Origin of the sequence: Halorubrum sodomense (genome assembly GCF_900111935.1) — an archaeon.
Lineage (GTDB): Archaea > Halobacteriota > Halobacteria > Halobacteriales > Haloferacaceae > Halorubrum > Halorubrum sodomense.
On sequence record NZ_FOYN01000001.1, the window covers coordinates 708,217 to 817,667 of the forward strand.

The window sequence follows — 109,451 nt, forward strand, 5'->3', positions numbered from 1 at the left end:
GGGGCAGCACACCGGATCGCGGGCCGACGAGGTGCTCGCGGACCCGGACGCGACGGAGCCGCAGCGGGAGGCGGCCCGGATAATCAACGCGATCCTCGACCTCGACCGCGAGGAGAAGCTGGCGTACTTCGACCATCTCCGCGACGCCGAGCAGAATCCGCGGAACGTCGAGACGTTCGCGCACCTCATCGTCTGCGGCTACCACACCGCCGACGCGCTCGAAGCGCACTTCGACGACGACCTCGACGAGATCAAGCGGCTGATCGAGACGAACTCCTACCGACTGTACGAGGTGAACAGAAACAGCGGGACGGTGACGGTCGAGAACCCCTCGGAGCTGCTCGCGGGCTTCGAGTGGGCGGACACGCGGGTCGAGATCCCCGAGGACGGGACCTCGGTGAGCGTGGTGACGGGGCCGCCGGACGACCGGCGACGCGTCCTGAACATCGCGTACAACTGGAAGAACAAGTTCCAGGGGATCCAGACGCCGTCGATGAACGTCTTCGTCCCCGAGGCGTAAGCCGGGGGGCCCGCCGCACCGCCCCGGCCCGAGCCGGGGGCGACCCGCACCCTTTTGCGCTCGGACGCCAAGGGTCGACCATGCAACGCGGCCGCCGGAAGCCGGACTGGCTGAAGTCGCGCCCGCCGTCCGGGAGTCGGTTCACCGAGATCAAGTCTACCCTCCGCGACCACGACCTCCACACGGTCTGCGAGGAGGCGAACTGCCCGAACATGGGCGAGTGCTGGTCAGGGGGCGCGAGCGCGCCCCCGGACGGCGAGGCGGCGGACGCCGCCGAGGGCGGCGGCACGGCGACGTTCATGCTCATGGGCGACCGCTGCTCGCGCGGCTGTAACTTCTGCGACGTCGAGACGGGCGGGATGGAGGCGCTCGACACCGACGAGCCCGCGAACGTCGCGGACGCGGTCGCGGAGATCGGCTTAGACTACGTCGTCTTGACCTCCGTCGACCGCGACGACCTCGCGGACGGGGGGTCGGCGCACTTCGCCGAGACGATCCGCGAGATCAAGCGCCGCGACCCGGAGATTCTCGTCGAGACGCTCATCCCGGACTTCCAGGGGGACCCGGCGGCGATCGACCGGATTATCGACGCGGAACCCGACGTGATCGCGCACAACGTCGAGACGGTCGAACGGCTCCAGTGGCCGGTCCGGGACCGCCGCGCGAACTACGAGCAGTCGCTCGCGGTGCTCGATCAGGTCGACCGCGAGTCCGACATCCACACGAAGACGAGCCTGATGCTCGGCGTCGGCGAGTACGACCACGAGGTGTACCGGACGCTCGGCGACCTCCGCGAGGTCGGCGTCGACGTGGTCACCTTCGGCCAGTACCTCCGGCCGTCGCGCTCGCACCTCGACGTGTTCGAGTACGTCCACCCCGACGTGTTCGAGACGTGGCGCCGGGTCGCCGAGGCGGAGTTCGACTTCCTCTACTGCGCGTCGGGCGCCATGGTCCGCTCGTCGTACAAGGCGGGCGAGCTGTTCGTCGAGGCGCTGTTGCGCGAGGGCCGGACGCCCGAGGACGCCCGGCGACACGCCCGGGCCGCGGGCGGCGACTGAGACGCGGATTTCGGAACGCGTCTGGGGGCGGATTTCGGAACGCGTCTGGGGGCGGATTTCGGAACGCGTCTCCCTCGACAGCTGTCAGGCGCTTTCGAGGTATCGACTTTTGTTCAAACAGCGAATTATTTACCTCTCGGTGACCCAGCCTGTGTTAGTGAGACGTACACATGGGAACGACTGACTCGTCGATCGTCGACTCGGCGCGGGCCAGGCCGGGGCTTCTCTTCGTCGCCCTTCTCGGCGGCCTGCTGCTCGTCGACCTCGCGGCGAAGCTCGCGGGGGTGGGCCTCGGCCCGGTCGGGGGGTCGCTCTCGGTCGATCGGCTCGGCTCGAACCTCTGGAGCGGAATCGTAATCGGACTGGTGATCGGACTCGCGGGCATCGGGCTCTCGATGACGTACAGCATCCTCTCGTTCGCGAACTTCTCGCACGGGGACCTCGTCAGCGTCGGGGCGTTCTCCGGCTGGGGGATCGCCTTCCTCATCGCCGGGTTCGGCGAGATACCGGTCCGGGCGCTGCTGACCGTCCGCGACGCCGGGAACGCCTCGCCGGGCGACATCGGCGCGCACGTCCTCACGACGCCCGTGGCGATCCTCGTGGGGCTGCTCGCGGCGTTCGTCGTCACCGCGCTGCTCGCGGTGGCGCTCGACCGGGCGTTCTACAAGCCGATGCGGGACCGCGACGGAATCTCGCTGCTGATCGCCTCCATCGGCGCGGCGCTCATCGTCCGCTACCTGCTCCAGTTCGTCTACGGCTCCGACCGGCGCGGCGTGACCGCCAGCGTCGAGGCGTCGAACCTGGCGTTCGACCCGATCGGGGTCTCGGTGGACGCCCACGAACTCACCATCCTCGTGGCCGCGGTGGGGCTGATGCTCGCGATGCACGCCATGCTTCAGCACACGAAACTCGGCACGGCGATGCGAGCGATGGCCGACAACAAGGACCTCGCGCTCATCACGGGGATCCCGGCCGAGCGCGTCGTCACCGCCACGTGGATCATCGGCGGCGGGCTCGCGGGCGCGTCCGGCTACCTCTACGTGCTGCTCCGCGGGACGATCCAGTTCGACTTCGGCTGGCTCCTCCTGCTGCTCATCTTCGCGGCCGTGATCCTCGGCGGGATCGGTTCCGTCTACGGCGCCATCGCGGGCGGTCTCGTCATCGGCGTCGTGTTCACCACGTCGACGATCTGGATCCCCTCGGACTTCAACCAGGCCGCGGCGTTCGGCGTGATGATCCTCATGCTGCTGTTGCGTCCCGAAGGGCTGTTCGGCGGGGTGACGACCACATGAGCGCCGCCGACTCCCCCGACGGCGACGCGTCCGGCGGCGACGCTGCCGACGCGCCGGGCGGTCCCGAGGGCGACGCCGACGCGCCGGAGAGCGCGACGGCGGCGGTGGTCGAGGCCGCCCGAGAGAGCGACCTCGGACTCGTGATCGGGACGCTGCTCGCGATCTACGCGGCCGCGACGCTGCTGACGTTCACCAACGGGCTCAACAGCGTCGTCGGGCTCATGGAGACGCTGACGTTCCTGGGAATCGTCTACGCACTCACCGCGCTCGCCTTGAACCTCCAGTGGGGGTACACCGGCCTCTTCAACATCGGCGTCGCCGGCTTCATGGCCGTCGGCGTGTACACGATGGGGATGGTCGTCCGGTCGCCCGACCCCGCGTTCGGCCCCCCCGGACTCGGGCTGCCGCTCCCGGTCGGGATCGTCGCCGGCACGGGGATGGCGGCGCTGCTCGGCGCCGTCGCCGCCCTGCCGGCCCTCCGGCTCAAGGCCGACTACCTCGCGATCGTGACCCTCGGTCTCTCGGAGATCGTCCGGCTGTCGCTCCAGTCGAGCGCCTTCGACAGCTTCCTGCGCGACACGATCGGGGCCGGAACGGGCGGCGGTCGCGGGATGGGAATGCCGGACAACCCGGTCCGCGACCTGTTCTTAGTCGACGGACAGGCGGGGGATCCGACCGCGCTCGGCGACCTCGTCTTCGGCGTCTTCGGCCCCGACGGGCTCGGCATCTCGCAGCCGATCCTCATCGGGTGGGGGTACATCGCCGTCCTCGCCGTCTTCCTCGTCGGCTTCTACCTCGTCTTGGAGCGCCTCGGCCGCTCGCCGTTCGGCCGGACGATGAAGGCGATCCGGGAGGACGAACTCGTCGCCGACTCGCTCGGTAAGGACGTGAACCTCGTGAAGATCAAGGTGTTCGTCATCGGCTGCGCGCTGATGGGGCTCGCGGGCATCCTCTGGTTCGGCAGCCAGGGGAACGTCTCCCCGACCCCGCAGTTCCGCCCGCTCTTGACGTTCTACGTGTTCATCGCGGTGATCATCGGCGGATCCGGGTCGAACACCGGCTCGGTCCTCGGCGGCATCGTCTTCGCCGCGGTGCTGTTCGAGGGGCCGCGGCGCGTCGGCGGGACGGTCCGGGGGCTCATCGACGCGGAGACGCCGCCGTCGTTCGCAGACGCGGTCGCCACGCTGGACCCGGTGACGTTCCTCGCGTACGCGACCGAGAACATCGCGCCGCTCCAGTTCGTCTTCCTCGGGCTCGTCCTCGTGTTCATCATTCACCGGCGGCCCGAGGGGATCCTCGGCGACCGGATCGAGACGGCCGCGGCCGTCGACCTCTCGGAGCGGCCCGCCGGAGGTGAGACCGATGAGTAGCGACGTTCCGGAGGCTGGCGACGTGGCCGACGCGGAGGACGTCGCCGACACGGTCGACGCGACGGACGCGACGGTCGACGAACCCGAGGCGAACGACAGCGCGGTCGAGGAGGCGGCGAAACACGTCCCCTCCGGGGCGCCCCCGCTCCGCGTGGAGGGGCTGGTCAAGCGGTTCGGCGGCGTCACCGCCGTCGACGGCGCCTCCTTCGAGGTGGAGTCCGGGTCGCTGACGGGACTCATCGGCCCGAACGGCGCCGGGAAGTCGACGACGTTCAACTGTATCACCGGCGTCCACGAGCCGACCGCCGGGCGGGTGTACTTCGAGGGCGAGGACGTCACCGGGCTCAGGCCCCACGAGATCGCCCGGAAGGGGCTGGTGCGGACGTTCCAGATCGCCCGGGAGCTCTCCGAGATGACCGTCTTGGAGAACCTCATGCTCGCGCCGCAGGGCCAGCTCGGCGAGTCCGCGATCCGGGCGGTGACGCCCGGGCTCCGCGGCGCGGTCGTCGCGGAGGAGACCGAGCTCCGCGAGCGGGCCTGGGAGACGCTGGAGTTCTTCGAGATCGACCACCTCGCGCACGAACCCGCGGGGAACCTCTCCGGCGGCCAGCGGAAGCTGCTGGAGATGGCCCGCGCGCTGATGACCGACCCCGAGATGGTGCTGCTCGACGAGCCGCTCGCCGGGGTCAACCCGACCCTTCAGGAGAAGCTCTTGGACCGGATCCACGACCTGCGGGCTGACGGTTACACCTTCCTGCTCGTCGAACACGACATGGACGTCATCATGAGCAACTGCGAACGCGTCATCGTCATGTACCAGGGCAGCGTGCTCGCCGAGGGGACCGGCGACGAGATACGGAACGACGAGCGGGTCATCGAGGCGTACCTGGGTGAGGACCTATGAGCGCCGACGAGACGAACGACGCGGTCGACGCGAACGACGCGGTCGAAGTCGACCGGGAGGCGGTCGAGGCCGACGCGGACGCCGGAACCGCCCACGCGATCGACGGCGACGCGATCCTGCGGATCCGCGACCTCGACGCCGGCTACGGCGACCTCCAGATCCTCTCGGACGTGGTCTTAGACGTCGCGGACGAGGAGTTCGTCACCATCGTCGGGCCCAACGGGGCCGGGAAGTCGACGGTGATGAAGACCGTCTTCGGGCTCACGACGCACATGGCCGGCACCGTCGAGTTCGAGGGAGAGCCGATCCACGGGCTCGCGCCGGAGCAGATCATCCGCGAGGGGATCGGGTTCGTCCCCCAGAACGACAACGTGTTCCCCGGGCTCAGCGTCCGCGAGAACCTCGAGATGGGCGCGTACATCCTCGACGAGGTGCCGGAAGACCAGATCGAGACGATATACGACCGGTTCCCGATCCTCCGGGAGCGCAGCGACCAGAAGGCCGGGACGCTCTCCGGCGGGCAGCGGCAGATGGTCGCGATGGGGCGGGCGCTCATGCTCGATCCGGACCTCCTGCTGCTCGACGAGCCCTCGGCCGGGCTCGCCCCCGACCTCGTCTCCGACATGTTCGACCGCATCGACCGGATCAACGACTCGGGGACCGCGGTGCTGATGGTCGAGCAGAACGCGAAGGAGGCGCTGCGCCGCTGCGACCGCGGCTACGTGCTGGTGAACGGCGAGAACCGCTACACCGACCGCGGCGACGTGCTGCTCGCCGACGAGGACGTGCGGCGCGACTTCCTGGGCGGATAATCGGACTACGGTTTGGGGTCGGTCGTTTACGAGTCACGCCGCCGACCGGCGCCACGGCTCACGCGCGTCGAAAAAACGGAGAAGGACTCGAAACTCCCTACTGGTTCAGCACGCTCGACCACTGGCTGGTGTACGTCGGCTGGTTCGGCTCGAAGGAGACGCGCTGCGTGATCGTCCCGTCGCGCTCCCGGAAGGCGTTCACGTACGCCTCCTCTAACGACTGTCCGTAGGCGTCGTTGAGGTACAGCGTGCCGGAGCTCTCAGCGCCGACGTTGTCGCCGACGGCGAGGTCCGCCATCGCGGGCCCCTGGAGCAGGTCGGAGGGCGCCGTCCGGAAGATGTAGCCGTTGTCCTCTAAGTCCGTCACGTTCGGGTCGGTCGACGACGGCGAGATGCCCACGACGCCGTTCGGGATGAACACCTGGTCTGCGACCTGGAGGTTGACGTTCGAGGACGCCGGACCGACGACGGCGCCGTAGCCGGCGTTGACGATGGCGTTCGCGCCCGAGATACCGGCCTGGGGGTTGGTCTGGGTGTCCTCCACGCGGGTCTCGACGTCGACGTTGATACCGGCGTCGTTGACCTGCGTCGCCGCGAGCAGCGCGCCGTCGCGGATCGGGACGCCGAGCGGACCGAGGTCACCCGTCTCCGGCATCAACACGCCGACCCGAGCGGTGAACGAGTCGACGCCGACGGGGGGTTCGGCCGTCGCGTTCAGGTCCTCCTCGGTGAGGTCGTTCCCGAACTCGACGGTGTCGATGGTCTCCAGTTCGCCGTCCTGGAAGTCGATGATGTCGTAGGCGGCCGTCGCGATGTCGCCGTTGATGTCGAAGTTGACCCTCGAGGACGCGCCGACGTACTGGACGGGGTCGCCGCCCGCAACGGTCTCGACCGCGTCCGGGAGGTCCGCGGGTCCGAACTCCTCGCCGCCGGGGTTGGCGACGGTCCGAACCCGGTCGCGGATCGCCTCGCCGTCGTTCTCGCCCGCGGCGGTGGCCGCGAGGATCTGGACCGCCATCGCGTCGTACGCCTGCGCGGTGAACACGCCCGGCGCCTCGCCGTACGCCTCCTCGTACGACGACGTGAAGAACTCCGCGCCCGGACCGCCCGCGGAGGGCGCGGTGCCGATCACGTTGTTCATGTCGTTGTCGACCTCGCTCGGGAGGTCCCTGTCGATCAGGCCGTCGGGGACGATGATGTCCAGATCGGGCGCGCTGTCGGCGAACTCCGAGTAGAAGTCGCGGAACAGCTGAATGCCGGACTGCGGGAACCCGACGACCATCACGGCGTCGGGGATGCTGCTGGCGTCGCCCCCGCCGCCGTCGGATCCGTTGCCGCCGCCGGATCCGTTGCCACCACCGGTTCCGTTGCCGCCGTCACCGCTCTCCGTCGAACAGCCGGCGAGCCCCGCGATACCGACCGCGCCGGCACCCCTGAGTACGTCGCGTCGCTGGATTCTTCGCTTCATCCTGTGATCGTATACCATACGAGCCGTTATAAGCGTATCCACGACCACAAATACGACACCGGTCGAATTCGACCGGATCGGACGGCTCCCGTCGCGTATCGATGCGCTCTACCGACGGTTCGTCGATCGGCTCCCGAGCCCGAACCGGCCTCATTTTCTCGCGCCGATAGCAACTCGGCCGGCGCCGCGAACGCGGGCGCCTCGCCTCAGTACCCCTGCGCGTTCCCGTCCTTCCGGGGTTCCGTGGCGGCCGACAGGACCCCGTCTTCGTTCCGGACGATCTGCGCGCCGCCGAACATGACGGGCGAGAGCGTCCGCACGTCGTGATTCTTACGAACGAGCTTGGCCGCGGCGTCGTCGTCGAAGTGGGGTTCGAGCGCCAGCTCGCCGCTCTCGCGGTAGCGCCAGCGCGGTTCGTCGAGCGCGCGCTGGAGCGGCATGTCGTAGTCGACGAGGTTCGAGATCACCTGGACGTGACCCTGTGGCTGCATGTATCCGCCCATCACGCCGAACGCCGCCCAGTCGTCCTCGTCGAACCGGACGACGCCCGGGATGAGCGTGTGGAACGGGCGCTTGCCCGGTTCCAGCGCGTTCGGGTGGTCCGGGTCGAGCGAGAACGACGCGCCGCGGTTCTGGAGCGCGATGCCCGTGTCGCCGGCAACGAGCCCGGAGCCGAAGCCGGCGAACCGCGAGTTGATGTACGAGACGACGTTGCCGGCGTCGTCGGCGACGGTGAGGAGGACGGTGTCGGCGTCCTCGGCGTTCGCGTTCGGGACGCCGAAGGAGACGTCGTGGGAGGCGGTCGCTCCGACGCCCGCGGCGCGCTCGCTCGCCCACTCGCCCGACGCGAGCGGCGGGACCTCCTCGTAGTCGGGGTCGGTGATGTAGCGGTGGCCGTCGTGGAACGCCCGCTTCATGGCCTCCGCGAAGTAGTGGACGCGCTCCGGCGAGTCGTAGTCGTACTCGCCCGCCCCGAGCTCCGCGGCGACGTTGAGCGCCTCCAGGGCGATCAGCCCCTGGTTGTTCGGCGGGAGCTCGTACACCTCGGCACCGTTGTAGGTCGTCGACACCGGATCGGGCCATTCGACCTCGAAGCCGGCGAGGTCGTCGACGGTCATGAACCCGCCCCGCGACCGGACCTCGTCGGCGATGGCCTCGCCGATCTCGCCCTCGTAGACGACGTCCGCGCCCTCTTCGGCGATCTTCCGCATGGACTCGCCGAGCCGCGGCATCGTCACCGTCTGCCCGACGGCCGGCGGTTCGTCGTCGAACAGGAACGCCTCGCGGGCGTGGTCCTCGGTGAACAGCGCGTCGGCGCTCGCCCAGTAGGAGGCGATCACCTCGGACACCGGGTACCCCTCGGTCGCGTAGCGGATGGCCGGATCGAGCGCGTCGGCGAGACTGAGCCGGCCCAGCTCCTCGACGGTCGCCTCCCAGCCGCGGGCCGTCCCCGGGACCGTGACCGCGTGCGGGCCGTAAAAGGGCATCCCGGCCTCGCCGGCGTCGTCGACCGCGTAACCGCCGTCGTCCGGGTAGTAGGAGTCCGCGTCGTCGTCCTCCGCGAGCGCCGCCTTGACGTTCTCGATCGTTGCCTCCGCGGGCGCCCCGCCGCACGATCGCATCGCGCCGACCTCGCCGTCGGCGGTCCGGTACAGCGCGAACACGTCGCCGCCGAGGCCCGTCGAGGTCGGCTCGACGACGTTGAGCGCGGCCGCGGTCGCGACCGCGGCGTCGAACGCGTTACCGCCCTCGCGGAGGACCTCGATCCCCGCCTCGCTCGCGAGCGGCTGACTGGTCGCCACCACCCCGCGTTGACCGTACACGGTGGACCGGCGCGACGTGAATCGGTCTAAGTCTGGCTCCATACGAACCCGTCCGGCGCGCGGGAGAATAAACCACCGACCGGATCTATCCGGTGTCTACCGTCCGGATCGGGCGGCTCAGGAGTGTTTCGCGGCGAGGACCTCGATCTCGTCGACCTGCTGGTCCTCGACGAACAGCTCGTCGGCCCGCTCGAACAGCTCCGCGGCGATCTCGCCGTCGAGGTGCGCCTGTCGGCCTTCCTCGTCGGGGAACGTGTCGAAGATGCCGAACGTGGTCTCGTCGAGCCGCAGCGCGAACCACGTCGTCGTCTGCTCCTCGGCCTCGGCCGCGGGGAGCGCGGACTCGAGGAACTCGGCCACTTCGTCCGCCTTCTCGGGCTTGGCTTCGAGCCGTGCCTGAAGCGCGTACTCGGAGTCGGACATTCCGTTAGATCGGAGGGCTGCGAACGGTTTAACCCCCGTGACACCGGGGATCCGGTCAATCCGAATCGACCGCCACGAGCGGCGGCCCGCCTCAGTCCTCGAACTCGGCGTAGTGCCGCACTAACCCGCACTCGGGGCACATCACCGTCGTCAGCTCCTTACGCTCGTTCATTCCCAGCTTGCCGAGCAGCCCGGACCGCTTCTCGCCGGTCCTGACGTGGGCGTTCCACGCGTCACCCATGCTGAACTCCACTTCCTCCATCGTGACGCCGCAGTCGGGACAGCGGTGGTCCATGTCTGTGGCGTCGCCCGGCGGCGTGAAAACGGTTGGTCCGTGGCGATCGCCGGGGCCCGCGGGGTCGGCGGGCTGAGCGTGACCGTCGCCAAGTGGCTCGTCGTCTTCGTGTTCCTCGCTATCGCCTCGTTCGTGCCGTGACGGCCCGACCGCGGCGCTCGGCGGTGAAAAGCCGGCCTCGGTACTCATAGGGCTCGTCGTCGCCGGGTGCCGAGTCCGGCTCGGAGCGGTGGTTCGTCATCGGCCGCTCGCCGGTAGTCGCGCCGCCGAATAAAAGGATCCGGCCGCGGCGTCAGTGCGACGAGCCGGCGTACTCGTTCCAGCGGTCGGTGCCGTTCGCGATCCGCCGGGTGTCGGACGGGTCGAACGTCCCCGCCGCCTGCGCGACCGCCTCGGCGGCGGTCGGCAGGCCGTCGGTCCCGTCCTCGGCGTCGGTCGCACCGCCGTCAGCCGGGTTCGTCGATGGACCCGATCGGTCGGTCGTCGGTTCGGTCTCGGTCGCCTCGCGCGTGCTCGGACCGGCGGGACCGGTCGCCGTCCCCGCCGTCGAGCGTGCGTCAGTCGTGTACTACGGGCGGCACGACTCGGGAAAGGGGCGTATCCTTCATAATTGTTTATGTTAGTACGAGCCTCGCCGCCGCGGCGGATCGTGCGGCGGGGGCGGCGCGGGCCGGTCGGTCCTACCAGGCCGACCACGCGGTGAGCGTCTCGTCGCGGGCGTACACGCGTTTGAGGTCCTTCGCGTAGGCGAGGTCGCCGGGGTGATCGAGCTTCTCGTGGCGGTACTCCGGCGCGTCCTCGCGGATCTGAAGCCCCTCGACGGTGAACTCCTCCTCACCGAACTCCACCGTCTCGTCGACGGTGAACTCGTAGTCCCCGGGGACGTTCACCCGCAGCGAGCGCGTCTGGTCCGCGTCGCCGTCCTTCGGATGGAGCGTGACGGGGACCGCGACGTTGTCGACCGCGCGGGTCCACAGCGTCTCCACGTCGGTGATGTCCGCCTCCTCGACGCGCTCTTCGGGGCCGAGTTCGATCCCCGTGATCCGCACCTGCATCAGCGCCTCGTCGGTGTCGACGACGAACTCCTCGCCGGCGGCCACGTCGCCCTCGGCGGGCACGTCCATCGTCGTCGTGAACGAGTCGCCGTCCTGTGAGACGACGATCGACACGGAGACCGTCTCCTCCTCGGGGATCTCGGTCTTGTGGGTGTGGTCGCACTCGGTACAGCGCACGGTGGCCTGCCCGCCCGGACTGAGGACCTCGTGGACGGTCGGCTCGGCGGGCGAACACGACGGACAGGGGAGCCCGACGCGCGCGCCGGCTTCGGTTTCGGTCATTGGGGCTCGTACCCGCCCCGCCCGTAAATATCCGCCCCTGTGGGGCCGGTGTGGGTCGCGCTCGCGTGGCGCTCGGCGGCCGGAGCGTCCCGCCGGCGCGGTTCCGGCGGGGGGAGCGTCCCGTCGGAGCCGCGCGGTAAGGAAACTGGTTTACCGGAGTCCGCGGAACGGTCGCCCATGATCGTACCCGGGTCCAGCTCGCAGCAGCTCGCGGCCGCGCTCGCCGCGGAGACGGGCCGGGCGCTCGCGACCCCGACATACGACCGGTTCCCCGACGGGGAGGGGCTCGCCGCGGTGCCCGACTTCGACGCCGACGAGGCCGTGATCGTCGCCGCGACCGACTCCGACGAGGCGTGGGTGGAACTGCTCCAGCTCCAGGACGCCGTCCGCGAGGCCGGCGCGACGGACGTGACGACAGTGATCCCGTACATGGGCTACGCGCGCCAGGACGCCTCGTTCGGCGACGGCGAACCGGTCTCGGCCCGCGCGATGGCGAGGGCGATCTCGACCGGGACCGACCGCGTCCGCCTCGTCAACCCTCACGAGGCGACGGTCGCCGGCTTCTTCGACGTTCCGGTCGAGACGGTCGACGCCGCGGGCGTCCTCGCGGACCCGCTCCCGGCCGACCTCGACGACCCGCTCTTCCTCGCGCCCGACGAGGGGGCGATCGACGCGGCCGCGACCGTCCGCGACGCGTACGGCGCCGGCGAGACGGACTACTTCGAGAAGCACCGCGACCGCGAGACGGGCGCCGTCGCGGTGTCGCCCTCCGACGCCCCCGTTTCGGACCGGGACGTGGTCGTCGTCGACGACATCATCGCCACCGGGTCGACGATGAGCGAATCGGTCGGGGTCCTCACCGACCGCGGCGCCGCGCGGGTGCTGACGGCCTGCGTCCACCCGGTCCTCGCGGCCAACGCGGTGACGAAGCTCCGCGCCGCCGGCGTCGACCGGATCGTCGGCAGCGACACCGTCGAACGGGGCTGTAGCGTCGTCAGCGTCGCGCCCGTCGTGGCCGACGCGCTCGACGAGCCGTAACCGAGATCACTCGCCGTCGATCTCTCGGATCGCCTCGGCCGGGTTGCCGCCGACCACCGTGCGCGCCGGCACGTCGTCGACCACGACGGCCCCGGCCGCGACGACCGCCCCGTCCCCGATCTCGACGCCCGGCGTGATCACCGCCCGCCCGCCGATCCAGACGTCGTCGCCGACCGTCACCGGCTCGCCGAACTCTCGGCCGGCCGCGCGCTCGTCGGGATCGATCGGGTGCGTCGCGGTGTAGACGTGGACGCCGGGGCCGAGCAGGCAGTTCCCGCCGAACGCGATCGGCGCGGCGTCCAAGAAAACGCAGCCGTAGTTCGCGAAGAAGCCGTCGCCGACGCCGACGTTGTACCCGTAGTCGCACCGGACGGGCGGCATGACCGTCGCGTCGCCGCGGACCTCGCCGAACAGCTCTCCGAGGAGTCGCTCTCGGCGGTCTGTCTCCGTCGGCGCGGTGTCGTTGTACCGCCGGCAGCGGTCGCGGGCTCGCCGTCGGTCGGCGGTGATCTCCGGGTCCGCCGGGTCGTACGCTTCGCCGGCGAGCATCCGCTCCTTCTCGCGTTCCATACATCATCGGCCGCGGCGAGCGACAAAGGGCTGTCCGTCGGCGCTGCCGAAGGTTGTTACAAAAACTCGAGACGAAAAGCCTCGCGCTTCAGCGCGGGGAGGCTGTCGAGTCGACAGATGTCGTGATGGCCGTGCGGTACTCGGATTCAACGCACCGGACCGCTTCCGGGAGAGCGTAGCGGGATCACATTCTTTTTATTCAGCTTTGGGAAAATATATCGTAGTTGAGAGTATCCGTGGAGTACAATGCTTTTGATCCATAGTAACGTATATTCAGATAACGTTAGATTCTCCAATAAAAATAAAAAAACCGAGAAATTGTTTTCTTCAACTATGCCCATTTTTGATCCTCCGACCCTCGTTGCGTTCGTTTCGGCGGCGGTCGTGGTCATTATTTCTCCCGGCCCCGATACGATATACGCCTTGACAGAGAGTCTCCGTCGCGGGCGCTATGCTGGGGCGGCTGCCGCGTGTGGAACGGCGACGGGAGTTCTCGTTCACACGACAGCAGCGGTACTCGGATTAGCTGCGATTATCCGAACGTCAGCGCTCGCCTACACCGTCGTGAAATACGTTGGCGCCGCCTATCTCGTCTATCTCGGTGTTCAGACGTTCCGACACGACGAAGCGTTTGAGATCCGGAATCACCTCTCAGCGGAAAACACCTCACTTAAACGGTCATACCGGCAAGCGGTGACGATCAATGTCTCTAATCCAAAGGTTGCCGTCTTCGTCCTCGCGTTCTTCCCACAGTTCGTCTCTCAGCCGGCAAACGTCTCGCTCCAAATCTCCATTCTAGGGGTGACCTACGCTACTCTCAGCGTCCTGTACCTCTTGATCGTGGTAATGTTCGCCAGCCGCGTACGACACATCATCGTTAACTCCAAGACGATTTCTCGGTTTGTACAGTATGCGAGCGGTAGCGTACTGATCGGCTTCGGTTTAAAACTTGTAACCGAGAAGCAGCTCGGCGCGTGATCCCTGAGAAATTTCAAAAACCGTACTCGTACGACCACTATCCGTGATTTCGGCGCAGTCGTGTGTACTGTACTTCCGTCTGTGAATATGATAATCGTACGATAGACTGAGAATATTATTGATATCGTACGTCGACCGGGAAGGGTTCGAGACGTTTCGGCACGCCACGGAGGCCGTTGTAGATATATACGAATATTTATCATGGGTCGATATTCAATCGTGGGTGTGACCACCACAACCTACGGTCTGTTGGCGTTGGCGCCGCCGCTTCTTGCGATCGTACTGGCGATGACGACACGGCAGGTGCTCGTGTCCTTGTTCGCCGGCGTCTGGATCGGTGCGATGATCGTGGCGGGCTGGAACCCCATCGCCGCGACAGCGCTCACCATGGACTGGCTCGTAGAGGTGTTCCGGTCGCCATTCGACACGAAGTTCATAATCCTGATCATGTTCATGGGGGCGGGCGCGGCGTTCATCCATCGCTCCGGAGGCATACTAGCACTAGAGCAGTGGATCGGCGACCGAGTCGACAGCGCCCGCGAGTCGCAGATTCTCACCTGGCTCATCGGCGTGTTCATCTTCTTTAGCTCGTACACCAGCACGATTGTCACGGGAAACTCCACGCGGGACCTCGCTCAGGAGAACCGCTCCTCCCGAGAGATGCACGCGTATACGCTCGACTCAACGACCTCGCCCGTAGCGACCTTCGGGCCGGTGTCATCTTGGATCGGGTACCAAGTGTCGATGATTATCGTCGGCTTCGAGGCCGCCACGGTCACCGCCTCGGAACTCGGGATGACTCCCTTCGGACTGTTCCTCCAGAGCATTCCTTGGAACATCTACTGTTTCATGGCGTTCTTCATGGTCGGGTTCATCGCGATTACCCAGCGGTTCTTCGGTCCGATGCTCGACGCCGAGTGGCGAGCGCGGTCCACCGGTCAGACCATCCGTGAGGACGCGACACCGCTGTCGGACGTTTCACAAGACGTCGGCGAACCCAGCGATAAGAACCCGACGCTGGTGAACTTCTTCGGGCCGATCATGGTGTTGCTCGTCGTCAGCTTGGTCTCGATGTGGTGGCTCGGAGGTGGCCATAACCCCGGCGTCGGCATCTCGGAGGCGTTCCAAGAGACCGACGTGGCCCTCGGTCTTCTGTACGGTTCCTTCGCGTTCATGGTGTCTGGATTTGTCGGCGCGCTCGGCTACCGAACAATGGACCTCGAAACGGCCAGCGACACCATCATTCAGGGCTTCAAGACGATGAACATCGCCATCGCGATTATCGTGTTGGCGTGGTCGATCGGTTTAGCCGCAGAGAAGGTGGGCACCGCTCAGGTCATCGTCGACGTGATGGTCGGCAGCGGCGTCCCCGGGAGCTTCCTCCCAGTGATCATCTTCCTCGCGGCGATGTTCGTCGCCTTCACGACCGGTACCTCTTGGGGGACCATGGCTATTCTGACTCCGCTGGCAATCCCGCTGGGGTACGAGTTAGTCGGTCCCTCAATCCTCCCCGTGCTCGTCGGGGTGCTCTTCGGCGGCGCCATCTACGGGGACCACAGTTCGCCGATTAGCGACACGACAGTCATGTCGTCGATCTTCTCGGGCTCTGACCACATCGACCACGTTAACACCCAGATCCCGTTCGCCGGAACTGCCGCAGGGGTCACGGTGTTCGTGCTCGTGCTGTACGGTCTCGGTCTTCAGACGGCCTACGTCCTCTTGCCACTAGCGCTCGTGCTGACGGTGGTCGCGGTGCTCGCTCTCAACAAGTTTGACGCCAGACGCAAGGGACTCCCCGAGGTAATGCCCTCCGCCGACGCCATCGAGTCCGGCGAGGTCGACGTCGACGCCGTCGAGCGCGGTGAGGTCGACGGCAACAACGGGAGTCACGACCACCTCACGCTGGTTCCGGTGTTGGCGGTCACCGTTGTCGTCGTATACCTCGCCCTCGTGTTCGGGTTCGCGGTGATAGGTAGCTGAACCGACATCGACCCTCGGTCGATCTTCGCGTTGCGTGAGCGCTCAGTGACCTCGGACGGACTAGACGCCCGCCGGACGAGGGGTATTCCAGAGGTCCGGTCGCCCCGGCCGTCGTCGCAGGTGACGGCGAGGCGGGACGCGCCCCGCCTCAGACGATCTTCATCATCCGCGTCTCGAACTTCCCGACGCGGACGCGGACCCAGCCCGCGAGCTCCGCGTCGAGGTCGGGATCGTCGGTGTCGACGCGGAGGGCGCGCACGTCGTCGAGCTTCGCGCGCGAGGCGACGATCCGGAGGTCGCAGCGCCGGATCACGGCCGGCGAGATCTGGGGGTTGCCGCGGCCGAAGACGAACCCCTGCCCGCCGATGGGCGAGACGACGACGACGTTCTCCTCGCCGAGCGCGTCGAGGATCGCCGCCTCCGTCGCGTCCCGGACGATTACCTCGCCGTCGCGCCAGACGTCGACGCCGATCGGCGACGGCTCGAAGCCGAGCTCGTCCTTGATCGCTCCCACCGTCGACCCCGGGCCGAGAACGAAGGTGACGCCCTCGCCGTCGCGCTCGCGGACGTCGGCCGCGACGCCCTCCGCCAGCGACTCGACGGTCCCGCTCGCGGTCTGTTTCGACGACTGGAGGTCGTCCGCGACGGGGACGTGGGCGACGCCGCGCAGCGTGGGGTTGACCTCGCCCTCGCGGTAGGCGTCCTCGTCGATGTCCATCACCTCGCGGCGCTCGGTCCGCGAGAACGAGGCCGCGACCTCGGCGGCGTCCTCCGGCGACACCGCGAACACCGACGAGTACACCTTCACGCCGGCCGGGACGCCGAGCATCGGTACGTCGGTCCCCTCCAACGCCTCCGCGACGTCCGCGGCGGTCCCGTCGCCCCCGACGAATAAGACGAGGTCGACGGGGTCGCCGTCGCTCGCTTCGACCCCGTCCTCCCCGCCGACCCCCGCGAACGCCCGCACGACCGCGGCGGTGTGCGCCGCGGTCGTCCCCGTCGGCTCCGGCGTCTCGCCCCCGAACGGGTCGACGACGCGGACCGGGTCGAAGCCCGCCTCGCGGACGACCGACTCCCCCATCGGGTCCGCGGCCACCGAGACGGCCGCGTCGGGGGCGACCGCGGCCAGCCGGTCGAGCGTCCGCCGCGCCCGGTCCGGCGCCCGCGGCTCGGCGCCGCGCTCGACCGCCTCGGCCACCTTCCCGTCGGTCCCCTTCAACCCGACGCGGCCGCCCATTCCGGCGACCGGGTTCACCGCGATCCCCACGTGCATGCCCGACGTTCACCGCGCCGGCCTCTTAAGCGAGCCGCGTCCGGCCGACGCGGGCGGCCCCCGCCCGTCCGATCGGCTGATAAAATCCCCCGACAACGAGACACGGGACCCAACAGGCGTCGGCTCGTAGCTCCGAGCGCCGATGGAACGAGCCCGCCATCGGCGACGCGAGCCGCTCGTCTCACCGGGACTGGATCCCTCCCTCGGTAGCTGCCACGCGCCCGCGCCGTCCGGTCCCGTTTTCGCGTCCGCGCGGCGGCGTCCGTCCGTCCGGCGACGCTCGCCCCGTCCGAGAATCAACGCTTAAGACGCCCCCAAGATAACGCCGAGACATGATCCTCGAAGCCGCCGTGACGGAGCCGCTGCCGATCAGCGCGACCGCGGGCGCGGTCCTGCTCGCGAGCCTCGCGCTCGTCGCCGTGTGGGTCGCGTACCTGTACCGCTAGAAGCCTCTCCTCCGACCGCCTCGCCGCCTCGCCCGCCGACCGCTCAGGCGGACTCGTCCTCGACCGCGTCCGCGCGTTCCCGGACCCACGCCGCCGCGCGCTCGGCCTCCGCCTCGCTTTCGGCGGTTATCTTCACGGTCACGACCTCGCCCGGGTACGAGCCGACGCGCACGTCGAACCGCTCCCGCAGCGACGCGATCCGGTCGAGCAGTTCGCTCTCCGGCTCGTCGACGTCGACCGTGAGCACGTGGGTGAGCGTCCCCGCGAACTCGTCTTCGACCAGCTCGAACATCGCCTTCATCTCCGCCGGAACCCCCGGCAGGACGTAGACGGACTCGACGACCGCGCCGGGCGCGACCCCGGCCTCGTTCGGGAGCGGCCGGCAGTCGGCGGGGAGGTGCGTCGTCTCCGCCGCGAGGTCGTCCCCGCTGTACCCGCGCTCTGCGAGCCACGCTGCCGCCGCTTCGTTCTCGACGAGGCCGCGCCCGAACGCGGCCGCGACCCCCTCCATCGTCACGTCGTCGTGGGTCGGCCCGAGCCCGCCGGTGACGATCACGGCGTCGTACTCGGCGCGGTACTCGTTGACGACGCGCGCGATCTCGCTCACCTCGTCCGGCACGACGGTCACCCGTCGCACCCTGACGCCCCGGACGTCGAGCCGGTCGCAGAGCCAGGTGGCGTTCGTGTTCTCGGTGTCCCCGACGAGGAGTTCGTCCCCGACGGTGACGACGGCGGCGTTCATACTCGTCTCAAGCGGCGCGCGGTAGAAAAGGACCGCGACGCGGACGGGCGCGGCGAGTCGGAGGGCGCCGGGCGGGTCACGGACGGACGCGCCCGCTAGAGCCAGCCGTCGTCGTCCCGGTCGTCGTCGACGCCGAGTCCGAGGTCGCGGCGGCGCTCGCGGAGCGCCTCCAGCTGGCGTCGGAAGTAGAGCGTCCCGACGACCGCGGCGATCGCGGCGACGACGAGGATGACGCCGAACACCACCAGGTCGCCCTCGCGGTACGACTGGACGACGATCGATCCGCCCGTCACCTCGTCCCACACGATCCGGTCGCGGCCGTCGACCGTCACGACCGAGTGGTCGCGCGGCGAGACGTGGCCGACGATCGGCGCGTCGGTGCTGAACCCGGGCGGAAGCGTCACCGCGTACGACCCGTCGACGTACGCCCGCATGGTGAACCGGCGCGGCGATCCGGCGCCCGAGAACGCGATTTTCCCGCCGGCCATCTCGTCCGCGAACCGGATCCACGTCTCGTCGGTGGTCCGCTCGACCTCGCCGCCGCGGGCGCGGAACTCGCTTCCGTTGATCACCTCGCCGTCGGGGTACCGGTACCGGAGCGCCTCGAACTGTAGCGGCTGATCGCCCGCGTACGGCGTCTGCTGATACAGCCGGATCTCCTCCCGGTCACCGACCGCGTACACGACGGTGTACCGCCCGTCGGTGGAGAGGTCGAACGCGGCGTCGCGGTCCGTGTCGAAGTCGTACTCGCGAGGGGGCTCGGCGTCGAGCGTCTCGTTCGTCACCTCGCCGCCGCCGGTCGCGTAGCCGAGACAGCCGGCGCTGACCGCGAGGAGGGCGATCGCCGCCGCCGCGAGCGCGAAGCGTCGGTTCACGATTGATTTGGGTTAGACGACGCACCGCATCTCCGCCGGGAGGTACGAGCCGATGGCGGCGAGTAACCCCGGCGGGTCGGTGCCTTCCGCGCAGACGATGCTCTGTTCGAGGAGCCCCAGTCGCTCGACCGTGACGATGTCCTGCGCGTGGCCCGCGCGGTTCACCGTCGCCCGCGTCTCGCCGCGGGTCGCGGAGTTGACGTTCACGCGCCCGTCACCGCGCCGCCAGTCGTACAGGCGGTCGCGCTCGGCGTCCGCGAGCCGGGACGGTCCCGCCTCGTCGCCGTCGGCGTCCGGGCCGCCGCCGTAGACGAACCGCATCGGGAGGTGCTGGACGAGGCCGAACCGCTCGACGACCTGCTGTGGCGAACCGACGCCGAGGCCGAGTTCGTCCGCGGGGACGAACACGTCGACGCCGGCGTCGAGCGTGATTCCCACGTCGTCCCACGACTCGAGGGTCCCGACGTACGCCTCGCCGGCCTCCAGTCCGCCGTCGTGGGCGGTGACCTCTCCCCACGTCTCCGCGAGGACGTTGCGCGCGACCGGGGCGTCCTCGCCCGTCACGTCGACCTGGACGAAGTCGTCGTCGCGGACGCCCACCCGCCAGTCGACGTCGAGCTCGCCCACGTCGTTGGCGACGAGCGAGTTCATCCCGTCGAGCGCGCGGTCGCGGGCGTCGCCCTCGACGTAGCACTTGGTTGCGAGGACGACCATCAGCCGGTCACGTCCACGTTGAGCTCGTCGCGAAGCTCGTCGATCCGCCGGTCCATCGCGTCGCGGAGCCGGTCGTTGTCCATCGCGTCCAGCGGCGAGCCGCACTCGGGACACTCGAACCCGAAGTCCATCGCCTCGCCGAACTCGAACCGCATCGAACACACCTCACAGAGGTAGAACTCGTGGGTGCGCTCGTACTCCTCGCGCTCCTCCAAGGCGTCGAGCAGCCGGTACATCTCCTCCTGGAGGTTCTCCGGGATGTTGTCGTAGTGGAACGTCCACAGGTACGTGAGCCACCCGGAGTCCTCGTCGCGGACGCGGCGGTACGTCGCGAGGTCGTTCTCGTAGAGGATGAACAGCGCGCGACGCACGTCGTTGAGCTCCAGGCCGAGCTCCTCGGCCAGCTCCTCGTCGGTGACCTCGCCGTCCGGCGGCGCGGCCGCGACCGGCATCCCCGTCGGCCCCACCAGCTCGTGGAGGTACTTCTGGATGACGGGGTCGTTCAGTAGATCCTCAAAAGCCATTACGAGAATTTGGTGGAGGAACCGGGTTAAAAGCTCCGAAAGGCGCGGTCGCGACCGCCCCGTCGAGCCGGGGAAGTCGGCCTCTCGAACCGCCCCGCCGGACTGACCTCCCGAACCGCGGCGAGCGACCCGCGGGTCCGGCAGAGCTTTACGCGCCGTGGCTCACACTCGGCCGTATGACGGACTCGGTCGACGGGCGAGGGCGACGCGCGCTCGGCGCCCTCGCGCTCCTCGCGGTTCCGGTCGTGCTGGCGGCGGTTCCGCTGGTCCCGGTCGCCGCGCTCCTCGGCCCCGCCGGACTCGGGGTGATCCCCCTCGGAGCGCCGGGAGGACTCCTCGCGGCCGTCGTCGTCGGTCCCGCCGGCTCCGCGCTCCTCGGTCCGGTCCTCGTCGACAGACGGGTCTCGCGGCTCCCCGACGCCGGCCTCGACGACCGCCGCGCCGACTTCGTCGCCGACCGCGTCGAGGCGCTCGCGGCCGAGGTCGGCGTCGACGCGCCCGCGGTAACCGCGGTCCGCGCCGACGCGGCGAACGTCGCCGTCACGGACGGCTACCGCGGCTCGCGGCTCGTGGTCTCGACGCGCCTGCTCGCGCTCCCGGAGGCGGACCGCGACGCCGCGCTGCGGCACGCGCTCGTCAGGCTCCGGACGCGCGGGGCGACGCTGACGACCGCGACGCTCCCGGCGCTGGCGGCCGTCGAGACGGCGGCGCTGCTCGCGACGCTGCTCGTCGGGCGCCGGGGAGACCGCACCGCCGCGGACCGTCGCGTCAACCGGATACACGGATACGAGCCGGACCGCGAGCGCGTCCCGTCGTGGGCGTACGCGGTCGCGGGGACCCTGTGCTGGCTGGTACTCCTCCCGGCGTGGATCCCCGCCACCGTCGGCGACCGGCTCTCCGTCGCGGGCGGACGCCGCGCCGCCGACGCGCTGGTCGCGCGGGCCGGGACCGCGGAGCGCGAGGGGCTCGGCAACGCGGTCGCGTTCGCCAGCGACGCCGCGGGCGCCGGCGACTGGCCGCCCCTCCTCGACCGCCTCTCGTTGGTCTCCATGGCCGACGCCGAGACGGGTCGCGTGCGCGGGACGAGCCGACAGGAGGCCCGGACGCGGCTCGCGCGGCTCCGATCGAAACGGGCGTTGTAGGCGGGACGGACGTCGCCCGGGCGGCCGCCACCGGACAGGGATGCTCAGGGATGCCTCGGGACCTCCAGCCGGATCGTCGTCCCGTCCTCGCCGGTGTCGATGTCGAAGTCTCCGCCGGCCTTGGCCACGACCCAGTACATGAGCCAGATGCCGAGGCGGTCGGCGTGGGTCAGCGACGTCTCGCCCGCCTCCAACACCTGCGTCTCGTGGTCCGGGATCCCGGGACCGTCGTCTTCGATCTCGACCGCGATCCACTCCCGCGGACGGCGTTCGACGCGCACCTCGACCGAGGGCGTCCCCGCGTCGTTGTGCTTCACGGCGTTCTCGACCGCCTCCGCGACGGCGACGGTCAGCCCGACCACGGCCACCTCGATCGGGTCGTCGCCGGGCAGCGACAGCGTCACCTCCGCGTCGGGGTAGCGACTCCGGATCCGGTTGCGGAGCTCGATCAGCTCCTTCCGGAAGTCGATAGAGGCGTCCAGCGCGGACGCGGAGACCGTCTCGTCGACGGTCTGAACGGCGGTCGCGATCCCGGTGAGGTCCGCGGCCGTCTCGGTGATCACGTCGAGCGACCGCTGTCGCGACGCCTCGTCGGGGTCGTCTCGGAGGAGGTCGGCGTACCCCTCGATGAGGTTCATCTTGTTCCGGAGGTTGTGGTTGAGCACCCGAGCCATCACCTCCAGCCGCCGCTCGCGGATCTTGCGCTCGGTGATGTCGGTCTGGAACCCGACGAAATGCGTGACCGCTCCGTCCTCGTCCCGTAGCGGTTCGACCTGGAGCCGGTTCCAGAACTTCTGCCCGTTCGTCCGGTAGTTGAGGACGTCCACGTCCACCGACCGCTCCTCCTCGATCGCCGCCCGGATCTCCGCCGTGGTCTCCTCGGCCGTGTCCGGTCCCTGAAGGAAGCGGCAGTCCTCCCCCAGCATCTCCTCGCCGTAGCCGGTCAGCGCCTCGAACTCCCGGTTGAGGTACACGAGCGGGTCGTCGTCGCCGTCCGCAGCCCGCGCGAGGGTGATCCCGACGGGCGCCTCGTCCATCGCCTGCTCTTTGAGCCGCAGCTCCCCGACGGTCCGCCTGAGCCGGAGCGAGGTCGTCCGCCGCTCGATCAGGTTCGAGACCCGGGCGAGCAGCGCCCGCCGACCGACCGGCAGTTCGACGACGTCGTCGACGCGTTCCCACACGCTGTCGGCCGGCTGCCCCCGCGGCCCTTCGCTCACCAGCAGCACGAACGGGAGGAAGGCTGGGTCGGCGCGGTCACGCCGGGCGTCGATCGCGTCGCCGGCGGCGCGGAAGGCGTTCGCGTCGAGGACGCAGCAGTCGAACGCGCCGTCGAGCGCGGACGGAGCGTCGGCGGTGCGGATCCGGTACCGCTCGCCGAGCGCCTCGGCGAGCAGGGCGCGGTCGCGGCCGTCGTCCATCAGGAGGAGGACCGTCGCCTCGTCGCCCGCGGGCGAGGCGTCGTCTCGGGCGGGGTCGACGGTCGGGACGCCGTCTCCGTCGTCGAACGCGTCCCCGTCGTCGCCCTCCGGAGCCCCGCCGTCGTCGCCCTTCGAAGCGCCGGCGTCGTCGCCCTCCGGAGCCCCGCCGTCGTCGCCCTCCGAAGCGCCGGCGTCGTCGCCCTTCGAAGCGCCGCGCGACGCCTCGCCTTCCGCGGACTCGTCGCCGCCGGCGGCATGGCGTGTCCGGTCCGACTCCGAGCCCATGTCTCTTCGAACGAGGTGCGGCCGCCACTAAGAACTACCCCATTTATATCACGCTCGCGGGCGAGAGGCGAGACATGGTATCACCCTTATCCGAGCGAGCGTCGACCGGCATCGCCGGGCTCGACGAAGTGCTGTCCGGCGGGCTCATCCCCACGCGAAGCTACATGGTCCGCGGGCAGGCCGGGAGCGGCAAGACGATCCTGAGCTTCCACTTCCTCCAGCAGGGGGTCGACGAGGGCGAGACGGCGCTCTTCGTCAACCTCGAAGAGGACCTCCGCGACCTGAAGGCGAACGCGGCCGCGCTCGGCTTCGACACCGACGCCATCGAGTTCCTCGACCTGAGCCCGAGCGCGGAGGCGTTCGTCGGCGACGAGTCGTACGAGGTGTTCGCGCCCTCCGAGGTCGAGCGAGAGCCCCTCACCGAGCGGATCGTCGAGGGCGTCACCGCGGTCGACCCGGACCGCGTCGTCGTCGACCCGCTGACGCAGCTCCGGTTCCTGCTGTCCGACGACTACCAGTTCCGGAAGCAGGTCGTCGGGTTCATGCGATTCTTAAAAGAGCGGGGGGCGACGGTGCTGTTCACCGTTCAGAACACCGAGTCGCTGCCGACGGACGACCTGGAGTTCATCACTGACGGGACGGTCCGGCTGGACGCGGCCTCGTACGGCAAGACGGTCCGGGTGCCGAAGTTCCGCGGTTCGTCGACGCAGGGCGGGGACCACGCCTACCGGGTCACCGACTCGGGGATCGAGGTGTACCCGGCGCTCCAGCCCGGCGCTCGCCGCGGCGACGACGTCGCGTTCGAGCAGATATCCTCCGGGATCCCGGAGGTCGACGAGCTGCTCCACGGCGGGATCGAGCGGGGCACCGTCACCATCGTGAGCGGGCCGACCGGCGTGGGCAAGACCACCCTCAGCACGCAGTTCATGAAGGAGGCCGCGGGGCGGGGGGAGCGCTCGGTCATCTATCTGTTCGAGGAGAACCGACAGACGTTCCTCGCGCGGTCGCGGGCGGTCAACATCCCGGTCGACGAGATGATCGAGAAGGGGACGCTCCAGGTGACCGAGGTGGAGGCGTTAGAGCGGTCGCCACAGGAGTTCGCGCGGATGGTCCGCGACGAGGTCGAGGGCGAGGGCGCCGACATCGTCATGATCGACGGTATCTCCGGGTACCGGCTGACGCTGCGCGGCGAGGACGAGACGATGCTCCAGCAGATGCACGCGCTCGGCCGGTACCTCAAGAACGCGGGCGTGACCGGCATCTTCGTCGACGAGACGCGGAACGTCACGGGGGAGTTCCGCGCGACGATGGAGAACGTCAGCTACCTCGCGGACAACATCCTCTTCCTCCGGCACCTGGAGGTCGGGGGCGAGCTCCGCAAGGCGATCGGCGTCCTGAAGAAGCGGACGAGCGACTTCGAGCGGACGATCCGCGAGTTCCGGATCACCGAACACGGGATCACCGTCGGCGAGCCGATGTCCGGGCTCCGCGGCATCCTGAGCGGCACGCCGGAGGTCGTCGACGAGAGGCCGAGAGGCGCGCGCGGCGACTGCGACGAGTAGCGAGGGAGGCGACTCAGTCGCGGTCGTCGGGCTCGTCGCCCGCGGCGGTCCCGTCCTCGCTCCCGTCGCCGCCGTCGCCGCCCTTCTCCCTCGGGTCTCCGTCGGCGTCGACGACCGTCTTCCCGGTCGCCTCGGGCACCACCCGGCGGTCGGCGTCGGCCCACTCGCGGTCCAGCTCCGCGCCCTCGAACAGGCGGTCGAGGAACACCGCGAGCCCCGCGACCTCGGAGTGCGGCTGGTTCGTCACGCCCACGTTGAAGTCGGCGCGCTCGTAGAGCGCCCACGGCACCTTCTCGCCGCCGACGACGACGAGGAGGTCGCGGGGCGTCGAGGCCGCCCCGGTCGCGCCCCCCGCCTCGCCGTCGGTTGCGAGGCCGACCGCCTCGCGAACCGCTTCCTCCACCTCCTGAACGCGCTCACCGTACATCGTGAGGTGGACGACGATCCCCTCGAAGTTCCGGACGATCGCCTTCTGGTCGTCGCGGAGTTCGACCGCGAACGGGCCGCCGAACCGGTCGGTGACTCCGCGGACCGTCTCCGCCGACTGTCCGGCGTTGTCGGGGAAGATCACCCGGTCGGCACCGAGCGCCCGGGCCGTGAGCCCGACGTGCGTCGTCATGCGGTCGTCGCGCCCCGGCCGGTGACCGTACCGGAGCACGACGACCTCGCGCGCATCGTTCATGCCACGGACTGGGCGACCGATCCGGGTGTCGCTTTCGATGCGAGCGCGCGGACGAGGAGCCCCGTCCTCCCCGATTCGATCCGCACTCGTGGATCGAATTAGGGCAAAAATCTTCGAGGTGACCACGTAACTGAAAGTTTCATGTGGGAGGCGGTCGCGGTGTGTGCCATGACGAGCGTCAAGGAGTTCCGCGTCGACGAGCCGGCGACCGCCGACGGACTCGGGCGGGGGCGGTTCGTCTTCACGGACGCCTACTCGGTGTTCGACTGGGGGCGGATGCCCGACGCGATCCCGAAGAAGGGCGCGAGCCTCTGTACGATGGGCGCGTTCAACTTCGAACTGCTGGAGGCGGCGGGCGTCCCGACCCACTACCGGGGCGTCGCGGACTCGAACGAGATCGTCCCGCTCGACGAGGCGAGCGCCCCGCCGACCGAGATGGCGATCGACCTGACCCAGGTACCGGACCTCCCGTACCAGGGGCCCCACGCCGGCTACGACTACGACGCCTTCCACGCGGCGGGCGGGGAGAACTACCTCGTCCCGCTCGAAGTGGTCTTCCGCAACCGGGTTCCAGTCGGGTCGAGTCTGCGAAGGCGGGCCGAGCCCGCAGACTTCGGCCTCGACGACCTCGCTGACGGCGAGTGGCCGGACGAGCCGGTCGACCTCTCCGAGCCCGTCGTGGAGTTCTCCACGAAGTACGAACAGCAGGACCGCTACCTGGCTCGGGCCGAGGCCGACGCGGTCGCGGGCGCCGCCGATATCGACGCCCTCGAATCCCTCGCACGCGAGGTGAACCGCGTCGTCACCGAGCGCGCCGAGGCGGCCGGGTTCGTCCACGAGGACGGGAAGATAGAGTGCCTCTACGTCGACGGCGAGCTCCGCGTCGCGGACGTGGTCGGCACCTTCGACGAGAACCGGTTCTCCTACGACGGACGCGGGATCTCGAAGGAGGTCGTCCGGCAGTGGTACAAGGCGAACGACCCCGACTGGGTCGCGGCCGTGAAGGCGGCGAAGGAGTCGGTCGCGGGCCGCGAGACGGACGACTGGCGCGAGCTCTGCGAGCCCGATCCGGACCCCCTCCCGCCGGCGGTCGTCGACGCGGTCTCGGAGCTGTACGCGGCCGGGACGAACGCGTACACCGACCGCGAGTGGTTCGACGTTCCGGGGATCGAGTCCGCGCTCGACGCGGTCGACGCGCCGTGAGGCGCGGTTGAGAATCCGCTGGAGCGAGCGTCAAACCCTCACGATCGACGAAACGCGAGGGAACCTCTTTACCGCCGACGCGCGTGGATCGGCGCATGCCAACCGACGCCGACTTCGGGGAACGGCTCGAGACTCGGACCGTCGCGTATCTCGACCGGATCGACGACTGCGCCGCGCTGCTCCCGCGAGCGCTCGACGAGTACGCGGCTGACGGCGCGTACGGCGAGACGGTCGACGAGATAGTCGCCATCGAAAGCGAATGCGACGACCTCGTCCGCGGGCTCACGGCGCTCATCACCGACGCCGGTCCGGACGACATCGGACTGCTGAACACGCGGATCAACTTCAACGAGTCCGCGCTGCTCGACTTCTACAACGAGCTCGACGTGGTCGCGAACCACACCGAGCGGATAGTCCAGGAGGTGGCGATGATGCGTCCCGACGCGGGCGCCGAACCGTTCGGTGACATGCGCGAGATGGCCGAGCGGATCGCCGAGATGGTCGCGGTCCTCGGCGATGTCGTCGAGGGGTTCGTCAGGGGGCTCGCCCGCGCCGACGCCACGGAGACGCTCGCCGGCGGGATCGAATCGATCCGCGCCCTCGAAAGCGAGTGCGACGAGCTCCGCAACGACGCCGTCGAGACCGCCTTCGGCGACGGCGCGATCGATCAGCCGCTCGTCTACCGCGAACTCGCGATCCTGCTGGACGAGCTCGCCAACACGATCGAGGACCTCACCGACCGGATCGTCGTGATCGCGAGCAGCGAGCCGGGGATCGTCACCGACGCTGACGACGAGTAGCGGGAGGCGTCACCCCTCACCGACGCGCCCAGTCGAGCATCCGCGCGTAGAACGGGTCGGAGCCGAGCGCCTCGGCGTCGCCCACGATCGTCAGCTGCTTTTTCGCCCGGGTGAGCGCGACGTTCACGCGGCGGTGGTCCTCGAAGATGGGGCCGTCGAGGTCGCCGGTCGCGACGAACGAGACGAGGACGACCTCCTTCGAGGAGCCCTGAAAGCGGTCGACGGTGTCGACGGTCACGTCGGTCCGGCGGCCGATCTCCGCGACCTGCGCGCGGAACGGGGCGATCACGCCGATGTCGCCCGGGTCGACGCCGGCCGCGACGTAGGCGTCGACGACCCCGGCGACGCGCTCGGCCTCGCGGACGTTCCGGTTTCCGTCGCGCTCGCCGTCGGGGTCGACGAACCCCACGCCGCCGGTCAGTTCGGGCGCGAGCGCGCCGGCGTCGACGCCGAGGTCCGCGAGCGTCTGCCCGGCCACCTCGGGAGTCGCGGGGCGGAGCGCGCCGTCGTAGAACTCCGCGGAGGCGAACGCCTGGATCCGCTGGCTCATCCGGTACTGGCGGTCGAGCATGACGCTCGCGTCCGGATACGCCTCGATGAGTCGCTCGAAGAGGGAGGTCCGGAGGTCGTTCTCCGCGCGCACGACCGGGGGGAGCTGCTCGTGGTCGCCGACGAGGACGAACCGGTCCGCGAGGTTGATCGCGGCGTGGGTCCCCGGCTCCGTGAGCTGGGAGGCCTCGTCGACGAGGGCCACGTCGAACTCGCACTCGCGCATGACGCGGGAGCCGCAGGCCGCGGTGGTGGCGGCGACGACCGGCGCGTCCCGCAGCTCCGCCGCCTTCGCGTTCGGCTCGCCGCGCTGGACGAGCCGCACGTCCCGCATGTCGTCGCGGACGCCCGTTTCCGTCCCGACGCGCAACACGTCGTCGAACCCCTGATCCCGAAGCGCCTCGAGCGCGTTGTCGACCGCGCGGTTGGTGAACGCCGACAGCAGCACGCGATTGCCCTCCTCGACCAGCGCGCGGATCGCCCGGGCGATGGTGTACGTCTTCCCGGTGCCCGGGGGGCCGTGGATCAGCGCCAGGTCCTCGGCGTCCACCGCGAGCTCGACCGCCTCGTTCTGCGCGTCGTTGTTGTCGATGTAGGCGTCGGGGGTCTCTGCGGGGCGGTCAGCTACGTCCCGGAACTCCGGCTCCCGGCGACCGAACAGCACGTCCTTGCGGTCCGTGTCGCCCTTCAGCACCGCGTCGTGGAGCGCGGTCAGCGAGCGGTCGACGGAGATCTCGGAGGGGTAGACGTCGAGCCGGCGCAGCTCGACCGGCTCGTCCGCCTCGACGACGACCTCGTCTTTCCCGAGGCGGGTGATGCGCCCGAGCTCCGCGTGCCCGGAAACGGGGTCGCCGTCGCTCGCGAGCGCCACGTCGCCCTCGCGGAGCTTCGAGACGGCGTCGCCCGGCTTCCGGGCGCGGAGCTCCCACCGGGCGTCGTCGATCTCGGTCCGGCCGGTCGGTTCGAGGCCGATCAGCGCGCGGTCGTCCGCGGCGCGCTCCGCCGGCGTCTGCTCCCACAGCTTCCGGTACTCGGCGTGGGTCTCGCGGCGCTCCTCCTCTAAGGCGACGTAGAAGCGGTCGAAGTAGTCGCGCTCCTCGTCCGGAATCGGTTCGCCGATCTGGCCCGCCTTCGACTCCTGGTCGAGACGGCCGGAGACGACCATACAGGCGTCCTGCTCGAAGCAGTAGCTACAGGTCGCGTCCGCCTCGTACCCCGTCGGGACGGTGGGGCGCTCGCCGCGGTCGTTGAGCGCGCGCCACTCCATCGCCGCGAGGGCGTTGCGCTCGCGCACGACGAACTCCAGGAAGCCCCGCCCGACGGTGAACTCCTTGGCGGGCGCGAGGTCGCCCGACTCCTCGTTGCGGTCGAGGGCGGTGTTCTTGGTGTACAGCAGCGTCCCGATGTCGGGGTCGACGCCGCGCTCGTCGAGCATCAGCGCGTAGCAGGCGGCCTGGACCTTGTCGTGGAACCGCGGTTCGCGCTTCGTGTTCTTCCCGGTCTTCAGCTCGACCGGGGTGCCGCGCCGGAGCGCGTCGGCCCGTCCCTTCAGCCCGAACGTGGGCGAGATGAGGGTGAACTCCGAGCGCCACGTGTCCTCGTCGCTCAGGGTCCCCTGCGCCAGCCACCCCTCGACGGCGGCGGCGTTGCGGCGCACCTCGTCTTCGACCTCCGCGGTCTCGTAGCCGAGGAGTCCGAGCTCGAGGCCGGCCTCCGCGACGCGGTCCTCGACCGACGCCTCCAGATCCATCCCGCGGAGCAGGTCGCCGAACACCTCGTGGACGATGGTCCCCTTGACGACCGGGTAGTTGAGCGGGATACCCGAGAGCTTGTTCAGGTAGTACATCCGCGGGCACTGGACCCACGACCGGATCCCCGTCACGTCGACGAGGAAGTCGGGTTCGAGGACGACCCACGACTCGTCGGTCGTCGCGTACCCCGTCTCGCCGCGATACTCGTCTTCCTCGGGGTCGGTGACGAGCAGCTCCATCCCCGGCTCCGCGTGTTCGGCGGTCTCCGTCCACTTCCCCCACAGCGTCACGTCGACCGGGTCGCCCGCGCCGCGGTCGGGCCGGATCCGCACCTCCCGGAGGTCGCGCTCGCCGTACGACGTCGACACCGTCCGCGCCTCTCCGACGGAGACGATCGGCCCGCGAACGTTCACGTCCCCGCTCGGCGGCGGCACCGAAAAACGCTGTCGGTGGTCGCGGTCGGCGGTCGCCGTGACCGTCGGATCGATCGCGCCCGACCGCTCCGCCGGCACCGACACGCTCTTGCGCTCGCCGTCCCGAACTCTCGACCGACATGCGCGTACGAGACTGGGACGACATCCTCGCGGACGTCGCGAGCGACTCGACCGACCCCGAGGGCTGGCGGGCGGTCGCCGGCTCCCGCGAGGGCGGCCTCGGCGAGGACCTCTACTTCGGTCACCCGAGCGTCGGGCTCTACCACCTGAAGACGTACGCGAAGAACCCCCGAGACCTCCGCGGGGTCGGGACCCGAGTCGCCCGCAGCGTCGACGACGAGCTCGATCCGCTCCTCCCGGACGCCGACAGCGACGGCCGGTTCGCGGTGCAGTCGGCGCCCGAAGACGAGGAGCACGCCGAGGAGATGGCGACGCGGCTCACGGAGGCGCTGCGGGTCCACGCCGAGGCGCCGACCGAGCCCGACCACCTCTTCGAGGACGTGATGGAGGCGGTCGAGTCGCCCGCGTTCGGCCCGATGGAGTACGAGTTCGACGGGCGCCCGGACGAGCTCGACGAGCTCTCCGACACCTTCGAGGCGGCCGAGGAGCTGCTCACCAGCGAGCTCGACGACCTGATCGAGGACGACGACGTCGACCGCGGCTTCCACTGACGCCCGCCGCGACTTCCACTGACGCCCGCCGCGACTTCCACTGACGCCCGCCGCGGCTTCCACTGACGCCCGCCGCGACTCCCCCGGAGCGCCGCGGTCGGGCCGCGGAGACATCCGGCGCATCGGTTTTGTCTCTCCCCCGCCAACGACGCGTATGGGACTCAAAGCGGACACCGCGAACGGCCTGATATCGCTCGGCATCGGCGTCGCAGTCACCTGGCTCACGGCCTCCGACGGCGACCACAGCACGGCGGACCTCCTCGTCGCGGTCGCGATCAGCTCCTTCCTCTCGGGCTTCTTCACGAGCTACTTCGCGAAGTGACGGCCGAGCGGCGAGGGGGAACCGGAGCGGTCGGCGTCAGATCGCCGTCACCCACGCCCGGTACTCCTCGTCGAGCTCGTACACCTCGCGGAAGGCGCGCTCGACGAAGCCCGCCACTCGGTTCGCGTCCGAGCGGGCGGTGACGACGGCGTTCGTCCCCTCCGCCTCCTCCGGGCTGACGAGCTCGTCGATCCGGAACTCGGGGAACTCGGAGAGCAGTTCCTTCAGGCGGTCCAGCTCGTCGTCGGTGCAGTCCATGATCAGCTCGGTGCCCGCGAGCTGGATCCACGGGGGGATCTCGCCGCCGTCGGTGTCGTCGCTGTCGGGGTCGACGTCGACGGTCATCACGTCACCGGAGCGCGCGCGGTGCGCGGCCGCGGCGTCGGCGAACAGCTTCAGCCGCTCGTCCTCCGTCGCGGCGTCGAATCTGGTCATACGGTCGCTCGGCCGCGACGGGGCTTAAAATCCCCACTCCGCGGCGGCCGGGCGTCCGGTCTCTCCCGGACCGACCTCTCGGCCCCCGCCCCCCTCACTCCCGCTCCGTCTCCGCCAGCACGTCGTCGACGAGCGAGAGGGTCCGCTCCGCCTCGGCGACGCGCTCGTCCGCCTCCCCCCGGTCGATCAGGGCCAGGGCGTCGTCGTCGAGTTCGTGCCTTACCTCGGCCGCGCGGCGGAGTCGCTCGTACTCGTCGCTCCGCGCGAGTTCGCGGACCGAGCGCAGCGTCGCGACGACCTCGTCGTCCGCGATCCGGCCGACCAGCGGCACCAGCTCGTCGATCTCGTAGGCGAGTTCGTCGCCCGGCTTCGGCGGCCAGTCCACCGTCAGCGGCTCGCCGTCGAGGCGTTCGAGGTACGTCCGGTGGACCGCGACCGCGGTGCGCAGCGCCCCCGGGTCGTCGACGTAGTGCTCCAGCTTGGAGTTCGTGTAGTCGGCGTACTCCAGCAGCGTCGCGGGCGGCTCCTCGCCGGCCGCGTGCGTCTCGACGTACTCCGCCAGGTCCGTCGGGGGCACGTCGACGTCGACGAACGGGGTCGCGTCCGCGCGGTCGAGGAAGTCGAACACCTCGCGGGCGGACGCCGACTCGAAGAACTCCCGGAACGCCGCCCGAATCCCCTCGTCGTACGCCTCGATCGGATCGCGGAGCCGGTCGAGGTCGGCGTCGAGGTCGGCGTCGGCCATGGCGGCGACCTCGCGGAGCTCGTCGAGTCGCGCGTCGAGACGCTTGCGGGCCTCGCGGGCCGCCTTCCTGGCTCCCCGGTAGTCGTCGACCGCGTCGTCGTACGCCTCCAGGAGGTCGACGAACTCCCCGGCCGGCTCCAGCGCCTCGCGGGCGGCCGCGAAGTCCGACTCCGAGAGCCGGCGCTTGTCGACCGCCTCGTCGGCCGCCTCGAAGGCGTCGGCGGCCGGGAGGTCGTCGTCGACGTCGGTCGCGTCGTCGAACTCCCCGCGGAACCGGACGTACGACTCGAAGTCGCCGGAGCCGACCGCGTCCTCCTCGTACCGGTCGAGGATCCGGTGGGCGCGGCGGTAGGCGTCCGCGGCCGCCTCGACGCGATCGCGGCCGTAGCCGTCGATCCGCTCCTCGATACGCCGGAGCTCGTCGTAGCGCTCACGGAGCCGGGCGGCCGCTTCCCCCGCCTCGGAGACGGGGTCGTCGTCGCCCGCTCCGCCCTCCTCGTCGCCTCGCCGCGCCGTCCCGCCGGCACCCTCGGCCATCGGTCAGTACACCTCGTCGGGGTCGAAGACGCGCTCCCCGACGTGTTCGCCGTCTATCGTCCGGTGGAAACACGACCGGTGGCCGGTGTGGCAGGCCCCGCCCGCCTGGTCGACGAGGTACAGCAGGGTGTCGGCGTCGCAGTCGACTCGGACCTCCCGGACCGACTGGGTATGGCCGGATGTGGCGCCCTTGTGCCAGATCTCCTCGCGGGACCGGGAGTAGTAGTGGGCCTCGCCGGTCTCGCGGGTGCGCGCCAGCGCCTCGGGCGAGACGTACGCGAGCATCAACACCTCGCCGGAGTCGGCGTCCTGGGCGACCGCCGGCACCAGCCCGTCATCGCCGAAGTCGACGTCGATCGCCCCGGTCTCCGCGTCGGCGTCACTCATGGCTGTCCGGAGACGTGGCGCCCGAATAGTCCTTGTGTCTGCGGCGCTCGGAAGCCCCGGTACGCCGGGAGACGGCGGCTCCCAGACGGCCGACCCGCTACCCGTCCGGAGCGAGCCGCAGGGCGAGCGCGTCGCCGTCGGCGTACGCGCCCGGCCGCCGCTCGACGACCTCGAAGCCGAGCGACTCGTACAGCGCGAGCGCGGCGTCGTTATCGGGGTGGGCCTGAAGCGTCACCGGTCCGTCGGCGTCGGCGATGGTCGCGGCGAGCAGCGCTCGGGCGCGCCCCTCGCGCCGGAACGCGGGCGCGACGACGAGCTCCGCGACGTGGACGCCCGAGCGGTTCGGCGCGTCCACCGGGAGCAGGTAGCCGACGACCCGACCGTCGGCGACGCTCACGCGGGCGGCGCCCACCGCGAGCCCGTACTCCAACAGGTCCGGGCTCGGCTGTCGGAGGTGCGACTGGAGTTCCCGGATCCGGGCGGCGTCGGCGGGTCGTCCGGGGCGAACGCGGGGGTTTCGGTCCTCGTCAGCCATCTCACACCGCCGTCCAGAGCGCGACGGCGGCGACCGCGCCGCCGAGCGTCGCGAGGAAGTTCACGGTCTGGTTGCCGACCCGGTCGCCCTCGATCAGGGCGCCGAGGAGGCTGTCGACGGTCATCCCGGCGACGCCGGCGGCGGCGACGGCTCCGCCCGCGGCGACGCCGCCGGGGACGACCGGATCGAGGATCGGGCTCCCGCCGGCGGCGAGCGCGCCGACGAGCACCGCGCCGGAGAAGCCCGCGAGTTCGCCCTGCCAGGTGACCGCGCCGTCGGTCCCGGGGTCGACGCGTCGGAGCGTCGTCACCAGCCGCGGGCCGTCGTAGAGGCCGCCGATCTCCGAGGAGAGCGTGTCTGCCATCGCGGTCGCCGTCGCGCCCGCGAAGACGAACCCGAACGGCGCCGCCGGGACGGCGAGGTGCGGCGCGGCCGCGTAGCCGACCACCGCGGCGAGCGCGATCGCGGAGTTCGCTAACACGTTGCCGGTGCCGCGGGCGCCCTCGTTCTCCTGGGCCACTCCCCTGTCCGCCTTCTCGTCGAACCGGTACTTCGAGGCGAGGCCGCCGACCGCGTAGAAGGACATCAGCGTGAGGAACCAGCCGACGCCGCCGAGCACGACCGCGAGCAGCGCCGAGACGACGCCGGTGAGCATCCCCGCCACCGAGGCGGTGCCGATGGCGAAGGAGACGTAGCCGAGCGCGCCGGTCACCGCGAGGCCGGCGGCGATCAGGGGGGCCTCCACGGTCGGCTCCAGCGCGATGAACCCCCACGTCACGAACGCGACGAGGGCCGTCGTGATGTGCGCGTCCCGCGAGAACACGAGCGAGCGGATCAGCGCGGCCGTCAGCGCGGCCGCCGCGGCGAGGAAGACGAGCAGGGGGACCGTCTCGGCGTCGACGGGAGCGCCGGTCTGGAGTCGCACCGCGATCTGTCCGACGAGGGCCGCGGCCGTCCCGACGACGACGTAGCCGGCGACCAGCGGGAACTCGTCGGTCGTCCGGCGGGAGACGAGCGTCCGACCGAGGCGGCCGGCCCCGACCGCGAGCGTCGCCGCCGCGAACGCCTCGTACGGTAGCGGGGCGCGCGGCAGCGACGCGAACAGCGCGAGGCCGGCGCCGGCGAGCGCGAAGGAGACGAGTCCGTAAAGGCGCTCGGCCTCCCGGTCGCCGGGTAACGCGAGCGTCTCGAACCACTCGCCGTCGCGGACGCCGAAGAAGGCGCCCCCGGCGACGGCGAAGAAGGGGACGGCGGCGGCGGTGTCGAGCGCCGGCGCGAGGACCGCGAGGGCGGCCACCGCGGCGAACACACTCGCGCGTCGGACCCTCCGTAGCACGTCCTCGGCTACCCGCGACGACCACTTAACGGTCCCGACAGCCGTCGGGCGGTCGACCGCTGACCGCCGTCACCGCGACGCCGATGTCAGTATCGGTACTCGTTGAACTGGACCGCGTGTCCCTCCAGCACGCGGACGGACTCTTCCGGGTCCTCCTCGTCGTCACCGATCCGATCCTCGTGCGAGTCAACCACTCCCATGAGAGAGCCGTACACGTCCGCCCATATAACTGTTCTCCACGTGGCGGCGGTGACAGTTCGCGGAGAGCCGATCGTCAGCCGATGACGCGGTCGATCTCGCCGAGGTGATCGATCACGTGATCGGGGACAGTTTCCGACGCCGCGAGGGTGTCGTCGTCGGTGACGCCCGAGCGGACGAGGACGGTCGTCATTCCGGCGCGCTCGCCGAGCGCGATGTCCGTGTCGAGGCGGTCGCCGACGACGAGACACTCCTCGGCGGGGGCGGAGAGTCGCTCGCGGACCATCTCGATCGCGGTGTCCGAGGGCTTGCCGAGGACGGCGTCGGGGTCGCGCTCGGCGACGCCCGCTATCGCGTTGATCACGGCGCCCGATCCGGGGACGTCGCGCTCGGGGGCCGGGATCACCACGTCGGGGTCGGTGCCGATGAAGGGGATATCGCGTTCGAGGGCCCACAGCGCGGTACAGAGGTCGTCGTAGTCGAACTCGCGGTCGATGGAGGCGACCAGGGCGTCGGCGGCGGCGACGTCGTCGGTCGTCGAGAGGCCGGCCGCCGCGAACTGGTCGCGCAGTCCGGGGTCGGCGATACAGAGCAGGTCGTCGTCCGCGTGGTGTTCCCGGAGGTACCGCGTCGTCACGCTGCCCGCGGTGAACACCCTCTCGGCGTCGACGTCGTACCCCGCCGCGCCGAGGCGGTCGACGTACGCCGGCGGCGCCTTCGTCGGATTGTTCGAGACGAACAGGGTCTCGATCCCGGCCTCGCGGAGCCGCCGGTACCCCGCCGGGGCGCCCGGGATCGGATCGTCGCCGCGCACGACCGTGCCGTCGACGTCGAGGACGGCGCCGCTGAACTCCATGCCCGGAGTGGGGACGCCACGGCCGTAGGGGTTGCGCCCGGGACGGGGACGGTAACTGACCGCCGACGCCGACGGACCGCCTCGGATCACGAACTCGGTACCGGTTCCACCTTCGGGATAACGGAAGGGTAAAGCGGCAGCGTTCCGTATCGATGTTCACTGTGACGACGACTCAGGTGACCCTCGTCCAGATCGACAACTACGGGCCGTGGACGACGACGCCGGAGCCGCGCCGCGAGATGGACCTCCAGACGCTCCAGTCGCGGCTCTTCGCCGACGTCGCCCAGTTCCTGGGCCACCGCGACGCCTACGTCTTCTTCACCAGGTTCGACAACATGATCGCGGTGACGAACGGCGTCGACGGCGCGGCCCACGCGACCCTCCAGGAGTCGATCGGCAACCGCTACCCCGTCAGCGTGAGCCTCGGCACCGCGGTCGCCGAACGCCCCGTCGACGCGCTCGAGGCGGCGAACAGACGGCTCCAGACCGCGGGTAGCGCGCAGGACGAGAGCCGGACCGAGGTGCTCGCCGGCGAGTACCTCTCGGAGACGGACCGGTCGGACCTCCAGGTCGCGCACTTCGACGTGGTCAACGCGACCGGCAAGTACACCGACCGACTCAACGAGTTCGACACGTTCATCAACATCGAGCGGGCGTACGGCTCGCTGATGCGCCACCTCCGCGAGGCGCACGGCGCCCTCTCCTTTTTCGTCGGCGGCGACAACATCGTGGCGGTCTGTCCCGACCTCCCCGAGACGGCGTTCTCGTCGGCGGTCGCGCACGTCGAGGACGACGTCGACATCGAACTCCAGGTCGGCGTCGGTCGCGGTGCCTCCGCCCACGAGGCCGGCTTCGCGGCCAAACACGCCCTCGAAGACTGCCGCCACGACGGGACGAGCGTCGAGCTGTTCGGCGCGCCCGCCGTCAGCGACTGACGATCCGGCCGCGCAGTCCGTCGATCTCGACGGTTACCCGTATCGAATCAGTTCTGATAATTTCGGTGCGAGATTTTTATACACCGGCCGGAAACCCCCGGTTAGCATGTCAGAGGAGATAGTGTTCGTCTGTACGGCGGACGGCTGTGACGAAGGTCCCTGGGAGGGCTCGCACGACGCGATGGCGCACTGCTCCGAGCATCCGGACCACGGCTACACCGGGATGCCGCGGTCGGAGATCGGGCCCGCCCGCGAGGTCATCCCCGCGACCGCGACGCGGAAACGTGACAACCGCAACCTCCAGCACAAGGGGCACCCCAAGGGTGCGCACGCGCAGAACGACTGACGGGCCCCGACGGACGAATCGTCGCTCCGGCGTCCGTCCCCGGCGCTGGGCCCGGATCCCCGTCCTCGTCGCGCAGCGCGGCGAGGACCGCTCCTCGTGAGCCGGGGTCCTCCCGGTCGCTCGATCCGGCGTCGTTTATACGCGCCCCGGGCCTACGGTCCCGCATGGTCTCGGACATCTTCGATCCCGACGCGTGGGATCGCGTCACCGACGAGTTCGACGACATCACCTACCACCGCGCCGTCGACGTCCCCGCGGTCCGGATCGCCTTCGACCGCCCCGCGGTCCGCAACGCCTTCCGGCCCGGCACGGTCGACGAACTGTACGCCGCGCTCGACCACGCGCGCAAGCAGGCCGACGTCGGCTGCGTCCTCCTCACCGGCAACGGCCCCTCCGAGAAGGACGGCGGCTGGGCGTTCTGTTCCGGCGGCGACCAGTCGGTCCGCGGCGGCTCCGGCTACGAGTACCGCGACGACGACGAGGCGGGCGACGACGACGACGACCTGGTCCGCTCGGCGCGGGCGGGCCGGCTCCACATCCTCGAAGTCCAGCGGCTGATCCGGTTCATGCCGAAGCCCGTCGTCGCGGTCGTCCCCGGCTGGGCGGTCGGCGGCGGCCACTCGCTGCACGTCGTCTGCGACATGACGCTCGCCAGCGAGGAACACGGGAAGTTCCTCCAGACCGACCCCGACGTGGGCTCGTTCGACGGCGGGTTCGGCTCCGCGTATCTCGCGAAACAGATCGGCCAAAAGAAGGCCCGCGAGGTGTTCTTCCGCGGGAAGACCTACTCCGCCGAGGAGGCCGCGGACATGGGGATGGTCAACGAGGTCGTCCCGCACGAGGAGCTGGAGGACCTGGCGCTGGAGTGGGCCGACGAGATGACCCGGAAGTCGCCGACCGCGATGCGCATGCTGAAGTACGCGTTCAACATGGCCGACGACGGGATGGTCGGCCAGCAGGTGTTCGCGGGCGAGGCGACGCGGCTCGCGTACATGACCGAGGAGGCCCAGGAGGGCCGCGACGCGTTCCTGGAGGGCCGGGAGCCGCAGTTCCGCGAGTACCCCTGGCACTACTGATCTCCCCGGTCAGCGAGCGGCCGGGAACGACCGTCAGTCGTCGTCCCCGACGATCCCCTCGGCGACCGCCATGTCGTCGACGGTGGGGTCGTCCTCCGACGCGCGGAGGACGAACCGCTTGCGGATCAGGTCCGCGACGTAGATCGCGGTCCCGGCGATGATCAGCGTGTCGCCGGGGAGCCGCGCCCAGAACAGCGTCTGGACGATGTCCCGCTCGTAGAACGCGAGGCTGCGGGCCGCGGCGTAGCTCTCGGTGAACGCGACGTCGAGCTGGAGGAAGCCGACCGGGAGGACGGAGACGAACACCATCAGCGCCAGTCCGACGTTCCAACACCAGAACGACGCGCGGAGCCACGAGCCGTCCCAGCGCTCGGGGTCGATCGACAGCTGGAGCATGTACGTCACCATGCCGAGCGCGAGGAAGCCGAACGCGCCGAACATCGCCGCGTGCGCGTGGCCGACGGTGAGGTACGTGCCGTGCTCGTAGTAGTTGATCAGCGGGAGATTGATGAAGAAGCCGAGGACGCCGGCACCGACGAAGTTCCACACGCCGCTGGCGACGATGAACATGAACGGAAGCTTGTATGGGAATCCGGTCTCGGCCATCGCGCGGTACTGGCCGATGGCCTCGTAGAGGATGAAGATCAGCGGGAGCAGCTCCAGCGTCGAGAAGACGCTGCCGATCGGCACCCAGTAGTCCGGCATTCCGATCCACCAGTAGTGGTGCGAGACGCCGACGACGCCGGTTCCCATCACGAGCAGCGCCTGGAGCATCACCGCCTTCTCGGCGCTGCGCCGCGAGAGCAGGTTCATCGACACCAGGGTGAGCCCGATGATGGCGACGATGAAGAACTCGAAGGCGCCCTCGACCCACATGTGGACGACCCACCAGCGCCAGAACTCCGTGACGGCGATGTTCGTCGACGGCGTGAACATGAAGCCGGCGACGAACAGCAGGGTGATCGAGCCGCCGGCGTAGAGGATCATGTGCGCGAGCCCGTACACCGGCTCGCGGTCGAGCAGGGGCTTGAGCCCGCGGATCGCGAGGACCGCCCAGAGGATGAACCCGCCGAGCAGGCCGGCCTGCCACACCTTCCCGACCTCGAGGTATTCGAGCCCCTCGTTGCCGAGCAGCCACCAGAGCTCGCCGGGGAGGTAGCCGTTCGCACCGAGCCAGATGCCGCTCATCCCGCCGACCACGACGACGACGAGCGCGCCGAGCAGGACGCTCACGTACGTCCCCTGTCGCTTCGGCTCGTGGCCGGTGAGCAGCGGCGGGAGGAACAGGCCGGCGCCGAGCCACGTCGACGCGATCCATAAGATTCCGAGGTCGATGTGCCACGTCTTCGCGATGGCGAAGGGGAGCAGTTGGAGGACGTGTATCCCGAACACCCGCTCGATCCCGAAGAACCCGGCCCGCTCGATGTAGAAGTGGGCGAGCAGCCCGCCCAAGAGCACCTGCGCCAGGAACAGCCCCGCCGCGATGGGGATGAAGCGGAGCGCGGCGCGCTGGCTCGGGAAGACGCTCACGTCGCCCGGCTTCGGAACCGAGATGCCCTCCGAGGACGGCTCGGGGAGCTTCACCGACTTGTAGAGGAGGATCGCCGCGCCCGCGGCGCCGACGAGCAGCACCATGGCGATCACGCTCCACGTCATCGCCGAGCCGGTGGCGTCGTTACCGGCGCCGGGCGCGTACGGCCACTCGTTGGTGTACGAGTGGTCGGCGTTCGGGCGGTCGGTGTGCGAGAACCACGCGGTCCACAGCGCGAAGTCCGCGAAGTTCCGGGCCTCCTCCGCCGAGCCGATCATCCCCGCGGGGACGCCGCGGTCGTGGTCGCCCTCGTGGTACCGTTCGACGTACGTCTCGCGCACCTGCCGGTGGGCGTACACCTCCGCGGCGGAGTACTCCACGACGTCGCCCCCGTCGTGCGCCGCGTCGAGTTCGTCGCGGACGAGCGCGTCGACGCGCGACTGCTCCCCGGAAGCGAGGTCGTCGTACGCCGCGCCGTACTCGGCGTCGGCGTAGTACTCGCGCATGTGTTCGACCTTCAGTTCGAGCGCGTCGGCGGTGTAGTCCTCGCCGTAGTACGCGCCGTTCCCGAGGATCGACCCGTGGTTCATCAGCCCGTACTGCTGGAACGCCTCCTTCCCGTCTTGGACCTCGGCCCCCGTGACGATTGTCTCGCCGTCGGGACCGACGACCTCGTCCGGTATCGGCGGCGCCTCTTGGTACGCCAACCACGCCCCGGCGCCCATCACGGCCAGGTTCAACAGGAACGCCGCGACGATGACCTTCGCTATCGTCTTGCGCGTGAGTCGCATGGGCGGGCGTACCACCGACACGGCCTATGAGTTTGGCGGCAACATGTTCGGTCGGATTCCCGGCGTCCGAAACCGTCGTCGCCGGGCCGTTTCGAGCGATCTCACTGCTCCTGTGGCGGGCGCCCCGACGCGCGCCGCGCGGGAGCGACCGCGACCGGTTGATGACCGCGACCGGTCGACCCCGCTCGGTCTCGGTCCGTCCTCCCGTGAACATGTTCGTGACCCGGCTTACCCGGAGCGGCAGCGTACGTACGCGTATGGCTCAGACCACCGAGATGGCGGAGTCGCCCCCGACCGACGCGGACGCGAGCCGAGCGGACGGGGCGGAAGCGACCGCGACCGAGGCGGAGACGACCGTCACCGTGCGGTGTACCGGTCACGTGCGCACGGAGCTTGGCGTGTACGAGTTCGAGTACACCTTCGAGGGCGACACGCTCCGGGCGTTCCTCAACGAGCTGTTCGAGGACTACCCGCAGCTCCAGGACATGCTGATCGCGGAGTCGGAGTCCGACGCGACCCACAGCGGCTGGGCGCCGACGCCGGAGGAACTGCCCGGAACGTGGTCGAAGAACCCGGTCGGCGAGCAGACCATCGCCTACGCCCGGATCCTCGTGAACGGCCACTTCAACGAGAACGAGAACGGCTTCGACACGGAACTGGAGGAGGGCGACCGCGTCGCCCTCGTCTACCCCTTCATGTTCTGCTGTTAACCGGGACGGATCGATGTCACCGAGGTCGCGGTGATATTCTCAGATCCCCCGGCGCTCGTTTATAATTGACCACGGATCGGCAGCGAATCCCTCCAACGCTCCAATCGCTCGGCACTACGTCGTCGCTAACGGATCGCGGAGAACACCGCCAAAGCCCCAGTCGCGAGGCGGGCGCACGCTCGCTGTCGTTCGAGACGCCTTCGGCGTCTCGTGATGACGAAACGGCGCTGGCGTTTCGAACCACGCGCCTCACTCGGTCGCTATCGCTCCCTCGCTGCGGTGTCGCCGGCGGCTCCGCCGCCGGCTTTCCGTGGCGCGTAGCGCCACGCTACTTACGTCGCCTGCGTCCGCCTCCCAACTGCCCCTTTGCGTCCCACCCCGCCCCCCACAGCAACCGCACCTCACGCCTCCCCAGCCTCGTCGCGGCCGCTTAAAAGCGGCCGCGACTCCCTCGCGCGTGCTGTCTCGCGGCCGCCGATGGCGGCCGCTCGCAGGCACGCGCCACCGAACCGGGTTTATCAGTGGCCACGACTGTCGCTCGCGAGTTGCTTGCCGCAGGAGTGCGGGGGAAGGGATTCGAACCAGGGAACGGAGCGAGCGAAGCGAGCGGAGTGAGTGAGGTTCGAATCCCTTCTGTGCCCAGTGCTGTCGCTCACGTACTGTTCGCGACAGCATGCGGGGGAAGGGATTCGAACCCTCGAACCTCTACAGGAGCGGATCTTAAGTCCGCCGCTTTTGGCCAGGCTCAGCCACCCCCGCGCGGATTCGGCTACCGGCGGCGCGGTGAAACCCCTTTCGGAACTGGGGGCCGGACGCTACCAGTCGACCGAGAGCGTCCCGTCGCCGTGCGGGTCCGGCGCGATCTCCTCGTCCGTCCGGCGGTCGACGACGTGGATCACGCCCGCGTCCTTCTTGGCCGGACACGCCTCGGCCGCGGCGACGTTCTCTTCGAGGTCCTCCTCGCCGATGTAGTACGCCTCCGGCTTCGCCATCCCGCTCACCACGTCCATCACCCAGTTGTCCGCGACCTCGGCGCACTTCCCCGCCCCGAAGCACTTGTTCGCCTCGAAGACGATCTTGTACGGCTTCTCCTCGACCGGCGGCCCCTCGCCCCCGATGTCGCTGGCGCGGAGCACCTCGTCGCCGCCGTCCGTTTCGGCCTCGTCGCTCATGACGCCCCCTCGGCGGCCGCGGGACTTTCGTCTGTCGGTCGTTCCCGCTCGCTCGGGACGATCGACCGGGCCGGACGAGTCGGTCACTCCTCGATGTGCTCCGCGAGCAGTCGCTCCGCGTGGTCGGGGGAATCGGCCGGCTCCCAGCGCACCTTCGCGGCGTCGCCGTACGCGAGCGCCTCCTTCAGTTCGTCGCGGAGGACGCCCGTGCCGAACCCGACCGTGTCGCCGTCTGCGTCGCCGAGTTCGTACAGCGCGTAGCGGTCGGGGGCGCTCCCGACGGTCGAACGGTCGAGGTCGCGCCACGGCTTCGCGAGGCTCATCGCGTCGACTCCCCGCCCGGCCGCGCGCTCGGCGGCGTCACCGGTGGGCGTCCAGCCCGTCCTCGGGGCCCTCAACGATCTCGTAGCTCCCCTCGGTCCAGCCGTCCTCGACGAAGACGAACACCCGGCCGCCGGCGATCTCGGGGTCGGCCACGACCTCGTTGCGCTGCCCCTCGCGGCCGACGATCACGCCGGGGAACACCTCGTCGCGCTCGCCGTCCTCGACGATGACGCGGCCGACGCCGGACTCCGCTAGGATCTCGTCGTCGGTCTTGTAGTCGTTCACGTACGTCATCACGCCCTCAGTTTCCGTGGGGTCGGTGACGAGCACGTGGGTCTCCTTGCCGGGACCGGCGGTCACCGACCCCTCGGCGGACTCTGGGACGCCCCGGTAGAGGGTCGTCCGCCCGTCGAGGTACTCGACGACGACGCCCTCCTCGCGGAGGTCGACGCCGATCGACGTCGGCGGCACGTCGCTGCGCGATGGCGCGGACATACGCGACGCTCGGAGTGCCGGCCTCAAAAGGGACGCGCTCGGCCCTCGCGCCGACGCGCACCGGACGGCCACCCGACCCCGACGCCGCGCGGCGGGGCGCCTTCAGCCGCGAGAATCGGCGTGCCACATTTAAGTTCCTGCCGCGGGGAGTGCGTGTCATGCAACGGACGCGACGGACGCTTCTGGGCGTCGGCGCCGCCCTCGTCGGGACCGCCGGGTGTCTCGGCGTCGAGGGCGTCGAGTACCCCGCCGCCCCCGAGGAGGCCGGGTCGCCGGGAGACGGCGCCGCCCCCGGTGACGGCTCGTCCGGGGACGACGCCCCTCCCGACGACTCGGCGGACGCGGACGGCGACCCGCCGCCGACGAATCCCGAGCTGGCGGACGCGACCCGCGCGGTGGTCGACGACGCGGTGTGGTTCGCGACCGAGTACCCCGACGCGGTCGCGACCTACCGCGACGCGATAACCGACGCGGTCTCGACGGTCCGGTCGGTCCGCGCGACCGTCGACGAGGAGGCGACGATCACGGCCGAACAGGTCGATACGGTCGCGGAAGCCGCCGAAACCGCCGCCGCCCGCGCGGCCGACGCCCTCGAACCGCACTTCTCGCCCGGCCCGCGGATCCGCGCTCAGACGGAGTACCACGTCGACGTTCTGCGGGTCTTCGCGCCGCGAAACGATGTCGACCGCGCGCTCGAGGAACTCGACCGCATGCGGACCGACCTCGCGAGCGTCGGCACCGCCACCTACGTCGACGAGGAGTTCTCTCGGAACCCGATCCACAACCGGCTGTTCCGCCGCCTGCTGGCGCCGCTGCCGCCGGACGACCCCGAACGCGGGCGCGTCACGACCGGCACGCTCGTCGAGCTCGCCGTCGCGAGCCGGAACTTCTCGACGTTCGCACACCGGCCGTACGACCGCGACGAGGTCGACCGCGACCGGATCCCGCAGATCTACGGCGAGGCGTTTGCCCCCGATCGTCGGCGCGAACTGCGCGCACGGCTCGGCCCGATCCCGCAGCCCGCGGACCGGATCGAAGAGCTGTTCGTCGCGTTCGCGAGGCGCCCGCCGCTGGGGAACCGCCGTCGGGACGCGTTCGAGGGCTGGGCCCGCGAACTCGACGGCGTCCCGGTCCACGTCCAGCGGTATCCGGACCCGGAGACCGCCGAGGCGCGGCTTTCGACGGCCCTCGAGGCCGGTTCGACGGAAGGACGGGCGCCGATCGACCCCGAGGCGACCCTCGCCGGTTCGGACTTCGGCGGGAACGCCTCGGACGGCGGGAACGCCTCCGACGCGAACGCCGATACCGACGACGGCCCGACCGCCTGGCACCGCTTCTACCACCGCGAGGCGGAGGGCGAGCGGTACGGCTTCGACGAGCACGCCGGCGTCCAGTACGGCTACGTCGTCCGGGCGGGCGAGTTCCTGCTCGCGGCCGGCTTCTCCGGCGACGCGTGGGAGGAGCGGACCGGCTGGCACGGCAGACTGCGGTACGGATGGGTGACCGGCGCATGAACGCGAACGAGATCGGGCTCGTGGCGGCCGCGTTCGCGCTCGTCGGCGCCGGCGTCGGCATCGTCGGCGCGGCCGCGACGGGCTGGGCGGAGGCGGCGTTGGCGACCGCGGCGACCGGCGAGACCGCCCGGTTCGGCCCGGTGTTCGTCGCCCAGTCGTACCTCGCCGTGACCGCGACCGTCCTCGTCGCCGCGGTCCCGCTGGCCGGCGTCCTCGGCGTCCTCGTCGGGTCGCGGGCCCGCGGCGTCGTCGCCGCGGCGGCGACCTGCGGACTGGGGACCGGCCTCGGCGCGCTGACGTACGGGCTGATCGCGGTCACGGTGATCGTCGTCACGCAGGGCGACGCCGCCGCGCAGGCGCACGGCCTCGCCGACGCGTTCCTGCCGACGCTCGCCACGGCGTTCGTCTCCGGGGCCGTCGGCGCCTCGACCGGTGTCCTCGGGGCGGTGATGCGATGACCGCCGACCGAGACGAGCGGGACTCCGGCGACGGCGAGCGACCCGGCAGACGGACCCGACGCGCGTCGCGGCGCGGCGTCCTCGCAGTCGGCGCCGCCGGGCTGCTGGCCGGCTGCCTCGTGACCTCGGAGTCGGAGGGCGGGCCGGGTCCCCGGCAGACGGACGGCAACGGCTCCGATACCGGGAGCGACGGGTCCGACGGTGGCGGTCAGGGATCCGGCGACGACGACGGAAGCGGCGCCGGGGGCGACGCGGGCGGCGACGGCGGCGCCGGGAGCGACGGGGATTCCGGCGGTAGCGGCGACGAATCGACGCCGGAGACTGTCGCGCCGGACGGATCGGGACTGGTCGTCACCGACGCGACGGTCTTGGACGTGAGCGAAGGCGGGGGACAGACGACGGTTCGCGCTCGCCTCACCGTCGAGAACGCCGGACGGTTCGAGTACGGCGTCGTCGAGTTCCGGGTCGACGCGTACGCGACGCCGGCCGGGACCGACGAGCGCGAGCCGGTCGGGTTCGAGTACGACACCGAGCGGTTCACCGGCGAGAACCGGTTCGACGGCTCGCGCCCGCGGCAGTTCACGGTCGAGATCGTGTTCTCCGACGATCGGACCAGCGTGCGGCCCGACCCGGACTGGTACGCGGTCGACGCGGCGGTCAGGCGCGCGGAGCCGATCTGAGGCGGCGCGAGGGTAGCAATCGGGGTGGGGTCCCGGCAGAGAGACTCGCCGTTATCGCTACCTCTTTGTCCGCGCTCGCGAGCCGTGAACCCATGGAGGGACGGGCGGCGGCGCTCGGCGCCGGAACCGTGTTGAACGCGCTCGCGACCGGCACGGGCGCGGCGTTCGGCATCGACGTCGAGACGCGCGCGACGGTCGAGCTCGACCCCGCGGCCGACGGCGTCGACGGGGAGATAGCTGAGGACGCCGGCGCCGACACCGACCTGATCGAGCGCTGCGTCGCGCTCGCGACCGAGCGATGGGGCGACGGCGAGGGGGGCCGCGTCCGGACCGACAGCGACGTGCCCCTGGCCGCGGGGCTGAAAAGCTCCAGCGCGGCCGCCAACGCGACCGTCCTCGCGACCTGTAACGCGCTCGGGCTCGCGATCGGGGACGACCCGGAGGACCCCGCCGTCGACGTCACCCGCCTGGCGGCCTGCCGGCTCGGCGTCCGAGCCGCCCGCGAGGCCGGCGTCACCGTCACGGGCGCGTTCGACGACGCGACCGCCTCGATGCTCGGCGGCGTCACCGTCACCGACAACGACGCCGACGAACTCCGGACGCGAGAGGCCGTTGACTGGGACGTCCTCGTCTGGACTCCGCCAGAGCGGGCGTACAGCGCCGACGCCGACGTGGCGCGCTGCGAGGCCGTGGCGCCGATGGCCGATCTCGTCGCCGACCTCGCGCTCGACGGCCGGTACGGCGAGGCGATGACCGTGAACGGGCTGGCGTTCTCGGCCGCGCTCGGGTTCGACGCCGACCCCGCCGTCGAGGCGATGCCGCACGCGACCGCGGTGTCGCTCTCCGGCACCGGCCCGAGCGTCGTCGCCGTCGCGGACTCCGCCGACCCCGAGACCGACCTCGGCGCGGTCGCCGACGCCTGGGGCGATCGTCCCGGAACGCTGCGACGAACGACGACCAGAAACGACGGCGCGGCCGTCGAGTGAGCCCCCGTGACCACCACCCACTGACCCACTACCTACCAATGAGTGACACACCCAACACCGAGGACCGAAGCCTCGACGAACTGCGACGCGAGATCGAGGACATCGACCGCGAGATCGTCGAACTGATCGCCCGCCGAACCTACGTCGCTGACACCGTGGCGGCGGTGAAAGAGGAGCGCGACCTCCCGACTACCGACGAGGGCCAAGAGGAGCGCGTGATGGAGCGCGCCGGCGAGAACGCCGAGCGCTTCGACGTGGACGCCAACCTCGTGAAGGCCATCTTCCGGCTGCTGATCGAACTGAACAAGGTCGAACAGCGGGAGAGTCGCTAGAGTTCCCTCAGACCGAGGCTGTATTCGAGTGCCTCGTCGACTTCCTCCATACGGGACGCCGGCACTGAGCCGAGGCTGGTATTAATACGATGCTCGATGGACACCGTGCGAATCTGACTACAGAGAGCAACCGAGTCCTCTCGGAGCGGAGACTCGGCAGCCGAGACGAGTACCTCGAACGGGTACAGTTCGTCTCCTCGCGAGGTCGTAAACGGGACGACGATGGTCGTCGGCGCGTTCTCGTTCCCAACGTTGTTTTGCACGACTAGACACGGTCGTGTTCCTCGTTGCTCGGACCCCTCTGTCGGGTCAAGCTCGACGATGACGATGTCTCCGCGGCGAACGTCCATCGATTACCACTCGGGAACATCACCGAGGTACTCGTCGGCCTCGCGAGACACACCGTCCATCTCCTCCGCGAGGGCTTCGGATTCTGCTGCGCGTCGTCGGTACCCCTCAGCGAGCTCCTCACGAGACAGCGGTTTTTCGATGGTGATTTTCCCGTCCTCTTCGTGAACCAGTACCTCGTCCCCGCCGCGGATACCCAGTTTCTCTCTCAGTTCTTTCGGGAGGGTGACTTGCCCTCGTTCACCGACCTTACGTTCCTCGCTCTTGCTCATGAGCATTCATATCCTATTCATATCTAAATTCTTTTCGCTCGGAGAAGAGCTGAGAGGGAAGGGACCACGGGCGACATGCGCAACTTTCGGTCAGGGTGCGATATACTGGATTTCAGCTACCTGAACAAGGTCGAACAGCGGGAGAGTCGGTAAGCGCGTCGTCGCCGCGTCGTACCGCTCCCGAGGTCAGTCGTCGCCCGCGGGCCAGAGCCGACGCTCGGGCGCGAGCAGGGAGACGACCATCACCGCCGAGAGCCCGAGGAGACAGCCCGCCGCGACGGCGAACGCGACGAGTTCGATCATCGTGTCTAGTTGACGAACCGACAGGTATCAATCCCTCGGTTCGGCCGATTCCGCGTCAGAGGGTCCGGGAAATCCGAGGTCAATCGCCGTCCCGGATCAGCATCACTTTCACGCGGCGGACGGCGTCGAAGTCGCGGAGCCGGTACGTCAGTTCGCGGACCCGCGCGGCGTCGCCGCGACAGAACAGCGATTCGAGACACCACTCGCCCTGATGGGTGTGGCTCGTGTTGAGGATCACGTCCTGATACTCGTGTTGGACGCCGTGGAGCTCCCGGATCACGTCGTGGTGGCGGTAGTCGAAGCCGACGAGCGCGACCACCTCGCCGGCCGTCTCCTCGAGCCGGGAGTGCGACTCGACGAACTCTAACATCGCCTCTCGCACCGCCCGCGACCGATTCTCTATGCCCTCGTCTCGCCATACCCGATCGAACTCCGCCACCACCTCGTCGGGGATGTTGAAACTCGTTCTCACGGTCTCGTGGTGAACGCCGCGGGCACAAGAACCTCGTTATGACGATACCCCCGGTCCGGTAGTAACAACTGCTAAACGCGGTCGTTTTCGAGTGTCACGCGAACGATGCTCCCAAGCGAACTGCTCGGCCCGCTCGCGGGTGCGATCCTCCTCGGCGCGGTCCACGGGATCGAACCGGGCCACGGCTGGCCGGTCGCCGCCTCGTACGCGCTCGATCAAACCAACAAGTGGGTGTACGGGTTCGCGGCGAGTTTCCTCATCGGATTCGGCCACCTCGTCAGCAGCATCGCGATGGTTGCGGTCTTCTTCTACGCGAAGAACTACTTCGATCTCACGCAGGTCAACGAGCCGATCGCGGTGTTCGGCGCCGTCCAGATCGGTGGTCCGGTCAGCCTCGTGGCCGGCGTGCTGCTGATCGCTCTCGGGGTCCGCGAGTACCTCCACGGCCACTCTCACGGGACCGACGACGAGGGGCACGATCACGAGCATAGCCGTGATTCGACCGACCATCACGATCATGACCCGAGCGACCGTCACGACCACCACGATCACGGCCCGAGCGACCGTCACGACCACCACGATCACGGCCCGAGCGACCATCACGACCACAGCCATGATCCTGCCGGACCTCACGACCGGGGTCACGATCACTCGCACGACCACGGCGACGAAAGCGGCGGGCTCTACGCCCGCCTGAAGGGGTTTGTGCCGTTCGCCGGCGGTCACTCCCACTCGCACGGCGGTCTCGAGGAGGGGACCGACCGGGGGCTCCTCGGCATCGCGTGGTTCGCGTTCGTCCTCGGGTTCGCCCACGAGGAGGAGTTCGAGATCATCGCGCTCTGTGCCGGGTCGAACTACTGTCTCGAACTGATGAGCGCCTACGCGCTCACCGTCATCGCGGGTATCGTCGGACTGACGTTGCTCCTGATCGCGGGATACCACCGCTCGCAGGAGCGCGTCGAACAGTACGCCCCGTACCTGCCGGCGTTCTCCGCGGCGGTCCTCGTCGTCATGGGCGTCGGATTCATCTTCGGGCTGTTCTGAGCCCCCCGCCGTCCGCGGTCCCCGGCAGCCGTACGACGGAACCCGTCTCGGTCGGCCGATCGCTTTTGGTCCGCCCCGTCGAACACCGGCCATGACACGCGTCTGTGAACTCGTCGCCTACCCGCTGAAGTCCTGTGACGGCGTCGCCGTCGACCGCGCCGCGATCGGCCCGGAGGGCGCGCTCCGGGGCGACCGCTCGTACGCGCTCGTCGAGGCCGGCGTCGACCCGGGGGAAGCCTCCGTCGGCGGTGGCGGCGGCTACGTCAACGGAAAAAGCGAGCCGGCGATCCACGGGCTCCGCGCCGAGTACGACCTCGCGGGTCCGACGGACGCCACCCCGACGGCCGTGGCGCTCTCGCGACCGGAGACCGAGCGCGCGCCGGCGGCCGAGCGCACCTTCGCACTGCCGGACGAGGGCGACGACTTGGCCGACTGGGTCGGCGAGTACCTCGGCTACGCGGTCGACCTCGTTCGCGACCCGGCGGGCGGCTTCCACGACGACCGCGCCGCCCACGGCCCCACGGTCGTCTCGCAGGCGACGCTGGAGACCGTCGCGTCGTGGTTCGACGAGATCGCGGACGCGACGGAGATGCGTCGCCGGTTGCGTCCGAACGTCGTGGTAGACGGCTGTCCCGCCTTCTTCGAGGACCGACTGTTCGCGGACTACGGGGAGGGCGTCCGCGTCGCGGTCGGCGGGACGGAACTGATCGGCGTCAACCCCTGTCAGCGCTGCGTCGTCCCTTCTCGGGACCCGGACACGGGCGCCGAAACAGCGGGGTTCCGCGAGAGATTCGTCCGGAAGCGCCGCGAGACGCTGCCGGAGTGGACCGAGAGCGACCGCTTCGACCACGACTTCCGGCTGATGGTCAACACCGTCGTCGAGGAGGCGTCGTGGGGCGACACGCTCGCCGTGGGCGACGAGGTCGCCGTCGAGGGCGTCGTCGCCGTCGACGAGAGCGGAACGCCCGTCGCGGACGCCGAGTCCGCGGCTGAGTGATCGACCGACGCCGTCGAAGCAATCGGCGGGAAGGGGACCACGCGGAGCCGCGTCAGCGGCCGCCGTCGGTCATCGCGACCGGTTCGTCCGCGTCGGTGTCGGCCGCGTCCGCCGCGGACTCGCCGCCCGTCGCGGGGTCGACGGCGGTGTCCGTGACCCCGAACTGCGTCCAGAGGGTGGCGACGACGACCGCGTACGCGACGAGGTCGTAGTGGACCGCGCCCTCCAGACCGGTGAACGCGGTCAGCGTGCTGTACCCGTAGAGGGCGACGACGCTCCCGACGAACGCGGTCTCGCCGGTGAACCGCCCGGCGCGCACGGCGGCGGTCGCGCGGCGGATCGCGGGACCGCAGGCGACGAGGAACGCGACCCCGGAGAGCGCGCCGAGGTTTATGAAGAAGTGCGTCGTCATCTGTGAGTCGAGGATCGACTGGAGGTACTGGACCGTCACGGGGTCGTAGAACAGCCACTCGATCCGGGTCGGGTACAGCACCGCGACGTACGGCGTCGCGACCATCAGGCCGAAGAGGACCGCGACCGCGACGCGGGCCGACGCGAACTGCGAGGCGCGGCGCGCCTCGAACGCCTCGTCGCCGGGCGCGACGACCAGCCCGCACTCCGCGAGCACCTCCCGGAGCGCCTCGCGCGACAGCGACGCGTCGTGGTGGACGCCGACCGTTCCGTTGCGCCGCGTCGCCGAGGCGGCGCTGACGCCGTCGACGTCGCGCAGGACCGCCTCCAACAGTCCCTCGCGGCGGTCGGTGTCGATCCCCTCGACGGAGAACGTGTCGTGGTCGTGGTCCTCCGGCACGCGAGCGACCCGCGGTCTCGGCCCGGAGGTGTCGCTTGCGGTCGTCCCGCCTCCGGGCGACCCCGTCTCGTCCGACGGATCGGGCGCGTCGATTCCCCGGTCGCGGACCACGGCGTCGAGCGGCGTCTCGCCGCCGCGGTGGTCACGATCTGCCATGAGACACACCTACGGTTACAGGAGCATGAAGTTTCCCCCGCGCGGTGCGGCCCGCGGCGGGCCTCGGAACGCGTAGTGCTGCCCACGGCGGGCCTCGGAACGCGCAGTGCGGCCCGCGGCGGCGAGGGAGCGCCGGCCGCTACGCGTTGACCGATTCGAGGTGCGAGCTCACGATCATCTGGCCCTTCCGAGTCAGCGTCGTCCCGGCGTCCCCGTCGGCGACGAGGCCCGCCTCGCGCAGCGAGTCGAGGACCATCGACGTCTGGGTGACGTCGCCGGTGACCACGTCGGCGATGGTCGCCTCGCCGCCGGCGGAGTAGATGGAGACGAGGATCTCCAACTGCTCTTCGGTCGGGTCGAACGACTCCAGATCCTCCATCGCCTCGTCGTACTCGATCTTGATGTACCGACCGAGAATGTTGAGCGCCCGCTCGTTCGGGACCGTCGTGATCGACGTCACCGTCTGCCCGTCGGCGACGTGTCGGAAGACGAGCGCCGGCCGTTTCTTCCCGCCCAGCGTGCGGTCGGTGCGCTCGTAGTCGATCACGGCCGAGAGGTCGACCGCGAACGGCTCGGGGCAGTCCCCGAACCGTATCTCTCCCGGCGACACCGACACCGAGGCGCGGTGGTCGGTGGCGTCCGTGACGCGGCCGCCGACCTTCGCCGGGTGTCGGACCGTGACGGTCACGTTCCGCAACAGCGTTTTGAACAGCAGCCTGACGAACCGGTCCATGTCCTCCGACTCGCCCTCCACGAGCGCCGAGCGCCGCGAGCCGTCGCTCTCGTAGGCGATCGTGACGCTCTCGTTGAAAAACGAGCGCAGGTCGCCGGGGACGCTTCCGACGACCACGTCGAACACCCGCGAGAGCGGGATCGTCTCCTTCCCGTCGTCCGTCGCGAGGACCAGCCGTCGCTGGCTCAACAGGACGCGGCCCGTCACCGGCTCGTCGGTCTCCTGACTCGTCGCGTGGACGCGGCCCACGAAGTCGGCGACGACGGACTCTCCCATCGATAGTTCCTGTGCGCCGTACGCTATTTATTGTTACTCACCTCGTATCAGTCGTGATAACGAACTGTCACTAGTGCGGTTCCCGGCGGAGAGAAACGGCAACTCCGCCCGTTCGAGACGTCTCCGCAATCCGTCGAAAACGCCGAGACGAATCGAACGTGTTCGGCTCTCCGGTGCGTCTCTCGGGGGCGGGGGATAAGGAACAGCAAAGCCTAATGAGGTGGGCATCAAACTGACTGGTGATGCCCACAGTAGAATACCTCAACTACGAAGTGCTCGACGACCACGGCTGGTCGATGGACGACGACGACCTCTTCGAACAGGCCGCCGACGCCGGCCTCGACGACGAGGATTACGGAACCCTGGAAGTCAATCAGGGCGAATACATCCTCGAGTCCGCCGAGGCGCAGGGCTACGACTGGCCCTTCTCGTGTCGCGCCGGTGCGTGTGCGAACTGCGCGTCCATCGTCAAGAAGGGCGACATCGACATGGACATGCAGCAGATCCTCTCCGACGAGGAGGTCGAGGAGAAGAACGTCCGCCTTACCTGTATCGGTAGCCCGGCCACCGACGAGGTCAAGATCGTCTACAACGCGAAACACCTCGACTACCTGCAGAACCGCGTCATCTAAACAACGGCGTATAACGCTCGTTAAACAGACGCGGCCCCTTCCAGGGGTAGCGATAGTTTAGACCAGCCGTTTCCGGCCTGAAATCGATCTCTACTGGCCGTTTTCTCTTGTAGCACGAACTGTGTTCAGAACAGACCCGCGTTTTCCACTTTCGTTATGACAATGTGAGTACAAAATAGTCGTACTGATAGCACGCGGGTCGTACTGTCAGTAGGTGTGGGGCTCCCACCCTTTCTCTCGCACTCGTACCGATGTTTCTGCTCAGCCACACTCCACCGACAACGCAGCGTTCGTGTTCTCGCTTGCCCTTCACCTTCGATCACTGCTGTACACGAACGGAAGCGATTCTCGGGAACAGCTATTCGGACAGGGTCTCAACGACATCGTCAACTGTGAACAGACCGAGATCGTCCCGATCCTCGGCCGCTTCCTCCACTGAGGATGCGAACCCGCTTCGGCTAAACAGTACGTACTCGTAGTTCACGTCGCTGTCAGCCGGCGACCACTCGATTTCGGGTGCCTCCCGTTCGAGCTGGGCGAGAACGTCGTACCCCGTCGGTTGTTGCTGGAACTTCGCTTCCCCGACCAGTAGCGTGTCGCCGTTCGTCGGGGCCACGATATCGATTTCACGGCCGTCGGTGTCCCACCACCGACCTGGGGATTCCGTGAACGTGTACGCGTCCCCGTACTCGTAGAGAACTGCCCGCTGGCAGAGTCGTTCGAACGACGAACTGACGAAGTCCGGAAGATGCGGTTCGACCAGTTCGTCGTACGCGTCCGCTCCGAACACTTCGTACCGAGACGAACGGCCGTGTACGAAGCGGAACCAGAACGCGAACAGTTGGTCCCTGATTCGATACCGGCTGTTCCGACTCCGGGACGGGTCAACGGTTACTGGGTACTCCTGCTCGATTATCTGGAGTTCCCGCAGCCGGGAGAGGTAGTAACTCGCGCTGTTGGCGTTGATGCCCGCCGCCTGGATAATCCCGTTTCGCTTGTGGTTCCCCTCCGCCATCGCTTTCAGGACGGCGAAATACCGGTCAACCTCGTCCAGTTCCCGATACAGGACGTCCTCGGGCTCCTCGTGGAGGCCGCCATCCCGGAGCAGCAAGGTCTCCGTGATGTTCTCTTGGAGTGACTGCGTATCGTCCACTGCTCGGAGGTACTCCGGTGTCCCCCCGAACACACCGTATGCGATCACCTGTTCGGCTGGCGCGTAGTTCGGGAAGAACTCCATCGCGGCCGCGAACGGGAGCGGACCGATTTCGAGTTTCCCGTTCGGCCGTTTCGATATCCGCCCGTACAGCGGTGAACTCCCGTCGAGTGCGATCTTGTGTATCATCCCGATCGCCGAGCCAGTCAACACGAAGGTCGCAGCTGTATCAGCGACTTCGTGGTCCCAGATTCGCTGGATGAGGGAGGGGAGCGCTTCGTTTTCGTCAACGAGGTACGGGAACTCGTCGAGGATGACGACCGTGTCCTGCTCAGCGAGGTACGTAAGAACGTTCTCCCAGTCCTTCCGAATCCGACTCACTCCCGGGAACACCGTTGTGGCATCAGCGATGAAGGAGTCAAGTTGTTGCTCCGTCGTCCCGTGTGCAGCCTGATGGTACACCGCGTCTTCACGGTCTTCGATGGATTTGACGACGAGCGCCGTCTTCCCCATCCGCCGACGTCCGTAGACGACGCTCAACTCCGCGGACCCACTCTCGTATAACTCGTGGAGTCTGTCGAGTTCCTGTTCTCGGTTGACGAACGCGGGCATACCTCCACCTTCGACTCACCAGCACATAAAACGTACAGATAGCGTAGTCTAAACTATCGTAGTTCAAACCACGGTAGTTGAGGCAACAGTAAAGAGAACCGCGTCATCTGAACGGCACTCTCTCACCGCGGTTAACGACCGCTCTCACCCGGGACCGCAGTCGCCGCGTCCCCGCATTCTCTCGTTTTCGTTCCGGATTAGTCCCGGCGTTCTCCGCCCTCGTCGCTCTCTCGGCGACGGCCGCGTCGCTCACTTCCCGAACTCGTTCGGGCGAATTTCGCGGCCGTGAGAACGCGCGAAACCCCGTTCGGGGGACCGTCCGTACGGGGGGTATGGTCGAGAAGACGAGTCGAAGCGAGGACGCGAACGGGCCGCGGTCGGCCGACGGTCGCCGGTTCGAGGTGTTCGTCCGCGAGGCGGAGTCGGACCCGCTCCGCCACGTCGGCACGGTCGCCGCGCCGACGCCGGACGTCGCCCACGAAGAGGCGAGCAAGCTCTTCGCGTGGTACGCCCGCGACGTGTGGGTGTGCCCGGCCGCCGAGGTGTCCCGATACTCCGCGGCGTCGCTCGCTGACCAGGAGGACGGGGCGGACGCGGACGCCGAGGACGCCGACGAGCCGCGCGTCTACGAGGAGACCGAGGGGACGCCGACGGTCTCCTGCGGCGGGAGGCCAGTCGACGACGACGGAGAGGGTGCCGGGGAGCCGCCCGCGGAGGGATCGCGATGATCTCCGTCAGCAAGCTGCTGTGCGGGCTCGACGCCGAGAGCGACGGACTCCGCTACGACGCGGCCGACGGCTCGAAGGAGCCGCAGATCACCGAGGAGAAACAGCGGCGGCCGGTCGTCGTCTGGAACGCCACGAAGCGGTGTAACCTCTACTGCGAGCACTGCTACGCCGGCGCCGACGCTGACGGCGCCCCGAACGAGCTCTCGACGGCGGAGGGGAAGGCGCTCGTCGACGACCTCGCCGAGTTCGGCGTCCCGGTCCTGTTGTTCTCCGGCGGCGAGCCCCTCGTCCGCGAGGACCTCGCGGAGCTGATCGCGTACGCCGACGAGAGCGGGATCCGCCCGGTGCTCTCGACGAACGGGACGCTCCTCACCCGCGACCGGGCCCGAGAGCTGAAGCAGGCGGGGCTCAAGTACGCCGGCGTCTCCGTCGACGGCCTCCCCGAGCGCAACGACCGCATCCGCGGCGAGGAGGGCGCGTTCGACGCCGCGGTCCGGGGGATCGAGGCCTGCCTCGACGTCGGGCTCAAGACGGGGCTCCGGTACACGATTACCGAGCACAACGTCGACGACCTCGCGGGCGTCGTCGACCTGCTCGTCGACGTCGGCGTCGACCGCTTCTGCTTTTACCACCTCGACTACGGCGGCCGCGGCGCCGACATCTCGAACGTCGACCTCTCGCCCGAGGCGACCCGGCAAGCGGTGGCCGACCTCTGTGACCTCACCCGCGAGTACCACGAGCGGGGCGAGGAGATAGAGACGCTGCTCGTCGGCAACTACGCCGACGCCGGTCACCTCGTCGAGTACGCGGACCGCGAGATGGGGACCGACCGCGCCCGGCTCATCTACCGGTACCTCGAACGCAACGGCGGCGACCCCACCGGCGAGCGCGTCGCCGACGTCGACCCCGTCGGCAACGTCCACCTCACGCAGTTCTGGCAGGGGTACTCGCCCGGCAACGTCCGCGACCGCTCGTTCGGCGCGATCTGGACCGACGAGTCGAACCCGCTCCTCGCCGGGCTCCGCGAGCGGGAGGAGCGCCTCTCCGGCCGCTGCGCCGACTGCGCGTATCAATCGATCTGCCGGGGCGGCTCGCGGCTCCGCGCGCTCTCGGCGCACGGCGACCCGTTCGCGCCCGACCCGAAGTGCTACCTCACGGCGGCGGAGCGCGCCGGCGAGGAGGCGCTTTCGCGGATCGACGCGGGGGACCGGTCCGCGCCCGCCGACGACTGAATCGCTTTCGGGCCCGGTCCTTATTCCCCGTTTCCGTCGGTGTCCGGTCCACCTCCCGTCCCGTACTTCGCGGAGAAGCGCTCCGCGGGCACCTCCCCGCGGGCGACGCCGATCGCGTCGCGCACGAGCTCGACGGTGGCGTCGTCTCGCACCGGCTCGACGGCCGGCGGGTCGTCGTCGGTCATGACCGGACGGAGGAGGTCGCGCCCCCTCGGCGTCCCGCTTTACCGGTCCACCGCTTCAAAGGCTCTCACCGCTCGGCGCCGTCAAAGACGTCCGTCACCAGCTTCGCCTGCGCGGTGCGGAGCCGCTGTGAGAGCGCGGACTTGCTGATACCGAGCTCGTCGGCGAGCTCGCTCAGGCGCACGTCGCGGTCGTCGTCGAAGTAGCCGCGGACGACCGCGAGCTCGAGCCCGCGGCGCTGCTTCGGCGTCAGCGCGGAGAGGTCGAAGGTGACCTGCTCGGTCGCGTCCGGCCCCTCGACGACCGCGAGTCGGACGAGGCGAACCCGGTCGACGACCCCGCGAAGCTCTTCGACGAGCCGGCGGACCGCGCCCCGGTCGTCGACGTACGCGGTGACGAGGATCGTCCCGTCCTCGACGCGCTGGAAGTGCGGGACGCAGCCGAGGCCCCCGAACGCGTGACAGAGGCAGTCGGCGTCGACCTCGCCGGTTCCGCGGCGCACGTCGCCGTCCGGCGTCGTCACGTCGACGACGCACTCGTCGCCGACCGCGTTGACCGCGACCTCGGTGGCCTCGTCGGCCTCGGAGACGATCGGACAGCCGCGGTCGCCGGTCGGATCGACGTCGAGGTCGACCCGCAGGCGACGGTCCACCTCGGCGCCGGCGGCGTCGGACATGTCAGTCGCTACGGACGGCGTCGGTTTTACTTTTCGGCGGATTCCCGCGATCCGGCGCGGCGGTCCGGGTCGGTTTCGAAAAAGTGAGTGAGAGAACGCGACCGCGTCGTCGGATTAGTCCTCGGACTCGGGGGCGGCCTCCTCGGCCGCGGGCTCGTCGGCTGTACCGCCCGACTCGGCCTCCTCGCCCTCCTCGGAGCGTGCGGCGACGAGGGCGCCGCTGGCGACGCTGTACATCGGCTCGTCGGCCGAGCGCACGCCGCTGATCGAGAACGGAATGTTCGCGTCCGCGAGGTGGTCGGCGAACAGGTCCTCGAAGCCGTTCGGGCTGGAGGTGCCGCCGGTGACGACGACGGGCACGTCGAGCCCCTCCTCGACGTCCTCCTCGTCCACCTCGCGGGTGATGTTCTCGATGACGTAGTCGAGCAGGTTCTCGTAGTAGATGGCGAGCGCGCCCTCGACGCCGCCCACGTCGGTGCGGAAGTCGAGTTCGAAGTCGTCCTCCTTGATGCTCGTCACCTTGTCGACGGGCGTGCCGGTCGCCTGCGAGGTCTGCTCGTCGATCCAGTCGCCCCCGCGGGCGATGGAGAACTTCATGACGGGGACCGCGTAGTAGGCGAGACAGACGTTCGTCATCCCCGCGCCGAAGGAGATCCCGAGGCCGGTGAAGTTGTTGTCGGCCAGCTCCGAGTAGATGACCGCCATCCCCTCGTTGATCGGCTCGGGATCGTACCCCATGTCTCCGAGCATCGATTCGAGCGTCTTTTCGTGGTACAGGGTCGTGAGCCCGGAGTCGATCGGGTCCGCGGGACTGGAGTAGAACAGCCGCTCGTTCGGCTTCGAGGGCTCGCCGACCACCTGCTCGGTAATGAGCTTGATCATCGGGATCGCGGACGCCTCCTCGCTGGAGAGGATGCCGTGCTGCATCGGCCGGCGGGTCTCCTTGTTGAAGATGTTCGCGAAGTTCAGGGCGTCGTCGCCGACGACGTACACCTTGTCGTCCTTTCGGATGTGGAGGACCTCGCTGCGCGAGAGCATCTGCTCGGCCATGTCGCTGTACTCGATCTCGACGAACGAGTTCCGCTGCTGTACGAACACCGTCTCCGCGCCCTCCTGCCGCCCGGAGAGGATGTTCATCGTCCCGACGTCTAGGCCTTTAGCCATGAACCAGTGTTTCATTTCGCAGGTGATAAACGTTCGTGGCAGGCCGGGCGCGGCCGCCTGCGTGGCCGGGGAGGTGTTCGGGACGCGGCGATCGCGGCGAGGCGCTCCCGGGCCGACCGATCCCGCACCGTTTATTTCTCGGCGGCGGAAGTACGGGGACGACGTGCGAGACACGCTCCGCGGTATCGTCGACCTCGCTCGCCTCGGCAACTGCGTCGCCGCCGGGGCCCTCACGGCGACCGGCGCGTTCGTCGCGGGCGCGAGCGGCGCCGCCGTCCCGACCGCGCTCGCGGCCGCGACGACCGTCTTCGCGGTCGCCGCGGGCAACGCGATCAACGACTACTTCGACCGTCAAGTCGACGCGGTCAACCGCCCGGACCGCCCCATCCCCCGCGGCGCGGTGTCGCCCCGGGGCGCGCTCGCGACCGCCGCCGTCTGGTTCGCGGTCGCGGTCGCGGTCGCGGTCCGCCTCCCGGCGTTAGCGATCGGCATCGCCGCGGTGAACCTCGTCGCGCTCGTCACCTACACGAGCCTCTTCAAAGGGACGCCCGGGCTCGGCAACGCCCTGGTCGCCTACCTCGTCGGCTCGACGTTCCTGTTCGGCGGCGCCGCCGTCGGAAACCCCCGCGCCGTCCTCGTCCTCGCCGCGCTCGCCGGGCTCTCGACGTTCACCCGCGAGGTGATCAAAGACGTCGAGGACGTGGCCGGCGACCGAGAGGAGGGCCTCGCGACCCTCCCGATCGCGGTCGGCGAGCGCCGCGCGCTGCGGATCGGTGCGGCCGCGCTGGTCGTCGCCGTGGGCGTCAGCCCGCTGCCGTACTTCTCCGGAACGCTCGGCGCGGCGTACCTCGCGGTCGTCGTCGTCGCCGACGCGGTGATGCTGTACGCGACCTACGAGAGCGTCGCCGACCCCGGCGCCGCACAGCGCCGCTTCAAGTACGGCACGTTCCTCGCGGCGGCGGCGTTCGTCGTCGGCCGCGTCGCGGTGGTCGTGTGAGCCGAACTGCGCGGCCGCTCGCGGACGAAGACCAACACGAAAACCGGTCGCGGTGCGAAACGATGCTCGACGGCGGACGGTCAGGTGACGGTCACGCGACGTTGAAACCCTTGTCGCGGAGGAAATCCTCCACGCGACCCGAGTGGTTCCCCTGGAGCTCGATGGCGCCGTCCTCGACGGTGCCCCCGCAGGCGAACTTGGACTTGAGATCCGACGAGAGGGAACTCATGTCCACGTCTTTCGGATCGAATCCTTCGATGACCGTTACCTCCTTACCGTACCTGCGCTCGTCGATGCGGATGCTGATCTGCTGGGACTCCTTCGCGACGTCTTCGCAGACGCAGAGTTCCTGGGGCAGTCCGCACGTCGAGCAGACTTCCGACATTACAGCCCGAATCTACAAGACGCCCGTATTAAATAGTGTCGGGTAACCCCCCGATCAGCGGACGAATCGCCCGATAAGCGGCACGCGTTCGAGCGCGAGCCGCCGCACCGCTCTGCGCGCCGCGTCGGCCTCGGCGCGGGTCACCGACCCGGCGTACGCGGCGTGCTCGTACGCCGTCGCGACGGTCTCGACGCGCTCGTCCGCGCCGAGCGTCCGGATCGCGTCGACGTAGTTCCGCGGCGTCTCCCCCGGCCGCCGCTCGCGGTAGCGCCCGGCGAGCAGTCGTTCGAGGTCCGCGAACGCCCGCTCGGCGTCCGCGATCGGACCGCGCCGCCGCCGCGGGAGCAGCGGTCCGACCCGTCGACTCGCTCGACCCGTGAGTCCGGTTCGGCGGGCGCCAGCGACGCCGAGCGCGGCAACGAGCAGCCAGTAGACGGCCGTCTTCGGGTCCGGTATCGATCCGAGCGCACCGTCGTCGTTCCCGCCAGCGGTCGACCCCGCGGTGGCGCTCGCGCCGGCCGGCGGCACCGTCCCCGTCTGCTCGCCGCCGAAGCGAGCGATATCGACGGGGCCGACCGCGCCGGTGCCGGTCGCGTTCCCCGCCGTCGAGTTGCTCGCCCCCGTGTCCCCGTCGGCCGAACCCGCGTCGGCCTCGGGCTCGTTCGGAGCGGGCTCCGGCGTCCGGTCGGGCGCGGAGGCCTCGGTGTCGACGTTCTCCGCGCCCTCGGCGCGCGCCTCCGCGAGCCGGGTCTCTCGGACCTCGTCGCGGGGGCCCGACGGGGTCGGATCGAACGCCACCCAGCCGTGGTCCGGCACGTAGATCGACACCCACGCGTGGGCGTTCTGTCCGCGCACGACGTACTCGTCCTCGCTAACCTGCTCGCCGGACGTGTAGCCCGTCTCGAACCGGGTCGGGATCCCCTGCGAGCGGAGCATCGCCGCCATCGTCGTCGCGAAGTACACGCAGTAGCCGGCGTCCATCTCGAACAGGAACGCGTCGGCCACGTCACCCTCGGGCCGCTCGACGGTCAGCGAGTACTCGTACTCCGATCGCAGGTACGACTCGATCGCGGCCGCCTGTTCGTACGGCGAGTCGGCGTTCGCCGCCGCGACGATCTCCTCCGTCCGCTCCCCGACCCGATCGGGGGTGCTCTCGGGCAGCTGGGTGTACCGCTCCTCGATCACCGCCGGGTAGTCGGTGCTCGCGTTCCGGAGCGTCGCCGGACCGGCGTCGAGGACGCGGCTCGTCACCGTTACGCTCTCGCCCGGTTCGAGCGGCTCCGCGAGCCGGAGGCTGCCGCGCTCGTCGACCTCGACCGCTCCCGCGCCGTCGACCGAGACCGCCTTCCAGGGCGCCGGCAGCGCCGTCGACTCGGTCTCCGCGGTGATCGTCACGTCGACCGCCTCCGCCTCTCCCGGCGGGCCCGGCAGCGTGCCGTTCACCGCGGACCGCTCGCCGGTCCTGACCCAACCGTCGCCGGTGTAGGTGTCGTACGCCCCCGTGTGCCAGTTCCGCTCGACCGGGCTCTCGATCGTGTACCGAACCGTCGGGGAGAGCCGCGTCGTCCCGACGACGGCCAGCTCGTCGTCGCCGCTCAGGCTCGACTCCAGGGTCGGCGTCCCGCGGTCGAGCCCCAGCGGCTCCGCGGCGCCCGCCGGGATCACGGTGACGGTCGCGCTCGCGACGACCATCGCCGCGACCACCAGCGCGAACGTCCCGGCGTGGCCGCGGCGTCGGCTCGGCGTCGACAGCGTCGAGAGCCCGATCGCGAGCGCGATGCCGACGACCCCGGCGACCGCGGCGCCGGTCTCGGCGTCGCCGGTGAGCACGAGGAAGCCGAGGGTTCCGCCGGCGACCGCCGCGGCCGCGACGTGGCGCCCGCGCCCGACGAAATAGCCGACGAGGAACGTCGGCACCGGCGCCACCGCGAGCACCCAGACGTCCGCGAGCGCCAGCCGCAGCACGGACAGTCCGGTCGACAGCGCGAGGAGGTCCAAGGTGACGCTCCGGAGGGTGAACAGCGCTCGCTGGCTCTCGGGGATCGCGAGGAAGTACCCCGCGAGCCCCGCCGCGAACAGCAGTCCGGCCAGCCACAGCGCGGTCCGCTCGCCGACGGCCCGCGCCAGCGCGACCCCGCCGAGTCCCGCGACCGCGACGACGGCCGCGGTCCGCCCCGTCCCGCCGACGACGTTCGTCACCTGAAAGAACACGGCGAGGTACGCCGCGGCCACGACCGCGACGCCGATCACCGCCGGGTCGGCCGTCCGCCCGTCGCTTCGGTCCGACCCGCTCCCGGCCGACTCGCTCCGGGAGAGGCGCCCCCGAACGGCCGACTCGCGACTCACGGCGACGCCACCTCCCGGCGGTCGGTCGATCCGTCCGGTCGGCTCGACTGCGGGCCGTCGGTCGCGGTGCGCTCCTCGTCGGCCTCGCGGCGCAGGTCCGCGAACGAGACCGAGCGGTCCCCCGTTCGGAACCGGGCGCCGTCCGCCGCGGCGACGATCGTCACGTCGGCCTCGTCGTCGGTCACCGCCCCCGGACCGGTCCGGGCCGCGAGTTCGAGCACCTCGCGCCGGCCGCGTCCGCCCGGCGCCGCCGAGACGCGACCGCCGGGCAGTCGCACGTCGACGGGGACGCCGTCGTCGAGCAGCGCCAGCGCGAGGCTCGCGGTCGCCCGCGCGAGCTCGTCGGCAGCGGCCGCGTTCGCGGAGCGTCCGGGGGTCGAGTCGTCGCCGCGATCGACGGCGCCGAGCGAGCCGGCTCCGCGCCCGTCGTCGCGACCGCCGACCGGTCCGTCCCCGCCGCCGCGAACCTCCGTTCCGCCCGCGATCGTCACCCGGTTCCGGACGGTCTCGGCCGCGAACTCCTTGACGACGATCTCGTCGCGCTTGGCGGTCGTCGCCCAGTGGACGTCGCGGACCGCGTCGCCGCGGGTGTACTCGCGGAGGCGGTCGAACTCCTCGCGTTGGCGGCTCACGTCGACCGCGTCGGCCGCGTACAGCTCGCGGCGGAACCGCGTCGGGACCGGGTCGCGGGGCGGGTACACGGTCACCGCCGCGGTCTCGTCGACGACCAGCTCGCGCTCGAAGAGCCCGAACACGTCGGTGACGGTGAGCTCGACCGGGCCGAGCGTCCGCTCGCCGCGCTGGCGGTACGTGACGCGGTACGAGACCGGCTCCGTGCCCACAGACGCCCGGATCGGCGCCGCCGGGCCGTCGAGCCCCTCGTCGACACGGACGCGCACGTCGGCGAGAAACGACTGCGAGGCAGCCTCGTCGCCCCGCGCCGCCTCGGGTCCGAACGCCAAGCGGACCTCTCGCGTCTCTCCGGCGAACCCGTCGGCGGGCGTCACGTGGCGGACCGCGGGCACCTCGACGCGCGACACCTGGACGTAGCCGGCCGCGAGCGCGATGGCGACCGGGAGCACGACCGCGTCGAGCGCGCGCCCGCCGGCGGCGAGCGCGCTGGCGGCCGCGACGAGGCCGACGACGCCGGCGACGCGCCCCCGGCGGGTGAGTGCCGGCGTCATCCTGACCTGAGTGGGGTCGGCGTCACCGTCATCATTCCACCCGGATTCGGTCGAGCGCGTCGTCGACGATGTCCGCGCCGTCGGTCCCGCCCGATTCGGTCCGGATCCGGTGTGAGAGCACGGTCGGCGCCTCGGCCTGGACGTCGTCTGGGATCACGTAGCTGCGACCTTCGAGCGCGGCGCGGGCCTGCGACGCCCTGACGAGCGCGAGGCTTCCGCGCGGGCTCGCCCCGAGCCGGGCGTTCCGACGGGTGTACACCGCGAGGCGAGCCACGTAGTTCCGGACCGCCTCCGAGGTCTCGATCTCCCCGACGATCCGGCGGGCCCGCCGGACGTCCGCGATCGTCGCCACGGGCTCGACCGCGTCGACCGGGTGATCGCCGGCGAGGCGCCCGAGGATCGCGGCCTCCTCTTCGGTGTCCGGGTAGCCGAGCCGGATCTTCTTCGTGAAGCGGTCGACCTCCGCGACCGGGAGCTCGTACGTCTGTCCGGGCTCCACGTCGTTCTGGGTCGCGATGACGCAGAACGGGTCGGGGAGGTCGCGGGTCGTCCCGTCGGTGGTCACCTGGTTCTCCTCCATCGCCTCCAACAGCGCCGACTGCGTCTTCGGCGGGGCGCGGTTGATCTCGTCGCCGAGGACGACGTTCGCGAACACCGGACCGGGCTGGAAGTCGAACTCGTCGGTCCGGCGGTTGAAGACGTTGACGCCGGTGACGTCGGAGGGTAAGAGGTCGGGGGTGAACTGGACGCGCTTGAACGAGCCGTCGATCGACCGCGCGACCGACTTCGCGAGCGTCGTCTTCCCGACGCCCGGCACGTCCTCGACGAGGAGGTGGCCGCGCGCCAGCACGGTGACGAGGACGTGTTCGACGGCGTCGCGCTTGCCGACGATCACCTCCTCGACCTCGCTCACGATCCGGTCCGCGAGCGCGGCGACGTCGGCGGGGGTCTCGGGGGCGCTCGCCGCGGCGGCACCGGCCGCCGCGCCAGCGCGCTCGCCGCCGGTCGATTCCGCCTCGGCGTCCGCCGACTCCGCGGGACCGGTCCCAATCGGTCCCGGCTCTCCGGGGTCCGTCATGTTCGGTCGGCCTCGCCGGGGTCGGCTTCCCGTCCGGAGACGACCGTGCGAATGCTCCCCGTGATCATCGATATACCCCGGCTAAGGCGAGCAACGGCATATGCGTTCCGCCGCCGGCCGTCCGCTCGTCGCGGCCGATTTCGGCCCCTCGGCCTCCTCCGGACGGGCCCGCGATCCCCGACGGAGTCCCGAGTTTCGGGGCGCCCGAGTTTTCAAACTCCCCGGGGTTTCAGGCCACCTGAGGTTTCAGCGCACCCGAGGCTTCGGGCCGCCCGGGGTCCCCGGCCCGACTACGGCTCCCTGACGTTCCGCCCGACCGGATCGCCGAACGACGCGGCCCCGGTCGCCGGGTCGCGCTCGTAGACGACCTCGCCGCGGACGAGCGTGACCTCGGGGAAGATACCTCGAAGCCCCTCGAAGGGGGTCCACGCGCAGGCGCTGTGGAGCGCGGCGGCCTCCACCTCGCGCGGGTCGGCGGTGTTGACGAGGACGAGGTCGGCGTCGTACCCCTCGGCGACCCGTCCCTTCCGGTCGAGGCCGAATATCTCGGCCGGGTTCGCGGCGACGACGTCGCGGACGCGTTTGAGCGACAGTTCGCCCTTCCGGGCCGATTCGAGCAGGAGCGGGTACAGCGTCTCGACGCCCGGAACGCCGCTCGGCGCGTCGACGAGCCCCTCCCGCTTCTCCGCGACCGTGTGGGGCGCGTGGTCGGTCGCGACCACGTCGACCGCGCCCTCGGCGAGCCGGGCGAACAGCGCCTCCCGCCGCGACTCGGACCGGAGCGGCGGGTTCATCCGTCCGAACGTCCCCAGTGATCGCGCCCGCTCCCGGGAGAGGTAGAGGTGGTGCGGCGTCACCTCGCAGGTGACCCGCCGGGCGGCGGCGTCGGCTCCGTCGCCGTCGGCGTCGACCTCGTCCCCGTCCCCGTCGGCCGCCGTCGACTCGTCCTCCCGGGCCTCGACGACGGCGTCGACCGCCGCCGGCGTCGAGGTGTGCGCGACGTGGACCTGCGCGTCGCGGTCCGCGGCGGTCGCGATAGCGCGCTCGACGGCGGCGACCTCGGCGGCGGCGGTCCGGTAGGCGGACCACGCGTCGGCGGTCGCGGCCGTGCCGCCGCCGCCGAGGTCGCCGTCGAGCGCCGACTCGTCGAACAGCGTCGCGTCCTCGGCGTGGACGGTGACGGGGGCGTCGCGCGCCGCGGCCTCGTCGAGCGCGTCCGCGAACAGGTCGGCGTCGATCCCCATGTCGCCGGTCGAGTCCGCGAGGAACACCTCCCCCAGCGCGAACAGCGGGCGGTCGAAGAGGCTCTCCGGGTCCCAGTCGGGGGTGACGCCGCCGTTGATCCCGTAGTCGACGAGCGAGTCGGCCGCGAGGTCGGCCTTCTCGTCGAACGCCGCGCCGTCGACGGTAGGCGGCGAGGTGTTCGGCTGGTCGACGACGGTCGTGACGCCCCCCGCGGCCGCGCTCCGCGAGCCCGACGCCCACGTCTCCTTGTGGCTCCCGCCCGGCTCGCGGAAGTGGACGTGGACGTCGATCGCGCCGGGCAGGAGGTGCCGCCCGCCGGCCTCGATGACGCGCTCGCCGGCGTCGGCGCCGAGCCCCTCGCTGACCGCGGCGATCCGTCCGTCGTCGCCGATCCGCGCGTCCCGAACCCGGCCGTCGGCCAGCGTCGCGCCCGTGATGAGCATCGTTGTCGGCCGGTCGCGGCGCGCGGAATAAACGCTGGTGGTTCCCGGTCGCGAGATCGGCGGCCGTCGGCGGCGACGCGCTCCGAGCAACCACAAGACGTTTGTCGCCGGCGGGGGCTCTCCACCGCATGACGTTCCTTCTCCCCGCCCGCTCGGGAGTCGTCCCTCCGCTCCGGGGCTCGACCGCTTCTCTCGGGGTCCCCGCCGTCGCGGACGCGGTCGTCGGCTGGCTGTGGACGGTCGCGCTGTTCCTCTTCCCCGGCCTCGTCGCCGCCGGACTGTGCGCGCCGTGCCTCGCCGCCGAGCGCCTCCGGGCGCTGTTCGACGCGCTCCCGCCGGCGGGACGCGTCTTGCCCTCGTACCTCGGAGTGTCCGTGGGGCTCTCGGTCCCGTACGTCGCCGGCGTCGCGCTCACCGTCGCGTACGCCGGCGAGGCGGGTCCCGCCTGGAGCGAGGGGTTCCTCACGACGGCGCTGTTCGGCGCGGTCCTCGTCGCCCTCGTCGCGCCGGCGGTCGCCGTGATCGGCCTGCCGCGGCTCGGCGTCGACTGGGATCCGACGGGGTACGGCTACTCGACGTGGCTCCTCCTCGTCGGCGCCGGCCTGTGGTACGCGCTCGTCGCCGCCGTGCCGCTCGTCGCGCTCGCCGTCGGGATGGCGCTGCCGGGCGGGTACTGACGATTCAGTCACCGGTCGTCGATTCATAAATGGACGAGGCGGTCGGCGCGTGCCTCCGAGTGGCCGCCATCGGCGGCCGCGAGGAGCACGCGCGAGGGACGCCGCGAGCGACCGAAGGGAGCGAGCGGCAGCGAGGCGCGACGCGCCTCTGGCAGCCGGCGGCTTCGCCGCCGGCGACGAGGCTGGGGAGGTGAGAGGTGCGGTCGCGGTGCGGGACGGGGCGGGACTCAAAGGGGCAGTCGCGAGGACGGCGCAGGCGACGTAAGCACTGGAAGGAGCGAACGGAGTGAGCGACTGAAGCGCGCAACGAGCGTGCGCCGTCCTCGCGACTGGGGCTTTGGAGGTGTTCGCCGCCGATCAGCTGTCAACTATTTATAAGCGAGCGACTGGGGCTTCGGCAGTGTTCACTGCCGATCACCGAGTGCTAACTAAAAGAAGACGCTGTGAGACGTTACCGACGCTCCGATACGGTTTTGGGTCGCCCCGCGGAACCCCCGACAAATGCTGTCTCGACAGTTCGTCCGGGAGAACCCCGAGGTCGTCCGCGAGGCGCTCGCGAACAAGGGCGTCGACGTGGACCTCGACCGGATACTCGACGTCGACGAGGAGTGGCGGGAGCTGAAACAGCGCGGCGACGACCTGCGCCACGAGCGCAACGAGGTCTCCTCGACGATCGGCGAGCTGAAGGGGGCCGGCGAGGAGGAGGCGGCCCAGGAGGCCATCGAGCGCTCGCAGGAGCTCAAGTCGGAGCTTCAGGAGATCGAGGAGCGCGCCGACGAACTGGAGGCCGAACTGGAGGAGTCCTTACTCGAACTCCCCCAGATACCCCAGGACTCGGTCCCCGTGGGCGCGGACGAGTCGGAGAACGTCGAGGTGCGTCGCGAGGGGTTCGACGACCTCCGTGACGTCCCGGACGAGATCGAGCCGCACTACGACCTCGGCGAGGACCTCGAGATCCTCGACTTCGAGCGCGGTGCGAAGGTCGCGGGCGGCGGGTTCTACGTCGCGAAGGGCGACGGCGCCCGCCTCGAGCACGCGCTGATCCAGTTCATGCTCGACGTCCACCGCGAGCAGGGGTACGAGGACGTGTTCCCGCCGATCCCCGTCAACTCCGCGTCGATGCGCGGGACCGGCCAGCTCCCGAAGTTCACCGAGGACGCCTACCGCGTCGAGGGGTCGAACGAGGACGCGTACGACGACGACGACCTCTGGCTGCTCCCGACCGCGGAGGTGCCCGTCACGAACCTCCACCGCGACGAGATCCTCCTCGGCGAGGACCTCCCGCTGAAGTACCAGGCGTACACGCCGAACTTCCGGCAGGAGGCTGGCGAGCACGGCACCGAGACGCGCGGGATCGTCCGCGTCCACCAGTTCAACAAGGTGGAGATGGTGAACTTCGTTCGGCCCGAGGAGAGCGACGAGCGCTTCGAGGGGCTCGTCGACGAGGCCGAGGAGGTTCTCCGTCGGCTCGACCTCCCGTACCGCATCCTGGAGATGTGTACCGGCGATCTGGGGTTCACGCAGGCGAAGAAGTACGACGTCGAGGTGTGGGCGCCCGCCGACGACATGGACGAGGGGCCCGACGTGGGCGGCCGCTGGCTGGAGGTCTCCTCCGTCTCGAACTTCGAGGACTTCCAGTCGCGCCGCGCCGGCATCCGGTACCGCGAGGAGCACCACGAGTCCGCCGAGTACCTCCACACCCTGAACGGCTCGGGGCTCGCGGTGCCGCGGGTCGTCGTCGCCATCCTGGAGTACTACCAGAACGACGACGGCACCGTCACCGTCCCGGAGGCGCTGCGTCCGTACATGGGCGGGACGGAGGTCATCGAGGGCCACGACGCGGTCGGCGAGTCGAAGCTGGGCGAGGAATAGGGGTCGACTCGGCGGGGAAACCCGGCGGTCGCGAGCCCGCCCGACCGCTCTCGACGCCCACATGCTCTCCGATTCCCCCTCGGTTCGGGCCTCCCGTGACCTTTCCGCGTCCGCTATCTTCGGCATCTCGCGGACGAAGGCGACGAGCTCGTTGCCGCGTTCGAGCGTCCGTTCGACGAGGGGGCGGCCGGTTCGACCGCCCGCACCGAAGGTGGCGATTCGCACGCGACACATGGGTGCGCTCGGAGCATATCGGAGTGACTTCGATACTTCGAAGTAATGGGCTTTCGAGGACTCGCGACCAAAGGTACAATATCGCAAGTCTCGTGGTGGCGATCAATGACCGGTCCCAGCGATCCACCGGCGGTCCCCGACCTCGACTCGGGGCTGTCACGCGAGGAGGCGATCGCGCTGCGCGAGTCCTTCGAAGACGCGGAACAGGAGCGCATTCGACGGACGGTGGCGGAGCTCCTCGACCTGCTCGGGAAGGCCCACACGATGGCGGTCCTGAGCGAGTTCGCGTTCGCCGAGGGGCCGCTCCGGTTCAGCGACCTGGAGGCCGAACTCGGGATCGCGCCGAACACGCTCTCGACGCGGTTGCGCGAGCTGAACGAAGCGGCGCTGCTCGAACGGGACGCCTACGACGAGGTCCCGCCCCGCGTGGAGTACACGCCGACGGAGAGGGCCGAGTCGCTGTTCCCCGTTTTCGCCCACCTCCACCACTGGGCGATCGAACACGAGCTGTAGCCGGAGCCGTCCCTCGCTACCGACCCTCGAAGTCGCACCTATAATTGTCGGCGGAGCGAACGGACGGCCATGGAACGAGTCTCCATCGACGAGGTCGAGCCGAACGCGGTCGGAAGCGACGTCGACCGACGCGGGCTCTCCGAGCCCCTCGGCGCGACGGACGTCGCGGTCAACCACTACCGACTCGACCCGGGCGAGCGGTTCTCCGGCGGACTCCACGCCCACATGGATCAAGAGGAGCTCTTCGTCGTCGTCGAGGGCGAGGCGACCTTCGAGACGCCGGACGAGCCGGTGACCGTCGGCGCGGGCGAGGCGGTCCGGTTCGCACCGGGCGAGTTCCAGTCCGGCAAGAACGACGGCGACGAACCGGTCGTCGCGCTCGCGCTCGGCGCTCCCCGAGAGAGCGAGGACGTTCGAATCCCGCAGAAATGTCCGGCGTGCGGTCACGAGGACATGCGGGCCATTCCCGGCGACGACGGGTTCGACCTCCGGTGTCCGGAGTGTGACGCCGAGTTGGAGGGCTGAGCCGTGCCGGACGGCGACGGCGGGGTGCGCGGGTCCGACGGTCCGGCCGACAATTCGGCCGACGGTCCGGCCGACGACTCGGACGGGGAACCGGACCGCGTCCTCGTGACCGGTGCGACGGGGACCGTGGGAGAGCCGCTGGTCCGGCGGCTCCTCGAAGACGGGACCCCGGTGCGCGTCGCGACGCGGGACCCGGAGCGCGCACGCGACGAGTTCGGCGACGTCCCCGAGTACGTCGAGTTCGACCTCGGTCGCCCCGAGACGTGGGGGACGGCCCTAGCGGGATCTGACCGCCTGTTCCTGCTGTTCCCGCCGGAGAGCGGCGTCGGCGCCGTCACCGAGTTCGCCGACGCCGCCGAGCGGGTCGGCGTCGACCGCGCGGCCTTCCTGTCGATCCTCGGCGCGGAGAAGCTACCGGTCCTCCCGCATCGCCGGATCGAAACGCACCTCGCGGGGACGGGGATCGCGTGTACCTTCCTCCGCGCCTCCTGGTTCGCCCAGAACCTGAGCGAGATCCACCGTCGGGAGATCGTCGACCGCGACGAGATATTCGTCCCCGCCGGCGACGGCGTGTTGAGCTTCACCGACGCGCGGGACGTGGCCGCGGTGGCCGCGACGGTGCTCACCGAGTCCGGTCACGCGGACCGCGCCTACGACCTCACCGGCCCTGCAGCCCTCGACTTCCGCGAGGCCGCCGACGTGTTCTCGGACGTGCTCGACAGGCCGATCGGCTACGCGGACCCCTCCCGGCCGGCGTTCGGGCTGGCGATGTACCGGCGCGGGTTCTCGCCCGGGTTCGTCGCGTTCATGATCGCAGAGTACTCGCTGGTGCGACTGGGCCTCTCCGGCCGGACGACGGACGACGTCGAGACGGTCCTGGGGCGACCGTCGCGAACGCTCCGCGAGTTCGTCGACGACCACGCCGACGCGTTCCGCGCCGCCGGGGACTCACCGTCCCGCCCGTAGCGCCCAAACCGGTCTCGGCGGCGTTTTCGGTGCCGTCATCCGTCGGCCGATTCGGCGCGGAGCGCCCGGGGAACGGCTTTGACTTCGATATTCGAAGTCACACACCTCCCTCGAAGTCGGGAGTATAACCGGCCGGGCGACCTAACGGACCCATGTCATCACAGGATCCCGGGGTCGGAGTCGAACCCTCGCGCGACGAGGGGAGCGCGGCGTCCGACGGGCCGGCGAACGCCGCCATCGACGTCGACGGCCTCGAACTGGTGTACTCGGACGGGACCGCCGCCGTCCAGGGGGTCGACATGACCGTTCCAGAGGGGGAGTTCTTCGGCTTCCTCGGGCCGAACGGCGCGGGCAAGACGACCACGATCAAGGTGTTCGCGACGCTCCTCTCGCCGACCGCCGGCGAGGTCAGCGTCAACGGCTTCGACGTGCGCTCCGAGCCGCGGGCGATCCGCGAGACGATCGGCTACATGGCCCAGGAGACGAGCATCGACCCCGAGTTGACCGCCGAGGAGAACGTGCGGTTCGCCTGCGAGGCGTACGGGGTCCCGTCGGCCGAGCGCGACGAACGAGTCACCGAACTGCTGGATCTCGTCGACCTTGCCGACGTCGCCGACAAGCGGTCCGAGGAGTTCTCCGGCGGGATGAAAAAGCGGCTGGACGCCGCGACCGCGCTGGTCCACCGGCCGCCGCTCGTCTTCCTCGACGAGCCGACGACGGGACTCGACCCGAAGGCCCGCAACCGGCTGTGGGAGTACTTCCGACGCATCAACGACCTCGGCACGACGATCTTCCTGACCACGCAGTACCTCGAGGAGGCCGACCAGCTCTGTGACCGACTGGCGGTGATCTTAGACGGCGAGATCGTCGCCGACGGGAGTCCGGCGGACCTGAAACGCGAGGTCGGCGGCGAGGTGCTCGACGTGGAACTCGAAGCCGACGGGGACGCGTCCTCGCGGGCCGCGACGATCGCGAGGGAGTTCGAGGCCTTCGCGGACGCGTCCGTGACCGAGACGGACGAGGGGATCAGCGTCACCGCCGAGACGGCCCGCGAGCACGGAACCGACCTGCTCGTCGCGCTCCGCGACGCGGACCTGACGGTCACCGGCTTCAACATCCGGGCGCCGACCCTCGACGACGTGTTCCTCGCGATCACCGGGGAAGAGCTCGACGCCGACGAGTCGAGCGAGGCGGACGCGGAGGGGTCGCGATGAGCGGCTCCGACGGCGACGGAGCGGTCGCGTCCGCGGACGGAGCGACTGCCGCCACCGACGAGACCCGCGCCGCCACCGACGGCCGCGGTCCCGTCGGCTCCGGAAACTCGTTCTTCGGCGACGTGTGGGTGAACTTCAAACGGTGGAATCTGAAGGCCGTCCGCAACCCGTTCGTGCTGGTCGTGTCGCTCGTCCAGCCGATCATCTTCCTCGTGCTGTTCACGGAGGTGTTCGGTACGGTGGCCGGCGGCGCGGTGAATCAGGGGATCCCGGGGATCAGCTACGAGACGTATCTGGTGCCTGCGATCGCCGTTCAGGTGGCGCTCGCCGCGGCGATAACCTCCGGCGTGGGGCTGGTCAACGACATCGAGAACGGGATGTTCGAGAAGGTGCTCGTCACGCCGATGAACCGCACGGCCGTCTTCGTCGGCAAGACCGCCGCCGAGGTGTTCCGGATCGCCGTCCAGATCGCGATCATCATCGGCCTCGGCGTCGCGCTCGGCGCCGAGGTGGTCAGCGGGGTGGTCGGCGTCGTCGGCATCGTTGCCGTCGGGGTCCTGTTTTCGCTGTGGTTCGTCGCCTTCTCGAACGCGTTAGCGCTTCTCACACGCGATCAGGAGTCGACGATCATCGGCGCGAACCTGTTGCAGTTCCCCCTCCTGTTCTTGTCGAGCGCGTTCCTCCCGCTCGGAGCACTCCCCGGCTGGATCCAGACGTTCGCGCGCTTTAACCCCGTCACCTACGGCGTCGACGCCGCGCGCTCGCTCATGGTCGACCGAGACGTGATGACCGTCATCGATGTCTCGTGGTTCGGCGGGACGCTCGACGGCGTCGCTCCCGGCGTTGCCGTACTGGCGGGACTCGACCTCCTGTTGGGCGGCGTCGCCGTCTACCTGCTGTCGCGCGCGTCGAGTTCCGACGTGAAGTGACGGCAGGGTAGGGGCCCGAGCGGGTCCGCTGTGCCTCGGGGCGTGACGCCTCGCGCTCGGGTCGTCCTACTGGTTCTCTAAGGCGTCGAGGATGCACGCGGCGGCGATCACCGCCTCCTTCGGCACGTCGCTCGCGTCGTCGATGGTGACCGTGTAGGCATCGCGCAGCGAGAACTTCCCCTCGATGTCGCCGACGTGGCCGCCGTCGGCGTCGAATATCTCGTACTTGTTCGGGATGAGGTTCGCGGCGCCGACGAGGTGACGGAGCGCCGACAGCAGCTTGTTCTTCGACTCGATCGTCGCCAGCGCCTCCCCCGTTTCGGGGTCGCGGATCGTCCAGTTCTCGACGAACAGCGAGTAGTCCTCGTCTAGGACCACGACCTCCTCGCCGGTGCCCGCGTCGGTGATGGCGTAGTTCCCGCCGATGTCCATAATCCCGCCCGCCTTCACCGAGAAGGCGTCCTCGTCGTCGCCGGTGACGAACGGGAACTCCTCTTTCAGCTTGAACATCTTCTGTTTCCCGCGGAGGACGACGTCACCGGCGCCGTCGCGGACGGTGTACTTGTTCCGAACCATCGACTGTTTGACCTCGTACCGGTCGTCGCTGAGGTCGACGGTCGAGATATCGTACGCGCTCGACTCCGACGGGAACATGGAGGAATCGTCCATGGGTAGTTCGAGGGTCGTTTTCCGTTATAAAGTATTAGATCCGGTTCTGGAGGGAACTCCGACCGGAACGGCTCCAGCCTCCGGTCGGTCCGATTCGATCCGAGCGGACGGCGACTGCGGATCGGACTCCCGGGCGGTCACGGCGTCAGGCGGTCAACCGAGAGCCACTCCACGTCGGCGTCGCGGGCCGCGTTACCGCCGTCTCCCGGGTGATCGTTCCCCTCCGCGGTCAGCGCGAACACCATCTCCTTCCGGACGCCCCCCGCGAGCCGCACGTCGAGCGACAGTTCGCGGGGCGAGAACTCGTGGTCCGGACCCACCACGCGCACGAGGTGTTCGGAGTGCGGGAGGTCCTCGACCGTCTCCACGTCCAGGTACGTCCGGAAGTCGGCGCCGAACTTGAAACCGGTCTTCGGGACCGCGTCGGCCGCCCGCAGGCGTCGGTAGACGACGAGTCGGCGGTCGAAGCGCTCGCCCTCGACGTCGCGGCCGCGGGCGACGATCCGGGCGGCCGCGGCGGGGGTCTCGCTCGCGTCCGTCTCCGAGCCGTCGTCGGCACCCGCGACCGACGCCGTCAGCGACAGCCGGCCGTCCGCGGCCAGCGACGCGGCCTCGACGAGGGAGAGCTGGAGCGCGCCCTCGACGTTCGCGGCCCGCCCGGTGAGCGGTCGCCCGTAGAAGCCGTGTTCGTAGAGACTCTCGGGGGCGTCCCAGACGACGACGCGGTCGGCGAGGAGGGCGCCGGTCAGGTCGGCGGGGGGATCGTAGTCGGTCGCGCCGTCGATGCGACCCTCCTCGGCCGCGAAGTAGGTGATGTCCGACTCCTCGTCGACGACGGCGAGCGTGCGCCCCGCGAGCCCCGCGGTCGCGACGGATTCGCGCTCGCCGACGACCTGGATCGGGTACTTCACGTTGCCCGTGTCGGGCGTCTCGCCGCGCTCGTAGGCGACGAAGTCGACCGCGTCGCCCGGCGCGTCGCTCCAGCCCGGCCACGGCTCCCGGGCGGGCGACAGGTAGAAGCCGCGGTCGCGGAGGTCCGAGTAGACGAGGAAGCGCACCGCGAAGCGGTCGGCCGCGGCCGCGCTCGCGACGAAGAAGCGCTCGAAGCCGACGGGATCCGACCCATCGCTCAGCGTTATCCCCGAGAGGTCGCCGCGGAACAGCAGGTGGGCGGCCTCGACCCGCGAGAGCGCGATCTCGTCGCCGTCGAGCGGTCGCCCGTATCCCCGGGCGTCGTAGAAGCGCTGGCGGGCGTCCCCGCCGACGCGGACCGCGTCGCCCCGCAGGTGGCCGGTCGGTTGCATACCAGCCATCGCGGCCGGCCGAGGGAAGGGGGTTGCGGTCGGGACTCGCGGGACCGCGGTTCGATGACGGGGAGGGAACCGGACAAGCGTAAAGAGCCGCCGGCGAGAACGACGCGGTATGAACGACACCGCAGGGCTCCGGCTCACGGTGCGTGCCGCCGAGAAGCGGGACGCGGGCCGGGGCATCGCCAGGCTCCCCGAGTCGGCCCGCAAGCGGCTCGCCCTCCTCAGCGGCGACACAATCGAGGTGCGCGGCGAGCGCACCGCGGTCGCGAAGGTGTGGCCCGGCGGCCCGGACGCCGCCGACGGCACCGTGCTCATCGACGCCGACACCCGCGCGAACGCCGGCGTGAAGGTCGGTGACACCGTCGCCATCGCCCCCGTCGACGTCTCCGACGCGGAGCGCGTGACGCTGACCGCTCCCGGCCGCCTCGCCGAGGTCGACGTGAGCCGCGAGGTGGTCGAACGGGCGCTCTCCCGCGAGCTCCGGGACCGCCCCGTCACCGAGGGGGAGGCCGTCCACGTCGAGCGGCTCGGCGGGCTCCGCTTCGTGGTCGCCCGGACCGCGCCCGCGGGGACGGTCCGGATAACGTCCTCGACCGACGTGTCCGTCGAGTACGAGGGCGACGCGGAGCCGGCGAGCGGCGACGCCGACGCGCCGGCGAAGACCCGGGGCGACAGCGCCGGAGGACCCGCGACCGGCGCCGGCTCGGGGGCCGACCCGCCCGGCGACGGCGCGCGCCCGAAGGCCAGTGACTCCCCGCCGGCCGAACACACCGCGGGCGCGACCTACGAGGACATCGGCGGCCTCGACGAGGAGCTGGAGCTGGTCCGGGAGACGATAGAGCTCCCCCTCTCCGAGCCGGAGGTGTTCACCCGGCTCGGGATCGACCCGCCGAAGGGGGTCCTCCTCCACGGGCCGCCGGGCACCGGGAAGACGCTGATCGCCCGCGCCGTCGCCAACGAGGTCGACGCGACGTTCGTCACCGTCGACGGGCCGGAGATCATGTCGAAGTACAAGGGCGAGAGCGAGGAGAAGCTCCGCGAGAAGTTCGCGGAGGCCCGCGAGGCCGCCCCCGCGATCGTCTTCTTCGACGAGATCGACTCGATCGCGGGCAAGCGCGACGACGGCGGCGACGTGGAGAACCGCGTCGTCGGCCAGCTGCTCTCGCTGATGGACGGGCTCGACGCCCGCGGCGACGTGATCGTCATCGGGGCGACCAACCGCGTCGACACGATCGACCCGGCGTTGCGGCGCGGCGGGCGGTTCGACCGGGAGATCGAGATCGGCGTCCCCGGCGAGGCGGGCCGTCGGCAGATCCTCGACGTCCACACGCGGCGGATGCCGCTCGCGGACGACGTGGACTTAGATCGGATCGCGAGCCGCACGCACGGGTTCGTCGGCGCCGACATCGAGGGGCTCGCCCAGGAGGCGGCGATGACCGCGCTCCGCCGCGCACGGGAGTCCGACTCGCGCGCGCTCGACGACGTGACCGTCGGCAAGGCGGACTTCGAGGCCGCCCACGCGAACGTCGAGCCGAGCGCGATGCGCGAGTACGTCGCCGAGCAGCCGACCACCGACTTCGCCGACGTCGGCGGCCTCGACGACGCGAAGGCGGAGCTGGAACGCGCCGTCACGTGGCCGCTGTCGTACGGCCCGCTGTTCGACGCGGCCGGCGCCGACCCGCCGACCGGAGTCCTCCTCCACGGGCCGCCGGGCACCGGGAAGACGCTGCTCGCGCGCGCCATCGCCGGCGAGAGCGGCGTCAACTACATCCAGGTCGCCGGCCCCGAACTGCTCGATCGGTACGTCGGCGAGTCGGAGAAGGCGGTCCGCGAGCTGTTCGACCGCGCCCGCCAGGCCGCGCCGGCGATCGTCTTCTTCGACGAGATCGACGCGGTCGCGACCGACCGCGACGCGGCAGGCGGCGACGGCTCCGGCGTGAGCGAGCGGGTCGTCTCGCAGCTGTTGACCGAACTCGACCGCGCCAGCGACAATCCGAACCTCGTCGTTCTCGCGGCGACCAACCGGCGGGACGCGCTCGATCCCGCGCTGCTCCGCCCCGGCCGCCTGGAGACCCACGTCGAGGTGCCCGAACCGGACCGCGAGGCGCGCCGCAAGATCCTGGAGGTCCACACCCGCGAGAAGCCGTTGACCGACGACGTGGACTTGGAGCGGGTCGCCGACGAGACCGAGGGGTACTCCGGCGCGGAGATCGCCTCGCTGTCGCGGGCGGCCGCGATGCGCGCAATCGAGCGCGTCGCAGACGAACACGGCGAGGCGGCCAACGACCACGCCGACGAGGTCGGAATTACCGGCGAGGACTTCGACGCCGCGCTCGAGTCCGTCCGCCCGCGGACCGCCTGACCGAGACAGCGCGGTCCGGACCGCCTGACCCGCGCCGCCCTCAGTCTTCCTCGGTGGCAGCGGTCTCGTCGTCCGGCCCGGGTCCGTGCGCGTGCCCCTCTCCGAGCGCGCCGGCGCCGAACTCGTCGACGGGCGTGACGCTGTAATCGACCGTGAGCGTGTCCCTCGTCGCGCGGACCTTCCCGACGAACGTCGATATCTCCGCCAGCTCGCCTTCCAGCACGAACAGCTCCATACAGTACTGCGACCCCACGTGGCTGTGGAAGTTCGAGGCGACGATCCCCTCCTGTTCGTGTCGCAGCCGCATCATCCGCTCTTCGACGTTCGTCGTCTCGTAGTTGAAAAGCACCGTCACCACGGCCATCAGGCTCCGGTCCTCCAGCTTGGCGTCCTCGAACTCCCCGAGGAGGTTCCGAGAGGCCTCGCGAACGACCTCGCTGCGGCCGGTGTACCCGTGTTCGTCGGCGAACCGGTCGATCCGATTGAGCAACTCCTCCGGCATGGACACGCTGACGACCGTCATATATTAACTCACGCCGCCGGAGTTGTTAATCGTTGAGGTCCGAACCGCCGCCGTCCGTCGGCGGGTTCGCGCCTCGCGCCCCCGGCCCTCCGCCTCCCTCGATCCGATCGCCGAGCCACGCGTAGTGGTCGAGCAGCGCTGTCTCGCCCGTCTCGGTGAGCGCGTACACGTCCGCGATGCCCTCGGTTCGGCGGTCGAGGTAGCCGGCCTCGACCAGCGCGGAGAGGGTCCCGTAGAAGGAGCCGGGGTCGATCCGCTCGTCGTAGTGGGATTCGAGCCGGCTCTTCAGCGACTGCGCGCGCAGCTCGCCGTGGTCGTACAGCAGCGCGCAGAGGTCGCGGCGCCGGCCGCTGTGGAACCACTTCGTCATGGGTCGCGCCTCGCCCCGGAACGCAACAAATCGCTCACGACGCGTCCACCAGTTCGTCGAGCCGGTCGACGCGCCGGTCGCCGAGGATACACCGCCCGCGCTCGTCGCGGCCGACGCGCTCGACGTGGACCGCGTCGAGACCGGCGTTCCAGGCGGCCGCCACGTCGCTCTCGCCGTCGCCGACGTAGTAGCCGCGGCCCCGGTTCGGGTCGACGCCGAGTTCGCCCATCGCGGCCTCGATCGGACCGGGATCGGGCTTCCAGCCCGTCTCGTCGGTACAGCAGACGACGGCGTCGAACCGGCCGTCGAGGCCGACGCGGTCGAGGACGGGCTCGGCCAGGAACTCCTGACAGTGGGTCACGAGGCCGGTCGGGCCGCCGACCTCGCTCACGCGGTCGAGGAGGCGCGCGGCGTCGTCGTGGAGGTACGTCGCCTCCGCGCGGGCGACCGGGTCCTCCACGGCGTGGAACGCGGGCCAGAACGCGTCGGGGTCGACCCCCATCTCGCGGAGCGTCTCGGCGCGGGAGCCGCCGAGACCGTTCCAGAGGACGCGGGCCTCGCGGTCGGAGAACTCGCGGCCCAGCCGGTCGCCGACGCGGTCGAACACCGTCCGAGTGTACTCCCACTCGGCGTCGACGAGGGTCCCGTCGAGGTCGAAGAGGTGGAAATCGTAGTCGGCGAGGGCCATCGACCTCACCGTACGTCGGGGGCCGGCAAGTGCGTTGCGGGTTCGGTTGCCCGGGTCGCGGCCGCGGCCGTCCGCCTGGTCCTGTTCAGAGGGTCACCGCTCACTCCCGCACGTGGACGGACGAACCGAGGTACTTGCGCAGGACCTCGTCGACCGAGTCGGCGTTGAACCGGCCGAGGTCGTCGGCGACCGCCGCCTTCAGCGCGTCCAGGTACGCCTCGTCGGTCCGGAGCTCGCGGAAGTCGGCTGCGGCGACTTCGACGCCCGCGGCGTCCGAGATCCCCAGCCGTTCCTCGGCCGGCCGCCGGAACGAGGGCTCGTCGCCGATCTCGCCGCGCCACAGCCGGTCGCGGAAGAAGAGCCAGCCGTCGGTTCCGGGGTCGTCCGCGGGTATCTCCATCGTCGTCTCGAACCGATCGGGGTCGACGGTTGCGGCCGGCGGATCCAGCCGGACGCCGACGCGGAAGACGTACGCGGCCTCCATCCGTGGAGGCGAGAGGGACTCGGAGGGTAAAAGTACATACCGCTCGGCCGTCTGTGTCAGGGAAGATGCTGGACCGACTCCGCGGGCTCGTCGGGCGCGCGTACCGGCGACACCTCCGCCGTGAGATCGACGACGTCCCCGACCACGTCGCCGTCATCCAGGACGGCAACCGGCGGTACGCCCGCGAGCGCGGCGACGACGCGCCCGAGGGCCACCGCGCCGGCGCCGACACCACCGAGCGCGTCCTCGACTGGTGCGCCGACCTCGGCGTCTCGGAGCTCACCCTCTACGCCTTCTCCACCGAGAACTTCGCTCGCCCGGACGAGGAGCTGGAACCCCTCTTCGACCTGTTGGAACACAAGCTGCGCGAGTTCGCCGACGCCGACCGCGTCCACGAGCAGGGGGTTCGCGTCCGGGCCATCGGCGACGTGCCCCGGCTCCCGCCCCGCGTCCGCGACGCGGTCGACTACGCGGAGCGACGCACCGCCGACAACGACCGCTTCACGCTCAACGTCGCGCTGGCGTACGGCGGCCGGACCGAGCTGCTGGACGCCGCGCGCGCCATCGCCCGCGACGTCGAGGCCGGCGAGATGGACCCGGAAGACGTCGACATCGATGCCGTCGAATCCCGGTTGTACGACCGCCCGATCCGCGACGTGGACCTGATCGTTCGCACCGGCGGCGACGAGCGCACCTCGAACTTCCTCCCGTGGCACGCGAACGGCAACGAGGCCGCCGTCTACTTCTGTGCGCCGTACTGGCCGGAGTTCTCCGAGGCCGACTTCCTGCGCGCGATCCGCACCTACGAGTCGCGAGAGGAGTCGTGGCAGCGGGCCCGGGCGGAGCGGGCCGCCGCGCTGGTGCGCGCGCTGGCCGAGGTGGAGTTCGCGGAGGCCCGCGCCGCGGCCGCTCGGCTTCGCGAGCGCGTCCCCCGGCTCGACGGGAGCGACCTCTCCGACGACGCCCTCGGTATCACCGAACGCGACGGCGTTGGTCCGGGCGACGGCGACTCGGGCGGTCGGATCGACGGCGACGCCGCGGACTCCACGGGGGCCGACTAACACGCCCCCGGCGCGATCCCGTCCTCGCGCCGCGTCAGCAGGTACAGCGCGAACGAGGAGAGCCAGTGCGACCCCGCGTAGTCGTCGGTGAGCACGTCCGCGGCCCCCGCCTCGGCGTGACGGCGCGCCGCCTCGTCCAGCGGCTCGCGGAGCCGGGCCGCCGCCGGTCCGTCCCCCTCTGCCAGCGCGTCAGCCAGCCCCGCGAGACACCACGCCCGGGAGACGTTGAGGCCGATCAGGTGTATCGCGGCGCCGTCGCCCTCGTCCGGTTCGACGTCGACGGGCGACAGCAGCGCGTCGTGCGGCGGCGCGGTGAGGTCCGGGAGGAAGCCGTCGAGCCACGCCGCGAACGGGTCGGGATCGAGGACGCGGCGCAGCAGGTCCGCCTCCGTCAGCGCGGGCGAGAGGAAGTCCCACCCGACCGGCTCCGCGCCGACGACCGCGGCGGTGTCGTCCCCGTAGAGCCGGCGCGCCGTCGCCTCGGCCTCGCGTTCGAGGTCGGCGTCGCCGACGACCCGCGCGTAGTCGAGGACGCCGGCGAGCGCGAACGCGGTGTTGCCGTGCGTGCCGACGCGGTGCGGGCGGTCGATCCCGAGGAACGACTCGCGGGTCCCGCGGCGGACCCGGTCTTCGAGCGGGCGGAGCGTCTCGCGCCACGCGTCGGCGCGCGGGTCGTCCCACAGGGCGAGCTCGGCGGCGAGGCGCAGCAGCCACGACCGGCCGTACGGCTCCTCGAAGCCGGGGTTCTCGTCGAGGTACGCGACCTCGCGGGCGACGTTCTCGGGGGTCAGCCGCCCCTCGATGCCCGCCGCGATCTCGGCCTCGTTCGGGTGACTCGGGACGAGCCGCAGCGCGCGGACGAGCGCCCAGTGGCTGTGGACCGCGGAGTGCCAGTCGAAACAGCCGTAAAAGACCGGGTGCCTCTCGGCGGGACGCGGCGGCGCCTCCGCCCCCTCGACGACCCCCTGATAGTGCGGATACTCGGTCTCGACCCCGTCGAGCGGGTGGGCGGCCAGCGCCGTCGCGACGGCGTCGTCGACGGCGTCCGCCCGTCCGGCGCGGAGCGCGTCCGGCGACAGCTCCTCGAAGGCGTTCATGACGAGCGGTCGGCGGGGCGCCTGTTCAATCGGTCGGTCGCCCGCGGGACGCCGGCACGCAGAATCAGTTTCAGTTCGGACGTCGCTACGCTCTCGGCCCGCTCACGCCGGGTTCTTCCGCGTCAGGTCGCTGCCGCAGATCGGACACCGCTCCTTGTTCTCGTCGAAGGTGCGGTTACAGCCGACGCACTGGAAGCGCCACTCGCGCTCCTCGGAGATGCCGTCGCGGGCGATGGCCTCCACCGGGAGGTCGAGCCGCTCGGCGACGTTCTGCATCGCGTAGTCGTCGGTGACGAGCGTCGCGTGAAGCTCTAAGGCGGTCGCGATCAGCCGGACGTCGGTGTCGGACAGCTCCGCGGCGTCGCCCGACCCCTTCGCGGCGCGGCGGACGCGGTCGACCGCCTCCGGCGCCGGGACGTGGACGGTCATTCCGGAACCCTCCATCGCGTCGAAGCGGAGGGCAACCTCGCCGGTGAGCTCGTCGTGGACCGCCGGGATGGAGACAACGTCGTCGTCGGTCGTGTACTCGTGGATGAACGCGGACGAGTCGAGGACCTGCATCAGCGGGCGACGACGATGTAGTCTTTCACCGCCTGGACGTTCGCGACCGGGACGCGGAGCCGCCCCATCTCGTCGACCTCGAAGTCGACGCGCTCGGGCCTGAGCTGCTCGTGCGGGCTGACGAGGAGGTGGTTCAGCTCTCCGGACTCGAGGTTCATCGTGATGTTGTACAGGTCCCCGAGTTCGGTGCCGTCGGCGCTCATTACCGCCTTCCCGGAGAGGTTCTCCGCGAGGATGTCGACCATACCTCACGGTCCCGGGCGACGGTATTAAACGCCACGGGGCGTCGGACGGGCGACCGACGCGAGAGCGCTCGTCGCCGGCCGAACCACGACCGGCCGAACCACGACCGGCCGAACCACGACCGGACGGTCCGGCTCCGCCGTCGCGGTTCGTCGCGGCATTTTGAAAGGCTTAACTGACGGCCGGGCAGAAGAGACGGTATAACCTTCTCGGGGCGATCACATATGACCGACCACACACACGCGGACACCCTGCGAACCCCCATCGTCGCCGTGCTGGGCCACGTCGACCACGGCAAGACGAGCCTGCTCGACACGATCCGCGGCTCCGCCGTCAGCGAGGGCGAGGCCGGCGCGATCACCCAACACATCGGGGCGACGGACATCCCGCTCGACACCATCTCCGGGATGGCGGGCGAGCTCATCGACCCGTCCGACTTCGACCTCCCCGGCCTGCTGTTCATCGACACGCCGGGCCACCACTCCTTCTCGACGCTGCGCGCCCGCGGCGGCGCGCTCGCCGACATCGCGGTGCTCGTCGTCGACGTCAACGACGGCTTCCAGCCGCAGACGGAGGAGGCGATCGACATCCTCCGCCGGACGGGCACCCCCTTCGTCGTCGCCGCCAACAAGGTCGACACGACGCCCGGGTGGAACCCGCAGGACGGCGAGCCGATCCAGCGGAGCATGGAGGCGCAGTCCGAGCGCGCGAAGTCGATGCTCGACGAGAACCTCTACGAGATCATCGGTCAGCTCTCCGACGCCGGGTTCTCCGCGGACCTCTACTGGCGCGTCCAGGACTTCCAGAAGAACATCGGCGTCGTCCCGCTGTCGGCGCTCACCGGCGAGGGCGTTCCGGACCTCCTCACCGTCCTGATGGGCCTCTCCCAGCGGTTCATGAAAGAGGAGATGGCGATCGACGTCACGGGGCCGGGCGAGGGGACGGTCCTCGAAGTGAAAGACGAGCGCGGGTTCGGTGCCACCGTCGACACCGTCGTCTACGACGGCGTGATCCGCAACGGCGACACCGTCGTCGTCGGGGGGCAAGACGAGCCGATCGTCACCGAGGTCCGCGCGCTGCTCCGCCCGCGCCCCCTCGCGGAGATCCGCACCGAAAAGGAGTTCGAGAAGGTCGGGGAGATCGGCGCCGCGGCCGGCGTGAAGATCGCCGCGCCCGACCTCGACGAGGCGATGGCGGGCGCGCCGGTCCGCGTCGTCCGCGACCGCACCGTCGATCAGGTCGTCGAGGAGGTGAAGGCGGAGCTCGCGGAGATCGAGGTCGAGACCGCCGACAACGGCGTCGTCGTCAAGGCGGACACCCTCGGCTCGCTGGAGGCGATGGCGAACGCACTCCGCGAGGCGGAGGTCCCGATCCTCCGCGCCGAGGTCGGCGACATCGCGCCGCGCGACATCGCGGTCGCCGAGACCGCGAACCAGGACGAACACAAGGCGATTTTGGGCTTCAACGTCGACCTCCTCCAGAACGCGGAGTCGGACTTGGAGAACGCGGACGTGAAGCTGTTCAAGAACAAGGTCATCTACCAGCTGGTCGAGGACTACGAGCGCTACGTCGAGGAGAAGCAGCGCGCGCAACAGGAGACGGTGCTGGACAAGGTCGTGCGCCCCGCCCGCTTCCGCATCCTCCCCGACCACACGTTCCGGCAGAACGACCCCGCGGTCGTCGGCGTCGAGGTCATCTCGGGTACGCTCCAGAACAACCGCAACGTCGGCTTCTTCGACGGCAACGAGTTCGAGCGCGTCGGCGGCCTCTCCGGGATTCAAAAGCAGGGCGAGGACGTCGACGAGGCGCGCTCGGGCGAGCGCGTCAGCATCGCCATCGACGGGCCGACCGTCGGCCGCGACATCGAGGAGGGCGACACGCTCTGGACCGAGGTGCCCGAGAAGCACGCGAAGATCTTAGAACAGGAGCTGAAGGAGGAGATCACCGCGGACGAGCGCGAGGCGCTCCAGGGGTACCTCGACACGCGCCGCAAGCGAGACCCGTTCTGGGGGAAGTGACGAGCGCGGTCGAGGCTCCTCACCGCACGGTCGACCCCCTCACCGCACGGCTTATTCGCGTGCGCCGGCAATCAGCGGGGGATGACAGCGACGGACACCGACTCGCGAGACGAGCCCGAAGACGACCTGACCCTCATCAGGGAGGGCCGAGACTTCGAACAGGAGTACCGCCTGACTGCCGCCGAGGCCGGCCGCTTCCTCGTCGAAGTCGGCGAGCAGCTTCAGGAGGGCGACGAGCTCACCCTCACCGGCGACGAGTGGACGCTCCCGTTCTCGTTCGGCGAGCCCGTCGAACTCGAGGTCGAGTACGAGGGGTACGGCGAACGGGCGCTCGAGATCGAACTCGAGATCCCGGGGACGACCGACGAGGAGGCGCCGACCGTCGAGTGAGCGGCGCGGCGTCGAGTACCGCCCCACAGAGTATTTGTCGTTCGAGCGGTCAGCGACGCGCATGGTCTCCCGAGAGAACGCGGTCGTCCTCCTGTTCATGGCTGCCGGGCTGGCGTTGGCGTACGGCGGTCGCGTCGCGACCAGTCTGAGCGACGACCTCCTGATCGGCGTGCTGATATTCGTTTCCGTCGCGGCGCCGCAGGCGGTGATCGGCTACTTGGACGCCGAGGACTCGGACTGACGCCCGAGCGCGACCGTCGACCGCGTGTCGCCGTTATGTGTGTCGAGCGCGTAGGCGACGTATGGAGACTACTGCGGTCGAACACGACGGCGCGATCCTCGCGCGGCTGGAGAGCGACGACCGGGTGTTCGAGGTACGCTTCGACGCGCTCGAACCGACCGACGTGACGCTGCGGTTCCTCCGCGACGGCGAGCGCGTCGGGAGCGTCTATAACGACGACGGTACGAAGCGAACAATGGCGCGGCTCACGACCGCGCGCGAAGGCACCGACTTCATCGGCGTCGAGGTGCCGAAGGAGTTCGTCGCCGAGGTCCTCGACGCGGCGCTGGATGCGGGGCGCGTCACCGACGAGACCGCCGCCGAGGGGTACCGACTCCGCGTGCTTTGAGCCGACGCGCCGCGACTTCGACTCAGGCGTACACGAGGATGATCACCGCGACGAACGCCAACTCGCCGCCGACGAGCAGCGCCGCGAGGAGCCACGCCCGGTAGGTCCAGAGCCACTCGCGGGCCGCCGCGAACCGGTTTTCGCCGCCTTCCGCCGACTCGCCGCGGTACTCTGGGTCGACGCGCCAGCCGGTTTCCGGGTCGTACGTCGCCGGCACCCGGGTCCCGACGAGTTCGTCGACGTCCAGCGGCGAGACGCCCGCAGCCTCGAGAAATTCGAGGAACTTTTTCGACTCCCGAAGCGACCCGTCGCGGGGCGCGTCGAACCGCTCGGTGTGGGTCGCGTCGCCGTGGGGCGGGCGCATCTCGACGGCGACGCGGTCGCCGACGGAGCGCACCCGCGTGACGATCAGCACGTTCTCCTCGTCGTTGAGGTACGCCTCGCGGAGCCGGCGTTTCACCGCCTCGTCGACGCCGACGTCGTCCGGGTCGTCGGGGAGGGCCTCGGCGTCGGCCGAGATCGGATCGCCGTTGACGTCGTCGGCGCTTTCGGGGTCGGCGGTCGTCGAGACGCTCCCGTCACCGCCGGATCGGTCCGCCATCGACCCGGGGTTGGCGACGCGCTCTCATAAGGTCACGGCCGCTATACGTGACTGCTTTCGTAGCGGACGGCTCGTGGGCCGAGCCACCGAAGGCTCGGCCGCTATGTGATACGTGCTCACCGACTCGAACACGACCGCCGAAGCCCCAGCCGCGAGGGAGGCGCACGCTCGCTGCGCGCTTCAGTCGCTCGTTACACTCGCTCCTTCCAGTGCTTGCGTCGCCTGCGCCTCCCTCGCGGCTGCCCCTTCGAGTCCCGCCCCGCACCGCCCAGCACCTCACACCTCCCCAGCCTCGTCGGCCGCCCTCCGCTTCGCTCCGGGCGGCCGACTCCCTCGCGCGTGCTGCTCGGCCGCGGGGCGGCCTCGCAGGCACGCGCCACCGCATTTCGACTGTCAGCCGCTCACTGGAGCCGGTAGCGTAAGATTGCGGCGATACCGCCGAGGTTGGCGAGCTGCTCGCCGGGGGCGAACTCCGAGGAGAAGACGACCACGTCGCCGCCCTGCCGCTCGACCGACTCGATCACCTCGTTGACGTCGATGTCCCAGTCGCCGTCCCCCTGCCGCTCCGTGCGGAGGCGCTCGTCGACGACGAGCAGCGTCTCGACCGCGCCGAACTCGGCGGCCTCGGCGGTGTCGTCGGGGCCGTACGTCGCCTTCTCCTCTTTGGCGATGTTCTCGGTCAGCTCGTCGATGAGGCTCGCCTCCTTCGAGATGCGAGTCTCCTTCTGGACCTCGTCGACCGCGCCGCGCTTGAGTACCTCGTGGACGCCGCGGTCGCCCGCGGCGGAGGTGTCGACGGTGGTGATCCGGTCCGAGAGGTCGCGGTACTCCTCGTCGATGTAGTCGCGCGCGTCCTGCTTGGTGAACCCCGGTCCCGCCAGGATCACGGCGTCGGCGTCGAGGTGCGCGAGCGCCTCGCCCAGCTCCGCGAACAGCTCCTCGCGCGGCCGGGAGAACTCGCCCTTCCCGGTCGGCTTCGTGAACGAGGCGTACTCCTCGGTGCCGTACTGCTGGACCGTGTGGACGTAGGCCGCGCCCTCCTCGACGGTCGCGATGGCCACATCGGGGTTCTCCGCGGCCTCCGTCGCCTCCTGAAGCCGCTCGGTCTGGTCCGGCTTGAAATGCTTCTCGACGGTTATCTCGTCGTGCTCCTCGACGTTGAGCGTGTGGTGGGCGTTGAGCTGGTCCTCCCGCGAGCAGCCGACGATGATTCCGGAGACGCGGAGGCGGTTGGCGAACCGCGCGAACTCCACGTCCTCCACCTCCAGCGTGACGAAGATGTGCTCGCGCTGCCCGCCGGTGTCCCGCATCTGGTCGTCGTTCCGCTGGATGCGTCGGGTGGTGTCGCCCTCGACGAGGTCCCCGGGTTCGAGGACGTGCGCGAGGTGCCAGAGGTCGTCCACGTTCTCGGGGACCAGCGTGAGCCGCTCCCGGCCCTCCTCGCCGTACCCCCGCTCGGAGATGCGCATGCCCGTCGGTTCGCTCGCGGCCGTATCAACTCTTGTCTTCCGCGTCGTTCAGGACCGACCCCCACTCGAAGCCGGTTTCGTCCGGCTCGTTCGCCCCGGCCGCCTTCTCCGCACCCGTCCCGTCGTTTCCGTTGCCGTCGCTCCCGTCACCGATCGGGACGGCGCGGCCGACCTGTACCGCTGCCGACGGCTCGCTCCGGATCGGTCGCCCGCCGTCGCCCGACACGACCGGGACCGGCGATGACTCGGGCGACCGGACGGTGCTGTGAACCCCGCGCTCGTCGGGGTCGGGCCGAGCGGCTGGGCCTCTCGTCGCGTCTCCCCCCAAGGCGTCGGCCGCACCTCGTCCGTAGAGCCCGTGGGCGACGACGCGGGCCGCGAACGCGAGCGCGACCCCGACGACCAGCGGCGCCGCGGGCGCCGCGACCGCGTAGCCGACCGCGAGCGCCCCGACCGCGAGCGCCCACCCGGTGGCGTACGGTCCGGTCGCGGCCACGCCGGCCACCGTCCGCGGATCCAGTCCGTCCCTGAGCCGCCCGGACGCGGCGAACGCGGCGAGCGCCGCCGGCCGGACGTACGCGAACGCGAGGAGGTACGCGCCGACGAGCGCGGCGACGCCCCCGCCGGCGACCGCGGCGGCGGCGGCCGGTCCGTTCGGCCCGAGGGCGGATTCGACGGTCGTCGCGGTCGCTTCCGGGTCGACGGGGCCGGCGACGAGCGCGGCGACGCCCCCGCCGGCGACCGCGAGGCCGCCAGCGAGCGGTGCGAGGAGGACGGCCGACAGCAGCGCCGACTTGGCGCCGTCCCTGACCAACTCGCCCCACGCGACGAGCGACGGCGCGCCGTCCGCGTTCCCGGCCTCGACCGCGAGGCGCGTGACGCGGACGAAGTAGCCGCGCGCGACGAGCGACGGCGCGAGCGCGACCGGGGCCGCGACGGCGACCGCCGGGCTGACGAAGAGGACGCCGACGAGCCACAGCGGCGTCAGGACCCACGCGAGCAGGGTCACGGCGCCGCCCACGAGGACGACGCCAGCCGCGTCGTCGGTTCGCGCCAGCGCCGCCGCGGCCGCGGTGAGCATGTGACTTGGTACAGAACGGGAGCAGCATAAATGGTCCCCGGCCCGAGCGTTTATATCACTCCGGGGAGTATTATGGGCTGGCCGCGCGGGACAATCGTGTGCCTCTGACAACCCACCCGCGGCCGCCCTTCGGCGGTCGAACCCCCGTCCGCGGCTTTTGCCCGACGCGCTCCGCTTCCCCCAGACGGGTCTCCGTCGCGTGCCGGTACCGATTTATCCCGCCCCGCCGACGGATCGGGTATGACCGGCGACGAGCGGACGGCCGATCTGGAGCCGGAGCTCAGGAGCTACGGCGTCAGCGTCGAATCGATCGACGGCGGCGACCCGCTGGAGCTGACGTACATGACCGCGTTCCCCGGCCGCGAGATCCACCGCGGCGAGATCGGACGCGCGCTCAACGCGCTCATCGACCGCGCGGAGGCCGACGAGTGGGACCCGGTCCGCGTCGAGGGCACGGTCGTTCGGTCTCCCGGCGACGTCCTGGGGACGTGGCGAGCCGAGGCGGCGTGGTTCGAGGCGCTCATGAGCTACGAGATATCCGAGACGGAGTTCTCGAGCCGCGTGTTAGAGACCGTGAGCCACGAGCCCGCGGACGGTCCCGAGGGCGAGGACGCCACGGCGACCGGCGGCGAGAGCGAGGGCGGGGCCGATACCGGACCCGAAAGCGACGCGGAGGCCGACCGGTGACCCGCCGCGATCCGGTCAACCGCGCGCAGCGCCGCCTCGCGCGTCCGGCCCGCGAGCGGTTCGCCACCCGGGCGGTCGCGTTCGACGTCGACGGCGCGACCTGTCGCGGGACGCTGTACCTCCCCGGCGGCGACGCGGACGACCCCCCGATCGTCGTGATGGCGCCCGGCCTCGGCGCGGAACGGACCTTCGGCTACCCCGCCGTCGCGGAGCGGTTCGCGGACGCGGGCTACGCCGCGCTCCTCTTCGATCACCCCGAGTTCGGCGGCTCCGACGGCGACTCGCAGGCCGTCGACCTCGCCCGCCAGCGCGCGGCGTACGAGGGCGCGGTCGACCGCGCGGAGCGCGTCGACGGCGTCGGGAACGACCTCGTGCTGTGGGGCGCGTCGCTGTCGGCCGCGCACGTCCTGACGCTCGCCGCGGAGCGCCGCGACGTCGACGCGGTCGTCGGGCTCGTGCCGATGCTCGACGGGCGCGCCGTCGCCGCGCGGCGCGGCGGGCGGTACCTCTTCCGCTCCGGCGTCGCGGGCCTCCGCGACCTGTTCGGTCACCGAGTCGGTCGCGGCCGCACGGTCCCCATCGTCGGCGGCGCGGAGGAGTGCGCGGCGATCACCGAGCCGGGGACGAAGCGGAAGTACCTCGACCTCGTCGACCGCGAGTCGGCGTGGCGCAACGAGACCCCCGCGCGGTCGCTGCTCGGCCTGGTCGGCTACCGGCCCGTGACGCGGCTCGACGAGATAGACGCCCCGACGCTGCTGCTCGCGGGGACCGACGACGCGATCGTCGACGCCGACTCGGTCGCCGCCGCCGGCGAGCGGCTCTCGCGAGGGACCGTCGTCACCATGCCCGCGGACCACTTCTCGGTCCTCGGGGACGACTTCGAGGGCGCGATCGGTCACCAGCTCTCCTTCCTCCGCGACGCGCTGGAGTGAGCGGGCGCGGCGACGCCCCCGCTCGCGGGTCGACGGCGGGCCGACCGCTCGCGCGACCACTTAAGTGAGCCCGCGGCGCACGCCCGGGTATGACAGCCATCGCGATGCTGAGCGTCGCACCGGTTATCGAGGACAGCATGGCCGAGGAGGTGGCGAAGGCCGTCGCCGCGCTCGACGAGTTCGACGTGAGCTACGAGACGAACCCGATGGGGACCGTGATCGAGGCCGACGACGCGGAGACGCTGTTCGCGGCCGCGGCGGCCGCCCACGACGCCGTCGACGGTGACCGCGTCTCGACGGTGCTGAAGATCGACGACAAGCGGACGAGCGACGGGACCGCCGCGGAGAAGGTCGACGCCGTCGAGGAGCACCTCGGACGCGCGGCGAAGCGGGAGCGCTGACCCGGCGCAGCGGCCCCGCTGGCGGTCGCGCCCGTCGTCATCCCTTGATGTTACAGACGGGGAAGGTGCGGGCGACCTTGTCGCCGATGCCGAGCTCGTCGCTGACGCGGATCACCTCGTCGATGTCCTTGTAGACGCCGGGCGCCTCCTCCGCGATGGTGGCGCCGGACTGCGCCTTCACGTAGATCCGCTGGCCGTCCTCGAGGTCGTCGCGGACGTCTTCGCCCCAGAACTCCTGTTTCGCCTGCGTCCGGCTCATCAGCCGCCCGGCGCCGTGGGCGGTCGAGCCGAAGGAGACCGACATCGACTCGTCGCCGCCGCGGAGGACGTACGAGCCGGCGCCCATGCTGCCGGGGATGATGACGGGCTGTCCCACGTCGCGGTACGTCTCGGGCACGTCCTCGTTGCCCGCGGGGAACGCCCGCGTCGCGCCCTTGCGGTGGACGTACAGCTCGCGCTCCTCGCGGTCGACCGCCTCGTCACCGAGGGCGGGGCGCCCCTCGGCGTCGACGCCGACCTCGTGCGTCTCCTTCTTCGCGATGTTGTGCGCCACGTCGTACAGCAGCTCCATCCCGAGGTCCGCGATCGGATCGGCGTCGAACACCTCGCCGAACGTCTCGCGGGCCTGATGGGTGATCAGCTGGCGGTTCACCCACGCGAAGTTGATGCACGCGCCCATCGCGCCGTAGTACTCCTCGGCCAGCGCCGACCCGGCCGGCGCGGCCGCGAGCTCCTTGTCGGGGAGCTCCGCGACGAGGTCCGCGTGCTCCGTCTCGATCCGGCGGAGGTAGTCGGTACAGGTCTGGTGGCCGAGCCCGCGGCTCCCGCAGTGGATCAGGACGACGATCCCGTCCTCCTCGAGGCCGTACGCCTCGGCAACGGTCTCCCGGAACACGTCGGTGACGCGCTGGACCTCCAGGAAGTGGTTGCCCGAGCCGAGCGACCCCATCTGGTTGCGCCCGCGGTCGGTCGCCTTCTGGGAGACGTACTCCGGGCGGGCGTCGGGGCGCCGCCCCTCGTCCTCGCAGCGCGCGAGGTCGCTCTCGATCCCGTACCCCGCCTCGACCGCCCACTCGACGCCGCGTTCGAGGGCGCCCTCGATCGCGTCGGCGTCGCCGTCGATCACGCCGCCGCCGCCGAGCCCGGCGGGGACCGCCTCGAACAGCGCGTCCACGAGCTCCTCCTCGCGGCCGCGCACGTCGTCGTAGGTGAGGTTCGTTCTCACCATCCTGACGCCGCAGTTGATGTCGTAGCCGATCGCGCCGGGCGAGATACAGCCGGTCCGGGCGTCTATCGCACCGACGCCGCCGACCGGGAAGCCGTACCCCTGGTGGCCGTCGGGCATACAGAGGGCGGGCTCGACGATGCCGGGCAGGTGGGTCGCGTTCTTCAACTGCTGAAGCGAGTCGTCGTCGCCGATCTCCTCCAGCAGGCTCTCGCTGGCGAGGACCCGCGCCGGGACGTTCATCTCGCCCTCGCGGGGGATCTCCCAGACGTGCTCGCGCACCTTCTCCAGCCGGATCCCGTCGAACTCGCGCGTGGTCATACCCGGCGTTCGACGCGGGGAGGCAAGGGCGTTGCGTCAGCGGGGCGCGGGGGCCGTCGGGTTCCGCGGGCGCCGAGGCCGTCCGCTCGCCCGCGATCTCACCGATCGACCGGATCGATCGGGAGCCAGCCGATCTCACCGTCCGCGAGCGTGAACGCGGCGAAGACCCGTCCGAGCACCAGCCCGTACAGCAGGTGTGCGACCGCGATGACCGCGCCGAACTCGAAGCTGGCCGTCAGTCCCGGCACCGGGAGCGTCGGCACCGGCAGCGAGGTGGCGCCTTCGATCGCGATCGCGGCCGGCAACAGCAGGCCGCCGGTTATCACGCCCAACAGCGCGGAGTGGGCGACGCCGAGCGAGAGACACCCGCCGACGTCCCCGCGCAGGTCGGCGAAGAACGGCCGGTCGAAGACGGCGACGAACAGCCCGCCGAACAGCGCGCTGTTGAACAGGTGGACGGCCCACCCGGCGAGGACCGTCTCGACCCCGATCAGCGCGCCGATCGTCGACATGAGCCCGAGGCCGAAATGTAACACGGCGCCCATCGCGGCGCCGGCGACGAGCCCGCCGACCGCCCCCGCGCGCCAGCGCCGACCCGGGGCGGGCGATTCGCTCCCCTCGCTCCGATCTGAGTGCGACATACGTTAGCAACGCACTCGATAAATATAACGGTTTTTCAGGTCGGGCGTCGGACGGGGGTTCGCGGCCTCACACGTCGAAGACGACGTACGCGTACCACTCGTCGCCGCGGCGTTCGAGCGCCATCTCGGAGTAGGTGACCGCCTTGACCTCCCGGGCGGCCACCGCGTCGAGCGGAACGCCGCGCGCGCTGGCCGCGAGCCGCCACCCCTCGGCGTCCCCGGAGCCGTCCGGGCGGTCCGTCTCCTCCGCTTCGACGACCGTACACCGGTGGTCGGCCGGGAGGACGAGCCGGACATCGCGCTCGTAGATCAGCCGATCGAGATAGTCGAACAGCAGGGCCTCGCGGCTCTCGGCGGCGACCGCGAGTTCGAACCGGTCGCCGGCCGCCGGAATCGACTCCGCGCTCGCGGCCGTGAGGCCGTCCGCGACCGCCGCGAACAGCGCCGAGAGCGTGTCGGCCGTCGCCTCGACGGCGACATCTGCGGTGTGGTCGCACAGTTCGTGGCTCATCGCTCGTCGCCCTCGCGGGCGTCGCCGCCGGATCCGTCCCCGGAGCCGAGTCCGGCGTCGCCGGCGCGGGGCCGATACCGCTCGTCGCTTCCCTCCTCGGTCCCGGCGCGGGACTCCTCGGCGCTCCCCGGCCGCTCGTCGGCCGGGAAGCGCGCGTCGATAGTCCGCTCCGGCGCGCCGGCGCGGAGGTCCTCCGAGTCGACGTCGTCGAGGTCGGCCGCGACCTCCTCTAGCGCGACGCCGCTCGTGACCAGCGCGCGGATCCCCTCGTCGACGGTCAGCTCGACGTCGACTACCCGCCGATCCGGGACGAAGACGACGTGGCCGCCCATCACCGGGTTCGGCGCCATCGGCATGAACAGCGTCCGCATCCCCTCGCCCTCGCTGTCCGCGTGGTCCGCGATGACGGCCGGCGTCTCGCTGGTGACGAACGCGAGCGTGTACGTGTCCTCGGTCGGGAACTCGACGAGGACGACCTCGCGGAAGTTCCCGCCGTCCGAGTCCAGCATGGCGTCGCTCATCTGCCGGAACCCCTGGTAGACGGAGCCCACGCCCGGCAGCCGTTCGACCGCGTCGTCGACGTAGTCGACGGCGCGTTCGCCGTACCGCGAGGACTCGACGCCCGCGCCGATGAGGAGGATGAGGCCCACGAACACGATCGGCGTCGCGATCTCGATCGCGAGTTCCCGAGAGATGACGCTGATCACCGGCAGCCCGTTCCCGGGCGACACGGCGACGACCGCCGACGAGAACACGTCGAGGTAGTTGTACACCGCGTTGAACACGAACGTGAGGACGATCAGCGTGATGACGGCGGGGACGATGACGGCGACGCCCGTGAGGAACGCCCGTCGGAGGAGTTCGGCTCCCGACGACTCGTCGGTCATTACCCGTCTTCACGCGCGACTGCGACAAAATCGTTTCCGTCGCGGATTCGGCGGGGATCGACTCCGGCCCGCCGAGAGAAGGGCTGCCCCCGCAACCGCGCTCGCCGGTGGCGTCGCCGTTCGCAACCGCGCTCGCCGGTGGCATCGCCGCTCGCAACGGTCCCCGCTGGCGGTGGAGTTATATTCCGCTGGCGTGTTAGGTCATCCCAGTGAGCGTCAACGTCGAGAAGCGGACCGACCCCCCCGGCGAGTCCGATTACGCGACCGCCGCGTGGGAGCTCAAAGAGCGCATTCGGTCCGCGGAGGGCGTCCTCCGACAGCGACGCGGCTTCTTCGTCGACGCGTACCGCCGGTCGACCGCGCACCTGCTCGTCGAGAACGACCGGCTCGTCGCGTTCGCCTCCGTCCGCCGGGACGGCTACATCCTCTTTCTCGCCGTTCACCCGGACCACCGCGGCCGCGGCCACGCCGAGCGGCTGGTCGCCGACATCGCGGAGAACCACCGGTCGGTGACCTGCCACGCCCGCACGACGAACCGGCAGGCGCTCGGCTTCTACGAGCACCTCGGCTTCGAGGTGATCCGCCGCATCGACGACTACTACGAGGACGGCGGCGACGCCTACTACCTCAAGCTCGGCGGGGAATCGCTCCGCGAGCGGCTCTCCGGGTTCGTCGGCCGGTAGGCGGTCGTTCCTCGCCGTCCCCGTCGGCTCCGCTCGACCGGAAGGCCACCGAACCGACAGTCATTAGCGCCCGCCGCGAGGAGGAGCCGGCATGTCGCAACCGACTCCCGCGGACCTCGCGACTCGGGTCCGCGACGGCGACCTCCGCTTCCACGAGCTGGAAGACCACGCCGACGCCGACGCCGCGGCCGCCGCGCGCCGGCTACTCGTCGCGGAGGCGACCGACGCCGACCTCGACCCGCTCGGCGAGTACGCGTTCGACGCCGACGCGGTCCACGGCTCGAACATCGAGAACACCCTCGGCGGCGTCCAGGTCCCCGTCGGCGTCGCCGGGCCGGTGACGATCGACGGCGGCGCGCGCTCGGGCGAGCGCTACCTCCCCCTGGCGACCACCGAGGGGGCCCTGGTCGCGTCGATCAACCGCGGCTGCTCCGTCGTCGAGGATGCCGGCGGCGCGACCGCGCGGGTGACGAAGAGCGGGATGACCCGCGCGCCCGTGTTCCGGGTCGCGGGCGTCGCCGAGGCCGAGGCGCTCGTCGCCTGGGTCCGCGACAACGAGCCCGCGCTCGCCGAGGCCGCGGAGTCGACGACGAGCCACGGCGAGCTGCTGGACGTGACGCCGTACGTCGTCGGCAACAACGTCTTCTGCCGGTTCCGCTACGACACGAAGGACGCGATGGGGATGAACATGGCCACCATCGCGACGCGGGAGGCCTGCGACGTGGTGGAGGCGGAGACGGACGCCTCGCTCGTCGCGCTGTCGGGGAACCTCTGTTCGGACAAGAAGCCGGCAGCGATCAACGCCGTCGAGGGGCGCGGCCGCTCGGTCGTCGCGGACGCGACGGTCCCCCGCGAGGTCGTCGAGGACCGCCTCCACACCACGCCGGAGGCGATCGCGGAGATCAACACCCGGAAGAACCTCGTCGGCTCCGCGAAGGCGGGCGCGCTCGGCTTCAACGCCCACGTCGCCAACGCGGTCGCGGCGATGTTCCTCGCCACCGGGCAGGACGAGGCGCAGGTCGTCGAGGGGGCGAACGCGATCACGACCGCCGAGACGACCGCCGACGGCGACCTCTACGTCTCCGTCTCGCTGGCGAGCCTGGAGGTCGGGACGGTCGGCGGCGGGACGAAGCTGCCGACCCAGCGGGCGAGCTTAGAGATCCTCGGCGTCGCCGGCGGCGGCGACCCGGCCGGCAGCAACGCCGACGCGCTCGCGGAGTCGATCGCGGTCTGCGCGCTCGCGGGCGAGCTCTCCCTGCTCGCGGCGCTCGGCTCGCGACACCTCTCGTCGGCGCACGAGGAGCTCGGCCGGTAGGCAGCGCCGCCGCCCGCGGAACGCTCCCTCTCTCAGTCCGACCAGCGCGGGCAGTCGTCGCGGAGCGCCTCGCGCCCCGCGTCGGTGACCCGGTAGACCGCCTCGCCGGAGACGCGCTCGACGAGCCCGGCGTCTTCCAGCGCGGTCAGCCGCGACTCGGCGTGGTCGCCGTACAGGCCCGTGTTCCCGGCGATGAACGCCTGGTAGTCCGCACCGACGTCGGCGAGGTACGAGAGCAGCCGCTCGTCGGAGCGCGTGAGCGACTGTCGGCCGGGACCGATCCGATCGTCGCTCCCCCCGTCCTCGGCACTTCCCGCCGAACGGTCGGTCGGCTGCGCGTCGGGTGCGGCCATCTCACACGTGGTGACGTGTGTCACGATAAAGGGGCCACCGGCGGTTCCCACTCGCTGGGAGCCGCGGCCGATCTGCGGAACGTGTTCGGGATCCGACCGGTCCGACCGAGGCCGTCTCGTCGGCCTCCCCGGCTCAGTCGTCGGCGTCGGCGGGCGGCGTCCCGGTCGCGTCGCCTCCGGCCCCTTCGCCGCCGGACTGGCGGTCCGGAAGCATCGGCGTCCCGTCGGCGCGCGGGCCGAGCCGCGGGCCGTGCGGGCCGTCGTCGGGGTCGATGCGGCGCCGGGTCCGGTAGTCCGTCGAGCGCTCGACCGGGGTCCGGCCGATCGCCGCGATCATCTCGACGTAGTCGTCGAACGAGCGGTACTCGCCGTACTCGCCGCCAGCGCGGCTGGTGATCTCCTCCGAGAGGATGGTGCCCATGAAGTCGTCGGCGCCGCAGTTGAGCAGCTTCAGCCCGTGGGCGTCGCCCGACTTCACCCACGAGGCCTGGACGTGGTCGACGTTGTCGAGGAAGAGCCGCGCGACCGCGACGACGAGCTCGTCCTCGGCGCGCGAGGGGCCGGAGTCGACGACGCCCCGGCGGTACAGCGGGGTGTTCTGGTGGATGAAGGAGAGCGGGACGAACTCGGTGATCGCGCCCGTGCGGTCCTGGAGGTCCCGGATCACCTTCAGGTGCCGCGCGCGGTGTGCGACCGTCTCGACGTGGCCGTACATCATCGTCGAGGTGACGTCGAGACCGGCGGCCGCCGCGCCCTCGATCGCCGCCACCCAGTCGTCGGTGCGGATCTTGCCCGGGCAGATCACGTCGCGGACCTCGTCGACGAGGATCTCGGCGGCGGTGCCCGGCGCGGAGTCGAGTCCGGCGTCGGCCAGTTCGCGGTAGACGGTCTCGTACTCCCAGTCCGTGCCGCGTTTGGCGTGGTACGCCTCTTCCGGCGTCATCGAGTGGAGGTGGACGCCGCCGACCGACATCGCGTCCATCTGCTCGGCGTAGGTGCCCGGGTCGGTCGCGTACGCCTCCGGCGGCTTGTAGTTCACCTCGCTCGCGGGGTCGCCGTGCGCCGCGAGGATCTCGTGATGCTCCTCGTTCAGCGCGAACGCCGGGTGGAGCCCCGAAACGGAACACACCTCGTAGATTCCCATGTCGAGGGCGTCCTCGACGACCGCGCGCGACTCCGCGGGCGGCTTGGTGAAGCCCGCGTGCTCGACGTCGCTGTCGGCCTCGAACGCGTGCGCGGAGTCCTTGAAGTTACAGAAGAGGCAGCCCGTGTTACAGGCCGTGGTGACGTTGTTGTTGAGGTTGGCGACGAAGGTGACCTCGTCGCCGACCTCCTCGGCCCTGCGCCGGTCCGCGGCCTCCAACACCGCCTCCTTGCGCACGGGGTCGATTCCCGACGACGCCGTGCCGGTGGCGAGCAGTTCGGTCGCGTCGGCGACCGTCAGCCGGGCGCCGTCGCGGGCCTTCGCGAGCGCGTTCTCGAACGACTGGTCGGTCGCGGGCGTCGCGAAGTCGAACTCGTTCGCGCCGCTCTCCGACTCGCCGCCGCCGGCCTCGTCCGTTCCGCTCGCGCCGGAACTGTCCCCCGAACTCATCCCCTAACGCTCCCGGTTCCACCCTGATAAACGGGCGGGTCGCGACACCGATCGGGTCGGGAAGAGGGCGCCGATTGCGAACGGCTATTTATAAACAGCTCCGAGCGACGCTACATCTATTTATAAACAACTGCGGTGGCGCGTGCCTGCGAGCGGCCGCCCTTGGCGGCCGCGAGACAGCACCGCGCGAGGGAGTCGGCCGACCGAAGGGAGGCCGACGAGGCTGGGGAGGTGTGAGGTGCGGTCGCTGTGCGGGGTGGGACTCAAAGGGGCAGTCACCGGCGGCTCCGCCGCCGGTTGGCCGTGGCGCTACGCGCCTCGCGGCTGGAGCTTTGGCGGAGTCCTTCGCGTATTTGTAGTCGACTGTTTATAAGCGAGCGGTCGGGGCTTTGGCGGAGTTAGTAGCCGATCCGCCAGAACCTATTTATAAGTAAACGACCGATTCAGCACTCCCTGTTCACGCAACGTCTCGGTCCTCGTCGGCGTGCGCGCGGACCCACAGCTCGCCGATCCGCGAGAGGCTCGTCCGGTAGGACTTCCCGTGTTCCTCGCGCTCGATGTACCCCTTACCGCCGGGCCCGAGCCGGTCGACATTATAAATGACCTTCGAGCGGAACGAGTCGGTGTACTCCTCGTTGAGCTCGGCCGCGAGCGTCTCCGCCAGCTCCGACACTGACTCGAACTCGCCGTGTTCACCAAGCGTGAACAGCACGAGCTCCTCGAACGGCTTGACGTTCTGGAAGGAGGCGACCGGCAGCTCGATCACGTGGCTGTCGCCGATGCGCTTCGCGCCGATGGTGGTGCCGCGCTCGTCGAACTCCGCGAGGCGGTCCGTGGTGCTCGCCAGCCGGTCCGCGACGCGGTCGGGGTCGACGCCCGCCTCGGCGATGGCCGCGTCGTCGCCGGCGTCGAGGTCGCGCAGAAGGTCCCGCGTCGCGCGCAGCTCCTCGGCGAGCTCGGTCTCCAAGTACTTCTCGGGGGCCGTGTAGTAGGTGTGGATGCGGTCGCGGTCCGCCTGCCGCTCGACCATGATCGAGTGGGCGGCGGTGGCGAACGCGAACGAGACCGGTCGCGGCATCGAACAGAGGTTCACCCACACCTCGCGGTCGTCGGTGTCGTCGACGCCCTCGTCGCGGTCCAGTTCGGCGTTGATCAGGTCGAAGGCGCGCTCGAAGGCGGCGTCGTAGTCGTACACGTCGTCCAGGCGTTCTCGGACCGTCTCGGCGCCGAGGAGGTTCCGGAAGTCCTGTTCGAGCTTGCGCGCGATGTTGCGCGAGTACTCGACGTTGGCCTCGCTGCCGACCGTCCCCTCCAGCAGTATCACCCGGTCGACGTCGAACTGGTCCCGGATGAGGGGGGCGATCATCCGGTCGTAGTCGAACCCGACCGGAACGATGTGGGTCTGCATACGCGAGGCGTTTGGCGGGACGTACTGATAAACGGCCGCACCCGAGTTCGGTCCCGGCGGGTCGGCCGCCCCTTCCGCGAGCAGTAGGGTTATTTCGCTCTGTGCCGTACGCTGACACGGTATGTCACAGCAAGGCGTTCAAGAGGAGCTGTACGTCGACCAGTACACGCTCGGGCTCGTCGGGCCCGACCAGGAGTGGGCCGGCACGGTCGCGGACGGCGGGACGGTGACGACGTACACGCCCCCGGGCTGTTGGGGGCCGATGGTGACGCCATCGTTCCGGGGCGGCCACGAGGTGACCCGGCCGATCCGCGTCGAGGGCGCCGAGGTGGGCGACGCCGTCGCGATCCACATCCGCGACGTGGAGGTGACGAGCATGGCCACCAGCACGGGGTCGATGGCGGAGCGCGAGGGCGCGTTCGGCGACGACCCATTCGTCGACCACCGCTGTCCGGAGTGCGGCACGACGTGGCCGGACTCCGTCGTCGAGGGCACCGGCGAGGACGCGATCCGCTGTGCGGAGTGCGGCGCCAACGCCTCCTCGTTCGGCTTCGAGTACGGCTACACCGTCGCGTTCGACCACGAGAACGCGGTCGGGATCACCCTCGACGAGGCGGGCGCCCACGAGCTCGCGCTCGACGCCGACGAGGTGATGGACATCCCCGAGAACGCCCGGCAGCACCCGATCCTGTTGTACGAGCCGGACGGGATGCCCGGCGCGCTCGGCCGCCTCCGCCCGTTCATCGGCAACATCGGCACCACGCCGCCGGTGACGATGCCCGACTCGCACAACGCGGGCGACTTCGGCCAGAACCTGATCGGCGCCGACCACGACTACGGCGTCGAGACCGAGGAAGACCTCGACCTGCGCACCGACGGCCACATGGACGTGCCCGAGGTCCGCGCGGGCGCGACGCTGATCTGCCCGGTCGTCGTCGACGGCGGCGGGGTCTACGTGGGCGACCTCCACGCGAACCAGGGCGACGGGGAGCTGTCCTTACACACCACCGACGTGAGCGGCACCGTCACGATGGACGTCGAGGTGATCGAGGACCTCGACCTCGACGGCCCGGTCCTCCTGCCGAACGAGGAGGATCTCCCGTTCATCAGCGCGCCGTACAGCGACGAGGAGATCGAGGCGGGAGAGGACCTCGGGGACGAACACGGCGTCGACGTCGACACCGACGCCGCCCCGATCCAGGTGATCGGCTCCGGCGCGACCGTCAACGACGCCACCCGGAACGCCTTCGACCGCGCCGGGACCCTGCTCGGCATGAGCGAGGGCGAGGTCCGCGCCCGGTGTACGTTCACCGGCGGCGTCCAGATCGGCCGGCTCCCGGGCGTCGTCCAGCTCGACATGCTGGTCCCGTCCGACGTGCTGGAAGCATCCGGACTCGACGACGTGACGCGCGCCCAGTACGACTTGTAAGTCGTTGCTGGCGGATCGGCGTCGGAGACAGCCAGACCTCTGGCTTCTTATTTTATAAACGACTACCAATAGATCGACGACGGAGACCGCCAAAGCCCCGGCCGCTCGGTTATAAATAGCTTCCAGCAGATCGGTGACGAACACCGTCAAAACCCCCGCCGCTTGCTTATAGATGACTGCTGGCGGAGCGGTAACGAACACCGCCAAAGCCCCAGCCGCGAGACCGCCCCGCACAGCGACCACGCCTCGCGCCTCCCCAGCCTCGTCGGCCTCCCTTCGGTCGGCCGACTCCCTCGCGCGGTGCTGTCTCGCGGCCGCCAAGGGCGGCCGCTCGCAGGCACGCGCCGCCGTAGTAGCGGCCGAATCCCGTGTCGCACAGCGTTCACCGCCGCGACCGTCCCCGCCCGCCGGTCGCCCCCGACGGCCCTGCCGGGATCCGTCGCGTCGGGCCCTCCGACTCGGCCCGCTCCCGCAGGCGCTCGACGCGTTCGTCGGTCGACGGGTGCGTCGACAGCCAGCGCTCGGCCGCCCCGTCGGTCCGCTTGTGCGCCGAGAAGGGAGCGAGCGGCCACGACGGGTCGGTCGCGCGCTCGATCCGGCGCAGCGCCCGCGCGAGCGCGATCGGGTCGCCGGTCACCTCGGCGGCGCGGTCGTCGGCCGCGAACTCCCGCTTTCGCGACCGCGACCGCGTGACGAGCGTCGCGAGGACGAACCCGGCGAACAGCGCGCCGGCGAGCGCCCGATGGAGCCGTGCGAACGGGCCCGACCGGTCGCCCGGCCGGCCGCGGATCCACGCCGAGGCGGCGGCGAGGCCCGACAGCGCGAGCAGCGCCGGCAGCGCGAGGACGGTGGCGAACCCGACGAGGACGCGTCCGACCCCGTCGGCCATCGCGATCGCGAACCCGTCGTTCGTCTCCAAGTGCGCCAGCTCGTGCGCGAGGATCGCCTCGATCTCGCGGGGCGAAAGGAGGCGGAACAGCGAGCGGTCGATCACCAGCGCGCCGCCGGTCGTCCCGCTCCCGACCGCGAACGCGTTCGGCGCGCGGGCGTCGGTGACGTACAGGTCCGGACGCTCGACCTCCATCCGCGCCGCGAGCGCGTCGATCCGCCGGTGGAGGTCGGACGCCCGCCTCCGGGGGACGCGATCGCCCTCCAGGTTCGCGAGGACCTGCGCGGTGCCGAGCCGGTAGCTGAGGTACGCCGACCCGAGCGCGACGGCGGCCGCCAGCGCGAGGAGGGCCGGGAGGTCGGGGCGGGCGGCCCAGGCCGCGCGCAGCAGGTCGGCGACGAACAGCGCCGCGGTCAGGTAGGCGCCGAGCAGGGCGACGCCGACGACCGCCGCGGCCGCGCGGAACGCGAGCCGGGACATGTCCGGAATTACGCGACGACGGGGCAAACGCGTTGCGGCCGAGATGGCCCGCGGGGGTCGTCGTCGCCGCGTTCCGGTGCCCCCCGCTTCGGACTCCCCCACCCGGGCCGCCGGAAGGAAAAGCCGTAATTCCCCGGCGGCAAAATCGGGTGTCATGGACGCACGCGTCCGCGAACACGCGGAGATCATCGCCGACCACGCCACCGGCATCGAGTCGGGCGACGACGTGGTCATCCAGATGCCGAAGGAGGCCGAGGACCTCGCGGTCGCGCTCCACGAGGTCTGCGGCGACCGCGGGGCCAACCCCGTCTACCTCAACTACTCGAAGCGCGCCCAGCGCGCGTTCAAGCGCTCCTCGGACGAGTTCACCGAACCGAGCCACCGGCGCGCCCTCTACGAGGAGGCCGACGTGTTCGTCATCGCGCGCGGCGGCGCGAACGCCACCGAGGACGCCGACGTCGACCCCGAGACGAACGCCGCGCACAACCGCGCGATGGAGGAGGTCAAGCGCACGCGCCTCTCGAAGACGTGGTGTCTCACGCAGTACCCGACCGCGAGCCACGCCCAGCTCGCCGGGATGAGCACCGAGGCGTACGAGAACTTCGTGTGGGACGCCGTCTCGCTCGACTGGGACGAACAGCGCGAGTTCCAGTCGAACATGGTCGAGATCCTCGACGACGCCGACGAGGTCCGGATCGCGTCGGGCGAGGAGACCGACCTCACCCTCGACGTGTCGGGCAACTCCACGCTCAACGACCACGGCGAGGCGAACCTCCCCGGCGGCGAGGTGTTCACCGCGCCGACGCGCGACGGCGTCGACGGCGAGGTCCACTTCGACCTGCCGCTCTACCGCTACGGTCGCGAGATCGAGGGGGTCCGGCTCCGGTTCGAGGACGGCGAGGTCGTCTCGCACTCCGCCGAGCGTAACGAGGACCTCCTCACCGGCATCCTCGACACCGACGAGGGCTCTCGGCGCCTCGGCGAACTGGGCATCGGGATGAACCGGCAGATCGACCGGTTCACCTACAACATGCTGTTCGACGAGAAGATGGGCGACACCGTCCACATGGCGGTCGGCTCCGCGTACCCGGAGACGGTCGGCGGGGACAACGAGGTCAACGAATCCGCCGAGCACGTCGACATGATCGTCGACATGAGCGAGGACTCGGTCATCGAGGTCGACGGCGAGGTCGTCCAGCGGAACGGGACGTTCGTCTTCGAGGACGGGTTCTGAGGGGCGGTCGCGGCTTTCGATCGACAGCCGTCCTCACGGGTGCGGTTTTTGGTACAGATTTTTGCCGGCCGAGCGGAGCGAGGCCGGGAAAAGGTGTGACTGGGACGTTCGTCTTCGAGGACGGGTCTCCCTCGTCGCCTCCGTCGCGGTCGACGCTCACTCGGCCGTGCCACGCTCGGCGCTCCGGCGGAGGAACGCCGCGTACGCGGCGACGAGGACGGCGACCAGCCCGAACGTGCCGATAGCGGCGACCCCCGGATAGTCCGCCAGCGGCGCGATCTCTCCGTCGGGCGGCGCGACGATGTCGACGACGCCGGTCCCGATCGACAGCGCGAGCACGGCGATCCACATCGTTCCCACCGCGTAGCCGAGTTCGACGAGCCGGTCTGCTCTCGCCGCGTGCGCGACGACGGCACCGCCGCCGAGGACCGGGACCGCGACGAGCGGACTCGTCGGATCGGAGAGGAGAACGCTCCCGCCGAGGGCGATCGCCGCCCAGTAGACGGCGACGGCGACGGCCGTGCGGAGCGAGTCGGGGACGAACACGGCGTGTGGGTTCGACCGGACGGCACAAAACGATCGGGGGCGTCCCGCGTGGCATCCCGTCGGCGGCCGCGGCGGTATTTATACTCCGGGAACGCGTACGACCGCGCATGCCGGAAGAACTCCTCTTCGAGTCGGAGAGCCGCCGGAGCCGCGAGGAGATCGCCGCGTACCTGCGGACGGTCGCGGACTCGCTCGACGCCGGGAACGCGATCACGCTCAGACGCGGCGACGAGTCGACGACGCTGGACCCGCCCGCGCGACCGACCTTCGAAGTGAAGGCGGAGCGCGAGGGGCCCGCCGACGGGCCGGGCGAGCTGAGCGTCGAGTTCGAGCTGGAGTGGGACGAGGACGGCGACGAGGAGAGCGCCGACGCCGAGTTAGAGATAGAGTAGTTTGCGGAGGAAGCCGCCGACCGCGGCGTTTCGTCGGTTACGGCACTTCGCCGGGGACCTCGACGAACGCGTCGCGCGCGGAGAGGTGATCGAGCGTGTCGTCGACCTCGAGGCGCACGGACTCCATCCGCTCGACGAGCTCCTCGTACTCCTCGGAGTTGGTCGTGCCGGCGGCCTCCAGCGCCGCCTTCTTCGAGGCGAGCGCGAAGAACTCCTGGCTCCGCTCGTCGAACGCGGCGCGGTGGAGGAGCACCTCGACGAGCGTGAGCAGGTCCTCCTTGGTGACCGGTTTCGTCTTGTAGTCGTCGAACGGCATCTCGACGATGTCGACGTCGGGCTCGACGGCGGTCAGCATCGCCACCCGGGCGTCGTACCCCTCGTCCCGGATCGCCTCTAACACCTCGTGGCCCGACATGTCGGGCATCCGGCGATCGAGCAGGACGATGTCGACCGTCTCGTCCATCGCGTCGACCGCCTCCTCGCCGCCGGTCGCGATCCGAACGTCGTAGGCCGGGTCGAGGTACACCCGGTACAGCTCCGCGAGGTCCGGCTCGTCGTCGACCGCGAGGACGGTCGCCTCCGGGCTCCCGGTCATGGGGGGGACCTCCCGGTCGGCGTCTCGCTATTTGCGAGCGCCGAACCGTTGCGTCCGCCCGCCGTTCGTGCGTCCATACGGACGCCTTGTTCCGTTCCGTGTAAAAACATTGACCCTCCGTTATCGGCGTTGATATCTCTGCGCGTCGGCGTGGCGATCACCGGACCGGAGCCGACGGCGATCACCGGACCGGAGCCGACGGCGATCACCGGACCGGAGCCGAGTCGGGTCGAGCTCTCTCGCCGCGTAGACGGCGACGGCCCTCCGCGCTCCGCGCATCGATCCGACGCGCTCTCCGTGACCCAAAGGCACATTTACGCCCGTAACCTATCCGGGCACAACGAATGTCTCACAGCCCCTCACTACCCGACCGCCCGCGGCTGGAGCTCGACCCCGAGATGAGCGACGCGGAGCGGCTGGAAGCGATCCGTCAGCACTACCAGCGGATCGTTCAGGTGAACGAGGAACTGGAAGCCCGGCTCGCGGACGCCGAGGGGCGCCGCGGGGAACTGAAAGGCGACGTCGAACAGCTGAAACGCGAAAACGAGGTTCTCAAGACCTCCTCGCTGTACATCGCGTCGGTCGAAGAGATCACCGACGACGGCGTCGTGATCAAGCAGCACGGCAACAATCAGGAGGTGCTCACGCAGGCCGCCTCGCGGCTCGACGAGGATCTCCGCCCCGGCGACCGCGTCGCGATCAACGACTCCTTCGCGGTCCAGCAGGTGCTCGACGACGAGACCGACTCCCGGGCGCAGGCGATGGAGGTCACCGAGTCCCCGGACGTCACCTACGCCGACATCGGTGGGATCGACGACCAGATCCGGGAGGTCCGCGAGGCCGTCGAGGACCCCCTCGAGAACCCCGAGCAGTTCGAGGAGGTCGGCGTCGAGCCCCCGAGCGGCGTCCTGCTCCACGGCCCGCCGGGCACCGGAAAGACGATGCTCGCGAAGGCGGTCGCCAACGAGTCGGACGCGACGTTCATCAAGATGGCCGGCTCCGAGCTCGTCCGGAAGTTCATCGGCGAGGGCGCGCGGCTCGTCCGCGACCTGTTCGAGCTCGCCGCCGAGCGTGAACCGGCCGTCATCTTCATCGACGAAATCGACGCGGTCGCCGCAAAGCGCACGGACTCGAAGACCTCGGGCGACGCCGAGGTCCAGCGGACGATGATGCAGCTGCTCTCCGAGATGGACGGCTTCGACGACCGCGGCGAGGTCCGGATCATGGCCGCGACCAACCGCTTCGACATGCTCGACGAGGCGATCCTCCGTCCGGGTCGCTTCGACCGCCTCATCGAGGTGCCCGAGCCCGGCCCCGAGGGCCGCGAGCGCATCCTGGAGATCCACACCGGAGACATGAACGTCGCGGACGGCGTCGACCTCGGCGCGGTCGCCCGCGACCTCGACGGGTACAGCGGCGCGGACATCGCCTCGCTGGCGACCGAGGCCGGGATGTTCGCCATCCGCGACGGCCGCACCGAGGTGACGCAGGCGGACTTCGAACAGGCCCGAGACAAGCTTCAGGACGCCGAGACGGAAGACGAGCGGGTCATCAACTACCAGTACTGAACCCCCGGTCTCCCGTTTCGCCGTTCGCTCCCGGAGCGGGCAGTTCGTAACCCCTTACCGCGCTCGCCGCCGACTCGTCGTCAATGAACACCATTCACGTCGCCGGCGGTGTCGGGGTCGCCGACACGGCGATGGCCTCCTACGACGCCGCGCTCGCGGACGCGAACCTCCACAACTACAACCTCGTGGCGGTCTCCTCCGTCGTTCCCGCCGAGGCGACCGTCGAAGCGGTGTCGGAGGTCCCCGACTTGGGACCCGCGGGGAATCGACTCACCGTCGTCGAGGCGCGCCGGACGATCGGCCCGGACGACGAGGTGGACTTCCGCGAGGGGGGCCGCGCGGGCGCCGAGGGCGCCGAGTCGAAGCGCGCGCCTCGCCGCCGCCCCGACGCGGTCGCGGGTCTCGGCTGGGCGACGGGCCCCGGCCCGGGGATCTTCTACGAGGTGACCGGCGAGGACCCGGACGACGTTCGCGAGCGGATCGGGGACGGTCTCGACGCCGGAGCCGACCTCCGCGACTGGGAGCTGCCCGACCGCGAGACGCGCGTCGAGACGGTCGCCGCCGAGCCGGACCGGTACGCGACCGCGATCGTGATCGCCGCGTACGGGGAGTCCGAGCCGATCCTGTAGCGGGCCGAGCGGACGGACCCGGCCCGCGCCGACGCCGCGGTCGCCGCCGCCGACGCCTTTTTGACTCGGCTCCGCGTACCAGACGTAGCTTCGAATGAACGGCAACAACCCGTACGCCGGGGCACCGGGTATGACGGACGCGGGCTCGCCCGCGACCGTCGACCTCTCTCCGGACCAGGAACAACAGCTCCGGCGCGCGGTCGCCGGAATCGTATCGCGCACGGAATCGTATCTCCCAGACAGCTACGCCGTCGGCTCAGAGCTGTCCGTCGGCGCCGACGGTCCGCAGGCGACGGTCGCGGTGAACCCCCCGGCCGGTCACCCCGTCTCGGCCGGCTTCACCCCCGATCCGGAGGACCTCGACGCCGGCATCGCGGAGTCCGACACCGACGAGGTCGCCCGCGGTCTCGCCGCCAGCGCGGCAGTCCAGGTGATGGACGCCGTCGGTGACATCACGCCGACCGCGAAGTGAGCCGCCCGACCGCGAAGTGAGCCGCCCGCCCGCGAACTGAGCCGCTGAGCTACTCCGCGCGCTCCGACCGGCCCGTACCGTTCTCTCCGCCCTCACCGTCGCCCCCCGAGCCGCCGCGCTCCTCGCGTTCGGCGCGCCCGTCGCCGTCGTCGCGCGGGTACACCCGCGGCTCGCCCTCGCCCGGCGGCTTCACGACGCCGGTGACGCGGCCGTATATCCCGAAGATGTCGTCGTACCCGTTCTCGCTCGCGAGGATCGGGACCACGCCCGGCTCCTCGACCTGGTGGGTGTGGACGTCGTCCTCGGCGAACACCGCGCCCTCCGGAATCTCCTCGAAGTTCGCGAAGTGGACGCGGGGGTCCCCGCCGCCCTTCGGTACCTCCTCGCTGCCCTTCACGACGACCGTCTCCGAGAACGTCGGCGGCTCGTCCGCGAGCGCGCCGTGGACTCGGAGGAACGCGAGGCAGGCATCGTAGCCGAACTCGACCGCCCCCTCGCTGCCCTGGCGGCCCACCTCGATCGAGACGGTGTGGGGCACCGTGGAGTCGAGCGTCGTCGACCGCAGCCCGCTCGCGTCGACGACGTGGTCGACGGGGAGCCCGGTGACGGTACGGCGGACCGACTCCGCGAGGTCGCTGAAGATGGCGAACGGGGGCGGCGCGC

The 109,451-nt window shown here is 70.4% G+C and carries 115 protein-coding genes and 1 tRNA gene (2 of these 116 only partly in view); 54 read left to right on the top strand and 62 right to left on the bottom strand.

The genetic code is table 11. From position 1 onward, the window contains the following. The 6 genes from BM286_RS03645 to BM286_RS03670 form a co-directional block, all read left to right on the top strand. On the top strand, window positions 1-520 hold the 3' portion of the coding sequence (locus BM286_RS03645) for a hypothetical protein (protein WP_092920219.1). It extends 482 nt beyond the left edge of the window; the window shows 520 of its 1,002 coding nt (coding positions 483-1,002); its start codon lies off the left edge, out of view; the stop codon is at window positions 518-520. An 80-nt stretch (window positions 521-600) separates the two neighbouring features. Then, complete coding sequence (gene lipA, locus BM286_RS03650) at window positions 601-1,578, top strand: lipoyl synthase (protein ID WP_092920220.1); 978 nt, start codon at window positions 601-603, stop codon at window positions 1,576-1,578. Window positions 1,579-1,748: 170 nt separating this feature from the next. Next, a complete protein-coding gene (locus BM286_RS03655; RefSeq protein ID WP_092920221.1) occupies window positions 1,749-2,870 on the top strand; it encodes a branched-chain amino acid ABC transporter permease in 1,122 nt (373 codons plus the stop codon). Continuing rightward, the gene (locus BM286_RS03660; RefSeq protein ID WP_092920222.1) at window positions 2,867-4,240 is read left to right on the top strand and encodes a branched-chain amino acid ABC transporter permease; all 1,374 of its coding nucleotides are present in this window, start codon (window positions 2,867-2,869) and stop codon (window positions 4,238-4,240) included. Before BM286_RS03655 ends, BM286_RS03660 begins: the two co-directional genes overlap by 4 nt. Beyond that, entirely contained in the window at window positions 4,233-5,144 is a 912-nt protein-coding gene (locus BM286_RS03665; protein WP_092920223.1) for an ABC transporter ATP-binding protein, read from the top strand. The genes BM286_RS03660 and BM286_RS03665 overlap by 8 nt, the downstream gene beginning before the upstream one ends. Then, complete coding sequence (locus BM286_RS03670; protein ID WP_241989496.1) at window positions 5,141-5,956, top strand: ABC transporter ATP-binding protein; 816 nt, start codon at window positions 5,141-5,143, stop codon at window positions 5,954-5,956. The genes BM286_RS03665 and BM286_RS03670 overlap by 4 nt, the downstream gene beginning before the upstream one ends. A gap of 97 nt (window positions 5,957-6,053) precedes the next feature. Here BM286_RS03670 and BM286_RS03675 read toward each other — a convergent pair whose 3' ends face one another. The 5 genes from BM286_RS03675 to BM286_RS03695 all read right to left on the bottom strand — a co-directional run bounded on the left by BM286_RS03675 (window position 6,054) and on the right by BM286_RS03695 (window position 11,302). Further along, the gene (locus BM286_RS03675; RefSeq protein ID WP_092920224.1) at window positions 6,054-7,424 is read right to left on the bottom strand and encodes an ABC transporter substrate-binding protein; all 1,371 of its coding nucleotides are present in this window, start codon (window positions 7,422-7,424) and stop codon (window positions 6,054-6,056) included. 206 nt (window positions 7,425-7,630) lie between these two features. Then, window positions 7,631-9,289, bottom strand: a complete 1,659-nt coding sequence (locus tag BM286_RS03680; protein WP_092920225.1) for a gamma-glutamyltransferase family protein — start codon at window positions 9,287-9,289, stop codon at window positions 7,631-7,633. Window positions 9,290-9,364: 75 nt separating this feature from the next. Beyond that, window positions 9,365-9,670: a putative quinol monooxygenase gene (locus BM286_RS03685; RefSeq protein ID WP_092920226.1), complete on the bottom strand. Its 306-nt coding sequence runs from the start codon at window positions 9,668-9,670 to the stop codon at window positions 9,365-9,367. Window positions 9,671-9,761: 91 nt separating this feature from the next. Continuing rightward, the gene (locus BM286_RS03690) at window positions 9,762-9,965 is read right to left on the bottom strand and encodes a hypothetical protein (protein ID WP_092920227.1); all 204 of its coding nucleotides are present in this window, start codon (window positions 9,963-9,965) and stop codon (window positions 9,762-9,764) included. A 680-nt stretch (window positions 9,966-10,645) separates the two neighbouring features. Beyond that, window positions 10,646-11,302 (bottom strand): HVO_0476 family zinc finger protein, encoded by a 657-nt coding sequence (locus BM286_RS03695; RefSeq protein ID WP_092920228.1) that lies wholly within the window; start codon window positions 11,300-11,302, stop codon window positions 10,646-10,648. A 177-nt stretch (window positions 11,303-11,479) separates the two neighbouring features. On the opposite strand from BM286_RS03695, the gene prs reads away from it, so the two are divergent. Beyond that, window positions 11,480-12,340 carry a ribose-phosphate diphosphokinase gene (prs, locus tag BM286_RS03700; RefSeq protein ID WP_092920229.1) on the top strand — a complete coding sequence of 287 codons (861 nt, stop codon included), beginning with the start codon at window positions 11,480-11,482 and terminating at the stop codon, window positions 12,338-12,340. A 6-nt stretch (window positions 12,341-12,346) separates the two neighbouring features. On the opposite strand, the gene BM286_RS03705 is transcribed toward prs, so the two are convergent. Beyond that, window positions 12,347-12,910, bottom strand: a complete 564-nt coding sequence (locus tag BM286_RS03705; RefSeq protein ID WP_092920230.1) for a maltose acetyltransferase domain-containing protein — start codon at window positions 12,908-12,910, stop codon at window positions 12,347-12,349. Between the two features lie 333 nt (window positions 12,911-13,243). Between BM286_RS03705 and BM286_RS03710 the strand changes: the two genes are divergently transcribed. Then, window positions 13,244-13,888, top strand: a complete 645-nt coding sequence (locus tag BM286_RS03710) for a LysE family translocator (RefSeq protein ID WP_092920231.1) — start codon at window positions 13,244-13,246, stop codon at window positions 13,886-13,888. A 288-nt stretch (window positions 13,889-14,176) separates the two neighbouring features. Then, the gene (locus tag BM286_RS03715) at window positions 14,177-15,868 is read left to right on the top strand and encodes a Na+/H+ antiporter NhaC family protein (protein WP_092920490.1); all 1,692 of its coding nucleotides are present in this window, start codon (window positions 14,177-14,179) and stop codon (window positions 15,866-15,868) included. A gap of 148 nt (window positions 15,869-16,016) precedes the next feature. Here BM286_RS03715 and BM286_RS03720 read toward each other — a convergent pair whose 3' ends face one another. The 5 genes from BM286_RS03720 to BM286_RS03740 form a co-directional block, all read right to left on the bottom strand. Further along, a complete protein-coding gene (locus BM286_RS03720; protein ID WP_092920232.1) occupies window positions 16,017-17,141 on the bottom strand; it encodes an ATP-NAD kinase family protein in 1,125 nt (374 codons plus the stop codon). Window positions 17,142-17,630: 489 nt separating this feature from the next. Continuing rightward, window positions 17,631-18,329 carry a competence/damage-inducible protein A gene (locus tag BM286_RS03725; protein WP_092920233.1) on the bottom strand — a complete coding sequence of 233 codons (699 nt, stop codon included), beginning with the start codon at window positions 18,327-18,329 and terminating at the stop codon, window positions 17,631-17,633. A 95-nt stretch (window positions 18,330-18,424) separates the two neighbouring features. After that, window positions 18,425-19,204, bottom strand: coding sequence for a DUF5803 family protein (locus tag BM286_RS03730; protein ID WP_092920234.1), 780 nt, complete (start codon window positions 19,202-19,204; stop codon window positions 18,425-18,427). 12 nt (window positions 19,205-19,216) lie between these two features. After that, the gene (locus BM286_RS03735; RefSeq protein WP_092920235.1) at window positions 19,217-19,918 is read right to left on the bottom strand and encodes a DUF2110 family protein; all 702 of its coding nucleotides are present in this window, start codon (window positions 19,916-19,918) and stop codon (window positions 19,217-19,219) included. Beyond that, on the bottom strand, window positions 19,918-20,442 hold the full coding sequence (locus BM286_RS03740) for a transcription factor (RefSeq protein WP_092920236.1): 525 nt from the start codon (window positions 20,440-20,442) through the stop codon (window positions 19,918-19,920). The genes BM286_RS03735 and BM286_RS03740 overlap by 1 nt, the downstream gene beginning before the upstream one ends. 176 nt (window positions 20,443-20,618) lie before the next feature. Here BM286_RS03740 and BM286_RS03745 point away from each other — a divergent pair, with 176 nt between their 5' ends. Next, window positions 20,619-21,584, top strand: a complete 966-nt coding sequence (locus BM286_RS03745) for a hypothetical protein (protein WP_092920237.1) — start codon at window positions 20,619-20,621, stop codon at window positions 21,582-21,584. A 44-nt stretch (window positions 21,585-21,628) separates the two neighbouring features. Here the strand turns inward: BM286_RS03745 and BM286_RS03750 are convergent, their stop codons facing one another. After that, entirely contained in the window at window positions 21,629-23,287 is a 1,659-nt protein-coding gene (locus BM286_RS03750) for a PAS domain-containing protein (RefSeq protein ID WP_245779322.1), read from the bottom strand. A 74-nt stretch (window positions 23,288-23,361) separates the two neighbouring features. Between BM286_RS03750 and BM286_RS03755 the strand changes: the two genes are divergently transcribed. Continuing rightward, window positions 23,362-24,849, top strand: a complete 1,488-nt coding sequence (locus BM286_RS03755) for an ATPase domain-containing protein (protein ID WP_092920238.1) — start codon at window positions 23,362-23,364, stop codon at window positions 24,847-24,849. 13 nt (window positions 24,850-24,862) lie between these two features. On the opposite strand, the gene BM286_RS03760 is transcribed toward BM286_RS03755, so the two are convergent. Next, window positions 24,863-25,531, bottom strand: coding sequence for a tRNA (cytidine(56)-2'-O)-methyltransferase (locus BM286_RS03760; protein ID WP_092920239.1), 669 nt, complete (start codon window positions 25,529-25,531; stop codon window positions 24,863-24,865). A 168-nt stretch (window positions 25,532-25,699) separates the two neighbouring features. Here BM286_RS03760 and BM286_RS03765 point away from each other — a divergent pair, with 168 nt between their 5' ends. Both BM286_RS03765 and BM286_RS03770 read left to right on the top strand, forming a co-directional pair. Further along, a complete protein-coding gene (locus tag BM286_RS03765) occupies window positions 25,700-26,734 on the top strand; it encodes a phosphoribosylaminoimidazolesuccinocarboxamide synthase (RefSeq protein WP_092920240.1) in 1,035 nt (344 codons plus the stop codon). Between the two features lie 95 nt (window positions 26,735-26,829). After that, window positions 26,830-27,534, top strand: a complete 705-nt coding sequence (locus BM286_RS03770; protein WP_092920241.1) for a DUF47 domain-containing protein — start codon at window positions 26,830-26,832, stop codon at window positions 27,532-27,534. A gap of 16 nt (window positions 27,535-27,550) precedes the next feature. On the opposite strand, the gene BM286_RS03775 is transcribed toward BM286_RS03770, so the two are convergent. Continuing rightward, on the bottom strand, window positions 27,551-30,247 hold the full coding sequence (locus BM286_RS03775; RefSeq protein WP_092920492.1) for an AAA domain-containing protein: 2,697 nt from the start codon (window positions 30,245-30,247) through the stop codon (window positions 27,551-27,553). 140 nt (window positions 30,248-30,387) lie between these two features. Here BM286_RS03775 and BM286_RS03780 point away from each other — a divergent pair, with 140 nt between their 5' ends. After that, complete coding sequence (locus BM286_RS03780) at window positions 30,388-30,939, top strand: hypothetical protein (RefSeq protein WP_092920242.1); 552 nt, start codon at window positions 30,388-30,390, stop codon at window positions 30,937-30,939. Between the two features lie 154 nt (window positions 30,940-31,093). Next, window positions 31,094-31,261 carry a hypothetical protein gene (locus tag BM286_RS15445; protein WP_167603303.1) on the top strand — a complete coding sequence of 56 codons (168 nt, stop codon included), beginning with the start codon at window positions 31,094-31,096 and terminating at the stop codon, window positions 31,259-31,261. 36 nt (window positions 31,262-31,297) lie between these two features. On the opposite strand, the gene BM286_RS03785 is transcribed toward BM286_RS15445, so the two are convergent. From BM286_RS03785 to BM286_RS03810, 6 genes are all read right to left on the bottom strand, one after another. Beyond that, window positions 31,298-31,696 carry a hypothetical protein gene (locus BM286_RS03785; RefSeq protein WP_092920243.1) on the bottom strand — a complete coding sequence of 133 codons (399 nt, stop codon included), beginning with the start codon at window positions 31,694-31,696 and terminating at the stop codon, window positions 31,298-31,300. A 94-nt stretch (window positions 31,697-31,790) separates the two neighbouring features. Continuing rightward, on the bottom strand, window positions 31,791-32,978 hold the full coding sequence (locus BM286_RS03790; RefSeq protein WP_092920244.1) for a DUF7118 family protein: 1,188 nt from the start codon (window positions 32,976-32,978) through the stop codon (window positions 31,791-31,793). Between the two features lie 3 nt (window positions 32,979-32,981). Further along, the gene (gene hisI, locus BM286_RS03795) at window positions 32,982-33,365 is read right to left on the bottom strand and encodes a phosphoribosyl-AMP cyclohydrolase (RefSeq protein ID WP_092920245.1); all 384 of its coding nucleotides are present in this window, start codon (window positions 33,363-33,365) and stop codon (window positions 32,982-32,984) included. Between the two features lie 97 nt (window positions 33,366-33,462). Then, on the bottom strand, window positions 33,463-33,900 hold the full coding sequence (locus BM286_RS03800; RefSeq protein WP_092920246.1) for a GNAT family N-acetyltransferase: 438 nt from the start codon (window positions 33,898-33,900) through the stop codon (window positions 33,463-33,465). A 1-nt stretch (window position 33,901) separates the two neighbouring features. Next, on the bottom strand, window positions 33,902-35,236 hold the full coding sequence (locus tag BM286_RS03805; protein ID WP_092920247.1) for a DUF92 domain-containing protein: 1,335 nt from the start codon (window positions 35,234-35,236) through the stop codon (window positions 33,902-33,904). Between the two features lie 274 nt (window positions 35,237-35,510). After that, window positions 35,511-36,290 carry an HAD-IIA family hydrolase gene (locus BM286_RS03810; protein ID WP_092920248.1) on the bottom strand — a complete coding sequence of 260 codons (780 nt, stop codon included), beginning with the start codon at window positions 36,288-36,290 and terminating at the stop codon, window positions 35,511-35,513. A 161-nt stretch (window positions 36,291-36,451) separates the two neighbouring features. Between BM286_RS03810 and BM286_RS03815 the strand changes: the two genes are divergently transcribed. The 3 genes from BM286_RS03815 (at window position 36,452) to BM286_RS03825 (ending at window position 38,647) form a co-directional block, all read left to right on the top strand. Further along, a complete protein-coding gene (locus BM286_RS03815) occupies window positions 36,452-37,225 on the top strand; it encodes a GTP cyclohydrolase III (RefSeq protein WP_092920493.1) in 774 nt (257 codons plus the stop codon). 106 nt (window positions 37,226-37,331) lie between these two features. Further along, window positions 37,332-37,571, top strand: coding sequence for a hypothetical protein (locus BM286_RS03820; protein WP_092920249.1), 240 nt, complete (start codon window positions 37,332-37,334; stop codon window positions 37,569-37,571). Between the two features lie 164 nt (window positions 37,572-37,735). After that, complete coding sequence (locus BM286_RS03825; RefSeq protein WP_092920250.1) at window positions 37,736-38,647, top strand: 1,4-dihydroxy-2-naphthoyl-CoA synthase; 912 nt, start codon at window positions 37,736-37,738, stop codon at window positions 38,645-38,647. 33 nt (window positions 38,648-38,680) lie between these two features. Here BM286_RS03825 and BM286_RS03830 read toward each other — a convergent pair whose 3' ends face one another. Then, window positions 38,681-40,969: a nitric-oxide reductase large subunit gene (locus BM286_RS03830; RefSeq protein ID WP_092920251.1), complete on the bottom strand. Its 2,289-nt coding sequence runs from the start codon at window positions 40,967-40,969 to the stop codon at window positions 38,681-38,683. Window positions 40,970-41,226: 257 nt separating this feature from the next. Between BM286_RS03830 and BM286_RS03835 the strand changes: the two genes are divergently transcribed. Then, window positions 41,227-41,679 carry a MoaD/ThiS family protein gene (locus BM286_RS03835; protein ID WP_092920252.1) on the top strand — a complete coding sequence of 151 codons (453 nt, stop codon included), beginning with the start codon at window positions 41,227-41,229 and terminating at the stop codon, window positions 41,677-41,679. 674 nt (window positions 41,680-42,353) lie between these two features. Here the strand turns inward: BM286_RS03835 and BM286_RS03840 are convergent. From BM286_RS03840 to BM286_RS03855, 4 genes are all read right to left on the bottom strand, one after another. Continuing rightward, a tRNA-Leu gene (locus BM286_RS03840) sits at window positions 42,354-42,438 on the bottom strand. 56 nt (window positions 42,439-42,494) lie between these two features. Then, window positions 42,495-42,851, bottom strand: a complete 357-nt coding sequence (locus BM286_RS03845; protein WP_092920253.1) for a ferredoxin — start codon at window positions 42,849-42,851, stop codon at window positions 42,495-42,497. Window positions 42,852-42,934: 83 nt separating this feature from the next. Further along, complete coding sequence (locus BM286_RS03850) at window positions 42,935-43,174, bottom strand: DUF7508 domain-containing protein (protein WP_092920254.1); 240 nt, start codon at window positions 43,172-43,174, stop codon at window positions 42,935-42,937. Window positions 43,175-43,211: 37 nt separating this feature from the next. Further along, entirely contained in the window at window positions 43,212-43,670 is a 459-nt protein-coding gene (locus BM286_RS03855) for a DUF5796 family protein (protein ID WP_092920255.1), read from the bottom strand. Between the two features lie 158 nt (window positions 43,671-43,828). Here BM286_RS03855 and BM286_RS03860 point away from each other — a divergent pair, with 158 nt between their 5' ends. The 5 genes from BM286_RS03860 (at window position 43,829) to BM286_RS03880 (ending at window position 47,640) form a co-directional block, all read left to right on the top strand. Next, window positions 43,829-45,184, top strand: a complete 1,356-nt coding sequence (locus tag BM286_RS03860) for a hypothetical protein (protein ID WP_092920256.1) — start codon at window positions 43,829-43,831, stop codon at window positions 45,182-45,184. Beyond that, window positions 45,181-45,642, top strand: coding sequence for a hypothetical protein (locus BM286_RS03865; protein ID WP_092920257.1), 462 nt, complete (start codon window positions 45,181-45,183; stop codon window positions 45,640-45,642). Before BM286_RS03860 ends, BM286_RS03865 begins: the two co-directional genes overlap by 4 nt. Then, a complete protein-coding gene (locus tag BM286_RS03870; protein WP_092920258.1) occupies window positions 45,639-46,322 on the top strand; it encodes a hypothetical protein in 684 nt (227 codons plus the stop codon). Before BM286_RS03865 ends, BM286_RS03870 begins: the two co-directional genes overlap by 4 nt. Window positions 46,323-46,414: 92 nt before the next feature. Beyond that, complete coding sequence (locus tag BM286_RS03875) at window positions 46,415-47,308, top strand: shikimate kinase (RefSeq protein ID WP_092920259.1); 894 nt, start codon at window positions 46,415-46,417, stop codon at window positions 47,306-47,308. A gap of 38 nt (window positions 47,309-47,346) precedes the next feature. After that, on the top strand, window positions 47,347-47,640 hold the full coding sequence (locus BM286_RS03880) for a chorismate mutase (protein ID WP_092920260.1): 294 nt from the start codon (window positions 47,347-47,349) through the stop codon (window positions 47,638-47,640). On the opposite strand, the gene BM286_RS03885 is transcribed toward BM286_RS03880, so the two are convergent. The 3 genes from BM286_RS03885 to BM286_RS03895 form a co-directional block, all read right to left on the bottom strand. Further along, window positions 47,637-47,990 carry a type II toxin-antitoxin system PemK/MazF family toxin gene (locus tag BM286_RS03885; RefSeq protein WP_049908936.1) on the bottom strand — a complete coding sequence of 118 codons (354 nt, stop codon included), beginning with the start codon at window positions 47,988-47,990 and terminating at the stop codon, window positions 47,637-47,639. The two genes, BM286_RS03880 and BM286_RS03885, sit on opposite strands and share 4 nt — an antisense overlap. Window positions 47,991-47,993: 3 nt before the next feature. Continuing rightward, window positions 47,994-48,260, bottom strand: a complete 267-nt coding sequence (locus BM286_RS03890; RefSeq protein ID WP_092920494.1) for an AbrB/MazE/SpoVT family DNA-binding domain-containing protein — start codon at window positions 48,258-48,260, stop codon at window positions 47,994-47,996. Window positions 48,261-48,642: 382 nt separating this feature from the next. Continuing rightward, window positions 48,643-49,035, bottom strand: coding sequence for a CopG family ribbon-helix-helix protein (locus tag BM286_RS03895; RefSeq protein WP_092920261.1), 393 nt, complete (start codon window positions 49,033-49,035; stop codon window positions 48,643-48,645). A 105-nt stretch (window positions 49,036-49,140) separates the two neighbouring features. On the opposite strand from BM286_RS03895, the gene BM286_RS03900 reads away from it, so the two are divergent. Both BM286_RS03900 and BM286_RS03905 read left to right on the top strand, forming a co-directional pair. After that, window positions 49,141-50,079 carry a sulfite exporter TauE/SafE family protein gene (locus tag BM286_RS03900; RefSeq protein ID WP_092920262.1) on the top strand — a complete coding sequence of 313 codons (939 nt, stop codon included), beginning with the start codon at window positions 49,141-49,143 and terminating at the stop codon, window positions 50,077-50,079. Between the two features lie 91 nt (window positions 50,080-50,170). Next, entirely contained in the window at window positions 50,171-51,076 is a 906-nt protein-coding gene (locus BM286_RS03905) for an MOSC domain-containing protein (protein ID WP_092920263.1), read from the top strand. A gap of 52 nt (window positions 51,077-51,128) precedes the next feature. Here BM286_RS03905 and BM286_RS03910 read toward each other — a convergent pair whose 3' ends face one another. Together BM286_RS03910 and BM286_RS03915 are read right to left on the bottom strand one after the other, a co-directional pair. Next, window positions 51,129-52,043, bottom strand: a complete 915-nt coding sequence (locus BM286_RS03910) for a hypothetical protein (protein ID WP_092920264.1) — start codon at window positions 52,041-52,043, stop codon at window positions 51,129-51,131. A 139-nt stretch (window positions 52,044-52,182) separates the two neighbouring features. Continuing rightward, window positions 52,183-53,052 carry a CheF family chemotaxis protein gene (locus BM286_RS03915; RefSeq protein WP_092920265.1) on the bottom strand — a complete coding sequence of 290 codons (870 nt, stop codon included), beginning with the start codon at window positions 53,050-53,052 and terminating at the stop codon, window positions 52,183-52,185. Between the two features lie 242 nt (window positions 53,053-53,294). Between BM286_RS03915 and fer the strand changes: the two genes are divergently transcribed. After that, window positions 53,295-53,684, top strand: coding sequence for a ferredoxin Fer (fer, locus tag BM286_RS03920; protein WP_092920266.1), 390 nt, complete (start codon window positions 53,295-53,297; stop codon window positions 53,682-53,684). A 358-nt stretch (window positions 53,685-54,042) separates the two neighbouring features. Here the strand turns inward: fer and BM286_RS03925 are convergent, their stop codons facing one another. Then, entirely contained in the window at window positions 54,043-55,449 is a 1,407-nt protein-coding gene (locus tag BM286_RS03925; RefSeq protein ID WP_092920267.1) for an ATP-binding protein, read from the bottom strand. A gap of 332 nt (window positions 55,450-55,781) precedes the next feature. On the opposite strand from BM286_RS03925, the gene BM286_RS03930 reads away from it, so the two are divergent. Then, entirely contained in the window at window positions 55,782-56,177 is a 396-nt protein-coding gene (locus BM286_RS03930) for an Htur_1727 family rSAM-partnered candidate RiPP (protein ID WP_092920268.1), read from the top strand. After that, window positions 56,174-57,409, top strand: coding sequence for a TIGR04347 family pseudo-SAM/SPASM protein (locus BM286_RS03935; RefSeq protein WP_092920269.1), 1,236 nt, complete (start codon window positions 56,174-56,176; stop codon window positions 57,407-57,409). Before BM286_RS03930 ends, BM286_RS03935 begins: the two co-directional genes overlap by 4 nt. A gap of 20 nt (window positions 57,410-57,429) precedes the next feature. Here BM286_RS03935 and BM286_RS15450 read toward each other — a convergent pair whose 3' ends face one another. From BM286_RS15450 to BM286_RS03945, 3 genes are all read right to left on the bottom strand, one after another. Next, a complete protein-coding gene (locus tag BM286_RS15450) occupies window positions 57,430-57,594 on the bottom strand; it encodes a hypothetical protein (protein WP_167603305.1) in 165 nt (54 codons plus the stop codon). Window positions 57,595-57,659: 65 nt separating this feature from the next. Then, window positions 57,660-58,268 carry a helix-turn-helix domain-containing protein gene (locus BM286_RS03940; RefSeq protein ID WP_092920270.1) on the bottom strand — a complete coding sequence of 203 codons (609 nt, stop codon included), beginning with the start codon at window positions 58,266-58,268 and terminating at the stop codon, window positions 57,660-57,662. 114 nt (window positions 58,269-58,382) lie between these two features. Next, window positions 58,383-59,432, bottom strand: a complete 1,050-nt coding sequence (locus BM286_RS03945; RefSeq protein ID WP_174548986.1) for a disk-shape morphogenesis protein volactin — start codon at window positions 59,430-59,432, stop codon at window positions 58,383-58,385. A 163-nt stretch (window positions 59,433-59,595) separates the two neighbouring features. Here BM286_RS03945 and BM286_RS03950 point away from each other — a divergent pair, with 163 nt between their 5' ends. Beyond that, window positions 59,596-60,429: a geranylgeranylglycerol-phosphate geranylgeranyltransferase gene (locus tag BM286_RS03950; RefSeq protein ID WP_092920272.1), complete on the top strand. Its 834-nt coding sequence runs from the start codon at window positions 59,596-59,598 to the stop codon at window positions 60,427-60,429. A gap of 91 nt (window positions 60,430-60,520) precedes the next feature. On the opposite strand, the gene yciH is transcribed toward BM286_RS03950, so the two are convergent. The 5 genes from yciH to BM286_RS03975 form a co-directional block, all read right to left on the bottom strand. Beyond that, window positions 60,521-60,814, bottom strand: a complete 294-nt coding sequence (yciH, locus tag BM286_RS03955; RefSeq protein WP_004046732.1) for a stress response translation initiation inhibitor YciH — start codon at window positions 60,812-60,814, stop codon at window positions 60,521-60,523. Window positions 60,815-60,868: 54 nt separating this feature from the next. Continuing rightward, window positions 60,869-63,160, bottom strand: coding sequence for a transglutaminase TgpA family protein (locus BM286_RS03960; protein WP_092920273.1), 2,292 nt, complete (start codon window positions 63,158-63,160; stop codon window positions 60,869-60,871). After that, a complete protein-coding gene (locus tag BM286_RS03965; protein ID WP_092920274.1) occupies window positions 63,157-64,344 on the bottom strand; it encodes a DUF58 domain-containing protein in 1,188 nt (395 codons plus the stop codon). Before BM286_RS03965 ends, BM286_RS03960 begins: the two co-directional genes overlap by 4 nt. Window positions 64,345-64,375: 31 nt before the next feature. After that, window positions 64,376-65,422, bottom strand: a complete 1,047-nt coding sequence (locus BM286_RS03970; RefSeq protein WP_092920275.1) for an AAA family ATPase — start codon at window positions 65,420-65,422, stop codon at window positions 64,376-64,378. Between the two features lie 290 nt (window positions 65,423-65,712). Continuing rightward, on the bottom strand, window positions 65,713-67,110 hold the full coding sequence (locus BM286_RS03975; protein WP_092920276.1) for a dihydroorotase: 1,398 nt from the start codon (window positions 67,108-67,110) through the stop codon (window positions 65,713-65,715). A 128-nt stretch (window positions 67,111-67,238) separates the two neighbouring features. Between BM286_RS03975 and BM286_RS03980 the strand changes: the two genes are divergently transcribed. The 7 genes from BM286_RS03980 to BM286_RS04010 all read left to right on the top strand — a co-directional run bounded on the left by BM286_RS03980 (window position 67,239) and on the right by BM286_RS04010 (window position 74,040). After that, on the top strand, window positions 67,239-67,787 hold the full coding sequence (locus BM286_RS03980; RefSeq protein ID WP_092920277.1) for a hypothetical protein: 549 nt from the start codon (window positions 67,239-67,241) through the stop codon (window positions 67,785-67,787). A 501-nt stretch (window positions 67,788-68,288) separates the two neighbouring features. After that, entirely contained in the window at window positions 68,289-69,659 is a 1,371-nt protein-coding gene (serS, locus tag BM286_RS03985; RefSeq protein WP_092920278.1) for a serine--tRNA ligase, read from the top strand. Window positions 69,660-69,998: 339 nt separating this feature from the next. Further along, window positions 69,999-70,406 (top strand): winged helix-turn-helix transcriptional regulator, encoded by a 408-nt coding sequence (locus tag BM286_RS03990; RefSeq protein ID WP_092920279.1) that lies wholly within the window; start codon window positions 69,999-70,001, stop codon window positions 70,404-70,406. Between the two features lie 69 nt (window positions 70,407-70,475). Next, the gene (locus BM286_RS03995) at window positions 70,476-70,931 is read left to right on the top strand and encodes a cupin domain-containing protein (RefSeq protein ID WP_092920280.1); all 456 of its coding nucleotides are present in this window, start codon (window positions 70,476-70,478) and stop codon (window positions 70,929-70,931) included. A gap of 105 nt (window positions 70,932-71,036) precedes the next feature. Then, on the top strand, window positions 71,037-71,897 hold the full coding sequence (locus BM286_RS04000) for an NAD(P)H-binding protein (protein WP_394327272.1): 861 nt from the start codon (window positions 71,037-71,039) through the stop codon (window positions 71,895-71,897). 152 nt (window positions 71,898-72,049) lie between these two features. Continuing rightward, complete coding sequence (locus BM286_RS04005) at window positions 72,050-73,111, top strand: ABC transporter ATP-binding protein (RefSeq protein ID WP_092920281.1); 1,062 nt, start codon at window positions 72,050-72,052, stop codon at window positions 73,109-73,111. Next, a complete protein-coding gene (locus BM286_RS04010) occupies window positions 73,108-74,040 on the top strand; it encodes an ABC transporter permease (RefSeq protein WP_217265861.1) in 933 nt (310 codons plus the stop codon). Before BM286_RS04005 ends, BM286_RS04010 begins: the two co-directional genes overlap by 4 nt. A gap of 66 nt (window positions 74,041-74,106) precedes the next feature. On the opposite strand, the gene BM286_RS04015 is transcribed toward BM286_RS04010, so the two are convergent. Next, window positions 74,107-74,709: an LURP-one-related/scramblase family protein gene (locus BM286_RS04015; protein WP_092920282.1), complete on the bottom strand. Its 603-nt coding sequence runs from the start codon at window positions 74,707-74,709 to the stop codon at window positions 74,107-74,109. Window positions 74,710-74,846: 137 nt separating this feature from the next. Next, a complete protein-coding gene (gene endA / locus BM286_RS04020) occupies window positions 74,847-76,013 on the bottom strand; it encodes a tRNA-intron lyase (RefSeq protein WP_092920283.1) in 1,167 nt (388 codons plus the stop codon). 118 nt (window positions 76,014-76,131) lie between these two features. Here endA and BM286_RS04025 point away from each other — a divergent pair, with 118 nt between their 5' ends. Then, entirely contained in the window at window positions 76,132-78,381 is a 2,250-nt protein-coding gene (locus BM286_RS04025) for an AAA family ATPase (protein ID WP_092920284.1), read from the top strand. A gap of 40 nt (window positions 78,382-78,421) precedes the next feature. Here BM286_RS04025 and BM286_RS04030 read toward each other — a convergent pair whose 3' ends face one another. From BM286_RS04030 to lwrS, 4 genes are all read right to left on the bottom strand, one after another. Beyond that, entirely contained in the window at window positions 78,422-78,904 is a 483-nt protein-coding gene (locus tag BM286_RS04030) for a CopG family ribbon-helix-helix protein (protein WP_092920285.1), read from the bottom strand. A gap of 25 nt (window positions 78,905-78,929) precedes the next feature. Then, complete coding sequence (locus tag BM286_RS04035) at window positions 78,930-79,274, bottom strand: PadR family transcriptional regulator (protein ID WP_092920286.1); 345 nt, start codon at window positions 79,272-79,274, stop codon at window positions 78,930-78,932. 34 nt (window positions 79,275-79,308) lie between these two features. Then, window positions 79,309-79,962 (bottom strand): HAD family hydrolase, encoded by a 654-nt coding sequence (locus BM286_RS04040; RefSeq protein WP_092920287.1) that lies wholly within the window; start codon window positions 79,960-79,962, stop codon window positions 79,309-79,311. A gap of 100 nt (window positions 79,963-80,062) precedes the next feature. Continuing rightward, on the bottom strand, window positions 80,063-80,446 hold the full coding sequence (gene lwrS / locus BM286_RS04045; protein ID WP_092920288.1) for an LWR-salt protein: 384 nt from the start codon (window positions 80,444-80,446) through the stop codon (window positions 80,063-80,065). 65 nt (window positions 80,447-80,511) lie between these two features. Here lwrS and uppS point away from each other — a divergent pair, with 65 nt between their 5' ends. Then, window positions 80,512-81,507, top strand: coding sequence for a polyprenyl diphosphate synthase (gene uppS / locus BM286_RS04050; RefSeq protein ID WP_092920289.1), 996 nt, complete (start codon window positions 80,512-80,514; stop codon window positions 81,505-81,507). On the opposite strand, the gene BM286_RS04055 is transcribed toward uppS, so the two are convergent. The 3 genes from BM286_RS04055 to BM286_RS04065 all read right to left on the bottom strand — a co-directional run bounded on the left by BM286_RS04055 (window position 81,504) and on the right by BM286_RS04065 (window position 83,410). Beyond that, entirely contained in the window at window positions 81,504-82,604 is a 1,101-nt protein-coding gene (locus BM286_RS04055; protein WP_092920290.1) for a DUF2891 domain-containing protein, read from the bottom strand. The two genes, uppS and BM286_RS04055, sit on opposite strands and share 4 nt — an antisense overlap. A 102-nt stretch (window positions 82,605-82,706) precedes the next feature. Then, window positions 82,707-83,165, bottom strand: a complete 459-nt coding sequence (locus BM286_RS04060; RefSeq protein WP_092920291.1) for an NOB1 family endonuclease — start codon at window positions 83,163-83,165, stop codon at window positions 82,707-82,709. Then, a complete protein-coding gene (locus tag BM286_RS04065; protein WP_092920292.1) occupies window positions 83,165-83,410 on the bottom strand; it encodes a PRC-barrel domain-containing protein in 246 nt (81 codons plus the stop codon). The genes BM286_RS04060 and BM286_RS04065 overlap by 1 nt, the downstream gene beginning before the upstream one ends. 222 nt (window positions 83,411-83,632) lie before the next feature. On the opposite strand from BM286_RS04065, the gene infB reads away from it, so the two are divergent. The 4 genes from infB (at window position 83,633) to BM286_RS04085 (ending at window position 86,445) form a co-directional block, all read left to right on the top strand. Beyond that, complete coding sequence (gene infB, locus BM286_RS04070; RefSeq protein ID WP_092920293.1) at window positions 83,633-85,426, top strand: translation initiation factor IF-2; 1,794 nt, start codon at window positions 83,633-83,635, stop codon at window positions 85,424-85,426. A gap of 81 nt (window positions 85,427-85,507) precedes the next feature. Beyond that, a complete protein-coding gene (locus BM286_RS04075) occupies window positions 85,508-85,816 on the top strand; it encodes an amphi-Trp domain-containing protein (protein ID WP_092920294.1) in 309 nt (102 codons plus the stop codon). Between the two features lie 61 nt (window positions 85,817-85,877). Then, the gene (locus BM286_RS04080) at window positions 85,878-86,057 is read left to right on the top strand and encodes a hypothetical protein (protein ID WP_092920295.1); all 180 of its coding nucleotides are present in this window, start codon (window positions 85,878-85,880) and stop codon (window positions 86,055-86,057) included. Between the two features lie 61 nt (window positions 86,058-86,118). Then, complete coding sequence (locus BM286_RS04085; protein WP_092920296.1) at window positions 86,119-86,445, top strand: hypothetical protein; 327 nt, start codon at window positions 86,119-86,121, stop codon at window positions 86,443-86,445. Window positions 86,446-86,467: 22 nt separating this feature from the next. Here the strand turns inward: BM286_RS04085 and BM286_RS04090 are convergent, their stop codons facing one another. The 3 genes from BM286_RS04090 to BM286_RS04100 all read right to left on the bottom strand — a co-directional run bounded on the left by BM286_RS04090 (window position 86,468) and on the right by BM286_RS04100 (window position 89,596). After that, entirely contained in the window at window positions 86,468-87,046 is a 579-nt protein-coding gene (locus BM286_RS04090; protein ID WP_092920297.1) for a hypothetical protein, read from the bottom strand. Window positions 87,047-87,447: 401 nt separating this feature from the next. Further along, entirely contained in the window at window positions 87,448-88,515 is a 1,068-nt protein-coding gene (locus tag BM286_RS04095) for an mRNA surveillance protein pelota (protein ID WP_092920298.1), read from the bottom strand. Between the two features lie 25 nt (window positions 88,516-88,540). Beyond that, entirely contained in the window at window positions 88,541-89,596 is a 1,056-nt protein-coding gene (locus tag BM286_RS04100; RefSeq protein ID WP_092920299.1) for a DUF4013 domain-containing protein, read from the bottom strand. A gap of 240 nt (window positions 89,597-89,836) precedes the next feature. Here BM286_RS04100 and BM286_RS04105 point away from each other — a divergent pair, with 240 nt between their 5' ends. From BM286_RS04105 to BM286_RS04115, 3 genes are all read left to right on the top strand, one after another. Continuing rightward, on the top strand, window positions 89,837-90,283 hold the full coding sequence (locus BM286_RS04105; protein ID WP_092920300.1) for a hypothetical protein: 447 nt from the start codon (window positions 89,837-89,839) through the stop codon (window positions 90,281-90,283). Continuing rightward, on the top strand, window positions 90,280-91,215 hold the full coding sequence (locus tag BM286_RS04110; protein ID WP_092920301.1) for an alpha/beta hydrolase: 936 nt from the start codon (window positions 90,280-90,282) through the stop codon (window positions 91,213-91,215). The genes BM286_RS04105 and BM286_RS04110 overlap by 4 nt, the downstream gene beginning before the upstream one ends. 89 nt (window positions 91,216-91,304) lie before the next feature. Then, a complete protein-coding gene (locus BM286_RS04115; protein WP_092920302.1) occupies window positions 91,305-91,616 on the top strand; it encodes an MTH1187 family thiamine-binding protein in 312 nt (103 codons plus the stop codon). Window positions 91,617-91,653: 37 nt separating this feature from the next. On the opposite strand, the gene BM286_RS04120 is transcribed toward BM286_RS04115, so the two are convergent. From BM286_RS04120 to BM286_RS04135, 4 genes are all read right to left on the bottom strand, one after another. After that, a complete protein-coding gene (locus tag BM286_RS04120) occupies window positions 91,654-93,162 on the bottom strand; it encodes an RtcB family protein (RefSeq protein ID WP_092920303.1) in 1,509 nt (502 codons plus the stop codon). 98 nt (window positions 93,163-93,260) lie between these two features. Beyond that, window positions 93,261-93,803, bottom strand: a complete 543-nt coding sequence (locus BM286_RS04125; RefSeq protein WP_092920304.1) for a hypothetical protein — start codon at window positions 93,801-93,803, stop codon at window positions 93,261-93,263. A gap of 67 nt (window positions 93,804-93,870) precedes the next feature. Further along, window positions 93,871-94,314, bottom strand: coding sequence for an archease (locus tag BM286_RS04130; protein WP_092920305.1), 444 nt, complete (start codon window positions 94,312-94,314; stop codon window positions 93,871-93,873). Next, a complete protein-coding gene (locus BM286_RS04135) occupies window positions 94,311-95,201 on the bottom strand; it encodes a DUF502 domain-containing protein (RefSeq protein WP_092920306.1) in 891 nt (296 codons plus the stop codon). The genes BM286_RS04130 and BM286_RS04135 overlap by 4 nt, the downstream gene beginning before the upstream one ends. Window positions 95,202-95,410: 209 nt before the next feature. On the opposite strand from BM286_RS04135, the gene BM286_RS04140 reads away from it, so the two are divergent. Both BM286_RS04140 and hmgA read left to right on the top strand, forming a co-directional pair. Beyond that, window positions 95,411-95,884, top strand: a complete 474-nt coding sequence (locus BM286_RS04140; RefSeq protein WP_092920307.1) for a GNAT family N-acetyltransferase — start codon at window positions 95,411-95,413, stop codon at window positions 95,882-95,884. Between the two features lie 91 nt (window positions 95,885-95,975). Continuing rightward, window positions 95,976-97,199, top strand: a complete 1,224-nt coding sequence (gene hmgA / locus BM286_RS04145; RefSeq protein ID WP_092920308.1) for a hydroxymethylglutaryl-CoA reductase (NADPH) — start codon at window positions 95,976-95,978, stop codon at window positions 97,197-97,199. Window positions 97,200-97,231: 32 nt separating this feature from the next. Here the strand turns inward: hmgA and BM286_RS04150 are convergent, their stop codons facing one another. The 3 genes from BM286_RS04150 to BM286_RS04160 all read right to left on the bottom strand — a co-directional run bounded on the left by BM286_RS04150 (window position 97,232) and on the right by BM286_RS04160 (window position 100,554). Beyond that, window positions 97,232-97,552 carry a DUF2250 domain-containing protein gene (locus BM286_RS04150; RefSeq protein WP_092920309.1) on the bottom strand — a complete coding sequence of 107 codons (321 nt, stop codon included), beginning with the start codon at window positions 97,550-97,552 and terminating at the stop codon, window positions 97,232-97,234. A gap of 133 nt (window positions 97,553-97,685) precedes the next feature. Then, entirely contained in the window at window positions 97,686-99,146 is a 1,461-nt protein-coding gene (gene cofH / locus BM286_RS04155) for a 7,8-didemethyl-8-hydroxy-5-deazariboflavin synthase subunit CofH (RefSeq protein ID WP_092920310.1), read from the bottom strand. Window positions 99,147-99,603: 457 nt separating this feature from the next. Beyond that, on the bottom strand, window positions 99,604-100,554 hold the full coding sequence (locus tag BM286_RS04160) for an HFX_2341 family transcriptional regulator (RefSeq protein WP_092920311.1): 951 nt from the start codon (window positions 100,552-100,554) through the stop codon (window positions 99,604-99,606). A 121-nt stretch (window positions 100,555-100,675) separates the two neighbouring features. Between BM286_RS04160 and BM286_RS04165 the strand changes: the two genes are divergently transcribed. Continuing rightward, on the top strand, window positions 100,676-101,983 hold the full coding sequence (locus BM286_RS04165; protein ID WP_092920312.1) for an acetamidase/formamidase family protein: 1,308 nt from the start codon (window positions 100,676-100,678) through the stop codon (window positions 101,981-101,983). Window positions 101,984-102,365: 382 nt separating this feature from the next. On the opposite strand, the gene BM286_RS04170 is transcribed toward BM286_RS04165, so the two are convergent. Beyond that, complete coding sequence (locus BM286_RS04170; protein WP_092920313.1) at window positions 102,366-103,352, bottom strand: M48 family metallopeptidase; 987 nt, start codon at window positions 103,350-103,352, stop codon at window positions 102,366-102,368. Between the two features lie 154 nt (window positions 103,353-103,506). Between BM286_RS04170 and BM286_RS04175 the strand changes: the two genes are divergently transcribed. Further along, window positions 103,507-104,586: an aminopeptidase gene (locus tag BM286_RS04175; protein WP_092920314.1), complete on the top strand. Its 1,080-nt coding sequence runs from the start codon at window positions 103,507-103,509 to the stop codon at window positions 104,584-104,586. Between the two features lie 156 nt (window positions 104,587-104,742). Here BM286_RS04175 and BM286_RS04180 read toward each other — a convergent pair whose 3' ends face one another. Beyond that, window positions 104,743-105,132 (bottom strand): hypothetical protein, encoded by a 390-nt coding sequence (locus BM286_RS04180; protein ID WP_092920315.1) that lies wholly within the window; start codon window positions 105,130-105,132, stop codon window positions 104,743-104,745. Window positions 105,133-105,239: 107 nt separating this feature from the next. Between BM286_RS04180 and BM286_RS04185 the strand changes: the two genes are divergently transcribed. Further along, window positions 105,240-105,524: an amphi-Trp domain-containing protein gene (locus BM286_RS04185; RefSeq protein WP_092920316.1), complete on the top strand. Its 285-nt coding sequence runs from the start codon at window positions 105,240-105,242 to the stop codon at window positions 105,522-105,524. A 37-nt stretch (window positions 105,525-105,561) separates the two neighbouring features. Here the strand turns inward: BM286_RS04185 and BM286_RS04190 are convergent, their stop codons facing one another. Next, complete coding sequence (locus BM286_RS04190) at window positions 105,562-106,119, bottom strand: response regulator (protein WP_092920317.1); 558 nt, start codon at window positions 106,117-106,119, stop codon at window positions 105,562-105,564. A 344-nt stretch (window positions 106,120-106,463) separates the two neighbouring features. Here BM286_RS04190 and pan2 point away from each other — a divergent pair, with 344 nt between their 5' ends. The 3 genes from pan2 to BM286_RS04205 all read left to right on the top strand — a co-directional run bounded on the left by pan2 (window position 106,464) and on the right by BM286_RS04205 (window position 108,788). Then, window positions 106,464-107,687, top strand: coding sequence for a proteasome-activating nucleotidase Pan2 (gene pan2 / locus BM286_RS04195; protein WP_092920318.1), 1,224 nt, complete (start codon window positions 106,464-106,466; stop codon window positions 107,685-107,687). Between the two features lie 83 nt (window positions 107,688-107,770). Continuing rightward, on the top strand, window positions 107,771-108,316 hold the full coding sequence (locus BM286_RS04200) for a pyruvoyl-dependent arginine decarboxylase (RefSeq protein WP_092920319.1): 546 nt from the start codon (window positions 107,771-107,773) through the stop codon (window positions 108,314-108,316). A 94-nt stretch (window positions 108,317-108,410) separates the two neighbouring features. Then, window positions 108,411-108,788, top strand: coding sequence for a DUF5811 family protein (locus tag BM286_RS04205; RefSeq protein WP_092920320.1), 378 nt, complete (start codon window positions 108,411-108,413; stop codon window positions 108,786-108,788). Between the two features lie 49 nt (window positions 108,789-108,837). Here BM286_RS04205 and BM286_RS04210 read toward each other — a convergent pair whose 3' ends face one another. Further along, window positions 108,838-109,451 carry the 3' portion of a M14 family metallopeptidase gene (locus BM286_RS04210; RefSeq protein WP_092920321.1) on the bottom strand. It continues 340 nt past the right edge of the window, so 614 of the gene's 954 nt are visible here — the last part of the coding sequence; its start codon lies off the right edge, out of view; the stop codon is at window positions 108,838-108,840.

What these genes read in the sequence shown, in the direction of transcription:
- lipA (WP_092920220.1), top strand. Translation starts at nt 601, where the DNA reads ATGCAACGCGGCCGCCGGAAGCCGGACTGGCTGAAGTCGCGCCCGCCG.
- BM286_RS03655 (WP_092920221.1), top strand. Translation starts at nt 1,749, where the DNA reads ATGGGAACGACTGACTCGTCGATCGTCGACTCGGCGCGGGCCAGGCCG.
- BM286_RS03660 (WP_092920222.1), top strand. Translation starts at nt 2,867, where the DNA reads ATGAGCGCCGCCGACTCCCCCGACGGCGACGCGTCCGGCGGCGACGCT.
- BM286_RS03665 (WP_092920223.1), top strand. Translation starts at nt 4,233, where the DNA reads ATGAGTAGCGACGTTCCGGAGGCTGGCGACGTGGCCGACGCGGAGGAC.
- BM286_RS03670 (WP_241989496.1), top strand. Translation starts at nt 5,141, where the DNA reads ATGAGCGCCGACGAGACGAACGACGCGGTCGACGCGAACGACGCGGTC.
- BM286_RS03675 (WP_092920224.1), bottom strand. Translation starts at nt 7,424, where the DNA reads ATGAAGCGAAGAATCCAGCGACGCGACGTACTCAGGGGTGCCGGCGCG.
- BM286_RS03680 (WP_092920225.1), bottom strand. Translation starts at nt 9,289, where the DNA reads ATGGAGCCAGACTTAGACCGATTCACGTCGCGCCGGTCCACCGTGTAC.
- BM286_RS03685 (WP_092920226.1), bottom strand. Translation starts at nt 9,670, where the DNA reads ATGTCCGACTCCGAGTACGCGCTTCAGGCACGGCTCGAAGCCAAGCCC.
- BM286_RS03690 (WP_092920227.1), bottom strand. Translation starts at nt 9,965, where the DNA reads ATGGACCACCGCTGTCCCGACTGCGGCGTCACGATGGAGGAAGTGGAG.
- BM286_RS03695 (WP_092920228.1), bottom strand. Translation starts at nt 11,302, where the DNA reads ATGACCGAAACCGAAGCCGGCGCGCGCGTCGGGCTCCCCTGTCCGTCG.
- prs (WP_092920229.1), top strand. Translation starts at nt 11,480, where the DNA reads ATGATCGTACCCGGGTCCAGCTCGCAGCAGCTCGCGGCCGCGCTCGCC.
- BM286_RS03705 (WP_092920230.1), bottom strand. Translation starts at nt 12,910, where the DNA reads ATGGAACGCGAGAAGGAGCGGATGCTCGCCGGCGAAGCGTACGACCCG.
- BM286_RS03710 (WP_092920231.1), top strand. Translation starts at nt 13,244, where the DNA reads ATGCCCATTTTTGATCCTCCGACCCTCGTTGCGTTCGTTTCGGCGGCG.
- BM286_RS03715 (WP_092920490.1), top strand. Translation starts at nt 14,177, where the DNA reads ATGACGACACGGCAGGTGCTCGTGTCCTTGTTCGCCGGCGTCTGGATC.
- BM286_RS03720 (WP_092920232.1), bottom strand. Translation starts at nt 17,141, where the DNA reads ATGCACGTGGGGATCGCGGTGAACCCGGTCGCCGGAATGGGCGGCCGC.
- BM286_RS03725 (WP_092920233.1), bottom strand. Translation starts at nt 18,329, where the DNA reads ATGAACGCCGCCGTCGTCACCGTCGGGGACGAACTCCTCGTCGGGGAC.
- BM286_RS03735 (WP_092920235.1), bottom strand. Translation starts at nt 19,918, where the DNA reads ATGGTCGTCCTCGCAACCAAGTGCTACGTCGAGGGCGACGCCCGCGAC.
- BM286_RS03740 (WP_092920236.1), bottom strand. Translation starts at nt 20,442, where the DNA reads ATGGCTTTTGAGGATCTACTGAACGACCCCGTCATCCAGAAGTACCTC.
- BM286_RS03745 (WP_092920237.1), top strand. Translation starts at nt 20,619, where the DNA reads ATGACGGACTCGGTCGACGGGCGAGGGCGACGCGCGCTCGGCGCCCTC.
- BM286_RS03750 (WP_245779322.1), bottom strand. Translation starts at nt 23,287, where the DNA reads ATGGGCTCGGAGTCGGACCGGACACGCCATGCCGCCGGCGGCGACGAG.
- BM286_RS03755 (WP_092920238.1), top strand. Translation starts at nt 23,362, where the DNA reads ATGGTATCACCCTTATCCGAGCGAGCGTCGACCGGCATCGCCGGGCTC.
- BM286_RS03760 (WP_092920239.1), bottom strand. Translation starts at nt 25,531, where the DNA reads ATGAACGATGCGCGCGAGGTCGTCGTGCTCCGGTACGGTCACCGGCCG.
- BM286_RS03765 (WP_092920240.1), top strand. Translation starts at nt 25,700, where the DNA reads ATGACGAGCGTCAAGGAGTTCCGCGTCGACGAGCCGGCGACCGCCGAC.
- BM286_RS03770 (WP_092920241.1), top strand. Translation starts at nt 26,830, where the DNA reads ATGCCAACCGACGCCGACTTCGGGGAACGGCTCGAGACTCGGACCGTC.
- BM286_RS03780 (WP_092920242.1), top strand. Translation starts at nt 30,388, where the DNA reads ATGCGCGTACGAGACTGGGACGACATCCTCGCGGACGTCGCGAGCGAC.
- BM286_RS15445 (WP_167603303.1), top strand. Translation starts at nt 31,094, where the DNA reads ATGGGACTCAAAGCGGACACCGCGAACGGCCTGATATCGCTCGGCATC.
- BM286_RS03785 (WP_092920243.1), bottom strand. Translation starts at nt 31,696, where the DNA reads ATGACCAGATTCGACGCCGCGACGGAGGACGAGCGGCTGAAGCTGTTC.
- BM286_RS03790 (WP_092920244.1), bottom strand. Translation starts at nt 32,978, where the DNA reads ATGGCCGAGGGTGCCGGCGGGACGGCGCGGCGAGGCGACGAGGAGGGC.
- hisI (WP_092920245.1), bottom strand. Translation starts at nt 33,365, where the DNA reads ATGAGTGACGCCGACGCGGAGACCGGGGCGATCGACGTCGACTTCGGC.
- BM286_RS03800 (WP_092920246.1), bottom strand. Translation starts at nt 33,900, where the DNA reads ATGGCTGACGAGGACCGAAACCCCCGCGTTCGCCCCGGACGACCCGCC.
- BM286_RS03810 (WP_092920248.1), bottom strand. Translation starts at nt 36,290, where the DNA reads ATGGAGTTCAGCGGCGCCGTCCTCGACGTCGACGGCACGGTCGTGCGC.
- BM286_RS03820 (WP_092920249.1), top strand. Translation starts at nt 37,332, where the DNA reads ATGTCAGAGGAGATAGTGTTCGTCTGTACGGCGGACGGCTGTGACGAA.
- BM286_RS03825 (WP_092920250.1), top strand. Translation starts at nt 37,736, where the DNA reads ATGGTCTCGGACATCTTCGATCCCGACGCGTGGGATCGCGTCACCGAC.
- BM286_RS03830 (WP_092920251.1), bottom strand. Translation starts at nt 40,969, where the DNA reads ATGCGACTCACGCGCAAGACGATAGCGAAGGTCATCGTCGCGGCGTTC.
- BM286_RS03835 (WP_092920252.1), top strand. Translation starts at nt 41,227, where the DNA reads ATGGCTCAGACCACCGAGATGGCGGAGTCGCCCCCGACCGACGCGGAC.
- BM286_RS03845 (WP_092920253.1), bottom strand. Translation starts at nt 42,851, where the DNA reads ATGAGCGACGAGGCCGAAACGGACGGCGGCGACGAGGTGCTCCGCGCC.
- BM286_RS03850 (WP_092920254.1), bottom strand. Translation starts at nt 43,174, where the DNA reads ATGAGCCTCGCGAAGCCGTGGCGCGACCTCGACCGTTCGACCGTCGGG.
- BM286_RS03855 (WP_092920255.1), bottom strand. Translation starts at nt 43,670, where the DNA reads ATGTCCGCGCCATCGCGCAGCGACGTGCCGCCGACGTCGATCGGCGTC.
- BM286_RS03860 (WP_092920256.1), top strand. Translation starts at nt 43,829, where the DNA reads ATGCAACGGACGCGACGGACGCTTCTGGGCGTCGGCGCCGCCCTCGTC.
- BM286_RS03865 (WP_092920257.1), top strand. Translation starts at nt 45,181, where the DNA reads ATGAACGCGAACGAGATCGGGCTCGTGGCGGCCGCGTTCGCGCTCGTC.
- BM286_RS03870 (WP_092920258.1), top strand. Translation starts at nt 45,639, where the DNA reads ATGACCGCCGACCGAGACGAGCGGGACTCCGGCGACGGCGAGCGACCC.
- BM286_RS03875 (WP_092920259.1), top strand. Translation starts at nt 46,415, where the DNA reads ATGGAGGGACGGGCGGCGGCGCTCGGCGCCGGAACCGTGTTGAACGCG.
- BM286_RS03880 (WP_092920260.1), top strand. Translation starts at nt 47,347, where the DNA reads ATGAGTGACACACCCAACACCGAGGACCGAAGCCTCGACGAACTGCGA.
- BM286_RS03885 (WP_049908936.1), bottom strand. Translation starts at nt 47,990, where the DNA reads ATGGACGTTCGCCGCGGAGACATCGTCATCGTCGAGCTTGACCCGACA.
- BM286_RS03890 (WP_092920494.1), bottom strand. Translation starts at nt 48,260, where the DNA reads ATGAGCAAGAGCGAGGAACGTAAGGTCGGTGAACGAGGGCAAGTCACC.
- BM286_RS03900 (WP_092920262.1), top strand. Translation starts at nt 49,141, where the DNA reads ATGCTCCCAAGCGAACTGCTCGGCCCGCTCGCGGGTGCGATCCTCCTC.
- BM286_RS03905 (WP_092920263.1), top strand. Translation starts at nt 50,171, where the DNA reads ATGACACGCGTCTGTGAACTCGTCGCCTACCCGCTGAAGTCCTGTGAC.
- BM286_RS03910 (WP_092920264.1), bottom strand. Translation starts at nt 52,043, where the DNA reads ATGGCAGATCGTGACCACCGCGGCGGCGAGACGCCGCTCGACGCCGTG.
- BM286_RS03915 (WP_092920265.1), bottom strand. Translation starts at nt 53,052, where the DNA reads ATGGGAGAGTCCGTCGTCGCCGACTTCGTGGGCCGCGTCCACGCGACG.
- fer (WP_092920266.1), top strand. Translation starts at nt 53,295, where the DNA reads ATGCCCACAGTAGAATACCTCAACTACGAAGTGCTCGACGACCACGGC.
- BM286_RS03925 (WP_092920267.1), bottom strand. Translation starts at nt 55,449, where the DNA reads ATGCCCGCGTTCGTCAACCGAGAACAGGAACTCGACAGACTCCACGAG.
- BM286_RS03930 (WP_092920268.1), top strand. Translation starts at nt 55,782, where the DNA reads ATGGTCGAGAAGACGAGTCGAAGCGAGGACGCGAACGGGCCGCGGTCG.
- BM286_RS03935 (WP_092920269.1), top strand. Translation starts at nt 56,174, where the DNA reads ATGATCTCCGTCAGCAAGCTGCTGTGCGGGCTCGACGCCGAGAGCGAC.
- BM286_RS15450 (WP_167603305.1), bottom strand. Translation starts at nt 57,594, where the DNA reads ATGACCGACGACGACCCGCCGGCCGTCGAGCCGGTGCGAGACGACGCC.
- BM286_RS03940 (WP_092920270.1), bottom strand. Translation starts at nt 58,268, where the DNA reads ATGTCCGACGCCGCCGGCGCCGAGGTGGACCGTCGCCTGCGGGTCGAC.
- BM286_RS03945 (WP_174548986.1), bottom strand. Translation starts at nt 59,432, where the DNA reads ATGGCTAAAGGCCTAGACGTCGGGACGATGAACATCCTCTCCGGGCGG.
- yciH (WP_004046732.1), bottom strand. Translation starts at nt 60,814, where the DNA reads ATGTCGGAAGTCTGCTCGACGTGCGGACTGCCCCAGGAACTCTGCGTC.
- BM286_RS03965 (WP_092920274.1), bottom strand. Translation starts at nt 64,344, where the DNA reads ATGACGCCGGCACTCACCCGCCGGGGGCGCGTCGCCGGCGTCGTCGGC.
- BM286_RS03970 (WP_092920275.1), bottom strand. Translation starts at nt 65,422, where the DNA reads ATGACGGACCCCGGAGAGCCGGGACCGATTGGGACCGGTCCCGCGGAG.
- BM286_RS03975 (WP_092920276.1), bottom strand. Translation starts at nt 67,110, where the DNA reads ATGCTCATCACGGGCGCGACGCTGGCCGACGGCCGGGTTCGGGACGCG.
- BM286_RS03980 (WP_092920277.1), top strand. Translation starts at nt 67,239, where the DNA reads ATGACGTTCCTTCTCCCCGCCCGCTCGGGAGTCGTCCCTCCGCTCCGG.
- serS (WP_092920278.1), top strand. Translation starts at nt 68,289, where the DNA reads ATGCTGTCTCGACAGTTCGTCCGGGAGAACCCCGAGGTCGTCCGCGAG.
- BM286_RS03990 (WP_092920279.1), top strand. Translation starts at nt 69,999, where the DNA reads ATGACCGGTCCCAGCGATCCACCGGCGGTCCCCGACCTCGACTCGGGG.
- BM286_RS03995 (WP_092920280.1), top strand. Translation starts at nt 70,476, where the DNA reads ATGGAACGAGTCTCCATCGACGAGGTCGAGCCGAACGCGGTCGGAAGC.
- BM286_RS04005 (WP_092920281.1), top strand. Translation starts at nt 72,050, where the DNA reads ATGTCATCACAGGATCCCGGGGTCGGAGTCGAACCCTCGCGCGACGAG.
- BM286_RS04010 (WP_217265861.1), top strand. Translation starts at nt 73,108, where the DNA reads ATGAGCGGCTCCGACGGCGACGGAGCGGTCGCGTCCGCGGACGGAGCG.
- BM286_RS04015 (WP_092920282.1), bottom strand. Translation starts at nt 74,709, where the DNA reads ATGGACGATTCCTCCATGTTCCCGTCGGAGTCGAGCGCGTACGATATC.
- endA (WP_092920283.1), bottom strand. Translation starts at nt 76,013, where the DNA reads ATGCAACCGACCGGCCACCTGCGGGGCGACGCGGTCCGCGTCGGCGGG.
- BM286_RS04025 (WP_092920284.1), top strand. Translation starts at nt 76,132, where the DNA reads ATGAACGACACCGCAGGGCTCCGGCTCACGGTGCGTGCCGCCGAGAAG.
- BM286_RS04030 (WP_092920285.1), bottom strand. Translation starts at nt 78,904, where the DNA reads ATGACGGTCGTCAGCGTGTCCATGCCGGAGGAGTTGCTCAATCGGATC.
- BM286_RS04035 (WP_092920286.1), bottom strand. Translation starts at nt 79,274, where the DNA reads ATGACGAAGTGGTTCCACAGCGGCCGGCGCCGCGACCTCTGCGCGCTG.
- BM286_RS04040 (WP_092920287.1), bottom strand. Translation starts at nt 79,962, where the DNA reads ATGGCCCTCGCCGACTACGATTTCCACCTCTTCGACCTCGACGGGACC.
- lwrS (WP_092920288.1), bottom strand. Translation starts at nt 80,446, where the DNA reads ATGGAGGCCGCGTACGTCTTCCGCGTCGGCGTCCGGCTGGATCCGCCG.
- uppS (WP_092920289.1), top strand. Translation starts at nt 80,512, where the DNA reads ATGCTGGACCGACTCCGCGGGCTCGTCGGGCGCGCGTACCGGCGACAC.
- BM286_RS04055 (WP_092920290.1), bottom strand. Translation starts at nt 82,604, where the DNA reads ATGAACGCCTTCGAGGAGCTGTCGCCGGACGCGCTCCGCGCCGGACGG.
- BM286_RS04060 (WP_092920291.1), bottom strand. Translation starts at nt 83,165, where the DNA reads ATGCAGGTCCTCGACTCGTCCGCGTTCATCCACGAGTACACGACCGAC.
- BM286_RS04065 (WP_092920292.1), bottom strand. Translation starts at nt 83,410, where the DNA reads ATGGTCGACATCCTCGCGGAGAACCTCTCCGGGAAGGCGGTAATGAGC.
- infB (WP_092920293.1), top strand. Translation starts at nt 83,633, where the DNA reads ATGACCGACCACACACACGCGGACACCCTGCGAACCCCCATCGTCGCC.
- BM286_RS04075 (WP_092920294.1), top strand. Translation starts at nt 85,508, where the DNA reads ATGACAGCGACGGACACCGACTCGCGAGACGAGCCCGAAGACGACCTG.
- BM286_RS04080 (WP_092920295.1), top strand. Translation starts at nt 85,878, where the DNA reads ATGGTCTCCCGAGAGAACGCGGTCGTCCTCCTGTTCATGGCTGCCGGG.
- BM286_RS04085 (WP_092920296.1), top strand. Translation starts at nt 86,119, where the DNA reads ATGGAGACTACTGCGGTCGAACACGACGGCGCGATCCTCGCGCGGCTG.
- BM286_RS04090 (WP_092920297.1), bottom strand. Translation starts at nt 87,046, where the DNA reads ATGGCGGACCGATCCGGCGGTGACGGGAGCGTCTCGACGACCGCCGAC.
- BM286_RS04095 (WP_092920298.1), bottom strand. Translation starts at nt 88,515, where the DNA reads ATGCGCATCTCCGAGCGGGGGTACGGCGAGGAGGGCCGGGAGCGGCTC.
- BM286_RS04100 (WP_092920299.1), bottom strand. Translation starts at nt 89,596, where the DNA reads ATGCTCACCGCGGCCGCGGCGGCGCTGGCGCGAACCGACGACGCGGCT.
- BM286_RS04105 (WP_092920300.1), top strand. Translation starts at nt 89,837, where the DNA reads ATGACCGGCGACGAGCGGACGGCCGATCTGGAGCCGGAGCTCAGGAGC.
- BM286_RS04115 (WP_092920302.1), top strand. Translation starts at nt 91,305, where the DNA reads ATGACAGCCATCGCGATGCTGAGCGTCGCACCGGTTATCGAGGACAGC.
- BM286_RS04120 (WP_092920303.1), bottom strand. Translation starts at nt 93,162, where the DNA reads ATGACCACGCGCGAGTTCGACGGGATCCGGCTGGAGAAGGTGCGCGAG.
- BM286_RS04125 (WP_092920304.1), bottom strand. Translation starts at nt 93,803, where the DNA reads ATGTCGCACTCAGATCGGAGCGAGGGGAGCGAATCGCCCGCCCCGGGT.
- BM286_RS04130 (WP_092920305.1), bottom strand. Translation starts at nt 94,314, where the DNA reads ATGAGCCACGAACTGTGCGACCACACCGCAGATGTCGCCGTCGAGGCG.
- BM286_RS04135 (WP_092920306.1), bottom strand. Translation starts at nt 95,201, where the DNA reads ATGACCGACGAGTCGTCGGGAGCCGAACTCCTCCGACGGGCGTTCCTC.
- hmgA (WP_092920308.1), top strand. Translation starts at nt 95,976, where the DNA reads ATGTCGCAACCGACTCCCGCGGACCTCGCGACTCGGGTCCGCGACGGC.
- BM286_RS04150 (WP_092920309.1), bottom strand. Translation starts at nt 97,552, where the DNA reads ATGGCCGCACCCGACGCGCAGCCGACCGACCGTTCGGCGGGAAGTGCC.
- cofH (WP_092920310.1), bottom strand. Translation starts at nt 99,146, where the DNA reads ATGAGTTCGGGGGACAGTTCCGGCGCGAGCGGAACGGACGAGGCCGGC.
- BM286_RS04160 (WP_092920311.1), bottom strand. Translation starts at nt 100,554, where the DNA reads ATGCAGACCCACATCGTTCCGGTCGGGTTCGACTACGACCGGATGATC.
- BM286_RS04165 (WP_092920312.1), top strand. Translation starts at nt 100,676, where the DNA reads ATGTCACAGCAAGGCGTTCAAGAGGAGCTGTACGTCGACCAGTACACG.
- BM286_RS04170 (WP_092920313.1), bottom strand. Translation starts at nt 103,352, where the DNA reads ATGTCCCGGCTCGCGTTCCGCGCGGCCGCGGCGGTCGTCGGCGTCGCC.
- BM286_RS04175 (WP_092920314.1), top strand. Translation starts at nt 103,507, where the DNA reads ATGGACGCACGCGTCCGCGAACACGCGGAGATCATCGCCGACCACGCC.
- BM286_RS04185 (WP_092920316.1), top strand. Translation starts at nt 105,240, where the DNA reads ATGCCGGAAGAACTCCTCTTCGAGTCGGAGAGCCGCCGGAGCCGCGAG.
- BM286_RS04190 (WP_092920317.1), bottom strand. Translation starts at nt 106,119, where the DNA reads ATGACCGGGAGCCCGGAGGCGACCGTCCTCGCGGTCGACGACGAGCCG.
- pan2 (WP_092920318.1), top strand. Translation starts at nt 106,464, where the DNA reads ATGTCTCACAGCCCCTCACTACCCGACCGCCCGCGGCTGGAGCTCGAC.
- BM286_RS04200 (WP_092920319.1), top strand. Translation starts at nt 107,771, where the DNA reads ATGAACACCATTCACGTCGCCGGCGGTGTCGGGGTCGCCGACACGGCG.
- BM286_RS04205 (WP_092920320.1), top strand. Translation starts at nt 108,411, where the DNA reads ATGAACGGCAACAACCCGTACGCCGGGGCACCGGGTATGACGGACGCG.